At 43.8% G+C, this 115,343-nt stretch carries 115 protein-coding genes (1 of these 115 cut by a window edge); 61 read left to right on the top strand and 54 right to left on the bottom strand.

Translation table 11 applies throughout. The features are described from left to right. The 4 genes from MD536_RS10840 to gcvT all read right to left on the bottom strand — a co-directional run. On the bottom strand, positions 1 to 247 hold the 5' portion of the coding sequence (locus MD536_RS10840; RefSeq protein ID WP_239598940.1) for an SRPBCC family protein. 224 nt of this gene lie to the left of the window's left edge; only the first 247 of its 471 coding nucleotides appear in the window; it begins with the start codon at positions 245 to 247; its stop codon lies off the left edge, out of view. 2 nt (positions 248 to 249) lie between these two features. Beyond that, entirely contained in the window at positions 250 to 1,254 is a 1,005-nt protein-coding gene (locus MD536_RS10835) for a polysaccharide deacetylase family protein (protein ID WP_239598934.1), read from the bottom strand. A 42-nt stretch (positions 1,255 to 1,296) separates the two neighbouring features. Then, positions 1,297 to 2,376, bottom strand: coding sequence for a mechanosensitive ion channel family protein (locus MD536_RS10830; protein ID WP_239598932.1), 1,080 nt, complete (start codon positions 2,374 to 2,376; stop codon positions 1,297 to 1,299). A gap of 112 nt (positions 2,377 to 2,488) precedes the next feature. Then, complete coding sequence (gene gcvT / locus MD536_RS10825) at positions 2,489 to 3,574, bottom strand: glycine cleavage system aminomethyltransferase GcvT (RefSeq protein ID WP_239598930.1); 1,086 nt, start codon at positions 3,572 to 3,574, stop codon at positions 2,489 to 2,491. 156 nt (positions 3,575 to 3,730) lie between these two features. Between gcvT and MD536_RS10820 the strand changes: the two genes are divergently transcribed. Together MD536_RS10820 and ggpS are read left to right on the top strand one after the other, a co-directional pair. Beyond that, positions 3,731 to 4,729, top strand: a complete 999-nt coding sequence (locus MD536_RS10820; protein ID WP_239598928.1) for an NAD(P)H-dependent glycerol-3-phosphate dehydrogenase — start codon at positions 3,731 to 3,733, stop codon at positions 4,727 to 4,729. Positions 4,730 to 4,739: 10 nt separating this feature from the next. After that, the gene (gene ggpS, locus MD536_RS10815) at positions 4,740 to 6,995 is read left to right on the top strand and encodes a glucosylglycerol-phosphate synthase (RefSeq protein ID WP_239598926.1); all 2,256 of its coding nucleotides are present in this window, start codon (positions 4,740 to 4,742) and stop codon (positions 6,993 to 6,995) included. Here ggpS and MD536_RS10810 read toward each other — a convergent pair. From MD536_RS10810 to MD536_RS10790, 5 genes are all read right to left on the bottom strand, one after another. Beyond that, complete coding sequence (locus MD536_RS10810; RefSeq protein ID WP_239598921.1) at positions 6,970 to 7,650, bottom strand: response regulator transcription factor; 681 nt, start codon at positions 7,648 to 7,650, stop codon at positions 6,970 to 6,972. The two genes, ggpS and MD536_RS10810, sit on opposite strands and share 26 nt — an antisense overlap. A gap of 162 nt (positions 7,651 to 7,812) precedes the next feature. Continuing rightward, positions 7,813 to 10,050, bottom strand: a complete 2,238-nt coding sequence (locus tag MD536_RS10805) for a PspC domain-containing protein (protein WP_239598919.1) — start codon at positions 10,048 to 10,050, stop codon at positions 7,813 to 7,815. A 28-nt stretch (positions 10,051 to 10,078) separates the two neighbouring features. After that, positions 10,079 to 10,447, bottom strand: coding sequence for a PadR family transcriptional regulator (locus tag MD536_RS10800; RefSeq protein WP_239598917.1), 369 nt, complete (start codon positions 10,445 to 10,447; stop codon positions 10,079 to 10,081). 385 nt (positions 10,448 to 10,832) lie between these two features. Beyond that, positions 10,833 to 14,258: an amidohydrolase family protein gene (locus tag MD536_RS10795; RefSeq protein WP_239598915.1), complete on the bottom strand. Its 3,426-nt coding sequence runs from the start codon at positions 14,256 to 14,258 to the stop codon at positions 10,833 to 10,835. 78 nt (positions 14,259 to 14,336) lie between these two features. Further along, positions 14,337 to 15,281, bottom strand: a complete 945-nt coding sequence (locus MD536_RS10790) for an isopenicillin N synthase family dioxygenase (RefSeq protein ID WP_239598914.1) — start codon at positions 15,279 to 15,281, stop codon at positions 14,337 to 14,339. Between the two features lie 56 nt (positions 15,282 to 15,337). Here MD536_RS10790 and MD536_RS10785 point away from each other — a divergent pair, with 56 nt between their 5' ends. Continuing rightward, positions 15,338 to 16,357, top strand: a complete 1,020-nt coding sequence (locus MD536_RS10785) for a DUF3089 domain-containing protein (RefSeq protein WP_239598908.1) — start codon at positions 15,338 to 15,340, stop codon at positions 16,355 to 16,357. Between the two features lie 4 nt (positions 16,358 to 16,361). Here MD536_RS10785 and MD536_RS10780 read toward each other — a convergent pair whose 3' ends face one another. Then, complete coding sequence (locus MD536_RS10780; RefSeq protein WP_239598906.1) at positions 16,362 to 16,907, bottom strand: ExbD/TolR family protein; 546 nt, start codon at positions 16,905 to 16,907, stop codon at positions 16,362 to 16,364. A gap of 112 nt (positions 16,908 to 17,019) precedes the next feature. Further along, entirely contained in the window at positions 17,020 to 18,456 is a 1,437-nt protein-coding gene (asnS, locus tag MD536_RS10775) for an asparagine--tRNA ligase (protein ID WP_239598905.1), read from the bottom strand. Positions 18,457 to 18,737: 281 nt separating this feature from the next. Between asnS and rho the strand changes: the two genes are divergently transcribed. From rho to selD, 3 genes are read left to right on the top strand one after another with little or no spacing between them, the layout of a single operon-like run. Then, positions 18,738 to 20,456, top strand: coding sequence for a transcription termination factor Rho (rho, locus tag MD536_RS10770; RefSeq protein ID WP_262915985.1), 1,719 nt, complete (start codon positions 18,738 to 18,740; stop codon positions 20,454 to 20,456). A gap of 5 nt (positions 20,457 to 20,461) precedes the next feature. Then, on the top strand, positions 20,462 to 21,481 hold the full coding sequence (gene mnmH, locus MD536_RS10765; protein ID WP_239598903.1) for a tRNA 2-selenouridine(34) synthase MnmH: 1,020 nt from the start codon (positions 20,462 to 20,464) through the stop codon (positions 21,479 to 21,481). A gap of 6 nt (positions 21,482 to 21,487) precedes the next feature. Continuing rightward, entirely contained in the window at positions 21,488 to 22,543 is a 1,056-nt protein-coding gene (selD, locus tag MD536_RS10760) for a selenide, water dikinase SelD (protein ID WP_239598901.1), read from the top strand. Here selD and MD536_RS10755 read toward each other — a convergent pair whose 3' ends face one another. Genes MD536_RS10755 through MD536_RS10740 form a run of 4 tightly spaced genes read right to left on the bottom strand, consistent with a single transcriptional unit; the run spans position 22,544 to position 25,533 of the window. Then, positions 22,544 to 22,777 (bottom strand): 4a-hydroxytetrahydrobiopterin dehydratase, encoded by a 234-nt coding sequence (locus tag MD536_RS10755; RefSeq protein ID WP_234866280.1) that lies wholly within the window; start codon positions 22,775 to 22,777, stop codon positions 22,544 to 22,546. It abuts the gene before it with no gap. A gap of 24 nt (positions 22,778 to 22,801) precedes the next feature. After that, the gene (locus MD536_RS10750; RefSeq protein ID WP_239598896.1) at positions 22,802 to 23,446 is read right to left on the bottom strand and encodes a GNAT family N-acetyltransferase; all 645 of its coding nucleotides are present in this window, start codon (positions 23,444 to 23,446) and stop codon (positions 22,802 to 22,804) included. Position 23,447: 1 nt separating this feature from the next. Further along, on the bottom strand, positions 23,448 to 23,882 hold the full coding sequence (locus tag MD536_RS10745) for an IPExxxVDY family protein (RefSeq protein ID WP_239598891.1): 435 nt from the start codon (positions 23,880 to 23,882) through the stop codon (positions 23,448 to 23,450). A 10-nt stretch (positions 23,883 to 23,892) separates the two neighbouring features. Beyond that, positions 23,893 to 25,533: a M20/M25/M40 family metallo-hydrolase gene (locus MD536_RS10740; RefSeq protein ID WP_239598889.1), complete on the bottom strand. Its 1,641-nt coding sequence runs from the start codon at positions 25,531 to 25,533 to the stop codon at positions 23,893 to 23,895. A 148-nt stretch (positions 25,534 to 25,681) separates the two neighbouring features. Here MD536_RS10740 and MD536_RS10735 point away from each other — a divergent pair, with 148 nt between their 5' ends. After that, positions 25,682 to 29,449 (top strand): DEAD/DEAH box helicase, encoded by a 3,768-nt coding sequence (locus MD536_RS10735; RefSeq protein WP_239598880.1) that lies wholly within the window; start codon positions 25,682 to 25,684, stop codon positions 29,447 to 29,449. 148 nt (positions 29,450 to 29,597) lie between these two features. Here the strand turns inward: MD536_RS10735 and MD536_RS10730 are convergent, their stop codons facing one another. Then, positions 29,598 to 29,771: a hypothetical protein gene (locus MD536_RS10730; RefSeq protein WP_234866275.1), complete on the bottom strand. Its 174-nt coding sequence runs from the start codon at positions 29,769 to 29,771 to the stop codon at positions 29,598 to 29,600. A 125-nt stretch (positions 29,772 to 29,896) separates the two neighbouring features. On the opposite strand from MD536_RS10730, the gene tatC reads away from it, so the two are divergent. Together tatC and rpiB are read left to right on the top strand one after the other, a co-directional pair. Next, complete coding sequence (tatC, locus tag MD536_RS10725; protein ID WP_239598878.1) at positions 29,897 to 30,751, top strand: twin-arginine translocase subunit TatC; 855 nt, start codon at positions 29,897 to 29,899, stop codon at positions 30,749 to 30,751. 115 nt (positions 30,752 to 30,866) lie between these two features. After that, entirely contained in the window at positions 30,867 to 31,319 is a 453-nt protein-coding gene (gene rpiB / locus MD536_RS10720; RefSeq protein ID WP_239598877.1) for a ribose 5-phosphate isomerase B, read from the top strand. A gap of 851 nt (positions 31,320 to 32,170) precedes the next feature. On the opposite strand, the gene MD536_RS10715 is transcribed toward rpiB, so the two are convergent. Both MD536_RS10715 and MD536_RS21965 read right to left on the bottom strand, forming a co-directional pair. Then, positions 32,171 to 32,377 (bottom strand): hypothetical protein, encoded by a 207-nt coding sequence (locus MD536_RS10715; protein WP_239598875.1) that lies wholly within the window; start codon positions 32,375 to 32,377, stop codon positions 32,171 to 32,173. 41 nt (positions 32,378 to 32,418) lie between these two features. After that, positions 32,419 to 32,544: a hypothetical protein gene (locus MD536_RS21965; protein WP_262915984.1), complete on the bottom strand. Its 126-nt coding sequence runs from the start codon at positions 32,542 to 32,544 to the stop codon at positions 32,419 to 32,421. Positions 32,545 to 32,578: 34 nt separating this feature from the next. Here MD536_RS21965 and MD536_RS10710 point away from each other — a divergent pair, with 34 nt between their 5' ends. Together MD536_RS10710 and MD536_RS10705 are read left to right on the top strand one after the other, a co-directional pair. Then, positions 32,579 to 34,111 (top strand): M28 family peptidase, encoded by a 1,533-nt coding sequence (locus MD536_RS10710; RefSeq protein ID WP_239598873.1) that lies wholly within the window; start codon positions 32,579 to 32,581, stop codon positions 34,109 to 34,111. 89 nt (positions 34,112 to 34,200) lie between these two features. Next, on the top strand, positions 34,201 to 34,599 hold the full coding sequence (locus MD536_RS10705; RefSeq protein WP_239598871.1) for a hypothetical protein: 399 nt from the start codon (positions 34,201 to 34,203) through the stop codon (positions 34,597 to 34,599). 96 nt (positions 34,600 to 34,695) lie between these two features. Here MD536_RS10705 and MD536_RS10700 read toward each other — a convergent pair whose 3' ends face one another. The 3 genes from MD536_RS10700 to MD536_RS10690 all read right to left on the bottom strand — a co-directional run bounded on the left by MD536_RS10700 (position 34,696) and on the right by MD536_RS10690 (position 36,724). After that, positions 34,696 to 35,670, bottom strand: a complete 975-nt coding sequence (locus MD536_RS10700; protein ID WP_239598869.1) for a deoxyhypusine synthase family protein — start codon at positions 35,668 to 35,670, stop codon at positions 34,696 to 34,698. A gap of 101 nt (positions 35,671 to 35,771) precedes the next feature. Further along, positions 35,772 to 36,221, bottom strand: a complete 450-nt coding sequence (locus MD536_RS10695) for a hypothetical protein (protein ID WP_239598860.1) — start codon at positions 36,219 to 36,221, stop codon at positions 35,772 to 35,774. A 56-nt stretch (positions 36,222 to 36,277) separates the two neighbouring features. After that, a complete protein-coding gene (locus MD536_RS10690; protein WP_239598858.1) occupies positions 36,278 to 36,724 on the bottom strand; it encodes a hypothetical protein in 447 nt (148 codons plus the stop codon). A gap of 275 nt (positions 36,725 to 36,999) precedes the next feature. Between MD536_RS10690 and MD536_RS10685 the strand changes: the two genes are divergently transcribed. Then, complete coding sequence (locus MD536_RS10685; RefSeq protein WP_239598857.1) at positions 37,000 to 37,605, top strand: acyl carrier protein phosphodiesterase; 606 nt, start codon at positions 37,000 to 37,002, stop codon at positions 37,603 to 37,605. Here the strand turns inward: MD536_RS10685 and MD536_RS10680 are convergent. Further along, positions 37,583 to 38,878: an acetyl-CoA hydrolase/transferase family protein gene (locus tag MD536_RS10680; RefSeq protein WP_239598855.1), complete on the bottom strand. Its 1,296-nt coding sequence runs from the start codon at positions 38,876 to 38,878 to the stop codon at positions 37,583 to 37,585. The two genes, MD536_RS10685 and MD536_RS10680, sit on opposite strands and share 23 nt — an antisense overlap. Before the next feature lie 174 nt (positions 38,879 to 39,052). Here MD536_RS10680 and MD536_RS10675 point away from each other — a divergent pair, with 174 nt between their 5' ends. The 5 genes from MD536_RS10675 to MD536_RS10655 are packed head-to-tail and all read left to right on the top strand — an operon-like array spanning position 39,053 to position 43,771. Beyond that, entirely contained in the window at positions 39,053 to 39,580 is a 528-nt protein-coding gene (locus MD536_RS10675; RefSeq protein WP_239598853.1) for a DUF2911 domain-containing protein, read from the top strand. 10 nt (positions 39,581 to 39,590) lie between these two features. After that, the gene (gene asnB / locus MD536_RS10670) at positions 39,591 to 41,450 is read left to right on the top strand and encodes an asparagine synthase (glutamine-hydrolyzing) (RefSeq protein ID WP_239598850.1); all 1,860 of its coding nucleotides are present in this window, start codon (positions 39,591 to 39,593) and stop codon (positions 41,448 to 41,450) included. Between the two features lie 14 nt (positions 41,451 to 41,464). Continuing rightward, complete coding sequence (locus tag MD536_RS10665; RefSeq protein WP_239598848.1) at positions 41,465 to 42,604, top strand: cystathionine gamma-synthase; 1,140 nt, start codon at positions 41,465 to 41,467, stop codon at positions 42,602 to 42,604. After that, complete coding sequence (locus tag MD536_RS10660; protein WP_239598846.1) at positions 42,601 to 43,392, top strand: TIGR02757 family protein; 792 nt, start codon at positions 42,601 to 42,603, stop codon at positions 43,390 to 43,392. The genes MD536_RS10665 and MD536_RS10660 overlap by 4 nt, the downstream gene beginning before the upstream one ends. A 40-nt stretch (positions 43,393 to 43,432) precedes the next feature. After that, a complete protein-coding gene (locus MD536_RS10655) occupies positions 43,433 to 43,771 on the top strand; it encodes a hypothetical protein (RefSeq protein ID WP_239598834.1) in 339 nt (112 codons plus the stop codon). Between the two features lie 39 nt (positions 43,772 to 43,810). Here the strand turns inward: MD536_RS10655 and MD536_RS10650 are convergent, their stop codons facing one another. Continuing rightward, entirely contained in the window at positions 43,811 to 44,593 is a 783-nt protein-coding gene (locus MD536_RS10650; protein ID WP_239598832.1) for an enoyl-CoA hydratase/isomerase family protein, read from the bottom strand. Between the two features lie 33 nt (positions 44,594 to 44,626). Beyond that, entirely contained in the window at positions 44,627 to 46,687 is a 2,061-nt protein-coding gene (gene paaZ / locus MD536_RS10645; protein ID WP_239598830.1) for a phenylacetic acid degradation bifunctional protein PaaZ, read from the bottom strand. Between the two features lie 99 nt (positions 46,688 to 46,786). Here paaZ and MD536_RS10640 point away from each other — a divergent pair, with 99 nt between their 5' ends. Next, entirely contained in the window at positions 46,787 to 47,248 is a 462-nt protein-coding gene (locus tag MD536_RS10640) for a hypothetical protein (RefSeq protein ID WP_239598828.1), read from the top strand. On the opposite strand, the gene MD536_RS10635 is transcribed toward MD536_RS10640, so the two are convergent. Further along, positions 47,238 to 47,609, bottom strand: coding sequence for a VOC family protein (locus MD536_RS10635; protein WP_239598826.1), 372 nt, complete (start codon positions 47,607 to 47,609; stop codon positions 47,238 to 47,240). The two genes, MD536_RS10640 and MD536_RS10635, sit on opposite strands and share 11 nt — an antisense overlap. A 127-nt stretch (positions 47,610 to 47,736) precedes the next feature. Further along, complete coding sequence (locus MD536_RS10630; protein WP_239598824.1) at positions 47,737 to 48,294, bottom strand: Crp/Fnr family transcriptional regulator; 558 nt, start codon at positions 48,292 to 48,294, stop codon at positions 47,737 to 47,739. 83 nt (positions 48,295 to 48,377) lie between these two features. Here MD536_RS10630 and MD536_RS10625 point away from each other — a divergent pair, with 83 nt between their 5' ends. Further along, complete coding sequence (locus MD536_RS10625; protein ID WP_239598822.1) at positions 48,378 to 50,567, top strand: alpha/beta fold hydrolase; 2,190 nt, start codon at positions 48,378 to 48,380, stop codon at positions 50,565 to 50,567. A gap of 12 nt (positions 50,568 to 50,579) precedes the next feature. On the opposite strand, the gene MD536_RS10620 is transcribed toward MD536_RS10625, so the two are convergent. From MD536_RS10620 to MD536_RS10605, 4 genes are all read right to left on the bottom strand, one after another. Next, positions 50,580 to 51,647: an acyltransferase family protein gene (locus MD536_RS10620; protein ID WP_239598820.1), complete on the bottom strand. Its 1,068-nt coding sequence runs from the start codon at positions 51,645 to 51,647 to the stop codon at positions 50,580 to 50,582. A gap of 13 nt (positions 51,648 to 51,660) precedes the next feature. After that, complete coding sequence (locus tag MD536_RS10615; RefSeq protein WP_239598818.1) at positions 51,661 to 52,089, bottom strand: SRPBCC domain-containing protein; 429 nt, start codon at positions 52,087 to 52,089, stop codon at positions 51,661 to 51,663. Between the two features lie 71 nt (positions 52,090 to 52,160). Beyond that, entirely contained in the window at positions 52,161 to 52,736 is a 576-nt protein-coding gene (locus MD536_RS10610; protein ID WP_239598816.1) for a Crp/Fnr family transcriptional regulator, read from the bottom strand. Between the two features lie 5 nt (positions 52,737 to 52,741). Continuing rightward, positions 52,742 to 53,299, bottom strand: coding sequence for a hypothetical protein (locus MD536_RS10605; protein ID WP_239598814.1), 558 nt, complete (start codon positions 53,297 to 53,299; stop codon positions 52,742 to 52,744). Positions 53,300 to 53,427: 128 nt separating this feature from the next. Here MD536_RS10605 and MD536_RS10600 point away from each other — a divergent pair, with 128 nt between their 5' ends. The 8 genes from MD536_RS10600 (at position 53,428) to MD536_RS10565 (ending at position 61,399) form a co-directional block, all read left to right on the top strand. Then, a complete protein-coding gene (locus tag MD536_RS10600) occupies positions 53,428 to 54,258 on the top strand; it encodes a glycoside hydrolase family 16 protein (RefSeq protein ID WP_239598812.1) in 831 nt (276 codons plus the stop codon). A gap of 11 nt (positions 54,259 to 54,269) precedes the next feature. Further along, on the top strand, positions 54,270 to 55,808 hold the full coding sequence (locus MD536_RS10595) for a sulfatase family protein (protein WP_239598811.1): 1,539 nt from the start codon (positions 54,270 to 54,272) through the stop codon (positions 55,806 to 55,808). A gap of 156 nt (positions 55,809 to 55,964) precedes the next feature. Then, positions 55,965 to 56,525 (top strand): outer membrane beta-barrel protein, encoded by a 561-nt coding sequence (locus tag MD536_RS10590; protein ID WP_239598809.1) that lies wholly within the window; start codon positions 55,965 to 55,967, stop codon positions 56,523 to 56,525. 24 nt (positions 56,526 to 56,549) lie between these two features. Continuing rightward, the gene (locus MD536_RS10585) at positions 56,550 to 57,401 is read left to right on the top strand and encodes an alpha/beta fold hydrolase (protein ID WP_239598807.1); all 852 of its coding nucleotides are present in this window, start codon (positions 56,550 to 56,552) and stop codon (positions 57,399 to 57,401) included. 49 nt (positions 57,402 to 57,450) lie between these two features. Beyond that, a complete protein-coding gene (locus MD536_RS22075; RefSeq protein ID WP_239598801.1) occupies positions 57,451 to 58,503 on the top strand; it encodes a sensor histidine kinase in 1,053 nt (350 codons plus the stop codon). Between the two features lie 3 nt (positions 58,504 to 58,506). Beyond that, complete coding sequence (locus MD536_RS10575) at positions 58,507 to 59,271, top strand: LytR/AlgR family response regulator transcription factor (RefSeq protein WP_239598799.1); 765 nt, start codon at positions 58,507 to 58,509, stop codon at positions 59,269 to 59,271. A gap of 10 nt (positions 59,272 to 59,281) precedes the next feature. After that, positions 59,282 to 60,706 carry an alpha/beta hydrolase family protein gene (locus MD536_RS10570; RefSeq protein WP_239598797.1) on the top strand — a complete coding sequence of 475 codons (1,425 nt, stop codon included), beginning with the start codon at positions 59,282 to 59,284 and terminating at the stop codon, positions 60,704 to 60,706. Beyond that, entirely contained in the window at positions 60,707 to 61,399 is a 693-nt protein-coding gene (locus MD536_RS10565) for a DUF1349 domain-containing protein (RefSeq protein WP_239598795.1), read from the top strand. Between the two features lie 4 nt (positions 61,400 to 61,403). Here the strand turns inward: MD536_RS10565 and MD536_RS10560 are convergent, their stop codons facing one another. Beyond that, positions 61,404 to 61,841 (bottom strand): styrene oxide isomerase, encoded by a 438-nt coding sequence (locus MD536_RS10560; protein WP_239598789.1) that lies wholly within the window; start codon positions 61,839 to 61,841, stop codon positions 61,404 to 61,406. Positions 61,842 to 61,926: 85 nt separating this feature from the next. Here MD536_RS10560 and MD536_RS10555 point away from each other — a divergent pair, with 85 nt between their 5' ends. Further along, complete coding sequence (locus MD536_RS10555) at positions 61,927 to 62,418, top strand: thermonuclease family protein (RefSeq protein WP_239598787.1); 492 nt, start codon at positions 61,927 to 61,929, stop codon at positions 62,416 to 62,418. Here the strand turns inward: MD536_RS10555 and MD536_RS22070 are convergent. Both MD536_RS22070 and MD536_RS10545 read right to left on the bottom strand, forming a co-directional pair. Continuing rightward, positions 62,412 to 62,990 carry a YdeI/OmpD-associated family protein gene (locus MD536_RS22070; RefSeq protein WP_239598785.1) on the bottom strand — a complete coding sequence of 193 codons (579 nt, stop codon included), beginning with the start codon at positions 62,988 to 62,990 and terminating at the stop codon, positions 62,412 to 62,414. The genes MD536_RS10555 and MD536_RS22070 overlap by 7 nt on opposite strands. A 50-nt stretch (positions 62,991 to 63,040) precedes the next feature. Continuing rightward, positions 63,041 to 65,221 (bottom strand): outer membrane beta-barrel family protein, encoded by a 2,181-nt coding sequence (locus MD536_RS10545; RefSeq protein ID WP_239598783.1) that lies wholly within the window; start codon positions 65,219 to 65,221, stop codon positions 63,041 to 63,043. 60 nt (positions 65,222 to 65,281) lie between these two features. On the opposite strand from MD536_RS10545, the gene MD536_RS10540 reads away from it, so the two are divergent. The 5 genes from MD536_RS10540 to MD536_RS10520 all read left to right on the top strand — a co-directional run bounded on the left by MD536_RS10540 (position 65,282) and on the right by MD536_RS10520 (position 68,735). Continuing rightward, positions 65,282 to 66,487, top strand: a complete 1,206-nt coding sequence (locus tag MD536_RS10540) for a sensor histidine kinase (protein WP_239598781.1) — start codon at positions 65,282 to 65,284, stop codon at positions 66,485 to 66,487. Beyond that, positions 66,468 to 67,196: a LytR/AlgR family response regulator transcription factor gene (locus MD536_RS10535; protein WP_239598780.1), complete on the top strand. Its 729-nt coding sequence runs from the start codon at positions 66,468 to 66,470 to the stop codon at positions 67,194 to 67,196. Before MD536_RS10540 ends, MD536_RS10535 begins: the two co-directional genes overlap by 20 nt. A gap of 6 nt (positions 67,197 to 67,202) precedes the next feature. Then, positions 67,203 to 67,775, top strand: coding sequence for a Crp/Fnr family transcriptional regulator (locus MD536_RS10530; protein WP_239598778.1), 573 nt, complete (start codon positions 67,203 to 67,205; stop codon positions 67,773 to 67,775). A gap of 64 nt (positions 67,776 to 67,839) precedes the next feature. Next, positions 67,840 to 68,328 carry an SRPBCC family protein gene (locus MD536_RS10525; protein ID WP_239598777.1) on the top strand — a complete coding sequence of 163 codons (489 nt, stop codon included), beginning with the start codon at positions 67,840 to 67,842 and terminating at the stop codon, positions 68,326 to 68,328. Beyond that, on the top strand, positions 68,328 to 68,735 hold the full coding sequence (locus tag MD536_RS10520) for a hypothetical protein (RefSeq protein ID WP_239598775.1): 408 nt from the start codon (positions 68,328 to 68,330) through the stop codon (positions 68,733 to 68,735). Before MD536_RS10525 ends, MD536_RS10520 begins: the two co-directional genes overlap by 1 nt. Here the strand turns inward: MD536_RS10520 and MD536_RS10515 are convergent. The 9 genes from MD536_RS10515 to MD536_RS10475 form a co-directional block, all read right to left on the bottom strand. Further along, complete coding sequence (locus MD536_RS10515) at positions 68,688 to 69,701, bottom strand: hypothetical protein (protein WP_239598774.1); 1,014 nt, start codon at positions 69,699 to 69,701, stop codon at positions 68,688 to 68,690. The two genes, MD536_RS10520 and MD536_RS10515, sit on opposite strands and share 48 nt — an antisense overlap. 84 nt (positions 69,702 to 69,785) lie before the next feature. Beyond that, entirely contained in the window at positions 69,786 to 70,376 is a 591-nt protein-coding gene (locus MD536_RS10510; RefSeq protein ID WP_239598772.1) for a Crp/Fnr family transcriptional regulator, read from the bottom strand. Next, positions 70,373 to 70,612 carry a hypothetical protein gene (locus MD536_RS10505; protein ID WP_239598771.1) on the bottom strand — a complete coding sequence of 80 codons (240 nt, stop codon included), beginning with the start codon at positions 70,610 to 70,612 and terminating at the stop codon, positions 70,373 to 70,375. Before MD536_RS10505 ends, MD536_RS10510 begins: the two co-directional genes overlap by 4 nt. 1 nt (position 70,613) lies before the next feature. Beyond that, complete coding sequence (locus MD536_RS10500; protein WP_239598769.1) at positions 70,614 to 71,801, bottom strand: WD40/YVTN/BNR-like repeat-containing protein; 1,188 nt, start codon at positions 71,799 to 71,801, stop codon at positions 70,614 to 70,616. A 17-nt stretch (positions 71,802 to 71,818) separates the two neighbouring features. Continuing rightward, positions 71,819 to 72,253: a hypothetical protein gene (locus MD536_RS10495; RefSeq protein WP_239598767.1), complete on the bottom strand. Its 435-nt coding sequence runs from the start codon at positions 72,251 to 72,253 to the stop codon at positions 71,819 to 71,821. A gap of 93 nt (positions 72,254 to 72,346) precedes the next feature. Then, positions 72,347 to 73,063, bottom strand: coding sequence for a LytR/AlgR family response regulator transcription factor (locus tag MD536_RS10490; RefSeq protein ID WP_239598766.1), 717 nt, complete (start codon positions 73,061 to 73,063; stop codon positions 72,347 to 72,349). After that, positions 73,060 to 74,106 carry a sensor histidine kinase gene (locus MD536_RS10485; protein ID WP_239598764.1) on the bottom strand — a complete coding sequence of 349 codons (1,047 nt, stop codon included), beginning with the start codon at positions 74,104 to 74,106 and terminating at the stop codon, positions 73,060 to 73,062. The genes MD536_RS10490 and MD536_RS10485 overlap by 4 nt, the downstream gene beginning before the upstream one ends. 58 nt (positions 74,107 to 74,164) lie before the next feature. Beyond that, complete coding sequence (locus tag MD536_RS10480) at positions 74,165 to 74,572, bottom strand: VOC family protein (protein ID WP_239598763.1); 408 nt, start codon at positions 74,570 to 74,572, stop codon at positions 74,165 to 74,167. 14 nt (positions 74,573 to 74,586) lie between these two features. Then, a complete protein-coding gene (locus MD536_RS10475) occupies positions 74,587 to 75,120 on the bottom strand; it encodes a hypothetical protein (protein WP_239598761.1) in 534 nt (177 codons plus the stop codon). A gap of 125 nt (positions 75,121 to 75,245) precedes the next feature. Between MD536_RS10475 and MD536_RS10470 the strand changes: the two genes are divergently transcribed. The 3 genes from MD536_RS10470 (at position 75,246) to MD536_RS10460 (ending at position 76,853) form a co-directional block, all read left to right on the top strand. Next, positions 75,246 to 75,833 (top strand): TetR/AcrR family transcriptional regulator, encoded by a 588-nt coding sequence (locus tag MD536_RS10470; RefSeq protein ID WP_239598759.1) that lies wholly within the window; start codon positions 75,246 to 75,248, stop codon positions 75,831 to 75,833. Next, the gene (locus tag MD536_RS10465) at positions 75,830 to 76,312 is read left to right on the top strand and encodes a GNAT family N-acetyltransferase (protein ID WP_239598758.1); all 483 of its coding nucleotides are present in this window, start codon (positions 75,830 to 75,832) and stop codon (positions 76,310 to 76,312) included. Before MD536_RS10470 ends, MD536_RS10465 begins: the two co-directional genes overlap by 4 nt. 61 nt (positions 76,313 to 76,373) lie before the next feature. Then, a complete protein-coding gene (locus tag MD536_RS10460; protein ID WP_239598756.1) occupies positions 76,374 to 76,853 on the top strand; it encodes a YdeI/OmpD-associated family protein in 480 nt (159 codons plus the stop codon). 7 nt (positions 76,854 to 76,860) lie between these two features. On the opposite strand, the gene MD536_RS10455 is transcribed toward MD536_RS10460, so the two are convergent. Together MD536_RS10455 and MD536_RS10450 are read right to left on the bottom strand one after the other, a co-directional pair. Beyond that, positions 76,861 to 78,498, bottom strand: coding sequence for a serine hydrolase domain-containing protein (locus MD536_RS10455; RefSeq protein ID WP_239598754.1), 1,638 nt, complete (start codon positions 78,496 to 78,498; stop codon positions 76,861 to 76,863). A 69-nt stretch (positions 78,499 to 78,567) separates the two neighbouring features. Next, on the bottom strand, positions 78,568 to 79,806 hold the full coding sequence (locus MD536_RS10450; RefSeq protein ID WP_239598752.1) for a helix-turn-helix domain-containing protein: 1,239 nt from the start codon (positions 79,804 to 79,806) through the stop codon (positions 78,568 to 78,570). A 150-nt stretch (positions 79,807 to 79,956) separates the two neighbouring features. Here MD536_RS10450 and MD536_RS10445 point away from each other — a divergent pair, with 150 nt between their 5' ends. The 19 genes from MD536_RS10445 (at position 79,957) to MD536_RS10355 (ending at position 102,557) form a co-directional block, all read left to right on the top strand. Continuing rightward, on the top strand, positions 79,957 to 80,685 hold the full coding sequence (locus MD536_RS10445; RefSeq protein WP_239598750.1) for a hypothetical protein: 729 nt from the start codon (positions 79,957 to 79,959) through the stop codon (positions 80,683 to 80,685). A 9-nt stretch (positions 80,686 to 80,694) separates the two neighbouring features. Further along, positions 80,695 to 81,423 (top strand): carboxypeptidase-like regulatory domain-containing protein, encoded by a 729-nt coding sequence (locus MD536_RS10440; RefSeq protein ID WP_239598747.1) that lies wholly within the window; start codon positions 80,695 to 80,697, stop codon positions 81,421 to 81,423. Positions 81,424 to 81,883: 460 nt separating this feature from the next. Then, positions 81,884 to 84,316: an SLBB domain-containing protein gene (locus MD536_RS10435; RefSeq protein WP_239598745.1), complete on the top strand. Its 2,433-nt coding sequence runs from the start codon at positions 81,884 to 81,886 to the stop codon at positions 84,314 to 84,316. A 113-nt stretch (positions 84,317 to 84,429) separates the two neighbouring features. Continuing rightward, positions 84,430 to 85,470 (top strand): GumC domain-containing protein, encoded by a 1,041-nt coding sequence (locus MD536_RS10430; RefSeq protein ID WP_239598743.1) that lies wholly within the window; start codon positions 84,430 to 84,432, stop codon positions 85,468 to 85,470. A gap of 10 nt (positions 85,471 to 85,480) precedes the next feature. Beyond that, entirely contained in the window at positions 85,481 to 87,013 is a 1,533-nt protein-coding gene (gene murJ / locus MD536_RS10425) for a murein biosynthesis integral membrane protein MurJ (protein WP_239598741.1), read from the top strand. Positions 87,014 to 87,030: 17 nt separating this feature from the next. Continuing rightward, entirely contained in the window at positions 87,031 to 87,471 is a 441-nt protein-coding gene (locus MD536_RS10420; RefSeq protein ID WP_239598738.1) for a cupin domain-containing protein, read from the top strand. Between the two features lies 1 nt (position 87,472). Continuing rightward, complete coding sequence (locus MD536_RS10415; protein ID WP_239598736.1) at positions 87,473 to 88,612, top strand: DegT/DnrJ/EryC1/StrS family aminotransferase; 1,140 nt, start codon at positions 87,473 to 87,475, stop codon at positions 88,610 to 88,612. Beyond that, positions 88,605 to 89,354: a class I SAM-dependent DNA methyltransferase gene (locus tag MD536_RS10410; protein WP_239598735.1), complete on the top strand. Its 750-nt coding sequence runs from the start codon at positions 88,605 to 88,607 to the stop codon at positions 89,352 to 89,354. Before MD536_RS10415 ends, MD536_RS10410 begins: the two co-directional genes overlap by 8 nt. A 1-nt stretch (position 89,355) precedes the next feature. Beyond that, positions 89,356 to 90,447, top strand: coding sequence for a hypothetical protein (locus MD536_RS10405; RefSeq protein ID WP_239598732.1), 1,092 nt, complete (start codon positions 89,356 to 89,358; stop codon positions 90,445 to 90,447). Positions 90,448 to 90,457: 10 nt separating this feature from the next. Next, positions 90,458 to 91,816 carry an O-antigen ligase family protein gene (locus MD536_RS10400; protein ID WP_239598731.1) on the top strand — a complete coding sequence of 453 codons (1,359 nt, stop codon included), beginning with the start codon at positions 90,458 to 90,460 and terminating at the stop codon, positions 91,814 to 91,816. Positions 91,817 to 91,820: 4 nt separating this feature from the next. Then, positions 91,821 to 94,115, top strand: coding sequence for a glycosyltransferase (locus MD536_RS10395; protein ID WP_239598728.1), 2,295 nt, complete (start codon positions 91,821 to 91,823; stop codon positions 94,113 to 94,115). Positions 94,116 to 94,126: 11 nt separating this feature from the next. After that, positions 94,127 to 94,873 carry a WecB/TagA/CpsF family glycosyltransferase gene (locus MD536_RS10390; RefSeq protein WP_239598727.1) on the top strand — a complete coding sequence of 249 codons (747 nt, stop codon included), beginning with the start codon at positions 94,127 to 94,129 and terminating at the stop codon, positions 94,871 to 94,873. Positions 94,874 to 94,900: 27 nt separating this feature from the next. Further along, positions 94,901 to 96,301: an undecaprenyl-phosphate glucose phosphotransferase gene (locus MD536_RS10385; RefSeq protein WP_239598724.1), complete on the top strand. Its 1,401-nt coding sequence runs from the start codon at positions 94,901 to 94,903 to the stop codon at positions 96,299 to 96,301. A gap of 4 nt (positions 96,302 to 96,305) precedes the next feature. Then, positions 96,306 to 97,976 carry a capsule assembly Wzi family protein gene (locus tag MD536_RS10380; protein ID WP_239598721.1) on the top strand — a complete coding sequence of 557 codons (1,671 nt, stop codon included), beginning with the start codon at positions 96,306 to 96,308 and terminating at the stop codon, positions 97,974 to 97,976. Positions 97,977 to 98,200: 224 nt separating this feature from the next. Next, entirely contained in the window at positions 98,201 to 98,389 is a 189-nt protein-coding gene (locus tag MD536_RS10375; protein WP_239598710.1) for a hypothetical protein, read from the top strand. 13 nt (positions 98,390 to 98,402) lie between these two features. Then, a complete protein-coding gene (locus MD536_RS10370) occupies positions 98,403 to 98,615 on the top strand; it encodes a hypothetical protein (RefSeq protein WP_239598706.1) in 213 nt (70 codons plus the stop codon). A 133-nt stretch (positions 98,616 to 98,748) separates the two neighbouring features. After that, positions 98,749 to 99,246 carry a CPBP family intramembrane glutamic endopeptidase gene (locus MD536_RS10365; RefSeq protein ID WP_239598704.1) on the top strand — a complete coding sequence of 166 codons (498 nt, stop codon included), beginning with the start codon at positions 98,749 to 98,751 and terminating at the stop codon, positions 99,244 to 99,246. Between the two features lie 31 nt (positions 99,247 to 99,277). Further along, the gene (locus MD536_RS10360) at positions 99,278 to 100,429 is read left to right on the top strand and encodes an HlyD family secretion protein (protein ID WP_239598701.1); all 1,152 of its coding nucleotides are present in this window, start codon (positions 99,278 to 99,280) and stop codon (positions 100,427 to 100,429) included. After that, positions 100,389 to 102,557, top strand: coding sequence for a peptidase domain-containing ABC transporter (locus tag MD536_RS10355; RefSeq protein ID WP_239598699.1), 2,169 nt, complete (start codon positions 100,389 to 100,391; stop codon positions 102,555 to 102,557). The genes MD536_RS10360 and MD536_RS10355 overlap by 41 nt, the downstream gene beginning before the upstream one ends. Here MD536_RS10355 and MD536_RS10350 read toward each other — a convergent pair. The 3 genes from MD536_RS10350 to MD536_RS10340 all read right to left on the bottom strand — a co-directional run bounded on the left by MD536_RS10350 (position 102,554) and on the right by MD536_RS10340 (position 105,939). Next, the gene (locus MD536_RS10350) at positions 102,554 to 102,805 is read right to left on the bottom strand and encodes a TFIIB-type zinc ribbon-containing protein (protein WP_239598696.1); all 252 of its coding nucleotides are present in this window, start codon (positions 102,803 to 102,805) and stop codon (positions 102,554 to 102,556) included. The two genes, MD536_RS10355 and MD536_RS10350, sit on opposite strands and share 4 nt — an antisense overlap. A gap of 63 nt (positions 102,806 to 102,868) precedes the next feature. Beyond that, positions 102,869 to 105,277: an outer membrane beta-barrel family protein gene (locus MD536_RS10345; protein WP_239598693.1), complete on the bottom strand. Its 2,409-nt coding sequence runs from the start codon at positions 105,275 to 105,277 to the stop codon at positions 102,869 to 102,871. Between the two features lie 2 nt (positions 105,278 to 105,279). After that, positions 105,280 to 105,939, bottom strand: coding sequence for a GNAT family N-acetyltransferase (locus tag MD536_RS10340; protein ID WP_239598690.1), 660 nt, complete (start codon positions 105,937 to 105,939; stop codon positions 105,280 to 105,282). Positions 105,940 to 106,197: 258 nt separating this feature from the next. Here MD536_RS10340 and MD536_RS10335 point away from each other — a divergent pair, with 258 nt between their 5' ends. Both MD536_RS10335 and MD536_RS10330 read left to right on the top strand, forming a co-directional pair. Beyond that, entirely contained in the window at positions 106,198 to 106,983 is a 786-nt protein-coding gene (locus MD536_RS10335) for a helix-turn-helix domain-containing protein (RefSeq protein WP_239598687.1), read from the top strand. A gap of 221 nt (positions 106,984 to 107,204) precedes the next feature. Further along, positions 107,205 to 107,762, top strand: coding sequence for a helix-turn-helix domain-containing protein (locus MD536_RS10330; RefSeq protein ID WP_239598685.1), 558 nt, complete (start codon positions 107,205 to 107,207; stop codon positions 107,760 to 107,762). Here the strand turns inward: MD536_RS10330 and MD536_RS10325 are convergent. The 7 genes from MD536_RS10325 to MD536_RS10295 all read right to left on the bottom strand — a co-directional run bounded on the left by MD536_RS10325 (position 107,752) and on the right by MD536_RS10295 (position 111,877). Next, positions 107,752 to 108,321 carry a Crp/Fnr family transcriptional regulator gene (locus MD536_RS10325; RefSeq protein WP_239598684.1) on the bottom strand — a complete coding sequence of 190 codons (570 nt, stop codon included), beginning with the start codon at positions 108,319 to 108,321 and terminating at the stop codon, positions 107,752 to 107,754. The genes MD536_RS10330 and MD536_RS10325 overlap by 11 nt on opposite strands. A gap of 95 nt (positions 108,322 to 108,416) precedes the next feature. Then, a complete protein-coding gene (locus MD536_RS10320) occupies positions 108,417 to 109,196 on the bottom strand; it encodes a type 1 glutamine amidotransferase domain-containing protein (protein WP_239598682.1) in 780 nt (259 codons plus the stop codon). Positions 109,197 to 109,216: 20 nt separating this feature from the next. Next, a complete protein-coding gene (locus MD536_RS10315) occupies positions 109,217 to 109,519 on the bottom strand; it encodes a putative quinol monooxygenase (protein ID WP_239598679.1) in 303 nt (100 codons plus the stop codon). A gap of 87 nt (positions 109,520 to 109,606) precedes the next feature. Continuing rightward, positions 109,607 to 110,023: an EthD family reductase gene (locus MD536_RS10310; RefSeq protein WP_239598669.1), complete on the bottom strand. Its 417-nt coding sequence runs from the start codon at positions 110,021 to 110,023 to the stop codon at positions 109,607 to 109,609. A gap of 31 nt (positions 110,024 to 110,054) precedes the next feature. Continuing rightward, positions 110,055 to 110,426, bottom strand: coding sequence for an iron chaperone (locus tag MD536_RS10305; protein WP_239598668.1), 372 nt, complete (start codon positions 110,424 to 110,426; stop codon positions 110,055 to 110,057). Positions 110,427 to 110,514: 88 nt separating this feature from the next. Then, on the bottom strand, positions 110,515 to 110,997 hold the full coding sequence (locus MD536_RS10300; protein WP_239598666.1) for a GNAT family N-acetyltransferase: 483 nt from the start codon (positions 110,995 to 110,997) through the stop codon (positions 110,515 to 110,517). Next, entirely contained in the window at positions 110,987 to 111,877 is an 891-nt protein-coding gene (locus MD536_RS10295) for a hypothetical protein (RefSeq protein ID WP_239598663.1), read from the bottom strand. Before MD536_RS10295 ends, MD536_RS10300 begins: the two co-directional genes overlap by 11 nt. A 308-nt stretch (positions 111,878 to 112,185) precedes the next feature. Between MD536_RS10295 and MD536_RS10290 the strand changes: the two genes are divergently transcribed. The 4 genes from MD536_RS10290 to MD536_RS10275 are packed head-to-tail and all read left to right on the top strand — an operon-like array spanning position 112,186 to position 115,025. Then, positions 112,186 to 112,341, top strand: a complete 156-nt coding sequence (locus tag MD536_RS10290) for a hypothetical protein (RefSeq protein ID WP_239598661.1) — start codon at positions 112,186 to 112,188, stop codon at positions 112,339 to 112,341. 53 nt (positions 112,342 to 112,394) lie between these two features. Further along, a complete protein-coding gene (locus tag MD536_RS10285; RefSeq protein ID WP_239598658.1) occupies positions 112,395 to 114,086 on the top strand; it encodes a tetratricopeptide repeat-containing sensor histidine kinase in 1,692 nt (563 codons plus the stop codon). After that, positions 114,076 to 114,741: a response regulator gene (locus MD536_RS10280; RefSeq protein ID WP_239598657.1), complete on the top strand. Its 666-nt coding sequence runs from the start codon at positions 114,076 to 114,078 to the stop codon at positions 114,739 to 114,741. The genes MD536_RS10285 and MD536_RS10280 overlap by 11 nt, the downstream gene beginning before the upstream one ends. A 50-nt stretch (positions 114,742 to 114,791) precedes the next feature. After that, positions 114,792 to 115,025: a hypothetical protein gene (locus tag MD536_RS10275; RefSeq protein ID WP_239598654.1), complete on the top strand. Its 234-nt coding sequence runs from the start codon at positions 114,792 to 114,794 to the stop codon at positions 115,023 to 115,025. The last annotated feature ends 318 nt before the right edge of the window (positions 115,026 to 115,343 follow it).

The following is a 115,343-nucleotide window of genomic DNA, read 5'->3' as shown; positions in this document are numbered from 1 at the left end:
TTTCATCAATAAAATGCACGGGTGTTTGAAGTACAGTAATCCGGGATTTATGATAGCGTGTTTTGCCGAGGTGTTTGCCTTTCCATGTGACTGTTTCCCCCAATTGGATCAGGCCATTGGTGGTGCCGGCAATGGCTTCCTCAGCACTGTCAGTCATGGATTTTTTGTGCAGGTCGATGCTGCGTGAAAGATCAAATACCCTTTCAATCGGCGCCTGGATAAAACTGGTCAGATGAATGGTTGGCATGTTTACTTCGAAAGCTGTTTTCTTCTTTCCATCAATTCTCTCCAGGTGGTCAGGATAATGCCATTGTCCCGGATATATTTTTTTACCTGAGGCGATAACATTCCAAATAGATCTGCTTTCCGCCTGGGACCACTGTCGCTGATCTGTTCAAACACTTCGGTTGGCTGGGTACAATGCATGATCATCATGGTGAGGCCGGGTTTGCATTCTTCCAGGGCCTGGATATATTGTTTGGTTGCATAGGCCGCCAGGGCTTTATCCGATTTCAACGCTTCCGCCGGAATTTTCCAGCCATAACTTTTATTGTGGAGATCATCCAGCACAGGCAAACCGGCATTCCAGAGCATAGTGCCCAATTGATCGGTCTCTGCTTTTCGCTTAGCCAGTGAAGGATCATCTTCAATAAGATTGGTATTGTGGCCTCCTGGAACCATCACCGGGATGCGCTCCCGGATTCCGGCCTGTACGTATTGCATGGTAAATCCAGGATGCGCAAAAAGTGTACCCATATGGCTGTCGAGGTGGGTTGGTTCCCAACCCATTTGCCTGGCGCGAAGAATCTGTGCACTGATTTCCATACCTACTTCTTCAGGTTTGGCATGTTGAACCACTTCTGGAACAGAGGCATACATGGCTCCACTTGATGTATCTACCAAACCTGGTACGGAAGGGTATCCACTGAGAGGCCCCCATTTATATTGTTTCCATTCAGAGGTTAGGGTAAGGTGTAAGCCGGCATCGATTTTCGGATTTTCCTTCAACCAGTTCATAAACTGCGGTACCCAGGGGCAGGGCATCATAACGCTGACAGAGCTGGCAACGCCTTCGGTAAGTGCGCGCATCGCACCCAGGTTGGCATCATAACTCATGCCTGCATCATCCACATGCAGGATTACAACTTTGGATCCTTTTGGAAAGCCTAATCGTTCCGCAAAGGTTGGTTGGGTACTTTGGCCTTCTGCTGTTAATCCAAGAGCAAGCAATACGATCCATCCGAAGCTTCTCATAGCGGTTGTTTGAGCCATGAATGTAGGAAAATCGGTGCAGCTTTATTCAGTGGTCTTTGCACCTGTATCCTGGCTGGCTCTTTCCAGGAACAGGGTTTGAGTAGGATAGGCAAAATCGATTCCCTCTTTTTCAAACGCTTCAAAAATAGCCTGGTAAATTTCCTGCTGTGCATTCATGAAAGCGAGATAATCAGGTGTTTCAATGAAATAGACAGTTTCAAAATTGATACTGAAATCGCCAAAAGCAGACAGATGCGAACGGTCAAAAGCTGCGATCGACTGAGCCTTGATAGCCTTTTCTATGATGCCCGGGATCTGCTTCAATTTTTCAGCAGTAGTCTGATAGGTTACACCAATACTAAACGCAATCCGCCTTCTTTCCATTCGTTTGAAATTATGCAGTGCCGTATTGGTTAGTTTGGTGTTCGACATGATCACCTGCTCACCAGTGATACTACGAATGCGGGTAGTTTTTATTCCAATGTATTCAACGGTTCCAATCTTTCCATCCGCATTTACAAAATCACCTATCTCGAATGGTTTGTCAAAGAAGATCACAAAATAACTGAAGAGGTCGCCCAGAATGGTTTGTGCTGCAAGAGCGATGGCGATACCACCAATACCCATACCTGCAATAATGGTGGCAACATCATAACCAAGATTGTCTAATAACAATACAATACCAAGAAACCATACGATCGCTTTCAATACGATCATCACTCCCCGGAGTTGCCGGATCCGCTCGGGAGTTTCCTGCCTTCTTTCCATGAATCCCTTCAGCATGGCACCCAGGATATGGTTCACCAGCCGGACAGCATAATACAGCGTAATAACAGTGATCGCTACCCGAAGTATATTGGCCAGCCTTGGATGCAAGCTGAGATGAGTAATAATATTATAATTTACAAAGAGGTAGATATAGGGAATTACAAATTTCTCCACTCCTTCTATAACCATATCATCATACTGGTTATCAGTTGATGAAACCAGTTGTTGCAGTTTTTTTACCGCGTATTTTTTTACTAACCGAACAATAATCCAGGCAACCAAAATTCCTGCTGCTGCTATCAAATAAGCCAAATAAGTATTTCCCCAAAATGTTTGATTCAAGTATTCTCTCATGAATAAAAATTTAGTGAATTATAAGGCAGGCGGATGGGTGTGGGAGTAGCAAAGCTACAAAAAAAGGCCGCAACGCAGGTAAGCGGCGGCCTTTCTAATGAGATCTTAACAATCAGCTAAAGGGAAGTTTGGTCACTTTCGCCTTCAGTTTTTTATCGCGAACCAGGATATAAATTTCTGAATCCGGTTGTGCATAACCGATAGTAACATATCCTAATCCAATTGCTTTTTGCAGACTGGGCGATTGTGTACCGCTGGTTACTTTTCCGATGATATTTCCTTCTGCATCTGCAATTTGGTAATCGTGGCGCGGAATGCCTTTGTCAATCATTTCAAATCCTACCAGCTTGCGTTGAACACCGGCGGCTTTCTGCTCTTCAAGAATATTCCGGGCTGTAAAATCTTTCGAAAATTTGGTAATCCAACCCAGTCCGGCTTCCAGCGGTGATGTGCTGTCGTCAATATCATTACCATACAAACAATAGCCCATTTCAAGTCTTAAGGTATCCCTTGCACCCAAACCAATTGGTTTGATACCGGCTGCTTTTCCTGCTTCGAAAATGGCATCCCAAATTTTATCTGCAGCACCGTCTTTGTCTTCAAAATAAATTTCAACACCGCCTGATCCGGTATAACCGGTTGCGCTGATCAGCACATTATCCACTCCCGCAAACGGCCCTTTTACAAAAGTGTAATATTTCAGATTCAGGATATCCATCTCCGTTAGTGGCTGTAATATTTTGGTGGCGTTGGGTCCCTGGATCGCCAGCAGACAGGTTTTGTCGGAGATATTATGCATTTCAACTCCACCGGTATTAAATCTACTGATCCATTCCCAGTCTTTTTCAATATTGCTGGCATTCACCACCAGCATATATACCTGGTTTTCTTCAACGCAGTAAATAATCAGGTCATCCACAATACCACCTTCCTCATTGGTCAGGGCACTGTATTGCGCTTTTCCTTTAGTGAGTTTGGAAACGTCATTGGTAGTAACACGCTGGATCAAATCCACGGCGCCTGCACCTTTCAGTATGAATTCGCCCATATGGCTTACATCAAATACACCGGCATTGGTTCTTACGGCAGCATGTTCGTCGTTGATCCCGGTATAGGAAATGGGCATATTGTATCCGGCAAAGGGTGCCATTTTGGCTCCGAGGGCCTGATGTTTGGCGGTAAAGGGAGTATTTTTCATTGGCTAGCTGATAGTGTGGCGCAAAAGTACCGGGAAACTGTCTCATATGAAAATACCATTAAAATAAGCTGTTTAAAATGTTAATAATCATTGTATTATGATTTTAATAAACGCCTTAAGGCCTGATTACCGGGCATTATGGGGTACCTTTGCACCATGCCTGCATTACAAAAAATCAGTATAGTTGGCAGTGGAAGTTGGGCTACAGCCCTGGTAAAGATTTTCTCAGAAAGCGGCGTGCAGGTGACCTGGTTATTAAGGTCATCCGCCCATGTGGATCATATTTTGATGCACCGGAGTCCGCAACATTATCTGAATTACCTATCGCTTAATCTCGATACGATTCATCCGGTGGCCGACATTGCCACAGCAGTGAATGCCGCTGACCATATTTTATTTGCCGTACCCTCCGCCTATTTGGAATCAACGCTTTCAGACTGGGAAGAAGTATTACCTCCCGGCAAGCGATTGCTGGTATCTATCAAAGGTGTGGTACCCGGAACAGGTGAAATTCCCTCTGTGTTTTTGGCAAGAAAACTGGGTACTAATGCAAGAGACTGCATTGTACTTGGAGGACCCTGCCATGCGGAAGAAATTGCCATGGGCAGAAAAACCTACCTCACCGTTTCTGGTTTTGATACAACTGCTGTGCAGGAGGTTGCTGAAGCAATTAGTTCTCCCTACCTGAAAGTGATCCAAAATCAGGATCCCATGGGTGTAGAGTTGGCCGCCATCATGAAAAATGTAGTCGGTATTGCTGCCGGGATCGTGAGGGGAATGAATTTTGGTGACAATTTTTTGGCAGTGGTGATCAGCAATGCCCTGAGAGAAACCAGGACCCTCGTCGACACCCTACATCCGGCCCCTAGAGATTTAAATGATTCTGCCTATTTCGGCGACCTCCTGGTTACTGCCTATTCAGGTTTTAGCCGGAACGGGGCTTTTGGCCAGTTGATTGGTCGGGGTTATTCAGTAAACATGGCACAAACGCATATGCAGATGGTGGCGGAAGGTTATCCTGCCGCACGCGGACTCTATATGCTGGCAAATGCAGCCAAACTCCAGTTACCGCTCTTATCGGCGGTGTACCGGATATTATATAAACAGTCTTCTCCGTTTAATGAGATGAGACTGCTTGAACATTATTTACGATAAAATTGATAGTATGTTATTATTAGCAACGGATTTGGATGGAACTTTTTTAGGTGGTAAAAGTGCTGACAAACAGCAACTGTACCGGGTGATTCGGGAGAATCCTACCGTCCGGTTGGTCTTTGTTACAGGTAGAGGTCTGGAAACTGTTATCCCTCTTTTGAATGACCCTGTGATCCCTAATCCAGATTATATTATTTGCGACGTAGGTGCTACAGTTGTAAATGGTCGCACGCTGGAACCTATCCAACCTATTCAGTCTGAAATTGAAAACAGGTGGCCGGGTTCGCTTGTAGTGAATAACCGTCTGAAAGATATTCGTGGCCTGAAACGCCAGGAAGTTCCAATGACCAGGCGTAGTTCTTATTTCTTTGATCATGAAACCGATATGGAGGAGTTAAAAGCTTCCGCTGCCGAATTGGGTTGTGATGTGCTGGTTTCAGCCGGTAAATTCCTGGATGTTCTTCCCCCCGGAGTTAATAAAGGCTACACCCTGAAACAATTGGTAAAGCTGTTGAATGTATCTGAAGATCAGATCCTGGTGGCCGGTGATACCCTGAACGATCTTTCTTTATACCAAACTGGTTATAAAGGAGTAGTAGTGGGTGCAGCAGAGCCTGCGCTGGTTGAAGCAACAGCCGGACAGTCGCTCATTTACCAGGCGGAACGTCCGGGTTGTGGTGGTATCCTGGAAGCCTTCAGAGCATTTGGCGCATTTAATCAATATGATCCGGCGCTGGAAGAAAGCAATGAAATGCCGGCTGCCGGTGAAAACCAGTTGTTGATGGTATACCATCGCCTGCCTTATGAAATCAGGGAAGTGAATGGCGAACGTAAACATGTACCGCCTACCAGTCCCAATGGTATCATTCCCTCCCTGATGGGTTTCTTCCGCGAAGGTCGGTCCGGTACCTGGATTGCCTGGGAGGAAGTTGAAAAAACCGGCTCGCAATTGCGTAACATCTATATTGATGAAGAAAAATATCCCAACCTGTTAGCAGGAAGAATAGGGCTTACTAAAAAGGAAGTGGAGCTTTTTTACAAGGTCTTTTCGAAAGAAGCCTTCTGGCCTACTATTTTCTCTTTCATTGATAAAGCTACTTTCAACCACGATCATTGGGATCATTATGTGCATATCAACCGGCTTTTTGCAGAAAAGACAGCCAAAGAGGCCGATTATGGCGCCAATGTCTGGATTCACGATTACAATTTATGGATGGTGCCAGGAATTTTGCGCCAGCTAAGACCTGATCTGAATATTGCATTTTTCCATCATACCAGTTTCCCGCCGGCTGATATTTTCAACATCATCCCCTGGAGAGGTGATATTATTGGAAGCCTGCTCCAATGTGATTATATCGGATTCCATATTCCCAGATATGCAGAAAACTTTGTAGATGTTGTGAGAAGTTTGTTGCCGGTTACAGTGCTGGAAGAACAAAATTGCACGGAACGATTCCTCAGCTATAGCTGCCCGTTAGGTGTTGAAAAAATGCCGCGACTCATTGAAGCCGGATCCCGCAAAGTGAAGCTGGGCGCACATCCTATTGGTGTACATACCGGTTATATCAAGGAATGTTATGAAAAAGCACAACGCAGGAAGCTGGTGCAGCAACTCCGGGATCAGGTAGGTGAGAATAAAAAGATTGTATTGAGTGTAGAGCGACTGGATTATGTAAAAGGACCGTTGGAGAAAATTTACGCGTTCCAGGAATTCCTGGAAGAGTATCCGGAATTTCATGGAAAAGTAGAGCTGATCAATATCTGTACACCTCCTGCCAAAGGCATGAAGATTTATGAAAAAGTGCAGCAGGAGCTGGAGCAGGCAGTTGGAAAAATCAATGGCAAATACAGTCGGATTGGTTGGACGCCCATTCACTTTTTCTTCCGTTCTTTTCCTTTTGAAGAGCTGGTTGCCTATTATGCGGTATCAGATATCGCCTGGATTACTCCGCTGCGCGATGGCCTCAACCTGGTAGCGAAAGAGTATGTAGCGGTACAGGGACTCAAGGAAGAAAACAAAGGAGTGGTTATCATTTCTGAATTTGCCGGTGTTTCGGTAGAAATGGGTTATGCACTCCGGACGAATCCTTATGATAAACGCTCCCTGAAAGAGGTGCTCTTACAGGCAATATTGATGGAACCGGAAGAAAGAGATATGCGGATGTCGCGTTTATTCGATACCGTAAATTATTATGATATTGGTTACTGGAGTAATGATTTCATGCAGGAGATGGAATCCATCAAATCATTACAATACCATTTTTAATAGCATACAGTACCAGTCCGACGCGGGTTGAAACCCCCAGTTTGTCGAACAGTACATCCCGATAGCTGTCCACTGTACGGATGCTGACCCCTAATGCATCTGCAATTTCACGGTAGGTCATCTCCGTACAGGCCAGCTTGAGGAATTCAAGTTCCTTATCAGAAAGTTTGGGAGGATCCAGTGGGGATATGCTGCTCGTTTGTCCCGGATCATTTTTCAACCGTTGGGCCATCCTTGGTGAAAAATTTTCATTCATATAATATCCCTGGTCCCTGAGCTGAACCAGTGCCTGGTAAAATTGTTCGGGATGACTGTCTTTGATCATAAAACCCCTGGCTCCCAGTCGCAGCATGCGAATGAACACATAATCGGCATCAAGCATACTCAATACCAACATTTTTGTTCCAGGCAGGTGAGAATGGATCCATTTCGCGGTTTCATATCCATTCATGACTGGCATATTCACATCCAGTAAAACGATGTCAGGTTTTTTGCGGGTGGAGATCAGTTCAATAAATTCTTTTCCGTTATTGGCCTGAAGGCTGACTTCAAAGCCGTTGAATTCATTGATGATTTTGGCAAGACCATTACGTAGCAGAACATGGTCATCGATCATTGCAATCTGAAGATTCACAGGAGGTTCAAGGTGATTCATAGAAGGCAAATGTCAATGAAAATATCTAAGTAAAAAGCAAATATTATACTTGAAAAGGATAGCGTAAAAAAATCCCCGCCTGGAAAAGGCGGGGAGTTCCAACTTCAACCCCGCCTTCCATCTCATCGATGCGGCGGCCGGGTTGGTATATAGAGCAGGGTGTTATCTCAACAGAGAGGTCAGGATTACTAGCGGACTGGCATCAAGGTCAGTAGCTGGCAGGGAAGGTATTGCTTTCACAGAGGGCAAAATGCGCGAACTGTTATCAGTTTCCTCTTCGTTCATTACTGTAGCTTCAGCTTTGACTTTAATAGTGTCCTTTTTTTCAGGCTGGTTTTTATCCGGTCCTTTGTATTCATACTTCTTCTCTCCATCTTTTATTTCGCCTTCGATGATCACGCCATCGCTTTCTATCTTGAATTTTCCTTCTTTGATTTCTTTTTCGGTCTTTTCGTTGGTACGTTTCAGGCCATCACGGGTCATGATGTATTCAACATTGTTATCCCAGGAATAGGAATCATCCCAGTTATTATCCCAGCTCACATTGAATCCTCTTCTGCGGTTCACATTTACATTGAACCAGTCGAAGTCTTCCACAGAGCGGTCGATTTCAATCTTTTTGCCGATTGGAACTTCTACTACCACGAGAACCTGCTGGTTGCGGAATTTATCGTCGGCAGTGATCACAAAACCTTTGGGTAACTGAAGCACACTGTCCTGCTGATTGATCGGAAATTTTATATGCTCAGCCAATTCCCTGGCTTTGTTATTGGTATTACTGCGACTAAAGCGTATCGTGTATACATGATAGTTACTATCGTTGCTTTTTACCACATTCACCCGAACTGTTTTCAGCATAAGGCTATCACGGTTGATGCCATAGAAGGGAGCATCTTCATCCCATTCGATACCAAACCAGTCGTCGCCATAGTAGCGGATATTATTACCTACTGCTTCCACATAAAGTTTATCCTTGCTGGGCTGGTTGATGGTTACGGTATTTTCTACACCTGCACGGTTTTTGAAATTGCGTGCCATTAATCCGGCCAGGAAAATAAAGCTGAACAAACCGATCACCCACAAACCACCGAAGGTATATCCCAGGTAATTATTGGTGCTTTTCACTCCCATGATACGACGAACCAGCCAGGTAATCAGGGCGATGATAGGTACACCCATGAAGAGGATCAGGCTGGACCAGGCCAGGCTATTCTGCCAGAAACCTTCCAGGAAGAAATCCTTTATGGGGAAGATAGCCATACCGCTGAAAAGGATACCAAGCAGGGCAGCGAACAGGGAGATGGCGATGATGGCAGCAATGAACAGGAAGAACGCTTTAAACAGAATTCCGATTACATTACCCAAACCGGAACCGGCTTTACGGGCAACAGGAGCTGCTTCGTCTGCGAAGGCTTTACCGTGCGCGCTGAATTGCTGAGCTGTTTGTTTTACTTCGGCTCCCCAGTTCTGGGCACGGGTCTTAAAAGACTCGAGATCACCTTTAACTGTATCACGGATGGAGTTCAGGTCAATACGCTCCCCCTTCATTTCCAGCTTTTCAGCTGCAGTGGTGGCATAAGGTACTGCAATCCAGAGTACCAGGTACACTACAAAGAGGGTAGATCCCAATCCGCCGGAGATGATCCGCGGACCCATCATAAAATCCCAGTCCCAGAAGAAGGCATTGAATCCGCTACCAACAATACCCAGGATAAGGGGGAGGGCAAAGATCAGTCGGGGAATCCAGGTAGCGATATTGAAATATACTGCCAGGCCTCCAGCTACACCGGCGATGACTTTATCATCGGGGTTACGGTACAGGCGCTTGGTGATATTAGAGCTGAGTGATTGGGAGGGTACGATGATCCAAAGCAGAATGTATACCCAGAAGAGCGCACCGAAGAGCAGGACAAAGATGATCCGCATGATCACGGGGTCGATGCCCAGGTAGTTGGCCAGGCCACTACACACACCACCGATGATTTTGTCATCCGCATTGCGGTAAAGGTTTCCTCTGCGGAAGTTACCTGTGTTATAGGTGCCGGTAGAGGAACTGCTTCCCTGGTAACCAGCAGACTGGTTAGGAGCTGATCCGGTGCTGCTGCCCATGCCGGTAGCAGTGAAAGCATCCGCTTCAGCAGCTTCCAGCTCTTCCGGGCGGCCCATACCTGCGATGATAGCATTTACATCTTCATCTGTTATGCACACGGCACCTTTTTTCAGGCGATCAGAAAACAATTCGGCGATCCGGCCTTCGATATCATTGATGATCTCGTCACGCCCCTCTTCATTAGCGAAGTAGCGACGCAGGCTCTCTGTATATTGCTTCAACAGATCGAAAGCGGTTTCCTCTATAGGAATCACCCGACCGTGGAAGTTTATATTGATGACCTTTTTCATAATTGATAAGTATTAGCAGGTTGAAGTATTAGTTGGTTGTTGGATTCTCAGGAATATTTGGTAGCGATTCAGACTTGCTGGTGAGTGCTTTCACTCCGTTTGCCAGTTCTATCCAGGTCGCTTCCAGTTCCTGGTAGAAGGCCTCCCCTTTTTCTGTCAGGGAGAAATATTTCCGGGGAGGACCGGAATTGCTTTCTACCCAGCGGTAGGTGAGCATGTCTGCATTTTTAAGGCGGGTCAGCAGTGGATAGAGCGTGCCTTCCAAAATTTGAAGGTTGGCTGCCCGCATCTCATCCACGATATCACTTGGATAGGCTTCGCCGCGGCGGATGATGGAGAGGATACAGAACTCCAGTATCCCTTTCCGCATTTGGCTTTGAGTGTTTTCTATGTTCATGGCACTTTTTGTTTTAGGGGCTGGTGGCAGAAAGGCGAGGGGATAAGGTTTAAAATTGTTAGGATAAGGTTCGTTCGCCATCGGCCACCAGCCCTGTTCTATACCTTTGACAACACAAATCTATAGAAAGTTTCAGTACTATGCAAAATAAAGTACCGGATTAAGGAAGGTAATTTTGATAAGATTCTACCTTGTTTAGAGCGAAATGCAGGCTGGATAAGGCTTTTGTAAATTTAAGGACCCGCAAAGATTTTTTATCCCATTCGATGAACGGCTTATTTTCCGGTTGAATGGTTGTATAAAAAAAGCTGTACCGGGTTTGGGTACAGCCTTTTCTTATTTCATCCGCCTTGGACGGATGCCACCCGACCGGTGAAGTAAAAAATCAGTTCAGCGGTTTGGGGTAGGAAAACTCATCCCGGTTGAGCGTTTTGACGCGGGGATATATTTCATTCGCGGTAGCACCTTCATAGAGCCGGCCATTTTTCATTACCCAATGCACAGAGTCAGAATAGCGGATATTTTCCAGGGGGTTCGCATCTAATATCACCAGGTCTGCAATTTTTCCGGGCTCAATACTGCCAAGATTTTCATCGAGTCCCAGTGTTTTGGCACCCAGGATGGTTGCGGTCTTCAGTGCATTATGATTACTCATCCCACCACTTTGCATCGACCAGAGTTCCCAGTGGTAGCCCAAACCCTGGAACTCCCCATGACTACCAATTCCTGCTAATGCACCCTGCTCCACCATGGCTTTCATGCTTTCCGCATGTTTCTTAAATACATGTTCTTCCGGAAGAAACCAGCCCTGCACCCGCCTGGTTTTGGATGCGAGTTCTTCATATGGCATGAAATGCTGCATCTTTTTATTGTGATAAGGATTCTCTGTCTGGAAATAATAGTTTTCCGCCCAGGGACCACCATAAGCCACCAGCAAGGTCGGCGTTACTGCCATCTGAGCTTTTGCAATCGTAGAGGTAACATCCTTGTATAAAGGATAAATCGGGAGGGAATGTTCATGACCAGGATAGCCATCAATCAGGTTGGTCATATTCAGTTTAAAATTCAATCCGCCTTCTGTAGTGGGATGTAAACCCTGGTTCCGGGCCGCATGCAGGATCCACTGGCGCTGCTGGCGATTACCTGTCAGGTACATCTTAATATAGTTGGTATGATAATATTTAGAGTATTGCTGCAGTATGCTTTCTGCCTGGGCGGAATCTTTTACATTGTAAGACCAGAACCCTACGCCGGGACCTGTTGAATAAACTCTGGGGCCCACCATTTGCCCCGATTCCACCAGGTCGGAGTAGGTAAGTACATCCGTGGTTCCGGTTTGGGGATCCATGGTAGTGGTTACACCATACGCAAGGTTCGCAGCATAAATCCAGATCTGGTTTTTATGCATGGTCCAGTTTGGCCACATGTGGGCATGGGTATCTATGAATCCCGGGACGATTGTCTTTCCTCTCGCGTCCATTTCTTTTGTTCCCTTCGGGATGGTCAGGCTGCCGGCCGGACCAACAGCCTTGATGCGGTTATTCACTACGAGCAAATCTCCTTGTTCATAAATCTCATCTCCTTTCATAGTGATGATACGGGCATTGCGAAATACAATAGCACCCTGAGGCAGATCCCGCTGATAATAAATTTTGATGGCTGTTTCAATTGGTTGGTATCCGGATTCTTTTTTGGTGGAATCCTTTTTGGCAACCAGGCTGCTATCCTTGCGAGTGCTATCAGTGGCAGGTTTTGCAGCTGCCAGCTTTTTGGCACTTGCAATACTGTCCTCCATTCTTTGGGCTTCCTCCAGGTCGTACACAAAATGCGCATTACCCAGGCTCCAATGAATCAGTTTGCCATTCTTACCCCATGCCGGGAACTCGCCTCCAATAGTTGTCAGCTTTTTAGCAGGGAAGTTGGCGTTCTCTGCATCTGCCAGGTTGATGGTAACTGTTTTACCGGTTTGCGGCAAGGTTAGCCAATAGATTTCATTATTAATTTGTGCAAGCGCGCTCTTGCCATCTGGTGCAATTTTTATCCGGGATGCATTGGATGGCAATTGCATTTCCATCGCCTCCGCATTGGCTGAAGTTAGGATACAGGCATCCACTCCTGGGTTGCCATTTTGAAAATGACTCATTCCATAAGTAGTGATCCCGGTAATTTTTGCATGAATCTTTTCATCGCTTCCGTCCCATTGAATAGAAACCAGCTGTCCGTTGTTGTTCAGGTAAATTCGGTTGTCCATTGATGTGAAATGTGGCTGGTAACGGCCCATAACCTTATCTATTACAGTGATCTCTCCCCCGGTTGCGGGAATCCAGGCCAGCTCTTCTTCGGCATTATTGTAACCCGGACCCGCAGACTTCTTATATGTTTCTGTTGATGCCCGCTGAAATACGATGCGGTCGCCTTTGGGTGAAACCTCCAGGAACTGATACAGTCCGGGTTCCCGGGTCAGTTGCTGAACACCAGGTTTGCCAACAAGTGTGGCTTTGAATATATGTCCGCCAGTTGGTGTCCAGGTACTGAATACCAGGCTGTTTCCATCCGGCGACCAGGCAGGCATTGCTTCGGTGAAATCATTGATAGTTATTCTTTTCGGTTGTCCATTGGGGTAATCCATCACATAAAGTCTGTTCATAGCAGTGAAGGCGAGTTTTTTCCCATCCGGTGATGGAACCGCCTGCCGGATTTGTGTTACCAGGGCATGAGAAGTATCTGTAATAGGAAACTGAAAATCAAGTTGAGGTCCCAATTCCAGTATGGTCTCAACCTGAAACGGAATATCGGTTGGTTTGGAACCATCCAGGGGAATACGTTTGATTTTTCCACCGGTTGAAGCGATGAGCGCTTTGCTGTCAGGCGTGAAACACATGCCCGGCAAAACCCCCATGGTGGCAATACTTTCCTGTTCATCTCTTTGAAAAGGATAAAGTAACCAGGATTCCTTTCCGGTTTTAAGGTTTTTCAGTATGAGTCCGGTTTGTTCTTCATAACGTGTTCCATATACCAACCAGTTTCCATCTTTTGAAAGGACAGGGCTGAAAGCAGACCCATATCGATCTGTAATAGTATGGTGGCGGGCTTTCTGGCGATCATACACCCCAATTTGGTATTGCGGCATAGGGGCATTGTAACTCCAGCCACCATTGCGGGTAGAAAAATAAATCGTATTACCATCCGCACTTACCGCAGGGTCAATGGTTTTAAGAGTAGCCGGCGCGTCAATCAGTTGTACACCGCCTCCCCCATTTTTATGTATCATGTAGAGTTGCACATTGATACGTCCTTTTGAGAAAACAATGTATTCTCCATCAGGCGTCCAGGCAGCACTGGGAAAATTCATGTTTTTGTCTTTGGTAAGCTGAACCGTATCTTTTTTCTCCAGGTCAATATACCAGAGGTTTTCTGCACCGCTTCGATCAGATGTGAAGAGGATACGTTTACCATCCGGGCTATATCTCGGATGTGTATCAAAGGCCATACCTCGGGTGAGCTGGGTTGCTTTACCGCCTGTGGAAGGAATGGTGTAGAGATCACCGAGTAGGTCAAAAACGATGGTTTTGCCATCCGGACTCATATCCACTGAAATCCAGGTTCCTTCGGTGGTTGACATTGGAATATTGCGTGCTGTTTTAAGTGGCAGGTTTTTGAAAGCAGTGTACAGCAGGCTGTCCTTTTTGGTGGTATCGGTAATGGCCTGCCTGATTTGAAAAGGCCGGCCGGGATCGGCGGATACGGTGTTGGCACCCAACAACAGGGTAAAGCAGACCGGACCAGCGGTCAACAATTTGATCAAAGACATAAAGGGGAATTTAATCCCAGAAATTAAGGATTAAAAACCATTTAGAACTTACCCTTCATGTAACCGGCGGAAGAATTTTTATTTTTTTAGCCCTATTTCGCGCAAGCGTTCATCCAGGTATTCGCCGGCGGTTGCATCCGGATAAGCTTTTGGATGGTTGGTATCAATACAGGATTCCAGGCAGGCCAGGCTCATCTTGCTTTTCGGATGCAGGAAAAAGGGGATAGAAAATCGGCTGGTACCCCATAATTCACGGGGTGGATTTACCACCCGGTGGGTGGTGGACTTAAGTTTGTTGTTGGTTAAACGCTGCAGCATATCACCCACATTTACCACGATCTGTTCTGGAAGTGATGTTACCCCTACCCATTCATTTTGTTTGGTGAGAATCTGAAGTCCGTCTGCACTTGCTCCAACCAGCAGTGTTATCAGGTTGATATCTTCATGTTGTTCCGCGCGGATGGCTGATTTCGGTTCTTCTTTAATGGGAGGATAATGAATCGCTCTCAGAATGGAATTGCCATTGTGAATATGGTTATCGAAATAATGCTCATCCAGTCCCAGGTAGATTGCAATTGCCTGCAACAGGGCTTTTCCCGAGGTTTCGAAAGCAAGGTAAGCCTGATTGCAGGTTTCCGTAAAACCAGGCACTTCATCAATTTGAACATTATCCGGGTATTCTGCTTTCTCCGGAACATCTCCAATTACTGTTTGTCCGTGCTGATAAAATTCTTTAAGATCCGGTGCATCACTTCCTTTCGCATGTTCCTTACCGAACGACGTATAGCCTCTTTGTCCGGCTAGCTCCGGAATTTCATATTTCTTTTTTTTCTCAGCCGGCAGCGAAAAAAATTCCTGTACCTGCTGGTACATCCGTTTGATGAGTTCATCCGGTATACCGTGATTTTTTACAGCTACGAATCCTACCTCCTCGTACGCTTTACCAAGTTGCTGTACAAATTGTTGTTTAAGGGAGGCATCTCCACTCAGGAAATCGGCGAGGTTTACAACAGGAATGGGCATATGCAATCGTTTATGGAAAAGAATGAATATTTTGAGCTGTGAAAATAGCTAAATCCTTGAAATCATTCATTCCGGTACTAAGTTCCATCCTGTTATTTGCAAATTGTTCGGTTAAAAAAGCTGCCACACGATACGAGCCCGAGGTATGGCGACCAGCAGTATATTCCCAGGAGAAAAATTGGGCAGCACTTCCTCAGCAATCGGATCCATCGGATGAAATTCCTCAACCCTTGTTGACTGATTATAAAAAAGACAGTTCGGTAGATGTTTTTTTCATTCATCCAACTACTTATACGGGAAAGCTTCAAGGGCGATGGATGGCTGATCTGAATGATGAAAAACTGAATACCAAAACCGATGAATCTAGCATTCGTTACCAGGCAAGTGTGTTTAATGAGTTCAATGTATATGCGCCCCGTTATCAGCAGGCGCATATACAAAGCTTTTTTACAGAGGAAAAGCAAAGGGGAGAAAATGCGTTGAAGGCAGCTTATGAAGATGTGCGGGCTGCATTTCAGTATTATCTCGAAAACTGGAACAAGGGTAAGCCTATCATCATTGCTGCTCATAGCCAGGGGGCGCTCCACGCCAAATACCTGCTGAGAGAATTTTTTGAAGGCAAGCCGTTGCAGGAAAAACTGGTGGCAGCTTACATAATCGGACTCCAGGTTGAACCTGAATTTTTTTCACAGCTACCAATATGCGAAGATTCACTTCAAACCGGATGTTATCTGGGATGGCGTACCTTTCGTCGAAATTTTGAGCCGGATTATGATTCATCCTTTCGAAAGTCTGTTGTAGTGAACCCCCTAAACTGGAAAACAGATTCCACTTATGCACCTGTTCAACTGCACAAAGGAGCCATTCTGCGTAATTTCAATAAGGTATATCACAGGGTAAGTGATGCGCAAGTGCATGAGGATCTGCTATGGATCAGTCGCCCTAAATTTCCAGGAAGCAGGCTGTATAAATCCAGGAATTACCATATAGGAGATATCAACCTGTTTTACTTGAATATCCGGGAAAACTTAAGGACAAGGGTGCGGGCCTTTAAAGAAAAGAATTCAGAAAGCTGATTTGTTACTGATGGTTGATTAGCTTATTTTTCAATTGTTCTATGGTTGCGGGATCATCTGCCAAACACTGCACCGGTACTGCATTTATGACTAATTCATCCATCAGATCCACGATATTTTTATAGGAAGCTGATTTGTCCGGATATACCAGCACCGTAAAATCTTTTACCTTATTCATCGCCGTTAGCTGTTTTCTTTTTTCACGAAGCAGATCACCAATTCCTCCGGCCGGTTGAAAACCGGTTTTTCCAAACAACCCATTCTGAATTGCTTCTGTTAGCTGACCATGAAAATAGTAGATCTCATTATTTTCTGTTGGGATCACGGTTAGTGTGGTGCTGTTCGCAACATTCATTGCAGGTCCATCAGCTGGCAACTTAAAACCCATGGCCATAGGTTCTGAAAGGGCAGTCGTGAAAATAAAAAAAGTAATCAACAGAAAACCAAGGTCGACCATCGGTGTCAAGTCAACCCGTGTAGATAATTTTTTACTTCGGGCAACACCTGCCCGCTTGCTGTTTTGCACAGCCTTGGTTTGCATTTCAGCCATATGATTTGGTTTCTACTGAGATGCTATCACCACCGGAATCCATAAAAAAAATCAGCCTTCTTCCGGGAAACGGAAGAAGGCTGTATAAACAACTATAGATGATTCTACTAAATCAGAACTCCGCAGTTTTGGGCGCTCTTGGAAAGGCTATTACATCCCGGATATTTCCCATACCGGTAACAAACTGAACCATGCGTTCAAAGCCTAAGCCAAATCCTGCATGCGGAACCGTACCGAAGCGACGGGTATCCAGGTACCACCACAATTCTTCTGCCGGAATATTCATTTCCTTCATTCGGGCTTCCAATACAGAAAGGCGCTCTTCCCGCTGACTGCCACCAACAATTTCTCCAATGCCAGGAGCCAGGATATCCATCGCAGCCACTGTTTTATTGTCATCATTCAGTCGCATGTAAAATGCCTTGAATTCTTTCGGATAGTTGGTAACAATCACGGGTTTTTTAAAATGCTTCTCTACGAGGTAACGTTCATGCTCACTCTGCATATCCACGCCCCACTTTACTTCGTATTGGAATTTTTTCTTCTTGTAAGGGGTTGACTGTAATAGAATATCGATGGCTTCAGTGTAGGTGATTCTTTCGAAATCATTGTTGACAACAAATTCCAGTTTCTCAACCAGACCCATATCACTGCGTTTGTCAGCGGGCAATTGTTTTTCCTCTTCTGCCAACCGCGCAGCTAAAAATTCAATATCCTCTTTGTTGTGCTCCATCGCATACCGGATGATGTACTTGATGAAGGCCTCTGCGAGGTTCATGTTATCTTCCAGATCACTAAATGCCATTTCCGGTTCAATCATCCAGAATTCTGCCAGGTGTCGGGTGGTGTTGGAGTTTTCTGCCCGGAAGGTCGGGCCAAATGTATAAATCTCACCAAGCGCAGTTGCACCGAGTTCTCCTTCCAGTTGACCACTTACTGTTAAATTGGTACTGCGACCAAAAAAATCTTCTTTAAAGTTGATGCTGCCATCTTCATTACGAGGTGGATTATCAAAAGGCAGGGTCGTTACGCGAAACATTTCACCTGCGCCTTCCGCATCCGATGCGGTAATAATAGGCGTATGCAGGTATAAAAACCCGCGTTCATGGAAAAATTTATGCACCGCAAAAGCCAGGCTGTGGCGAATCCGGAAAACAGAGGCAAAGGTGTTGGTTCTGAATCGCAGATGTGCGATCTCACGTAAAAATTCCAGGCTGTGTTTCTTTGGCTGAAGAGGATATTTCTCAGAATCGGAATCTCCCAGGATTTCTATACTGGTTGCCTTTACTTCCAGCTTCTGACCTTTCCCCAGGGAAGGAATCACCACTCCATGAATCTTCAGTGCTGCACTGGTCGTGATACGCTTCAACAGGGATTCATCGAACTTGCCCAGTTCAACAACCACCTGCAAATTGGTATTCGTGGAGCCATCATTCAGCGCGATAAACTGATTATTGCGAAAAGTACGTACCCATCCCATTACCGTAACTTCCTGCTGTGCCGGTTCCCAGGTCAGCAGCTGACTGATTTTTACACGATTGTTGAACATATTCACATATTTAAGGTCGGCAAAGATACGCCGAATCAGTGTTTGGCGGTAGGTAAGAGCCTGTTGGAAGCACTGAATTTCAACGACTGACGAAAAAAACGGCCATATTTTTTTTGATTCTGCCCTTTTTAGCATAAAATTGCAGTCGGAAACAAGCTGATTAGTTCTTCTCCAGCTCACCAACTTCTCACTTGTAGTACGCCCAACCAATCATCAATTTTCGATTTTTTCAACAAGTAAGTAAGGCTGATTGAAATCTCACAAAACGCACAAGTCTTAGTATGTATGACATTCTGCAACTGAACGACATGCTCGTTCCGGAGTTGCTCGATATTGCAGAGCAACTCAAAATACCCAATGCGAAAAAACTTGACAAACAGGAATTAATTTACAAGATTCTCGACAGGCAAGCAGTTATGGCTAGTGAAAACAAAGGCGCTGAATCGTCTGATAAAGGAAAGCGTAAACGCATTGTAAAAGCTACTACAGGTAATTCTACCGAGGAAGCAATCGTAGAATCGGAGCCTGAAAAACCCCGGAAAGCCGATGCCCGCAAGCCCATAGCTAAAAAAGAAGAGGCTCCTGCCCGTGCTGAAGAACAGAAGGAAGCAGCAGGTAGCCCGCAGGATAAGCAGGCTGGGAAACGAGGCAGGAAAAAACAGGAGGACAAACAAGCTGCTCCCCGCTTAGATCTTCCCGAAGAAGTGTTGAATGAAAATCAGCCTGCTGAAGAAGAGCTTACAACAAACGTAGTGAATGAACCGGTTGCTCAGCCAGCCCAGGCACCTGTTCAGGCTGATCCGGTGCAAGCTCCTGCAGCTCCCCGCCAACCTACTTACCAGCAACAACCCAGAAGAGAACAGCGCGATATCTTCAATATTGAATTTGATGGTATTATTCCCGCCGAAGGTGTTCTGGAAATGATGCCCGATGGATATGGTTTCCTGCGCAGCAGTGATTATAACTATCTCTCTTCTCCAGATGATATATATGTATCTCCCTCCCAGATAAAATTATTCGGATTAAAAACCGGAGATACTGTGAATGGATCAGTTCGTCCTCCAAAAGAAGGTGAAAAATATTTCGCCCTGCTGAAGGTGGATACCATCAATGGTCGTTCACCGGAAGATGTGCGTGACCGGGTTCCTTTTGATTACCTGACTCCCCTTTTCCCATTCGAAAAACTGAACCTGTTTACTCAACCAAATGGTTACAGCACCCGAATGATTGATCTGTTTGCTCCTATTGGTAAAGGTCAGCGCGGGCTAATTGTAGCCCAGCCTAAAACAGGTAAAACAGTTTTGCTCAAGGAAGTTGCCAATGCTATTTCTGCCAACCACCCGGAATGTTACCTGATGGTGGTACTGATCGATGAGCGTCCGGAAGAAGTTACTGATATGGAACGCAGCGTAAAGGCAGAAGTGATCGCCTCCACGTTTGACGAGCCTGCTGAAAAACACGTAAAGGTTTCTACAATGGCTTTGCAAAAAGCCAAACGGCTGGTTGAATGTGGGCATGATGTGGTTATCCTGCTTGATTCTATTACACGTCTTGCCCGTGCTCACAATACAGTTGCTCCATCTTCCGGTAAGGTACTCAGTGGTGGTGTGGAAGCCAATGCGATGCAAAAGCCCAAGCAGTTCTTTGGTGCCGCGCGTAAGATTGAAAATGGCGGATCACTGACCATTATAGCTACTGCACTTATTGATACCGGCTCCAAAATGGATGAAGTAATCTTTGAAGAATTCAAAGGAACTGGTAACATGGAATTGCAGCTGGATCGCCGGTTGGCCAATCGCAGGGTGTACCCGGCTATTGACCTGGTATCCTCTTCCACCCGCCGGGATGATCTGTTGCTCGACCGCGATGTGCTGCAGCGCATGAACCTGCTTCGTTTGTACCTCAACGATATGAATACAGAGGAAGCTATGTCTGAATTGCTGAAGCGCATGCGTGGAACAAAAAGCAATGAAGAATTTCTTGCCAGCATGAATGGGTAAATACCATGGCAGTTCAATCCATTGAACTTTCCAACTTCCTCGGGCTGTCTGCCAGGTTTCCTGTACTGGATGTTCGCAGTCCGGGTGAATATGCCCATGCGCATATCCCCGGCGCCTATTCCTTACCGTTATTTACAGATGAAGAACGCGCCCAGGTAGGTACTGCCTACAAACAAGAAAGCCGGGAACAGGCCATCAAAATCGGCCTGGATTTTTATGGCCCGAAAATGCGCGCAATGGTGGAACAGGTTGAAGCATTAAAGTCTGATACCGTTCTGGTTCATTGCTGGAGAGGGGGTATGCGTTCAGCCGGAGTAGCCTGGTTACTGGATCTCTATGGATTCAAAGTATTCACACTGCAGGGAGGATATAAATCCTACCGCCAATATATTGTTGAAAGTTTTCAGCTGCCCGCCAGTATCAAAATTCTGGCAGGATATACCGGCAGCGCCAAAACAGCTGTGTTGGAAAAATTGCAGCGCTTAGGCGAACCCGTTATTAACCTGGAAAAACTGGCCAATCATAAAGGATCCGCCTTTGGACATATAGGACTGCCCACTCAGCCCAGCCAGGAAATGTTTGAAAATTTGTTGGGTACTGCCATTCGCGCAATCGGATCTGCGACCTGCTGGCTGGAAGATGAAAGCTGGCGGATCGGATCCCTGTTAATTCCCCAGCCCTACTATCAACAAATGCGTATGGCTCCCTGTTATTTTGTTGACATTCCATTTGAAGAGCGGTTGAACTATATCATGCAGGACTATGGAACTGCTACTAAAGAGGAACTGATACAGGCTGTACTTAAGATCCAGAAACGGTTGGGTGGATTGGAAACTAAAACAGCCGTGAGTTTCCTGGTAGAAAATAATATTAAAGAAGCATTCCGGATCCTGCTTCAGTATTACGATAAATTTTACCGTAAGGGATTGTTGAGTCGTCCTGCTGATGCACCTACCGTAATTAATTTGGAAGCTGCATCAGTTGACCCGGACCGAATTACACAATTACTATTAACCAATCAGTAAAGCATTATGAACTTGTCGGATTACGCATTAACAGCCTACTCTCACGGAGGCGGTTGCGGTTGTAAGATTGCTCCCAGTGTATTGGATACCATATTGCACCAGGCCAGACCTGCTCAGCCAAACGCCAACCTGCTGGTGGGAAACCAGAGCCGGGATGATGCAGCCGTATACAATCTTGGCAATGGCCAGGCTTTGATTTCCACTACCGATTTTTTCATGCCGATTGTAGATGATGCGGTTGACTTTGGTAAAATCGCTTCTGCCAATGCTATCAGTGATGTGTATGCGATGGGAGGAAAACCGGTACTGGCTATTGCCATCCTGGGTTGGCCGGTTGAAAAACTACCTGCTGAGCTGGCAAATAAAGTGCTGGAAGGGGCAAGAGCTATCTGTGAAGAAGCAGGAATTCCGTTGGCAGGTGGACATAGCATTGATTCACCGGAACCCATATTCGGACTGGCAGTTAATGGCCTGGTCAATATTCAAAACCTCAAGCAAAATAATACTGGGAAGCCCGGCGATTTGTTATTCCTTACCAAATCCATCGGAACAGGTATTTTGTCTACCGCGCAGAAAAGAAAGAAACTCTCACCGGTACATTATGCAGGATTATTGAATCAGCTTATCCAGTTAAATAAAGTGGGTGCTGCACTGGGAGAACTGGAGAGTGTGCATGCAATGACCGATGTTACCGGTTTTGGATTACTCGGGCACTTAATTGAAGTAGCTGAAGGAGCCGGACTATCTGCTGAAATTCGTCTGAAGGATATCCCTCTGTTGGATGGAACCACCTTCTACCTGGAGCAGGGTATTCAGCCTGGCGCAACCAAACGAAATGCGGCAAGTTATTATCATAAAGTTCAAAATTCAACCGGACAGCCAGATGACTTTATAACCGGATTATTGGCAGACCCTCAAACCAATGGAGGTTTATTAATTGCTGCTGCTCCGGAAGAAAAAAGCCGGGTGCAGGAAATGTTAAGCCAACACGGACTTGGTAATTACCTCGAACCAATCGGGATGCTTACTGAAGCTGCTGAGAAACGTGTGAACCTGATCTGATCAGGCTACCAGTTTATCAATGGCGGCTGCTAGTTTGCGATCCTTATCAGTTATGATATTGCCTGCATCGTGCGTATTTAGCCAGATCTCCACGGTATTCCAGACGTTGCTCCAGCGGGGATGATGGTTCATGGATTCAGCGAGCAGGGCAACCCTGGTCATGAAGGCAAAGGCTTCAGAAAAATCGGCAAAACTGAATTTTTGATAGAGGGTATTGTCTTTTTCCTGCCACATAACCAATAGTTTGATTGCTGAAAGTTACAAATTCCTCACAGTACAGGATATACTGGAACGAAAACCGGCAAACCGGATTTCTTTGACCGGCCGGAAACCTACTTTTTCCTGGGAAACAATCGCAGCCTTGTTTATGGAACGGATGATTGTCACCATTTTTGATTTACCAGCTGCTCTTGCTAGGTTCATCAGCGTTTGGGCTGCAAAACCATGAAATCCTTTTCCGCGATGTTCCGGATGACAATATCCATCGTAGAGATAGGCTTCAATAGCGCCAAGGGTGAGACTGTGGCAATGATCAAAGTATTCCGGCATTTCAATTCTTTCAAAATTGAGCCAGAAATAGTAAACCAGTTCTGAAGTTCCTTCTTTGAAAATCCCCAATCCGAAGTAACCGGGTTTTGATAAGCGCGACTTAAATGTGGATACTTGTTCAGGACTGATCCAGGGGGCATTCAGGTTGTTCAGTAGCTCCCCGGACAATTCTTTATAAAAATAACCGGCAGCTAATGGCTTAACCGGTTCAGACTGGACTAATTCTTTTTCAAACAGCGTATAGGTATCCCTGTAATAACCAAATTTCTCCAGCACTTTGGTGAAACCAAGGATGAGTACGTTGAAGAATCCGTATTGCTTTAAGGCAGTCTTGAGTTGGCTGATGATGGCCATATTAAAATATCAGGTGTTCTTTGTGTTTGATCTTTTCATTGGTTAGTTCCACCACCAGCTGCACCCCGGTTATTCCCCGGATGCCCTGCTGAATGTCTGCAATCAGTTGAGAAGGCACTTCATCTCCCTTAATCAGCCAGAGAAAATCAAGATGCCTGAATTCCGGCAACAGATATTCTCCGTCGTGCTGATTTTTGTAGATGTAATGATTTCGATAGAATTGAGGTTCCTTGTGTTCGTAAACCGGAAAATAATAGTTCCGGTTTTTTTTATTCAGCTGGATCTCCAGCCCGATATTGACCCTGAAATTAAAATGGAATTGACGGTTGAGTTGCCAGCAAAACTGATAATCTCTAACTGGTGCCACAATACCTAGTAAATGGGCGTCACCGAAAAAATCTTCGGTCATTTCGGCAACATCCAGTTTTAATTTCATGTGTAATGTATTAAAATTCTACAGATGCTGAATATTCTGTTGAGTCTCTTTGGTAGATTATTGTTGTTTTGTCGCCTTTCTTAAAACTCCCCAGCGCTTTCATATACTGCTCCATAGAGGCAATTGTGATATCTCCCAGCTTCGTGATGATATCTCCCGCTTTGATACCTGCTTTCTGAGCCGGCCGGCCATCTGTTACACCATCCACCTTAACACCATTTCCGCTGAAGGCATAATCAGGCATGATACCAAGACTAACAGTGAATCTAGTGGAAGTACCCATCTGCTGCTCTCTTGTTTTCGTAAAGGCAAGCTTGGGTTGATCTCCGGTAGCCTGGATGAGATTACGGATCAGTTGAATGATTCTTAGCTGACCTGTATAGTTGATTTTATCAGCATCATCAGAAGGTTTATGGTAGTCGGTATGCAATCCTGTAAAGAAAAACAGCACCGGAATATCCTTTCTGTAAAAGGATGAATGATCACTTGGACCGGTTCCGCTGCTGTCGAATTTAATGTTGAGGTAACGGTTATCGCTAATCGAGGTGAAAGTATTTCCCCAGCTTGGAGAAGTTCCGTAACCGCCTACTGTCAGTGTTTTACTGCTGTCATTCAATCGGCCTACCATATCCATATTCACCATATAATTTATGCTGGCAAGTGGAATGGTGGCATTCTCTGTAAAATACTTCGATCCAAACAAGCCCAGCTCTTCAGCGGAAAACGCAATGAACAGGTAGTTGAACGGATTTTTCTTTTCTTTTTTCAGCATCCGTGCCAGTTCAATCAGGGCAGCGGTTCCGCTGGCATTATCATCCGCACCATTGTGAAGACCGGGGTTTTCCTGGCGAATCATCGAGTTGCCATCTTCACCATAACCCAGGTGATCAAAGTGAGCCCCGATTACCACGGTATGTGTGGCACCATTATCCATAAATCCAACCACGTTGCGGCCGGTACGTTCCAGTTTGGTGAACCCGGTTTTGAGTTTGATCTCCAGCATATCGGTTTCATCGTGAAGGTATTTGTCAGCCTCTGTTTTATTGAGGAAAAATACAGGAATGGGTAACTCCTCGCCACGTTGCTTAGGTTGGTATTTCATCTCCGGATCATGGTAAACTATGAGCGCAGTGGCCCCGTTTTCTGCAGCCTGTTTGACTTTTGACAACAAGGCTGCTTCCCGGTCGAAGTGGGGATTGGATTTATTGGCTTCCAGTTCTGCTCCAAAATCCAGAAACCAGGGAACTCCGGCTTCTTTCAGTGCAATGGAAGGCATTGCTTCCAGCATTCGCTCAGGTGAAAGCGGATGAGGGAAATAATTCTTTTTATTGATTTCATTTCCATTGATAAACAGGTAGGATGCCTGGCTGTAATCCTTGCCATCATAAATGGGAAACTCCTGGAACCAATTCCCCTGGCTTCCTTTGGGTGTAAGCCCGATATTGCTAAACTGATTTTTGATATAATCAGCAGCGAGCTGTTCTCCTTTTGAGCCAGCTCTTCTGCCCTCCAGGCGGTCATCTGCCAGGAAATATACATGCTCTTTCAACTGCGCCACCACTACTTTTTCAGCTTTTTTCAATCGTTGGCTAAAGGCAGGAAGGGTGCTGATCAGGCCGGCAGTCAGCAGCATTCGGGGAAACCAGTTCATATCAATTCAGTCTTTAATGCACAAAGTTATCTATGCCAGTGCGAATACCGTGCCGTAATAGGGAATATTTAATATGGATATCTGCCTTAGTTTCCGTTACTTTTGCAGATTGGCCTGTTCGCAAGCAGGATAACTTAAAAAACGATGAATGGCTTTACCGCACCTTATCAAATATGTTTATACGAATGGTACTGATGAAGTGATCCGCCGGGGAAAAAAGATTCATGCTATTGGATATGTGGAGCTGGTTGAATATGATGAATTGCTGGGTTCCGTGACTTTTCGCGTAAAAGATGATAGCTACAGTACTTTCTATAAAGTATATGTTCAAAAATTTGCTGATCCGAAAGCCCTTTCTGTGCGATGCAGTTGTCCGTATAACCTGGGCGATATCTGCAGGCATGAAGCAGCCGCCTTAATTCAATTGCAGGAACTGCTCGACAAAAACCTGCTACAGGCGGAAGAAGTAGAATACGACCAGCGGCATACGGTCATCAAGATGAAAAATATTGATCTGAAAACGATCAAACTCCTGAGCGGCCCGGAAACCTATACAGCTGCTGAGCAATACCTGCGAACCAATAAGGCCAATATTGAATCTGCTGCAGATGAAGTGGTGAAAGCAACTGTGGACCTGGATGGCACAACTTACAAAGTTGTTATCCGCAAAAATGAAGAACGGAATTTTGATACCAGTTGTGATTATGTAGATACCAAACATCCGCTTTGCCTTCCTAAAGTGATTGTTTTCCTTCAATTACTGAATGCCTATGGCCCTAATTACTTCGACTCCATACGCAACTGGGATAAAGAAAAAAACAAATTACTCGAAGCCTACGGTTACAGTCTGAATGATGATTTGAAGGGTAAATTCGAATTCGCCTATAAAGAAGGAAAACCCTTCTTACGCGTACTGGATACTTCCATCAAGCGGATCAATCCTCTGCAAACTGGCCTTCGCCCCAAACCACAGGAACAGGTGGTGCCGGCAGCTGAATTATCAGATGTTGAAACAGAAGAGGTTGAACCAGGCGCAGCCATGCGTATTGGAGTAGTTATCAACCTGCACCAGAAAGCCTATCCGGGTTTTAGTGTTGATGCCATACAGGGTGAAACAGAAGAATTACAGCAGCGTTTCCTTGGAAAAGTTGAGAAACTGGATCTTTCCAAATATGTAAACCTGGAATTGTATCCGGAAGCAGATCGCCCCTTGATTCCGGCACTGCGCAGAATGCAGGAGTCGGAACTAACGAAATACCTTAACCGAAATTCTCCCTTTAGCGGTATCTGGGAAAATATCATTCATCACGAAAGTGAAGAATTGCCTGCGGAAACCAAACATCTGGTGGTTGAATATTTGCAGCCTAAGTTGCGAAAGCTGATGAATGATGTGGCAGATAGCCCCTTTGTTTATCTCTTGTCTTCCGGCAAAACCTTCAAAACGGAAAGCCTGGTTTCCATTGGTATTGTAACTGAGCCGTTGGTGCCTTATTTCAAAGTCCAACTGAAAAACCGTCAGTATGAACTGAGCTGCTGGGTAAAGATCAATGGAGCAGAATTAAAACTCACGGATAATAAAATCAACAGCAACCTGCTGTTCCTTTATAATGACCATATTTATACCTGGCGCAGTGAAGAGGATGTAAATGTAGTGGAGACCTTCATGCCGAAAGGAACCATTACGATTGCCAAATCCGTATGGCCGGTGCAATTGAAACAGATGGTGCTGCCACTGGCAAAACAATACCATGTTGATTTTGATCCTTCCCTGATTTCTTCTTATAAAGATGGAGATCCCGAGCGTCGTCTGATGCTGCAGGAGAAGGGGGAATACCTGGTGTTCCAGCCCATATTCAGTTATAAGGGCTATGAAACCAAGCCAGGTGATAAGGATGAAATCGTAGTGCCGGATGGCGATAAGGTGATGATCGTACATCGTAACAAGGAAGTGGAGCAGCAGTTTCTTTCCAAACTCGAAGCGCTTCACTCTAATTTTATTCGTCCGGATGGCTCCCAGAACCTGGTACTCAAAGGCGCCGATGTGTTGCGCAACAACTGGTTCTTCCTCTTCGTGGATGCCATGAATGAGATGAAGATTCCGGTGTATGGATTTGAAGCATTAAAGAATTTCCGGTTCAATACAGCCAAGCCACAGACACGTATTCAAATCAGCAGCAATACCGATTGGTTTGATGCCAAGGTGGATATTCTTTTTGGCGATCAGAAAGTGACAGTGGCAGAAGTGAAGCGTGCTCTCGCCAACAAGCAGCAATTTGTGCAACTGGATGATGGTTCATTGGGTATTCTTCCTGAGGAATGGATCAAACGTTATTCATTGCTGTTCAGAATAGGTGAAGGCAAGGCCCAGAACCTGCGGTTGTCGAAATACCACATGAGTGTGATCGATGAATTGTACAATGAGCGGAATGAAGAAGAACTCTTTGTACAGTTGGAAGAAAAATACGACCGCCTGCGTGGGTTCAAAAGCATCCGTGAAGTGGATCCACCAGCGCACCTGGAGCCTATTCTGCGTCCCTACCAGGCCTTCGGCTTCCAATGGTTGAATTACCTGAGTGAAGTGAATTGGGGTGGGATCCTGGCAGATGATATGGGTTTGGGTAAAACTATACAGGCCCTGAGTTTTTTACAGCATTACCGCGATACGCATCAACGCCTGAAAGCGCTGGTAGTTTGTCCGACTACCCTGATGTTCAACTGGGAAAACGAGATCAAAAAATTTACTCCAACACTCACCTATCATATACATCATGGCGGAGAGCGTACGCGGAACAAAGCCTTGCTGGAAAACAAGAATGTGATCATCACTACCTATGGCACTTTGCGTAGTGATATCAAAATGCTGGTGGAAATGGAGTTTGATGCGGTGGTACTGGATGAGTCACAAGCAATTAAAAATCCTTCCAGCAAGGTAACCAAGGCCGCTTCTCTTCTGAGGGCCCGTCATCGGTTGTGCATGAGCGGTACTCCCTTGCAGAACAACACTTTTGATATTTATGCCCAGATGAACTTCCTGAATCCGGGCATGTTGGGTAGTATGGAATTTTTCCGGCAAGAGTTTGCAATCCCGATTGATAAGTTTGGGGAGCAGGACCGGAAAGATCACCTGCGTAAAATCCTTTTCCCTTTTATCCTTCGCAGAACCAAGGAGCAGGTAGCCAAGGATCTTCCGGAAAAAACCGAAACCATCCTCTGGTGTGAAATGGAAGAGGAGCAAAGGCGGATTTATGATGCTTACCGGAATGATTTCCGCGATAAGATCCTGGGTACGATTGAATCCCAGGGTATGCAGAAATCGCAGCTGACCATCCTGCAGGGATTGATGAAACTCCGCCAGATCTGTGATTCACCGGCCATTTTGAATGAGCAGGAGAAATTTGAGAATCATTCGATCAAGCTGGAAGAACTGGGTCGCGAGATCACGGAAAACATCAGTAACCACAAGGCCCTGGTTTTTTCTCAGTTCCTGGGGATGCTGGCATTGATCCGGCAGAAGCTGAAGGAACTGGAAGTGGAATATGAATATTTTGATGGAAGCACATCTGCTATTGACCGGGAGAAAGCCATCCAGCGTTTCCAGAACGACGACAAATGCAGGATTTTCCTGATTTCTTTAAAAGCAGGTGGTGTGGGTCTGAACCTGACGGCCGCGGATTACGTATATATTGTAGACCCCTGGTGGAACCCGGCTGTGGAACAACAGGCCATTGACCGGACGCACCGGATTGGGCAGACTAAGAACATATTCGCCTATCGGATGATCTGTAAGGATACCATTGAGGATAAGATCCTGCAACTGCAGGAGCGGAAAAGAGTACTGGCGCGTGATCTCATTGCCGATGATGAAGGCTTTGTGAAAAATCTGACAAGGGAGGATGTGGAGTACTTGTTCTCGTAGGAAGTGAGACGTGAGACGTGAGACGTCAGATGTGAGAAGGGGGATTCCTGTGTTTTCTTCTCACATCTCACGTCTGACATCTCACATAAAAAAGCCCCGCTTTCCGCGGAGCTTTGCTTCGAATATGGGGGATGGGTTAGTAAAAAATTCAGAACCGGCGCGATCTGCGGGCATATCCCGGGCGGTGTTCGATAGGTGATTCACCTTTCAGTAAAACACAAACCAGGTATCGGAAAAAATGTAAAATCTGCAGATTGTGGCGATAACTGTCCTTGTTGATTTTAATGGCGTGTGTACTGTAGTACATGGCTTTTCTATCCATAGGTCAATTGGTTTTGGGTGATTTATCACAAAAAAACGAATATGTTCCGAATTTATTGCATGTAACCCGGATTCATGTAATATGCAGGCTTTGATTCCTTAATTTAGCGGGCTCCTTATAAACTTATGGCAAAATCAATCTTTAAGAGAAGGTCAGAAACTGGTGCTGAGATGTCTTTCATTGACCACCTGGAAGCGCTTCGGTGGCATATCATGCGGGCTTTGATGGCTATCCTAATAGGCGCCGTTGTTGTTTTTGTCAAAATGGATTTTTTCTTTGGGAAAGTGGTGATGGGGCCTGCGGATAAAGATTTTATCACCTACCGGGCTCTTTGCAAGTTCAGTCACTGGGTTGGAATGGGAGATGCCATGTGTATGGACGAGATCAATCTTAAACTGATCAGTACCCAGATGAGCAGTCAGTTCATGATGAGCTTTACTATCGCTTTTGTGGGTGGTTTTATCATTGCATTTCCTTACGTTTTCTGGGAGTTCTGGAAATTCATCCGGCCTGCCCTCACGGAAAAAGAAATTAAAAAAACAGGCGGTATGATCTTCTGGGTTTCCGTGTTGTTTTTTACTGGTGTTGCTTTTGGTTATTTTCTGATTGCACCCTACACGGTAAACTTTTTTGCATCCTATACGCTGAGCCCGATGATCGCCAATACCTTTACGGTAGCGGATTACATTGACAATATCGTTTCGTTGGTAGTGGGTGCAGGTGTGTTATTTCAATTACCTCTGGCTGTGTATTTTCTGGCGAAGATTGGTCTTGTTACGGCACAGTTTCTTAGAACCTATCGTAAATTCGCTGTAGTGGTGATATTGATTCTTGCAGCTGTAATTACTCCTCCGGATGTATTGAGTCAATTGATTGTAACAGTGCCGTTGTGGTTTTTATATGAAATAAGTATCAGTATTGCGGCACGTGTAAATAAGAAGGATGAGTTTTTGGTGAAGCCTACGGATGAATGGAGCTGAGAAACAAAGGAGGAATGGAAGATGGAGGAAGGAAAGAGGGGGACAAAGGAGGAAGGGCATGGAACAGGAGACAAGGGAGGCGGGAGGATTCGCGAATAATTTAAACTGAACCTATATGACAGTTTTTGATAAATCTTTACCGGTTGCGATTGGATGTGATCATGCAGGGTATGAATACAAGGAAGCGATCAAAACCTACCTGGAAAGCCAGGGCTTTGCAGTGAAGGATTTTGGTACGACCACTCCGAATTCTGTTGACTATCCTGATTTCGCACACCCTACTGCCTCTTTTGTGGAGGAAGGCAAAGCTGCCTTTGGGGTATTGATTTGTGGTTCTGCCAATGGGGTTGCCATCACAGCAAACAAACACCAGCAAGTAAGAGCCGGACTCTGTTGGGATAATGAAGTGGCCAAACTGGTACGCAAACACAATGATGCTAACATTATCTGCCTCCCTGCACGCTTTGTTGCCCTTGCCTATGCCATTCAGATGGTTGAAACCTTTTATACTACTGCCTTTGAAGGGGGGCGCCATGGCAACCGCGTGAATAAAATTGCCTGCAGCTAGTCGATTTGCGGGTTCCTGATTTTCCAAAAAACCGTCATAAACGCCTGTTTATCGACGGTTTTTGCATATGGGGCGAAATGATTTCTCACCGCGAAAATCACTTTGCATCTTTACATCAGCAAACGGGGTTAGCCCCTAAGCTCTAAACCAACCAATCCCTATCGAAGCCCCGCCCTGAACACGTAGCATCCTAATCCAACCCTTTGAAGAATCGAACCCAAACCTTGAAAACCTGAAATCCATCCAATGAAAAAATCAAGTCCAGCAGATGAAAGAACTAAGTCCATCCAATGAAAAACAGTGTCCAACCCATTGAAAAGCTTTAGTCCAGTTGTTTTTAAGCAAACCGTCCAATCCGATACCAATGAAAACAATCACCAGTTGATGTATCGTCTCAAAGAACTTGTCCCGCTAGTCCAGCGGGACTTTTTTTATAGTGAAAGGTGAAAGGTGAAAAGTGAAAGAACGGTGAAATGTCAAACCTCAGATGTCAGACGTGAAATGTGAGACGTGAAATGTGAGACTGGGAGAAGAATTCCCGATTTTCCAACCTATCTCATAGATCTTATTCCCTTCTTCTTTGGCTAATCTTCCATCTTTCCTTTGCGCTATCCTCTGTTGCTCCGTCCCCCTTTGCCTCCTTTCTTCCATTCCTCCCTCTTCCCTTCCCCATTCTCATTTGTCTCCCGCCTCCTTTGTCTCCTGCTCCATGCCCGGGTAACGTTTCATCTTCGGGTCTGGGTCGGATCTGGGTTAGATCTGGGCTGTAGGATAGACGTAGGATGACGAAGGATAACGTAGGATGACGAAGGATAACGTAGGATGACGAAGGATTATATACGATTAGCCTTTTAAAATGCTCCAAAATAATGTATATCTATATGATTTATAATGTTTTGTGCATTTTTTAATTGGCTCATCAAATCTGATAATTGGCTCATTTTCTTTAAAATTTGGCTCAAAACGATAATAATTGGCTCATTTGCACCCATAATTGGCTCAATCTGTGAAATATTCGGCTCATTATTGTGACTTCCATTCACCATTATCATTCTCATTTCTTACTTAAAGGAGTTTAGTTTCTCTTTTACCTCGTTTGCTATTTTTTTTCTTTCTTGCCCCATTCTTCTTTGTTTCCCGTCTCCTTTGTGTCCGGTCTCCATGCCTCCTTTCTTCCCTTCCCCCCTCTTCCATTCTTCCATTCCTCCTTTGTTCCCTCTTCCATTCTCCCTATATTGCCCCCTCAACAGTTTTAAGCAATGAGAAAAATCTTATTAGTACTGGGATTGTTCCCGGCGACGATTGGCTTCGCACAGAAAAAAGCCAACCCGCAGAAATATGCGGCTACCATTACGGAAGAGGATCTGAAAACGCATTTGTACATCATTGCCGGACCCGAAATGGAAGGCCGTGAAACAGCTACTGAAGGCCAGCGGAAAGCTGCCGCCTACCTGGAAGAACAGTTTAAAAAACTGGGGCTACTTCCTGGAAACAATGGTTCTTACCAGATGAGTTTTCCTGTTTATAAAGATTCCCTGATTGGCGCCGCCATGAAAGTAAATGGCCAGGATTTCAGCCTTTACCAGGATTTCCAGCCTAATCCCCGCATGACCCGAAACGGAGATTATTATTTCTCTGAGTTTGTGTTTGCTGGTCATGGTTTGGTAGATGGCAGCCGCGATGACTACAATGGCCTGAATGTAAAAGGGAAGGCAGTTTTGATCCTTGACGGAGCCCCTGCTGATTACAAATCAGAACAGAAAGGTATGATGGCCCCCTCCGGTATGTTTGGAAAATATCAGAAAGCCGTTGAAAAAGGAGCTGCTGCAGTATTGATTGTTGCCAATGATTTTCCACGAAAAGTGGGTGCAGCCCCTGCCAACATGTATGTAAACCTGTATGCACCTGAGCAAAATGCAGCGCTTTATAATGTTTCCTCCAAAGTTGCTGAACAGCTGATCGGCAGCGATTGGTCTGGTATTTCTGCCAATGCAAAAAATACTGCATCTCCCGCCAAAGTTTACAAGGCTAACCTGATGCTCCAGATGAACAAGCAGGTACAGTTCCTGGAAAGTACCAATGTGCTGGGTTATGTTGAAGGCAGCGATAAAAAAGACGAATGGCTGGTTGTTACCGCGCACTATGATCACCTCGGCAAAAGAGGTAATGTAATTTACTATGGTGCAGATGATGATGGTTCCGGAACCGTAGGTATCGTAGAAATGGCAGAAGCCTTCGCGAAAGCTAAAGCTGCTGGTCACGGTCCGCGCAGAAGCATTCTGTTCATGGCAGTTAGTGGGGAGGAAAAAGGACTTTGGGGTTCCGCCTGGTATGGTGATCATCCCGCCGTACCGTTGGAAAAAACCACTGCGAACCTGAATATTGACATGATCGGACGTGTTGATACTGAGCGCAAAACTGCTGACACCCTGAATTATGTGTATGTGGTGGGTGATGACAAACTGAGTACCGAATTGAAACCGCTGAGCGAGGGAATGAATAAAAAATACAGCAAAATGGTGCTCGATTACAAATTCAATGATCCCAATGACCGCAACCGGATTTATTTCCGCAGCGACCATTACAATTTTGCCCGCAAAGGTGTTCCGGTTATATTCTATTACGATGGCATGTTGCAGGCGGATTATCACAAACCAACTGATACCCCCGACAAGATCAATTATACCCTGTTGAAGAAAAGGGCCCAGCTGGTATTTTATACTGCCTGGGAAATGGCCAATCGCGAGCAGATGATGAAACGCGACCTGGAGATTCCAACCATGACCCGGTAAAATTTTTTTGGTGGATTTTAAACCTGGTGAACAATAGGCGGTCAATATATACGTAAATACGATAATAACCACCTAAGAAAACATTCGCCATGAACACCAAAACCACCTTTAAAACAATTGTATTAGCTACTGCGGTAGCCCTGTTTGCCGGAATTTCTACTGATGCAGCAGCTCAATCGACCCGTAAAAAACTGGATCGCGCGGAAGATGTTGCAGACCGCAGGGAAGATGTGGCAGATCGTAAGGAAAATCGCCGCGACCGCAGAGAAGATCGCCGGGACAAAAAAGAAGATGTACGCGATAAGCGGGAGGATGTCAGAGATGCCCGTCATGATGGAGGCGCCCTCGACAAACTGGAAGACCGTCGCGACAAGAGAGAAGATGTTCGCGATCGTCGGGAAGATGTAAGAGACCGCAAGGAAGATGTGCGGGATCGTAAAGAAAACCGCCGGGATCGCCGGGAAGACCGGAGGGATAGGAAGAATTAAAAAAACCGCTCGCAATTGCGAGCGGTTTTTTCGTGAAAGGTGAAAGGTGAAAGGTGAATGTAGCACTCAGCTTTTTCACCTTTCACCTTTCACTTTTCACCATCCTAATATATAAGCAAATATCAACGGTGCCACTATCGTAGCATCACTTTCAACGATGTATTTCGGCGTATCGATACCCAGTTTACCCCAGGTAATCTTTTCATTGGGAACTGCACCGGAATAGGATCCATAAGAAGTGGTGGAATCACTCACCTGGCAGAAATAGCTCCAGAAAGGAACATCATGCCATTCCAGGTCCTGGTACATCATGGGCACAACACAGATGGGGAAATCACCCGCAATACCACCACCCAACTGGAAAAAGCCTACACCCTTTCCTCCTGAATTATGACGATACCAATCGGCCAGCCATACCATGTACTCAATACCGCTCTTCATGGTAGACGCCTTCACTTCATTTTTAATCACATAGGAAGCAAAAATGTTACCCATGGTGGAATCTTCCCAGCCACCTACAATAATGGGCAGATTTTTCTCCGCGGCAGCAATCATCCAGCTGTCTTTAGGATCAATTTCATAATCATCCTTCATTACTCCACTGTTCAGGAGTTTATACATGTATTCGTGGGGGAAATAGCGTTCGCCGGCAGCATCTGCATCTTTCCAGAGTTTGGCAATATGGTGCTGAATCTTACGGAACGCTTCTTCTTCAGGGATGCAGGTATCGGTAACACGGTTTAATCCCTGCTCCAGCAAATCCCACTCCTGCTGCGGAGTCAGGTCACGGTAATTGGGAATTCTTCTATAATGACTGTGTGCAACCAGGTTCATAATATCTTCTTCCAGGTTGGCTCCGGTACAGGAGATGATCTGTACTTTATCCTGGCGGATCATTTCAGCCAGTGAAACACCCAGCTCTGCGGTACTCATTGCCCCAGCCAGGGTAATCATCATTTTTCCTCCATCCAGCAAATGCTGTTCATAACCTTTGGCAGCATCTACCAGGGCAGCTGCGTTAAAATGCCGGTAATGATGCTGGATGAATTGAGAAACGGGACCTTTACTCATGTTTTCTAAAATTTATTCGAGGCCAAAGGTAAAATAAAAAACCCCACCTTACGGGGTGGGGCTGACTTTCCAACAAAACCTCAGAGAAAAAACCGTCCTGTTTACTTTCTTGTTTTGGAGAATGTTGTCCAACTGGCGCTGTTCTCGCTTTTAAGAACCAGTTGATGGTCTGCATTTTCCAGGGTAATATAATAGGTTGTTACACCATCATTAGCTACTTCGAAAAGGGTAGAGATCCAGTAATTGGAATACTCTTCTTTAATTTCTGTCATCAGTGAAATTGGAAGTTGCGTAGAAAGAATGTTACGGTATACACCAACCAGGGTGCCTTCATCGTCGAGGTAGGCAAATAATACCTGGCCATTCATTGTGAACTGAACTTTGTTCAGGTTGTTTACGCGGCTCCAGCTTTCCTGCTGTGCAGATGCGAATTCTTTTTTGAAACTTTTCTCTACACGCTCGTCAACGTTGTTGCGATTCTTACTGTTGTTTGCGAAGAGGCTGGTGAGGCTGAGTGTTACTACTACCAGAGTAGTCATGAACTTTTTCATTGCTTAAGGTTTGAATATTTGAGTGATACTTATTTGACGCAGATCGTCAATAAAGGTTACAGTTTGTTTTTAATTTTTTTGAATACACTGAGATTTCCTGCAGGTGAAGCTGATACGATCATGCTAGACTTCACACCGTGTAAGGTTACATGATAAGTAGTGCTTCCGTTAGCAATGTGCTCAATTACATTCTTCATTACATGCTCAGGATATCTTTCCTGGATTGCTTTAGTTACCATAATTGGTAAACTTGCAATATCAATGTAACGTGCAGTTGCTACCAGTGATCCTTCTGCATCATAAAATGCGCTCAGTTCAGTGTTGCGGAAAGAGAAGGTTGCCTGGAACAATCCGGCATCATCCAGGGATTTCCACTGAACATTTTTTGCTGAAGCAAACTCAGTGCGGAATGCTTCCAGAACTTTTCCTGTAATAGGATCAACACTTGCGAAACTGGCCAGGCTTACAAAAGCTGTAGCGGCGATTAAGATGAACTTTTTCATACAATAAAATTTGAAAGGTTTAATGATTAATGTCTGTTTGAATAGTTTGACGATGTAAAAGTAGAAAGGTTACAGACCCGTGTCAAGCAAATAGTGATTGGTGGTTGCTTAAAGTAAATATTTGATAAGTACCTGAAAAGATTAGCTGTTCCGGGTGTTGAAAAATCGGCTGAAATGCAGGCTGGAAGGGCAGTTGGTAAAATTTGTTAAATAAAAAGTAAATCTGGGTTAACCCATGGTTAAATTAGAGAAGTGGAAACTGCCTATATTTAAATATGAACTTTTTAGCGCATGCCTATCTTTCTTTTCGCCAGCCGGAGCTGCTGTTAGGGAACCTGATCAGCGATTTCGTGAAAGGGAAAAAGAAGTTTGAATACCCTTCTGCAGTACTCAGAGGAATCGAATTGCATAGAGCCATTGATACGTTTACAGATGATCATCCGGTGAATGCCATCGCTAAAAAGGTTTTTAAACCAGCTGTTGGTTTATATGCCTCCGCATTTGTAGATGTGGTGTATGATCATTTCCTCGCAACCGATGAATTGGTGTTTCCTGGAAACAGCCTGCATGATTTTAGTCAGTGGGTGTACGGTGAATTAGAAGGACAAGCGGTTCATTTCCCGGATCAGTTCAGTCGCATGTTTCCTTACATGAAAGAACAAAACTGGTTGCTCAATTATAAAGAGAAATGGGGCATCGAAAGAAGCATGGAAGGACTGGTTCGCAGGGCGAAGTATCTTGATAATTTCCAGCCTGCATTTGAAGCCTTTGAAGCGGAATATGAATTACTGCAGTCCTGCTTCCAGCGCTTTTTCCCTGAATTGCTGCTGCATGTGGGGGATGAATACCGGCGCCAGCTTACTCGACCGGAAATATCTTAAATCGCTCATGAGCTGCTTTCTCCAACATTTCGCGATCCTCCGGATGCGCAATATCAATCAATGCCTTCGCCCGCTGCCGAAGGTTTTTTCCATATAAATAGGCAATACCGTATTCGGTTACCACATAGTGAATATGTCCACGCGTGGTCACAACCCCGGCTCCTGTTTTAAGAAAAGGAACTATTCTTGAGATGCCTTTTGCGGTACGAGCAGGCAGTGCAATAATGGGTTTGCCACCCGGACTCAAAGCCGCTCCTCTCATGAAATCCATTTGGCCGCCTATTCCAGAATATTGAAAAGTCCCAATACTATCTGCACATACCTGCCCGGTTAAATCAATTTCTACTGCACTGTTGATAGCAACCATTTTGGGATTGCGCCGGATTACTGAACTCTCGTTTACATAATCAATATCCAAAAATGCAAAAGCCGGATTATCATTCACATAGTCGTATAAACGCTTTGTTCCGAGTGCAAATCCTACTACTGATTTATTCGGGTGGATGACTTTGTATTTATTATTGATGACATCGTTTTCAACGAGGTCGATGATGCCATCGCTAAACATTTCTGTATGCACACCCAGGTCTTTATGATTTCCCAGGCAGCGCAACACGGCATCTGGAATGGCACCGATGCCCATTTGTAAGGTACTGCGATCTTCAATCATGCCGGCTATATAGGCTCCTATCTTGTTTTCTGCTTCGCCTGATTTTTCTCCAAACCTTGCTTCATGAAGAGGGGCTTCCTGGTATACCATCGCGTGGAAACGATTCACGTGAATCATGCCATCTCCATGCGTGCGGGGAACATTTGGATTCACCTGTGCAATTACATAACGGGCAGTATTAACCGCTGAACGTGCAATGTCTACAGAAACACCCAGGGAACAATATCCATGCGCATCCGGCACGGATACATGTACAATAGCAACATCAATAGGAAGGATGCCCTGCTTAAACAGCTCCGGAATTTCGCTGAGGAATACAGGAACATAATCAGCGCGACCAGCCTGCACAGCTTCCCTTATACTGGCTGATACAAAAAGTGAGTTGATCTGAAAATGACCCTGGTATTCCGGTTTATCTACTACCATATCGCCGTAAACAGAAATGTTGACTAACTCAACATCCTTCAGCCGGTCCTTTTGCTCCGCCAGTTTTTTCATCATGTAAGAGGGAGTCTGGGCGCTGCCCTGCACAAATACACGATTGCCTGATTGCACAACAGAGAGGGCTTCTTCAGCGGATACGTAGTGGATAGGAGGTCGCATTCGAATTTTTTGCAAAAATATAAGACGAAAACCGGGGGATTCCTGATTCTTGTCATAAAAACCGGTTAGCATTGTTGGATCGCATCCTTATTTTTGAAGCTGAAAAGGAAGAATTGCATGATTACTATTGCTCAAGTTCGTAAGACTGGAATCTTATTAGGATTAGTTTGTTGTATGCAGCTGCATCTCAATGCCCAATCCAAATTTCCGCCGGTTGATAAATCTCCTCTTGACTTCAGCTATTATCCGGTTAATTATCCCATTCTGAGGATCCAGGAAAAAGCGAATGAACCGTTGATGGCAAGAGTTACTTATAGTCGCCCTCAGAAAAATGGAAGAAAAGTTTTTGGAGAATTAGTGGAATACGGAAGTATCTGGCGACTCGGAGCCAATGAGGCCACAGAAATTGAATTGTACCGTGATGCAAAGATTGGTGCCGCCCGGGTGAAAAAAGGTCGTTATACAATGTACGCCATCCCAACCACTGATAAATGGACGATCATTCTGAATAAGGATACCGATGTTTGGGGTGCTTTTTTATATGACCCGAAGAAGGATGTGGTTCGTACGGAAGTTCCTGTTCAACACAATTCAGATGCATTGGAATCCTTCAGCATGTATTTTGATAAAAGCAATGGCGGCGTGAGTCTTTTCATTGGATGGGACACTGAAATGGTACGCGTACCTATCAGCTTCTTCTGATTTTTATATCATGTGTGGAATAGCCGGCATCATAACAGAAACTTGCTCTGCGGAGCCGGACAAACAGATCCGCGAGATTCATGAAATGACAACAGCCCTGGCGCATCGTGGCCCGGATGGTGAAGGCTTTTGGAAGGACGACAGCAATCAGGTTTATTTTGGCCACCGGCGATTATCAGTTATCGATGTTTCTCCTGCTGCTGCTCAACCTATGCAGTATGGCAACCGGTTTACCATTATCTATAATGGAGAGATTTACAACTTTAAAGAGTTACGTGAATCCTTACTGGCACAGGGTTACCGATTTGACACAGCCTCTGATACGGAAGTGATACTGGCGGCCTACCAGGAATACGGGGCATCTTGTGTGGAACAGTTTGATGGGATGTTTGCTTTCGCCATTTGGGATACGGAAAAGGCTGAGTTGTTCCTGGCCCGCGACCGGATGGGAGAAAAGCCCTTGTTTTTTACCTGGCAGGAAGGGCGATTCCTTTTTGCTTCTGAAATGAAAGCGCTTTGGGCAGTTGGCGTACCAAAAAATCCGGATCCACACCAGGTGTTACTCTATTTGGGTGCCGGTGTCACGGGCATCCCTCTTCACCCTGAACAAAGTTTTTACCAGGATATAGTTCAACTGCCACCGGCTCATCGGGCCCTGTTGAAAATTGGCAATGGGATATGGGGGCAATTGGAAACTGAACGCTATTGGGATCTTCACTCCACCCGTCCGGTGCCACCCGTCCGGTGCCACCGGACGGGTGGATTTCGTGCCCTGCTGAAGGAATCCATCCGGAAACGGTTACGATCAGATGTTCCGGTAGGGTCTTCCCTCAGTGGAGGACTAGACAGCTCTTCCATAGCCTGCCTGGTGAAAGAATTGGGTGCAGAAAACTGGACCGGTTTTTCAGCCGTATTTCCCGGATTCGAGAAAGATGAATCGGGGTTGATAAAAGAGCTAACCAGTCAGTTGGGCATTCGATCTGTTACCTGTACGCCAACAGTAGAGGATCTATTAAGAAACCTGGATCGGATGCTCTATCACCAGGAAATGCCGGTGGAATCAGCCAGTGCACTGGTACAATTTCAGGTGATGGAACTGGCAGCCAGCGAGGGCGTGACTGTTTTATTAGATGGTCAGGGTGCAGATGAGCTACTAGGAGGATATGACTCCTATATTCACTGGTTCCTGCAGGAGCTTTGGAGAACCGGTCCCCGATCTGATTTCAAAAGGGAACTGGAAGCTTTTACAGCGCATGGCTGGAAGGGAGGCTGGGGATGGAAAAATCGCTTTGCTGCCTGGTTTCCACAAGTGGCGCAGGAGCAACTGATTAAAAAACAGGTGGCTGCTGTGGAGCGCATTCCTTTTGTAGATGCTGCCTATCTGGAAGCAGGTTTCCGCAAGGAACAACTATATAAACCACTTGTAACCTCTCTGCAGGATATATTATATTTTGATCTGACCATGGGCCGGCTTCCTGAATTGCTACGTTATGCGGATCGCAACAGCATGGCATTCGGGAGAGAAATCCGCCTGCCGTATCTGCAACATAATGTTATGGAATTGGCGGCAGGACTTCCTTCCCGGCAAAAGATGCAGAACGGTTATACCAAGTGGGTGTTGCGCGATGCTATGAAAGAGCAGCTGCCTGCCTCGATCGTATGGCAAAAACGAAAAATAGGCTATGAACCTCCCCAGGCAACCTGGATGCAGGATGCGCGGGTGAAGCAAAAGATCTTTGCTGCCCGGGAACTGCTGGTTGATCGGGGAATCTTCCAAAAGCGCTATCTTGACCGGCCCATTGAAGGCACAGGTGCCAGCCAGGTATATGATTGGAGGGTACTGGTCCTCGGGACTTTATTCGCTACATAAAAAATTATTGCTCAATGAAAATTGGAACCAAGTTTATTCATGCCGGTATGGAGCCGGATCCATCCACCGGTGCGATCATGACCCCGGTATACATGACCTCTACCTATGTGCAGGAAGCGCCGGGGGTGAACAAGGGATTTGAATATGCACGATCCCAGAACCCGACCCGAAAAGCACTGGAAGAAGCGCTGGCTACTATTGAAAATGGTCAGTATGGTCTGGCTTTTTCAAGTGGTGTGGCAGCAACCGATGCGGTATTGAAACTACTGGCTCCCGGAGATGAAGTGGTTACGGGGAATGATTTGTATGGAGGCACCTATCGCCTTTTTACTAAAGTATTTGAGCGCTTTGGCATTAAGTTCAAGTATGTGGATATGGGTTCACTGGAGACAGTAGAAGCTGCCATGAGTGCGGCTACCAAGTTGATCTGGCTGGAAACACCTACGAATCCTTTGATGAATATTGGTGATATCGCGGCTATCTCAAATATCGCGAAAAGCAGAGGAGCATTGCTTTGTGTGGACAACACGTTTGCCTCTCCTTATTTGCAAAACCCGCTTGATAACGGGGCAGATATTGTGATGCATTCCTCAACCAAATACCTGGGCGGACATAGTGATGTGATCCAGGGTGCCCTGGTGGTGAATGAAAAGGGATTATACGATCAGCTGTATTTTATCCAGAAAAGTTGTGGCGCGGTACCCGGACCGATGGATTGTTTCCTCGTGCTCCGGGGTATCAAAACCCTGCACCTGCGCATGCAGCGGCATTGTGAAAATGGAGAGAAGATCGCGCATTGGTTACGCAATCACCCTAAAATTGGAAAAGTATACTGGTGTGGCTTTGAAGATCATCCCGGTTATTCGGTAGCGAAAAAACAGATGCGCGGGTTCGGTGGTATGATGAGTTTCGAACTGAAAGACAATTCTGTAGAGGCCGCGAAAAAAGTGTTGTCTGGCACCCATTTGTTTTCCCTGGCGGAGAGCCTGGGTGGTGTTGAATCGCTGATCAATCATCCTGCTTCTATGACCCATGCTTCCATCCCGCGGGAAGAGCGAATCAAAAATGGTTTGTCTGATTCATTGATTAGGCTAAGTGTGGGAGTGGAAGATGCGGATGATCTGATTGAAGACCTGGCAAGAGCGATTGGGTGAAAAAAAATCTGATAGAATTTCTGAATCGAAAAGTTGAGGAATACAATCGGCCTTCGTTTATTGAGGCGGACCCGGTTTGTATTCCTCATTTGTTTACTGCCCGTGCGGATATTGAAATAGCAGGTTTGTTTGCAGCAGTTTTTGCCTGGGGTAATCGAACTACGATTATTGCTAAAAGCCGGGAGTTGATGCAACGGATGGATATGCGTCCGCATGAATTTGTACTCCACCATGGGGCTGATGATTTGCGTGGATTGCTTTCTTTCAAACACAGAACCTTTACCGCCACTGACCTGCTTTATTTCGTGGAGGTGTTAAAGCAGCATTATTCCAGGCATGATTCACTGGAAACAGCCTTTCTAACGGGTATGGGCAATCGCGATAAGGATACGACAGGAAGCCTGAATGGGTTTTACAGTTATTTTTTCGGAGCTGTTTGGGAGAAGGCAGATGCGATTGAAATTCCTGCGCGCACCCGAAAACATATTGCAGCACCTTTCCGCGGCTCCACCTGCAAGCGCCTGAACATGTACCTGCGCTGGATGGTTCGGCCAGCAGATGGAGGAGTGGATTTTGGATTGTGGAAAGGCATTTCTCCTGCTCAGCTGGTGATCCCCATTGATCTGCATGTAGCCCGGGTGGCGCGGCGATTTGGGTTGCTTCATCGGGAGGCGCTCGACTGGCAGGCAGCCCTTGAACTCACAGCCTGGCTGCGTCGCCTCGATCCTACTGATCCTGTCAAATATGATTATGCGCTTTTCGCCCTCGGCGTCATCGAAAAATTCTAACTTTCCTCACCCGTCCGGTGGCACCGGACGGGTGAATTACATGGAAAATTCTTTAGACGATATATTAGTAGTTCAGCAGGAGCTGGAAAAACTGACCGGGCAGGACCTGGTTCCGTATACCGAAGGTTGGTCAGGATTGCGTACTGCACTGGCGGCATGGGTGAATGAGCTAATTCAGCACAACTTTTCCGAGCTGATCCGGGTCTTGTACCGCGTGGATATCAGTGAAAACAAGCTAAAATTCCTACTGCAAGAGAAAGTTGGAGAGGATGCGGCCTTCATCATTGCAGACCTGATCATAGAACGTCAGCTACAGAAAATAAAAACCCGGCAGCAGTTTCAACAACCGCCGCCGGAGAATGAAGAAGATCGCTGGTAATCCCACCCGTCCGGTGCCACCGGACGGGTGGGGAGAAGATCAGGCTTTTACTGCCTTTTCTTTGAATTTTTGAATGGCTGTTCGGGTGAAGGAACTCAGCACCAGGCGGCCGCTGATGGCAGCACGCTCCGTCAGCAGCTGGTCCCAGTGATCCGTGCCTTTCCAGAACATTTTTTTCATTTCCTGCATGGCTTCTGGTGATGAAGCAGCCAGGGTAGTAGATAACCGGAAGATGGATTCATCCATACTATCCAGATTTGGATGGAGTTCTGCAAAGAGACCTTTTCTGCGGGCCCAGTCACCATTTCTCCACATCGCGGCATCAATAGCCAACTGAGAAAATGCAGAGGTTCCTATTTTTCTTTCAACTGCTGGTCCAACTACAAAGGGTCCGATTCCAACAGCCAGTTCGCTGAGTTTTATTTCAGCCCCTTCGACGGCGATGGCATAATCACAAGCAGCTGCCAAACCGACTCCACCACCCACACATTTTCCATGTATCCGGCCGATGATCAGCACCGGCACCTTACGCATGGCATTGATCACCTGGGCAAACCCATTAAAGAAAGCCTGCCCTTCTTCCGGGGTGGTAATCGCCATTAATTCATCAAAGGAAGCACCACCACAAAACGCTTTCTCACCCGCCGATCGCAGCACAATCACACGCACTTCTTTATTATGACCTGCGGAATGAATTTCCTTTGCCAATTCATTCAATAATTTACCCGGCAGTGAATTTCCCTGGGGGTGAAAGAACTCAATGGTAGCTATGCCTTTATGTATTTCGGCCTGCACATGGCCGCCCTGAACTTCATGGATCATAGGTTTTTAATTTACTTTATTTAAAACGCTTGCTTATTTACTTGGTTCATCCGATTGCTTTTGCACCATTGTTAAAATAGTTGCAATTGCTACTTGCTCGCCGGTCTCGTCCATCACTTCCACCATCCATTTAACGATTCCTTTTGGCAAATCAGTATCCAGTTTCTTTTCCTGGTCGATTTTTTCCTTGCAGGTAAAGCGCACCTGGATAGTTGAACCCGCATACACAGGTTTCACAAAGCGCAATTCATCGATTCCATAATTCAGAAGTACGGGGCCTTTGGCACTGCTGTCTACAAAGAGTCCGGCTGCGGCACTCAGTATCAGGTAACCATGGGCTACCGGCTTTTCAAACAAGGTTCCTTCAAGGGAAGTATGATCGGTATGGGCGTAGAAATGGTCCCAGCTTAAGTTAGCAAAATTTACGATATCTGTCTCAGTAATGGTGCGTTTTCCTGTCAGCAACTGATCCCCTACCTGCAGTTCCTCAAAGTATTTCCGGAATGGATGGATCCGGTCTTCCCGGCCATTGGTGCCTGGTTGATACACTTGTGTGATGGCAGTAATCATATCGGGGCTGCCCTGTATGGCCAGTCGCTGCATATAATGTTTGACGCCTCTGATTCCCCCCATTTCTTCTCCTCCTCCTGCACGCCCCGGACCCCCATGCACCAATAGAGGGAGAGGAGATCCATGCCCGGTAGATTCTTTTGCGCAGGACTGGTTTAAAACCAGGATGCGGCCATGCCAGGGACCAGCACCCAATACATAATCGCGGGCCAGGCCAGGATCACTGGTAACAATAGAACTCACCAGGGAGCCTTTACCCATCCGTGATAATGCAATCGCATCTGAAGCAGATTTATAAGGCATGATGGTACTAACCGGACCGAAGGCTTCTACTTCGTGTGAGGCTGACTGTTGGAAGGGTTTATCATTCACTAATAAAAGCGGACTGATAAAAGCTCCTTTTGAAGGATCGGCATCAATTACCTGCACACTATCCAGCGATCCATATACCAACTGAGAACCTGCCAGCAGTTTGCTCACCTGTTCCAGCACTTCAGATTTTTGTGTTTGTCCGGCTAGTGCCCCCATTCTCACTTTTTCATTTTTAGGATTGCCGATTGTCGTTTGTTCGAGGGCGTTAGCCACTGCTTTCCAGACCGCTTCCATCTTATTCTCTGGTACAAAAACCCGACGGATGGCAGTACATTTTTGGCCTGCCTTCACTGTCATTTCCTTTCGCACTTCTTTAATGAAGACATCCCAATCAGGTGATCCGGGCTCTACATCTTCACCCAGGATGATACAGTTCAGGGAATCGGCTTCCATATTAAAGGGAACCGATTCGCGCAGGATTATCGGGTGTGATTTGAGTTTCAAACCGGTGGAAGCAGATCCTGTAAATGTGATCACATCCTGGCTTTGCACATGGTCCAGCAGATCGCCGGCAGAGCCACAGATCAGCTGGAGCGCACCGGGGGGCAGGATACCCGAATCTACAATAGAGCGCACAACAGCTTCAGTCAGAAAACAGGTAACGGTGGCGGGTTTTACAATTGCAGGCATACCAGCCAGCCAGTTAACAGCTACTTTTTCGAGCATGCCCCAAACCGGAAAATTGAAAGCATTAATATGGACGGCTACCCCTTCTTTTGGAACAAGTAGGTGGGTTCCCATAAAAGTGGAAGCCTTGCTCAGGTTATGACTTTCGCCATCCATGGTATAAGGCTGGTTGGGGAATTTTCTTCGAAGGGAGGCATATGAAAACAGGTTGCCAATCCCCCCTTCAATATCAATCCAGCTATCGGCCCTGGTGGCGCCGGTCTGGTAAGAGATTTCATAAAAGCGGGGTAATTCTTTTTGAAGATGCAGGGCCAGCGCGCGAAGCATGCGACCTCTTTCATGAAAAGTCATTTTGCGAAGGGCAGGATTACCCACCGTGCGGGCATACTCCGTCATCGCTTTAAAATCGAGCCCTTTTGAACTGGCATGGGCCAGCGTTTCACCGGTAACCGCATTAAACAGAGCCTGGCCTTCTCCATCGCCAGTGATCCACCGACCGGTAACAAAGTTTTCCAATTTATTCATAGCAAGCATTTGAAATTGCAAAATAGTTCATAATGCAAGGATTAGGGTGGGATGAAATGCTAAAACCTTGCATATTTGCACTATTGAAAACCACAAATTATGAAAGCATCCCTCCTTTTGGCCGCCGGTATTTTGTTGTTAACTGCCTGTAATAATGCAGATGAGCATGCAGGACATCGTACCGATGGCTTTTCGGATGTGGCTAAAACCCCTGAGGATAGCCTGTTCAAACTGGTAATGGAGGGACATGATGTGGGGATGGCAAAAATGGGCAAGATCAAAGAAGCTCAGAAGCAGGCCCAGGCGGCTTTGGATAGTTTGAATAAAACATCTGGTGCCAATAAGGAAACCCTGCAACAGGCGCTGATGGACTTACAGGAAGACCTGAATTATGCAGAATACGGCATGAATACCTGGATGGAGGAGTTCAATGTAGACTCCGCCCGTGATAACCAGGAAGTGCGGCTCACCTATCTTAAAACCGAGCAGGAAAAAGTAGATAAGGTGAAGAATGCGATTCTGGAAAGTTTACGGGTAGCGGATTCCCTGTTTAAGAAGTAGTTTTAAACGTTCCGAAATGCCATAAAATACCAGAGGGGTCGTGAAGAAAACATTCATCACCCCAGTGATTATAACGGATGGGCAGGAGGCGAACTTCCGGATATTTGGAGGGCAGGTTTAGCTGGCTGAGTTCCTGGTAGAAGGACTCGACATCTGCCACTTCCATAAAAACCATAGTATTGTCTATCCAGTCTTTTACATAGGCATTCTGCAGGTAAAAAGACAGGTTACCAAGTTTATACACGCAGAGGTTTTTTTCCAGTACCATTTCTTCAAAACCAAGATCCCGGTAAAATTCGCGGGAACGTTCAAAATCTTTGGCGCCAATAAAGGGGCGAATGCTGAGGACTTTATTTGTCATACTTGATCTTTTGAAGGGGATTTCCTGAATAAAATTAAACTGAAGCAGTGAAGCATGTGCTTATTATTAATAGTACCAAAACTACTGGCGCTGTTTCAAGTTGTTGCTTGATTCAAATCAAGTACGATCAGCGGCTGGATAATTTTTCCCTAACCCTACTCAGGGTTTCTGGTGTGATCTTGAGGTAGGAGGCAATTATTTTTAATGGGAATGCTTGTAGTAAGGAGGGTCTGTGGTCCAGTACAAACTGGTATTTCGCGACCGGACTCAACTGGTCGTCAAAAAGTTTTATTCGGGAGGGCGTAGGTTCGAGTAAGCGGGCCAGTTGAAAAAAAGAAGATGAACGATTAATCAACTCATGCAGCTTCGTTATGGTTAATTCATACACATGGCTATCCATAAAGGCCTGGATAAAAGTTTCGGAGGGTTGTTGCCTGACAAAACTTTGCTGGTTGAGCATCCATTCCTGGTCCACGTGCAGGTCAATGATCTGCTGATCGATTTCATCCTTCTCTTTAAACTGAATAAAAGAACCTGAGCTGATAAAATACAGGGACTGGCAGATTTGTCCGGGTTTCAGCAGACAGGCTCCCTTTGTAATTTCTTTCGGCAATAAGGCAGATTGCAGCAGGTCCATTTCTGAGAGACTGAAATTTCCAAATCCGCCTGATAAAATGGATGACATAATCCCGAAGTTAAGGGCAACGCAGAATTAAAACATGACATATAATTATAATACTGATGGATTTTGGCTAACTTATGAGTGTTATGAAACAAAGCCTGCTCCTGCTGTGCTTTACAGTTAGTGTATTGACAGCAAAAACTCAATCAGTATCAGATAGTATCGCTAATCTGGTGAAGTATTATCATGATAACGGTCTATTCAGTGGGGCAGTGCTGGTGGCTAATGGAAATACTATTGTGTATAAGGGTGCAGTCGGAATGGCCAATCACGAATGGCAGATTCCCAATACTACTCAAACCAGGTTTCGGTTAGGGTCGGTGACCAAACAATTTACAGCAATGTTGATTCTTCAATTGGTACAGGAGGGCAAACTGAATCTCAATGGAAAAATCACCGACTATCTTACCAATTACAGAAAAGAAACAGGCAGCCAGGTAAGTATCCATCAGTTGTTAACCCATAGTTCCGGTATTCCCAATTATACCGAAAATGAATCTTTTTTTCCCAATTCTGTCAAGCCCTATAGTGTAATTGATTTTGTTCGGATCTATTGCAGCGGTGATCTGGAATTTAAGCCGGGGACTCAATTTTCCTACAGCAATTCAGGTTATTTTATCCTGGGTGCCATTCTTGAAAAAATGACGGGAAAAACCTATGAGCAGTTATTGAAGCAAAGGATTCTGGAGCCACTTGGCATGAAACAAACGGGCTATGATATGCATGAATATATCATACCGGGAAGGGCATCCGGGTATGAAACTAAATTATCCGGGTATCAACATGCATCTTACCTGAATATGGGATTGCCGTACGCAGCAGGTTCTATGTATTCAAGTGTGGAAGATCTGATGATTTGGAACCTGGCATTGTATGGGAATAGGTTAATGGCTGACTCCCTGAAGAAAAAAATGTTTGATGGCTATCTTGAACTGGATAAAAATATAAAGGCGGGTTATGGCTGGTTTAATGAACAAATTCAAACGCCGGATCCTAAGAAGGTGATCAATATGATCTGGCACAATGGTGGAATAAATGGATTTATGACAGAGCTAGCCAGGTTTCCGGAAGAGAGAATTTTTATTACAGTACTGGATAATGCTTCCAATAATACCGCGCTATTGTTTAGGGATATAATCGCAACAGTTTATGGACTTCCTTTGGAACCAAAAAAACCAACACTTTCCTACGCCATTCGCAAAAAGATAGAGAGCAGTTCCATTGCAGAAGCAACTGATTATTTTGCGACCATTCCGGAAGCTGAAAAGAAACAATACACACTTGCTGGAGCGGAGCGATTGATCAATAGATGGGGGTATGAGCGCATGAATGAACAACAGGATTTACCCGGGGCATTGAAGCTATTTGAATTGAATACGAAATTGTTTCCCAACTCTTCAAATGTATATGACAGTTATGGAGAAGCATTGGCGAATGCAGGCAAATATGACCAGGCGGTAGCAAATTATCAGAAGTCTGTACAGTTAGATTCCAGTCGCTACAGGCGCGCCTCGGTCAGAATTGCTGGTTTTTCAAACCGGCCTGATACGATTCGTGTGATGGTGGACGGGCATGAAATGGTATTGTATAAAACAGGAAGCAAAGGTCCGGTTATTGTGTTAGAGGCTGGTGGTAACAGCGATCATACCAGTTGGAGTAGGATTGTTCCGGAACTAGCTAAACGCGCCATTGTAATTACGTATGATCGTCCGGGTTATAGGCAATCCATTACTTGTTCACAGCCAAGAACAGCCGACCGGGTTGCCGCAGAATTATATGAAGCACTTAAGAAGGCCGGTATAAAAGGACCATATATCATTGGTGGCTGGAGTTGGGGCGGTGCATTTGCCAGAACGTTTGCTGGGAAGTATCCAGCCGAAACAAAAGGATTGTTATTGGTGGATCCGGCAACAAAAGAAAGTTATGACCGGATGGCAAAAGAATATCCGGATATCTATACAGGAATTTTTACCACCCGATATGCCGGCAACCAGGCAGCGCAGGATGAATTCGATGCAATGTTGCCCACCATGATGCAGGCTTCCATTTCAGATCAACAGTATAAAGGAAAGATAGAAGTATTGGCTGCAGGAAGTTTTAAGGAATGGTCGGAGGCCGAAATTCCGTTAAAGAAAATCTGGATCGATGAACTAAGAAGTTGGTCTGGAAAAAATAAAAACAGTCGGTTTGAATTAGTGGAAAGCGGTCATTTTATACAGAATGAAAAACCGGAAACAGTGATTGCTGCATTGAACCGGTTAATGGAAGTACGATGAATACCAAATGTGCTAAATTATTCTTTTAACTGCAGGAATTTTTCGCAACAGGTGAGTTACCAGCAATGAACTGCCAATCCCGACAATTGTAACAAGAATAAACTTCAAATTAGGATTCCAATTAAAATTCAGCACCAGGATTTGCAGTACAATAACAAGGAGCAGGTGAACCAGGTAAATTCCATACGCATTGTCCGAAAGGAGCTTCATGAGTGAATTAGGTTGATTGAACCCTTGCCTAAAACCTGCCATCAGACTGATACTGATACTGAAACAGAGCAGGGTTTCCAGCAACGGCTCTGAAATCCATTTGCTGAAAGCTGAGCCGATCCAGTAACTACTGGTACTGTACCCGATAACAGTTAATATTGTAAAGGGTAGAGCATGTTTCCAGTTAAGCTCTTTCAGCCAGTTCGCATGATGAAAATAAGTACCCCCAAGAAAGAGCAATAAATACTGGGGCAGGTGTGCCGGTTCAATTGGAATGACCCAGGTGCGCCAGGCATCAATAGGGTACCAGGTCCTGATCACGGCACCGAATAAAATAATAATTGCGGCAAACACCAATAGGTGCAAGACTTTCAGCGACCGATTACCTGAAGCCCATTTAAGAAACAGTTTATGGAAAAACACAAGGTAGATAATAGAATAGGCAAGCAGCGATGCCACAAACCATAAATGTCCCGTTGCAATAGGAGGCTTGTTGAAATAGGTATCCAGAAAAAAACTCACCAGGTTGCCGGGTTTATCTGCGCCCAGGTAATTGAAAGGAAGAAATACAAGGAACGTAAAAAACAACAAGGGTATGCCCAGTCTTTTCAGCCGATCCTTCAGAAAGACAGTCGCGGTTTTATTTCGTACACTAAATACCATAAAGTATCCCGAAATAAAAAAATACAAACCCATCATATAGGAAGCATTAACAAAGAAGAACTTCCCAAGCCATTGTGCTTTCAACGGGTCGTCCACCACCCATACACCACCTGTTGGTCCGTATGCCTGGGCAGCGTGGTGGGCAACCACCAGGCAGGTCAGCAACACTTTGATGTTATCAATGTACGCGATGCGGTTGGGCTTCATATGGGGTGCACTATTATTCCACTCTGTTCTTTAGTGCTTCATTGAATTTAACAAAATTCTGTCTTGTTTCTGCTCCAATTTTTTTAAGAATAAAGCCACTAAGTATCCCGGAGAATTTTTCAGAATGGATGAGCTTTACCTGTCCATTACCAACCTCTTCCAATTCAAAGGAGTGATGTCCGTCGAATATTCCTTTCATCAGTACGGAGCCGAGCCAGGCGAAGGATTTACCAGGTTCTGCAGCAGTAACAATGGGTTTGAATTGAAATTGTTTATCGCCATTTTGCAGGGTATTTTTCAAGCGGGTTCCTTTAATAGGCTTGCCTTCAATCCTGACAACAAATGGATTCCATTGCGGATACGCTTCAAAGTCGGTTAAGACGTTCCATATCTTTTCCCTGCTGGCATTGATAATGATTTCGGTTTTGATTTCTTTGTTCATGTTGTTTGATTTGCTGGAGCAAAGCTAGTACCAACCCAATCGGGGTTTCATTAACTTTTGTAAAGAAAATTTCAGGAACCCTGTAAGCGCTTCCGGATGCGACTAAGAGAAACCGGGGTAATACCAAGGAAGGAAGCAATCATATGATGCGGTACGCGAAGCAGGAGGTCTCCATTTGTTGCTTCAAATTTTTTCCAGCGTTCTTCGGGACTATCAAGAATATAGGAAGACAAAATCAGTTGAGCATTAATAAAGCGTTGTTCCGCAATTTTCCTTGCCAGGATTTCCATACGGGGCACTTTCTTATAAAGCGTATTGAGATCATCGTAGGTGATCACCAGCAATTCAGCATCTTCCAGCGTGTCTAATCCCTGTATGCTTGGAGCCTGCCGGAGAAAACTGTCATAGGAACTGGCAAAGAGGTGTTCCCGAAAAATGAATGCGGTAATATCTTCTGTGTCTTTGGTGTAATACAAGCGCAGCAGGCCCTTGTTTATGAAATACAGTTCACGTGCTATTTTGCCATTTTGGATGAGTGTGAATTTTTTGGGTACCTGCCTGATACTAAAATAGCTTTCAATGATTTGCTGCTCTTCCCTTGTGAAGGACACCAATTGTGAGCAATACTTAAATAATGCAGAAAACATACTGATTATTTTTCTACCGCGTATTCTTTCAATTGATCGAGCTCCTTTTGTATAACAGCCTCCCATTTTTCCTGTGCTGCCAGATCCGTACCTGCTTTGGTTTCCAAATCGTATTCCAATCTGCGTTTCGAATAGGCATTGGTGTAGGTTTCATTAAGCTCATCCACAAAAGAGAGTCGCTTGATTTTAGGTTTGTTATCGTACAAGGCTTTTCTGAATTGACGCACATACACTTCACAGAGATCAAAGGAAGCCTGCTGATACCGCAGTGCCTGCTGTACATTCTGGGTGGTATCGATCCAGGACCCTGTACGAATGAATTCATTCAGTACACGTTTGTTCAGGTTGGAAGAGAGCAATTCTTTTCCACCAGCTTTGTAGGTGATGGAAAATTCCGCATGAGAAGAAGGTTCGTTGGGTGCGGCAGTTTTTATGCTGAAGTCGGACAGTTGTAATTTTTGAGTGGCGCTCCAGGAGAGCTTATCAGATTTGCTCTCCTGTGCAATAGTAAACTCACCAGAAAACAGCAGCAAACTCAGAATTGAAATAACCAATATTTTCATTTTGTCCTTTTAACGAGATGAAGTATAACTCAATTTACGCAAACGTTTGATGCCATTTAGGGATTAATCAACGCTGGGAATTATTTAACTTTCTGCAATTGGGGAGCCGGTATAAGTAAACTTGTTATATGATGCGATTTTTAGTTTTCCTGTCAATTTCATTTCTTCTTATCAATAGTTGTACAACAAAGCCATACGCGGAAAGTGATAATTATATGTATGTGCAATCCAAAGGAAGAGAAGAGAAAAAGTGGAAACTGGTATGGTCAGACGAGTTTAACAGCCCGGATTTGGACAGTTCCAAGTGGACCCGTATTCCAGCTGGCAAATCTGACTGGAACAGGCATATGACTGCGTCTGAACCTGCCTGTTATAATCTGCAGGGTGGAAAGCTGGAATTAATTGGTGTTTTGAATAAGGATACCTTGAAAGACCCAAGACCTTTTCTTACAGGCGGCATTTATACAAAAGATAAATATGCCTGGCAATACGGTCGCGTGGAGATAAAAGCTAAACTTGAATCTTCGCAAGGTGCATGGCCAGCCATATGGATGCTGCCTGCAACAACCAAATACGGACCCTATCCAAGAGGAGGTGAAATTGATATCATGGAGCATCTGAATTTTGAAGACAGTATTTATCAGACGGTTCATTCCTACTATACCCTGGAGTTAAAGGAAAAACGCAACCCGCCACATTTTGGAAAAGCAGCTATAAACAGGGAGGACTATAATCTGTATGCAATGGAATGGTATCCCGACAAGCTGGTATTTCTCGTGAACGGAAAAGCTACCTTTACCTATCCCAGGAAAACAGATGTAGACCCGAGCCAGTGGCCATTTGATCAACCTTTTTATTTATTGGTAGATCAGCAGTTGGGTGGAAATTGGGTAGGGAAAGTGGATGTAAACCAATTGCCGGTAAAAATGAGTATCGACTGGGTAAGAGTCTATCAATAAAACTATTCCGGATGAAAAAATTTCTGTTCTTTCTATTCTTGTTGCATGGTATGATGGCTCATGCGCAGCAAAAGCGTCCGAATATCCTGATTATCATTTCAGATGATCATGCTTTTCAAACCATCAGTGCCTATGGAAGTAAGCTAACCCAAACACCTGCTATCGATCGCATCGCAAAAGAAGGCATGCTTTTCAATAGGGCTTATGTAACCAATTCAATATGTGGGCCAAGTCGCGCTGTTTTATTAACCGGCCGATACAGTCATAAAAATGGATTCAAGGACAATGTCAGCGGTCGGTTCGACAGTTCACAACATACCTTTATTAAAGACCTGACAAGATCGGGGTATCAGACTGCCTGGATAGGGAAATGGCATTTGGAAAGTGCCCCGCAGGGATTTAGTTACTGGAAGGTGTTACCCGGACAAGGATCCTATTTCAACCCTGATTTTATTAAGATGGATAACAGCCGGGAAAGAATTAACGGGTATGCCACCACGATCATTGAAGATATTGCCGAAAACTGGCTGGATGGCAGAGATACCAGCAAACCTTTCTGCCTGGTGATCGGGCACAAAGCAACGCATCGCACCTGGATGCCGGATATTCAGGACATGGGGCGATTTGATACAGTGAATTTTCCACTACCCGCTAATTTTTATGATGCTTACCAGGGGCGCAGAGCAGCAGCAGTTCAGGATATGACGGTTGATAAAACCATGATCATGGGTTATGATCTGAAAATGTTTCCCTCAAAGGAGGCTGCAGATAAGGATGGTAATATTCGGCGCATGACACCTGAACAGCGGGCAGCATTTGATGCTTATTATGGTCCTATCAAACAGGATCTTGATAGTCGTGGATTAGCTGGAAAAGAACTCGTGGAGTGGAAATACCAGCGTTATATGCGGGATTACCTGGCAACTGCTGCTTCCTTAGATAGAAATATCGGAAGGGCGCTGGATTACCTCGACCGACATAAACTAACCGAAAATACCCTGGTTGTTTATTTATCAGACCAGGGATTTTATATGGGAGAGCATGGCTGGTTCGATAAGCGTTTCATGTATGAAGAATCCTTCCGTACACCAATGGTCATGCGCTTTCCAAAGATGATACAACCAGGCAGAGTGGATAGCAGTTTGGTGATGAACCTGGACCTAGCACCTACGATGCTGGAGTTGGCCGGGGTAAAGTCAACAGAAAAACTACAGGGACAATCACTGCTTCCCTTACTTAAAGAGACGAATTATAAAGGCCGCAAAACTCTCTATTACCATTATTATGAAAATGGGGAGCATGCCGTATCGCCGCATTTTGGGATCAGCAATGGCAGGTATAAACTGATCCGGTTTTACAAGCGGGTAGAAGGCTGGGAGTTGTATGACATGCAAACCGACAGTTCTGAAATGAACAACTTGTTTGGTAAGGCAGGTTATGAAAAAATCACCCGCAAACTCAAGAAGGAGTTGTCGGGAATGATCAGGCGGTATGAGGATGAAGAGGCTCGTCAAATAGTAGAAAAGGCAGTTCTACCGGCTGCTTTTTAAGGGAATAACAGAAAATTTTTGAGATAATCCTACAGCAAAATGGTCATTCAGGCGCTTGAACTGGTCATTCAGTCAGGAGCCTTGCCATGAACCGGTGCCTTCGTAACAATTTTACATCGTCAAACAATAACCATCAAATCAAAATCACGATGTAAAATGAAAAAGTTACTGGTACTGCTGGCCTTTACAGCACTGTCAATCGGGGCAATGGCCCAATCCAATCAACGTTCTATTCGGGCATATGGAGCCGGTATAGCTGAATTAACCACTATTAATGGAAAACCATCCCTGAATCTGGGCGGATATGGTGGAGTGCTGATCAACCACAAATTCCTGATCGGAGCAGCTGGAAATAATGCCTTCTTCCGGCATAAAGTAAATGGTAAAGAGGAGAAAATGCAGTTTAACTATTATGGTCTTTATTCAGAATATCGTTTCATGCCTGAGAAGCCGGTTCATTTTTCAGTTGGACTTACAGGAGCTATGGGTTGGGCGGAAAATGATATTAAAAATGATTCGAAAACTGCCAGAAGAGATGGCGACTATACCTGGGTAGTTCAACCTAAACTGGGTGTAAACATTAAGATAACCCGTTTCATGCAGGTACAGGGCTATGCAACCTATCGGTTTACCGGAAACACCAACAGTGCCTATTACGAGAAAAGTAATTTCAATGGGGTTGGCACAGGTGTAGGCCTTGTATTCGGTTCTTTTTAATGAAACAGTTTCAAGCCTGATACGATGAAAAAAATACTTGCATGTGCACTAGTTCTTTCTTTAGGAGCCGGGTCCTGTCGCAAGTTACTGGTGGAAGACAACAAAGATCAGATGCCGGTATCTCAGCTCACCATAAAGGGAAATAAAACTGAGCTGAGTATCAGTAAGGGTCAAACACCCTCCATTGTTTTGGTGAACGGCTTTGGCTCTCCCTTTACAACCTGGGAGAAAGTATACCAGCAATTACCGGAAAACATTAGTGTGTTTACCTACAATCGGGCAGGAGTGGGAGCTTCAGCCAATGTGACCGGAAGCCGGGATGCGCTGACCATTGCCCGGGAAATGAAAACCATCCTGGAGTATTGCAGTATCAAGCCTCCCTATATACTGGTTGCTCATTCGATGGGAGGAATATATGCCCGGATCTTCTATCACTTGTATCCGAACCTGGTCAAAGGAATCGTGTTGGTGGATGGTACCCATGAGAGACAGCTGGACTCTTTATTGAGCCAGCTTCCTTCAGGGGATCGTGAACTAGCCTGGGCAGAAATGAAAGCGATCAACGATAGTGTGGTGGCAAGCCTCCCAGCCGGTTCAGTAAAGGAGGAGTTCAAAGCCAATTTTGTTACCAACTATGATCAAATCAAATCCTTCCCTCCTATTACCGCCATTCCGGTGTATGTAATTACGAGTACGAAAGAAACTCCCGAAACTCCCGGCTTTGTAACAAAGATCCAGAAAGCCCTTCACCAGGAATGGGCAACACAGGCAGGCAGCAAGGGAAAATTTGTGGAAACCAGTAAAAGCGGACACTACATTCAGATGGAGGAGCCTGTGCTGGTTAAGCAAGGAATCCAATGGGTGCTGAATAAATAATTTTTCAAACTAAACCTGCAGTTTATCTTTAAATGGTAAACTGCAGGTTGTGCATAGAACCAAAAAAATGATATTTTACTTTTTGTTTTATGTCACCCTGGGTTTTATTATCAGTGTATTGCAGCAAATTGTTCTAAAGGGTTTTCCGCTACGGTTTGATACTTATTTCTGGGAGGAGTGGCTGGGTAGTTCTATTTATATCTTCCTGTTTATTCAGCTGCAAAGGAAAATCTTAAGTTCCTTCACATCAGCCTTCAAAAAAGCAGAAAAATCGGTTCCCTTATTAACCCGCTATTTTTTGATCCTGCAGGTAGCCGGCTTTGTTTTATTGATGGTTTTTAGTACCCTATTCACTGCAATATTGCATGGAAAAATAAACATCCGATTAAAGGATATTGTAGAGTTAAGATTCATTTTTGTTTATTTCTTTTTTATTCATTCAGTGGTCTTTGTTACCGGGGTGGCCCTCCGATTGTACAGACTGTACATAAAAGAAAAAGATGCAAAACATTATGCGGAAAAATCTTTTTTATCAGCCCAGTTGAATATGCTTCGCCAGCAGTTGAATCCACATTTCCTGTTTAACAACCTGAATATAATCGCATCTACCATTAACAGCAATCCGAAGTTGGCCTATGATTTCACCAGGAGCATGGCTTCTTTTTACAGGAAAGTGTTGGAAGCGGAAAATGCAGGATGGGTATTGGTAAAAGATGAATTGAGTACGATTGAGGCCTACCTCTATATGTTGAGTGTACGCTTTGAGGAAAAAATATCCTTTAAGATTGAAGTTTCAGAATTCGTAAAAAACAATTGTTCCATACCCGATTTTGTTTTGCAACCCATAGTTGAAAATGCGATTAAACACAATTCCTTCAGTAAAGCCAATCCACTTGTAATTGCAATTACCAATAATGACGATGAAACCTTACTTGTTAAAAACAGCTATTTGCCGAAACAGGGAGTAGATGACAGCCTGGGTATTGGTTGGTTTAATATAGAAAGCCGGTACAAATACCTGGAAGCAAAAGCGCCTGTAAAATACATTGAAGACAATTGGTTTATGGTAGAGGTAAGCTTGCTAAAAAAAATTGGAAGTTGAACTATGCAACAGGTAGTCATAATTGAAGATGAAAAATATGCCGCCGTTTATCTGAAGGAGTTACTGGAAAAACTGGCTCCCGACATGCAGGTGGTTGCTGTGCTGGAGAATGTATCGGATGCCATTAAAAAATTGCCGGCATTAAATCCGGATTTGATCCTGGCAGATATTCAACTGGAAGATGGGATTTCCTTTCAAATTTTTGAAGCACTTAACTGGACGAAGCCGGTAATCTTTATTACAGCCTACGATTCTTATGCCATACGAGCCTTCAAGGTGAATGGAATTGATTACCTGCTGAAACCATATGATGAAGAGGAATTGAGTCAGGCCCTGGAAAAATTCAGAAGGATGGCGCACCCCGAATTCATACAGAATCTGAAAGCAATGCTGCAACAGGTTAAGTTACCGGCTCCGGGTTCCAGTTTCAAAGAACGATTTGCCATTACACTTGGAAGCAGGATTGTATCAGTGCCTGTTCAGGATGTTGCTTATTTCTTTTATGCGAACCGAACCACTCATCTTGTTCAAATGGACGGACAAAAATATCCCTATTCTGAAAGCCTGGACAGTTTGTATAATTTATTGAACCCAACGGATTTCTTCAGAGCTAACCGGAATTATATCATTCATCATCGGTCCATTGATAAAATTGAAAATCATGCCGGCAGAAATATCCTTGTTTATTTATCGCCCTTGCCTGCCGAGGGTTCCATATCAATAAGCAAAGACCGTATCACAGAGTTTAAATATTGGCTGGATGCATAAATCATCTTGTATGAACAGAATTTATTTTGCAGGATTGCTGATCCTGTTTTCCTTTTCTGGACGGGGTCAGCTTGCTGCTGAAAATATATTGAAGGCAGGTGTCTGGAAGGGTGCAGTAGAGATTAGTCCCGGTAGAAATTTTGCCATTGCGCTTGAAAAACTGTCAAACAAAGAGGGTTATCGATATTTCTTTCACAGCATTGATCAGAATAGTTACAATTTTGCCATTCGCAAAGTTGAGCAGGAGGGCGACAGCCTTCGGCTTCGAATTGGATCCATCAATGCAGATATGGTTCTCACAGTAAATGATACTGTAGCAGTTGGTTTTTTTATCCAGCGTTCCATGCGATTCTCATTGGTATTAAAAAAATCGGATCAGGTGTTGAATAAACCTCCAAGACCTCAGGAGCCAATCTACCCGCTACCTTATGTGGAAGAGGAGGTTACAATTGAAAATAAAAAGGAAGGAATATTGCTGGCTGGCACCATTACCTATCCACGGAAAGCAAAAAACAGAACAGCTATCCTGCTGATTCCAGGTAGTGGACCAAGTGACCGCGACCAGAGTATTTTTGGTCATAAAAACTTCCTGGTGCTGGCTGATCAGTTAACCAGAAGCGGTTATGTTGTGCTAAGGGTGGATGACCGTGGAACCGGATATTCAACCGGCAACTATGAAACTGCTACTATCAAAGACTTTGCAGTGGATGCGCAGATCTGTCTCTATTATTTACAAAACCGAAAGGAAGTGAATCCTTCAAGAATTGGAGTATTGGGACATAGTTTAGGTGCTGATATCGCGCAATACCTGGCGGCCAATTCCCCGAATCTGAACTTTGTAATTTTAATGGCAGGCAGTGGAGAGACCTTATCACAGACTATTCTGCGTCAAACAGAAGCGATTTACCAACAAAAAGGCGCATCGCCGGAAGCCATTGCGCTGAACTCGGAGATTTTACAAACTGTTTTTTCATCCATTCAGGAGACTTCAGGCAGGGAAGCCGCAGCAGGGAAACTTACCAACGCTCTTGTGCCCCTCAATGAAAAGCTAAAAGCCATTGGTGAAGAACAGCAGGCATTGATTGAAACAAAGTATCCAATAACTGCCAGAAGTTTTTCTAATTTGTTATCCGATGCCATGAGATTTGATCTGTTTTATGATCCCAAAACCAGTATCTCAAAAATTCGTCAGCCCGTATTAATCCTGCAGGGAGAGAAAGATATCCAGGTATTGCCGGATAATGCAGATGCGATCTTACAAGCCCTTCCAGCTCAAAAGCCAGCAGCCACCCGGCTGGTTAAATACCCTTCGTTGAATCACCTGTTTCAAACCTGCACCACCTGTACGGTTACGGAGTACCAGGAGTTAGAGGAGACGATTGCTCCGGTAGTGGTGGCTGATATAATAAACTGGATAAAACTAATACACAAATAAATGATTAACTATCACCATGTATTGAAGAGAGTAATGATGGCAGTTGTAACAATTGGCTGTTTTCAAACAACATCTGTTCTGCATGCCCAAACCGGATCATCTTATCGTCATAAACAGATACCCTTTCCGCTTATTTTGGAGAATAAAGCTGAATCGGTAGTTGTCAGTGACGAGCGCATTATTCTTGTTGCTGGTTCTAAAACAGACATGTTCCGGGATCCTAATGTAACCTACAATACAGACAATGCACCAAAGCTATTATTCCGGCCGGATACTGATTTTATTTTCACTACCTCAATAGAACATGCTTTTGCTAACAAGTGGGATGCAGGTGCCATCGTATTAAAACAGGACAGTCTGAACTGGGTCAAATTCTGTTTTGAACGAGATTATACCGGGGCAAATAGAGTTGTTTCGGTAGTTACAAAGGACATTTCAGATGATTGTAATTCTGTAGACATAAAATCAAACAAAGTATATTTTAAAATTGCCAAAGCCGCTAATGTGATCACGCTTTATTATTCGGAGGATAATAAAAGCTGGCTGCTGGTTCGGCACTTTCAGTTTAATGCCACAAAGCCACTACAACTTGGCTTGTTGGCACAATCACCAACCGGTGATTCCTGTAAGGTTGTATTTGGGAATATTACCTATCAAAATAAGAAAATTAAAGACCCCTATACGGGAGAGTAACTCTTTATTCTTTTGTTTGAAATGCAGTTTGATACAACCCGTATAAAAGCAGCACAGCAGCAGCAAGAATGGAAACGGTAAGACTTACCAATAAAAAACTGATAATTAACTCAAGTAATTCCGGGCCTTCTGCTCCACCGGCAATTGGCATCATTTTCCCTGCACCCGTAAAGCCTGCCAGCAGCACTGCTGCAAAATTGGCAAAACCCGCGTAGAGCACCAGTAGGTAAATCAGATTCAGCATTCTCGGGGGGCATTTGATTTTCGGCCAGATCAGGCCAAGAATCATCAGATACAGACCATTTAAAATGCCCTCCAAATGTGCACTTAGGCCCATTCGTTGATTGGTCATGGCAGGTATTAATAATCCGGTGATCAGACCTAGAAAAAACAATACCATTCCCCAGAAGATCAATTGAGCTGATTTCTTATTGGTAGCCATAGCTGGTAGTTTTAGCAGTAAAAGAACAAGTTCCTTAAAGGTCGGGATTCTTACTTACTTTCGGCCCGTACTCTAATTGACCAGTATGCAGTTTGCTTATCTTTTAGTAACGATACTCTCCTGCTTTCTTACTTCACCAGTAAAGGAGGAGAAATATCCTTCCAACCTTTCCGGAAAAGTGATCGGCGTAACAGATGGAGACACCATAGATATTTTATACGACAACAAGCCTTTGCGAATAAGGCTGGCACATATTGATTGCCCGGAAATCCGAAAGCAACAACCCTTCGGTGCTCAAGCCAAAAAATTCACTTCGGATAATTGTTTTGGGCAGATTGTCCGGGTGTTGCACAAAAATGAGCTTGACAGAAACAAGCGCCTGATTGGGGAAGTTATAAACGCACAGGGCCTGAACATAAACAAGGAATTGGTCAAATCCGGATTAGCATGGCATTTCATTAAGTACTCTTCGAGCCAGGAATATGCTGCCCTTGAAAAAAGGGCCAGGGCCATAAAAGTTGGTCTTTGGAAAGACCCCCATCCAACTCCGCCCTGGAACTGGAGAAAACCTCAATAATTTGCTCTTCTATTTTGTGCTGCCAGTTGAACAGTTTCTGTTATTCTTTTCAATTTTGTTTCTGGTCGTTTAGCATTTCTAATCCACTCTAAAATTCCTCTTTTCGCTGATTTTGGAAACTTATTCCAGTTTTCCAATGCGCTTACATTTTGCTGAAATAGTTGTTCCATTTCAGTGGGGATCACTAACTCCTCAACAGCATTAAGCGCATTCCAGCTGCCATTGCTTTGTGCGAGTTGAATCATTTCCATTCCAGCGTTTTCCATTTTTCCTTCGCGAATCAATTTTTCAACTTTTAGCTTGTTCACTCTACTCCAGTTGCTTTTAGGATTTCGACGGGAAAAATATTGATAATAACTTAGGTCATCCCGTTTATTGGGCTTGCTATCTATCCAGCCAAAACATAAGGCTTCATCTACCGCCTCAGAATAATAAACGCTAGGTATACCACTGTCTTTTTTATAAATTATAAGCCATACAGCAGTTTCATTCAGGTGATTTTTTTTCAGCCAGTTTCGCCAGGCACGCTGATTTTTCGCATAAAAGGTTGCAATATTTTTATAAGTTTCCACTTCATTAATTTACTTGAAATTTCATTTTCACGACATTAAGAAATGGTCAATCAATCCACTCTTCCTTCCAGTCCTTCCAACCCTGTATTTCTGTTTCTCGCCGCCTTCACTTCCTTTTTGCCCCACTTCCAGGTAAATGCCAGCCGGAACTGCCTGCTTTCCCAGCCTCCACTTCCATAGATGGTGAGCTCACCCAAACGGCTCACACCCCGCCAGGGATAGGTACGCAGGATATCACTGATGCTAGCTTTAATAGTTGCCCGTTCTTTAAAGAGTTTTTTCTGCAAGCCAAGATCAATTCCTCCCAGTGCTTCCGTTTCATAGGTACCTGCCCAAACATAGGGCGTGCTGAAAAAGCTGCTGATTTCACCCATCCAGTTTTTACCCAAATTGAAACTGTGCTGCTGGTATAATGTAAAACCAGTTGCCTGTAAACGGATGGCTTTACCAGGTTCAAAATCGGCCTTGTACCTGGTGTGATATCCGTTTAAGTTGGCATAAACAGACCACCATTTCGCCAGTTGAAAAGGATAACTGATATTCAGACTCCAGATTTTTTGCGATGCAATGTTTCGCTGCTGAATGAAATTCCGCCGGCCCTCAATGGTATCCGTTATCTGTGCAAAAAAATCCCGGACAGTACTATACCCCAACGTGGTTACCAGTTTGTATTGATACGTGTGTCGCAGTTCATAGGAGGTCGTGTATTGAGGATTTAGAAAGGGATTGCCCTTTTGATACGTCAACTCATCAATCTGACTTTCAAATGGATTTAAATCGCGGTAATTCGGCCGGTCAATTCTTCTGCTAAAACTGAGTCCCAGGCTGTTTTTGGGGTTTAGCTGATACGTTAACCCGGCACTGGGAAACCAGTCGAGGTAATTCCGCCGAACCGATTCATCTTGCTGGGTTTGTGCAGCTTTCAGTTGTCCATCACTGATAGTCCATTCTACACGTAGTCCGGATTCCAGGTTCCACTTTCCTTTCTGCCGGTTGTACAACAGGTAAGCAGCATGTATCTGTTCCATGTAAGTAAACTGGTTGCTGCGATCAATATCCTTGATAAAGTCAGCACCCGCTTTATTAAAGAAACCAAAATCATTCCTTGTTTTGACCAGGGAAGATTTAAAACCCGTCGCTAACTTACCTCCTAACCACCCGGTTTCATAATCTGCTTTGAGGCCAAACAGATCAATATCAGTTGGACTGATAGTAGAAAACGTATAGTCTGACAAAAAATTTCCAGTTGCATCAACGTATTGGTTGGGTACCAGGTTGCTGGATTTCAACCGGTATCCACCATAATCCAGATCAATACTGAATACATGCCCACTTGTATCTGCAAACCGGTAATTCATGTTGGTAGTAATGGTTGCTCTTCTGCTGGAGGTCCTGCCTCTTGCAGTGAGGATTCGTGCCAGCTCTTTAGAGCTTTGCGGAAGTATAGGCGTTACGCTGTTAACAAACCCTTCCCCTGCTGAGAAATTGGTATTGATTACCATTCCTGCTGTTGCAAAACGACTTAACGTGATGTCCAGTCCCGCTCTCGCATTTTGACTATTGTTTTTGAATATCGTCTGCGAGCGCTGATCATAAATAGAATCGTTTTGTAAACGATACAAATTCAATGTGCTCGCATTGTTGGATTCCGCCAGGCTAATGTTACCAAAAAAATTCAGTTTTCTGTTTCGGTAGTTAAAACTGCTTCCTGCATTGTATTTTGCAAATTGGCCGATGGCATAACTACTATTTAGATTTCCATTCCAGCCAAAGCCCCTGCTGCTTTTCAGGCGAATATTAATAATGCCAGCAGAACCTGCTGCTTCGAAACGGGCAGATGGATTGGTGATGATTTCAATGGTGGCGATATCTCCAGCGGGTAAGGATTTTAGGTAGTCGGTAAGATCAGTTCCCGCAAGCGGACTTGGCCTTCCATCAATATAAATACGGATACCTGATTTCCCGCTTAACAGAATATTTTCATCTTTATCAACTACAACCCCTGGCGCTTTTCTGAGTACCTCCAACCCATTTCCACCAATCGCATTGATGCTGTTTTCAACATTGAATACCAGTTTATCCGGTTTCACTTCTACCAAAGGCTTTCGGCCGATTACTGTAACAGCGGATAAACTGTCCGCTTTTGGCAGGCTGTCCTGTGTTTGTGCTATTGCACAACCACAACCGGCAAGAAAACTAAGTAAAAACAGCAACGTGCTAATGGGTTTCATGTGATGTATTTTCTGTAAACCTATCTCCGGCTGGCAGCATGGCCATTGGGAATCCGGCAAATGAACAAAGGAATCGCCCGGCATATTCGGCGATCCTATTGTCGGTTCACCGGAAAAGAAAATGGATACTGGACATTTATACTAAGTTTACTAAACGGTAAGCCGAAGCATATGCAGCAACAACCCTCTTCATTCTGGAACCGAATTGCCTTTTGGAATATTCAATACTGGCAGTTGCTGGCAGTAGTTGGACTTTATCTTTCCGGATGGTTACTGTATTATCTGGCGCTTCAGCTAACTTCTGAATTCGGTGGAGGGTTTTTGCTTCAAACCGGACTGAACTATTTTGCTAAAGCGATTTGCACACTACCCGTATACTGGCTTATTTTTTACCGGCTGCATGATTGGTCCCTGCAAAAGCGGATACTCTTACACCTGGTAACCTGCCCGCTGTACATCATGGTATGGCTACAATTATATCATTTCTTATGCGATCTCTTTGGTGAAGGTTATATGTGGGGTGCTGCTATGTGGTGGGATGTGTACATTCCTTTCCTTTTTTATGTTTTGCAATTTGGAATCTTTCATTTGTACGATTATTACATCCGGTTCCGAAAGCAAGAACAGAAACAGATTCTTTTGCAGCAGGCGGCTTTACAAAGCGAAATCACAGCCTTAAAAGCACAGATCCAACCCCATTTTTTGTACAATACCCTGAATTCAATCAGTGCGGCTGTTCCAAGAGAGCTGGAGCATGTTCGGGAAATGATCGCGCGACTCGGAGATACCTTCAGGTTTGCGCTTGCTGCCAGCCAGGAGGAATGGATCGGACTGAGAGAGGAATTACAATTTATCCGGACTTACCTTGAACTGGAGAAGGGGCGCTTCCGGGAAAAATTGACATTCAGCATTCAGGCTGATAAAAATGCATTGGCGTATCGAGTACCTCCCATGTTATTACAACCTCTGGTTGAAAATGCCATCAAACATGGGGTGGGACCAAGTTTGTGGCCTGTTGAGATTCGAATTGAAGTTCAAACTACCAACGACCACCTGAATTTTCGGATATCCGATACCGGTATAGGCTGGGATAAAAATGCACTTGCAGGAGGAGGAATAGGATTGCGCAATACCAGAAAAAGAATTGCTCAACAATTTGGTTCGGACCTGCATTTAACAGACAACCAGCCAAGTGGAGCTGTCGTAACTTTTTCCATACCGCTCACTCAATTACCAAAGGGAATACATGAAAGTACTGATCATTGATGATGAAGTTGCCGCGCGGCAATTAATCCGGGAATACCTGGAAGATTTTCCTTCCCTGCAGATTGCAGGCGAATGTCAGCAGGGACTGGAGGCAGTGGCTGCTATAGATAACCTGGAACCTGATCTTGTATTTCTGGACATACAGATGCCGGGATTAAGTGGCTTCCAGGTATTGCAACAGATTGTACATATTCCCCAGATTATCTTTTCTACTGCCTTTGATAAATATGCATTGAAAGCATTTGAACATAATGCAGTTGATTACCTGTTGAAGCCGTATTCCCGGGAACGATTTCATCAGGCTGTACACAAATTGTTGCATCCTATGAATCGCAACCGCGAGCAAGTGAAACAATTAACGGAACAACTGCAGCAAGGAAAACCTTTTCCAGAAAGGCTCCTGGTAGAACAGGGCAACCGGCTGGTAGGACTTCAGGTATCCGATATCATCTGGATCGAAGCAGATGGGGATTACAGCCGCATCTATGCCGGAAAGCAACAATACCTCAGCAACCTCGGTATTTCGCAATTAGAACAAAAACTGAATCCGGCTGTTTTTCAGCGTATCCATCGTTCGGCAATGATCAATATTCACGAAGTAAAAGAAGTACGGAAGGAGCCCTCCGGCATGCAGGTAGTGCTGTCCAATGGATTGATTCAGAAAGTCAGTCGCTCTTATACCGAAGCACTGAAAAAATGGATGATTTAACCGGCAATGCAGGCGATCAGAAAGTATATCGAATCTTATGTATCTTTGTCGGGTACTGATTGGGATCAAATTGCTGCTACTCTCGAAATGGTGTTTATAAAAAAAGATACCATTTTGTTAGAAGAAGGAAAGATCTGCAGATACCTGTATTTCCTGGAATCCGGATTGATGCGGTTTTATATTATGAAAGACGGCAAAGACATCACCAAATTTTTTACCGATGCGCCTTTCTGTTTTACCTCACAGGTAAGCTTTACCAAAGGGCTTCCAGCCCAGGAAAATATTGAAGCGCTGGAAGATTCCGTGATTTGGCAAATGCCGGTTGACAAAGCCAATCAATTGCTGCAGATCCGTGGCTGGAGTGATTTTGTACGCATTCTTATACAGCAGGTGCAATCTTATACGGAATCCATCCTGCAGGAATTACAAACAGTTACAGCAGAAGAACGCTATCGTAATATGCTGATGAAGGAGCCGCAGTTGGTTCAACGTATTCCCCTCAAATACCTGGCCTCCTACCTGGGAATAGCCCCCCAATCGCTCAGCAGAATTCGGAAGCAACTCTCCAAGGCAAGGTAGAACTTAACATAGGTGCAGTGCCCGGCACTTCAAACAAAAGAATTTTGAGTTTCAAAAGTTACATATGAAACTCATTTTAGTATTCTGCTTAACTGGTGTAACCATAAGCGGAACAGCACAACAAAGCAATACTCATTTCAGTCATTCGGTAACCACTCAGGCAAGACCTGATCAAATCTGGCAAATCTGGACAGATGTTGCCAACTGGAAGGATTGGGACAAAGGATTAAAAAGTACAAGTCTGGAAGGAGTTTTTAGAGATGGGGTAAAAGGCATTCTGATTGCAGATAATGGAAGAAAGGCAAAATTTGTTATTGAGCAGGTTTGGCCCAATCAGTCCTATGTAATGAAAACAAAAATCCCGTTTGGCTGGCTGATCATTTCCCGCTCGATGAATGTCACCGGGGATACGACGCAGTTTACACATGATGTACGGTTTACCGGTATCCTTAAAAAAGTGCTCGGCAATAAACTGGGGAAACGCTATCGGGAATTGCTTCCTGAAGTGATGGAAAATATCAAATCCATTGTAGAAAATAAACCGACCCGGTAATGAAAAATCTATACCTCATATACTTTGCGAATGTTATCGTAGCAGGCTGGATCAGTATCATCAGCCTGTTTTATCCTCATGCCGCCAAGACTACCATTTTCAGTAATACTGTAGAATACTCCGAGGTGATCCGGTTGGTGGGAGCCTTATGGGGAGCCATCTTTATTTTATCCCTGTTGGGTTTGGGATGGCCGAAACAAATGCAGCTTGTCCTGCTTTTTCAGTTAATCTATAAATCGACCTGGCTGATTGCGGTAGCAGCACCTGCTCTGTATAAAGGCCATCCCTTTCCCACAGCTATGGCAGTATTTTTTATTATCTGGTGTCTTGTACTGCCGTTTGTAATTGACTGGAACAATTTATTTTCTAATCTCAGACAAGGGGATACTAACCACTTTAAAAGGTAAGCTTGGCGCAGTATTTAGTTTTCCATCTGCATCATCAATGATACGGTTCAGCTGACTGTTTACAGTGTATAATCTCCCTTTTGAAATGGCGGATGCAGTTGGACGATCATACAGGTCATTATGTTTAAGGTGAACGGTTAATTCTGCCGAGGAATATGCATTCGAAAAGGTGGCAGTAAGAATGGCTCCTGCTTTTGCATATACATTCACCATATAGAGTATGCCGTTGTGAAAAAACATACCATCAGAACCCGCAAAGGCAGCTACTCCTCCTCCATTAAGTTGAATAGGTGTTACTTCCTTTGATTTCAGATGGATCCTCACCAATCTGCCATCTCCTGCATCCAGTCGATCCATTACAGAAGCAATAAGGTATTCGTTATCCGGTGTACTGCTTAACCCATTTAAATCAAAAGGCTGAGCGGGATCAGGGTTCGACAGCAGTTCATGTTCAACAAATACGGTAGGTGCTGAACTGGAAAAATTGGCGCTCCAGATCTGTGGTCCAAAGGTGTTGGTTACATAAACATTGCCATCCGGCTGCACCACCACCTCATTAAAAAAGACTCCCTCTATATAAGATTCAGGAATGGTTCTCAGAAGATTACCAGTTTTCAAATCAAATACTTTCAAATTACTGCCCGGTTTACCGGAAGCTGTTTTGAAATTGAAATTTGCTACCCAGAGGCGATTGTTTTTTGTATCTGCTGCCATTCCTACCGCGATGGTCATTCCATTTGCACCCGGAGCTGAGAAATAAACAGCTTCTTTGCCAGACTGAACTTTTTGAATAGATCCATCCCCAAATCCACCCACCAGGAGTGAACCATCATTAAGTGCCAGTATTCCTTCCGGATACAACGCGTTTCCCTTCAGTGGAATAAATGCTGCCTGTTTATGTTGTCCAATAATAGTGTTGCTTAGCATTACTAATACACCAACAAGAATCTTTGTAACTGTTTTCATCTTTTAATGATTTTGAGTTACAAAGGTGGGTTGAACAGCAGCCTGCTTCCAATGAACCAGTTTAGGTTATTTGATTGAACTAGTTCAACTTTTCTTTGGCCGTTTTCTGTTTCTGATCCTCGATAGAAATTCGGTTGTCATTCCCAGGTAGGAGGCCAATGCATATTGTGGCATACGTGGAACAATCTCAGGGTATTTTTCCAAAAATTGGTCATAGCGTTCTTCCGCACTTTGAGTGAGATTTGAAATAAGACGACGTTGCTGAAATGCAAGGCCACGTTCAGCCATTATCCGGAAGATCGTTTCAAATCTATGATTCGAGGCTTTTAATTGCTTTTCCGCCTCAAATTCAATTTTCAGCAGCTGGCTGTCTTCCAATGCTACTACAAACATGGTGGCAGGCCGCTGAAAAATATAACTATTATAATCTGTTATCCACCAATCTTCGATGGCAAAACTAATTGTATGTTCGCTTCCGTTTTCGCTTACAACATAAGCACGGAAAGCACCCTGTGTAACGAAATGCCTGCTTTTAGCCGTGAATCCTGGCTGAACGATAAACTGCCGTTTCCGGATTTTTGCCGGAACAAACGCCTCGCTAAACTCCTGTATCTCCTCTTCCGTTAATAAGTTGAAACCGGAAAGAAATGTTTTTAGTTTATCGAATTCATTCATTGTATTAGTGAATAGACTATAGTTGCAAATAACAGCACTAAATGCAAAATAAGCCAGATTCTCTGATACAATGGTCGCGCTGACCAGCTCTTTTCCTGATCAAAAGGGTCTCCGATCAAGGCAATGCCCAGGTAAATCACAGCCTCGCCGGAGTCTTTTTTGAACAATAGAAAATAGAGTCCCAGTAATAAAAAGCCACCATAAATCAATTTGTTATAAGAGTTGATATACGTCATATTAATTAGTTGAAAGTTTGAATACCTCTACACCAATGGCATATCCGTAAATTTTACCTTGTGGATTTTTGTAGATTCTGATTTTGTTACAAGCTCTGCCGAGGTCGATTTTCTCCCAGCTCACACCTCCGTTGCGAGTCTGGTATCCCGAGTTCATAGTTCCCACATATCCGATCTGTCCATTGATAAAACCTATTCCAAATTCCCTCGCAGTATAATCATCACATAAGTCGAGCTCTTTCCAGGTATGTCCGCCATCTACTGTTTTGGCTATACGTTGTTTGGTAGTGGACCGGTCGGGGTTATAATGCTGTATGGTTACATATCCGGTATCCCGAAAGGGAAAGGATACTTTCCAGGTGGTTTCATAGGGGCGGGTAGATTGATATCTTTTCTCCCAGGTCTTGCCTCCATCTTTTGTAAAGAGGATGACTGCATTGGACTGAGAAATGTCTTCATGAGAAGCGGCACAAACAACTCCTTCCTTTTTATTGAACATGTCGATATCAAAAAGCATTTTGCAATCTGTCATCATGGATTGGGATCGGAATGATTTTCCATCATCTTCTGAAATCAGTAGCATTGCCGGACTCCCAACACGACCTACTGCGTAAATCGAATGCCGGTAGGCAATGGAACCATGATTTATATATTGCTCCCTGACAATATCTATGGCGCATAAGCCTTTTACAGCAGGCCCTTCATAAGGTACCGGCTTCCAGGAATAACCCCCATCATTAGTTTGATAAAGAGGGATCGTATCCTGCACATTCGGGAAATAATCCGTTCCAACATTTCCAGCATATCCATGCAATGAATCCAGGAATGCAATACACCGAAAGAATGTACCGGGTTTGTTGAAACATTTTTCCCAGGTGGCTCCTCCGTCTTTTGTTTTGTAAATATTTCCACCGCCATTTACATACCATCCGGTTTGTTCATCAATAAAACAGATATCATCCTGTTTTCCGGGATAGGATGCTGTATTGAGTTTTGTCCATTTGGGAAAGCTATCTGTGCTGCTTAAACTGTTGGATAAATCCATATACAATGGATGGTTGAACAACACTTTTAGCGGAGAAAGCGTCTGACTAACTTTTGTATTGCTGAATTTAGAAAGGACTTCAGTGTCTCCCCAAAAAGAGAAGAAATAACCAACAGTAAGCAGTATGCAAATTAAACTGGGCATATAAGATTGGTTTGGTATTACTTATTGGCTGGTGTATATAGGATCGTATCTCCTCGCTCCCTATTGATGATCAATAAACTGGTTGGGCTAAGTTCCAATACACTGTCCAGCCTTGGTTGCCTGCTATCCGGGGCCATCCAAAGGGAGCGTCCATTATTCCTTAACTCCCATTTTCCTTTTTGGATTCCCTGTGGCGTTTCTACTTCATAGGTATTGTCCTGCTTGTAGGTATAAACGATTGATTTCACCATTTCTACCATAGATGGGAAGTTTTCATCCATTTGATCAGCCAGATCTGGTCTGTCTTTCCTCGTGCTTTGAATGATTGAACGGGTTGCTTTTTCAACGTGCGACTCAGCAACCTTCCAACTGCCGATCAGGGCTGTTGGTTGATCGGTAAAGGATGTTAAAACCAGGAGAACTACTACTGGTCTAATAAGTTTTAGATTCATAACAAACTGTTTAGAACCTAAAGATGATAACTAAACGTTGGACGTTCAACCGTAATTACAGTAGTGCGTAATACTGTACATCAGTGCGGAAAACTATAATCCCATGAGTTCTTTGAACTTAACAGATTGGCGCTGGCTGATGGGAATAATTGCACCATTTTGTAATTCCACCTCCAATGAATGATTAAAGGTTGGATAAATGTTTCGGATGAAGTTGATATTAATAATATGCTGGCGGCTTGCACGGAAAAAATGTTCTTCCGGTAGTTTGGTTTCCAGGTAATTCAGTGATTTATGTAACAGGGGTTTGTTCTTTTGATAATAGAAACGTGCATAATTGCCAACATTTTCAATTAAAAAGACTTCAGATAAGGGAACAAAAAAACAGGCTTCTCCATCTTTAATGAAGATTCTTTTATCAATGGGAACCTTTGGACTTTTAACCGGTTCCAGACTCAATTGTTTTCTTATTTTTTCGATTGCCTCTTCCAGTCGTTTTGAATTGATAGGTTTGAGCAGATAATCCAGTGCGTTTACTTCAAATGCTTTGATCGCATATTCATCATAGGCGGTCACAAATATTACCAGTGGTGAATAGTCCAATTCCTCCAGCAAGTCAAATCCGGATTTCCCAGGCATGTGGATATCCAGGAACAATAGCTGGGGTTGTAAGGTTTCAATTTTTTCCAGTGCAATAGCAGCATTTTCTGCAGTTCCAATAATTTCAATGTCTGCATATTTTGCTAACATAGATTGAAACTCTGCAATAGCCAGTGGCTCATCATCTACCAGAAGTGTTTGAATATTCATGATACAGGAAGTTTAAGTTGTACGATCACCTGGTTATCTTCCTGGTGAATGTCCAGCTTCGCGGAACCATTGTATAATTCTTCCAGGCGCTTATATACATGTACAAGTCCGATACCGTTATGTTCTGATGGTTGATAGTTGCCCGAATTGGTTAGGGTAATCACAATACCGGAAGAATATTTTTCACTAACGGTAATATCCAGAAACCCTTGTCCCATATTCTTCGCAACTCCATGTTTGATACCATTTTCCGCCAGCGTTAATACTATTGCTGGTGGAACAGGCACCTGCCATAGTTTTTCAGGAATCGAATAAGTAATCGATAACCTGGATCCAAACCTCAATTTTTCAAGTTCCAGGTATTTACTTACTTCCTGCCATTCCTGTTTTAAAGGGATGAAGGTCTCTTTCCCATATTGTAAAGTAAAACGAAGCAGTTCACTTAGTTTAACAATTGCATCCCTGCTTTGTTCCGGGTTGATAACTACCAGCGCTTTGATACTGTTTAGGGCATTGAATAGAAAATGAGGATTCAATTGTGCTTTGAGTAATTCCAGTTCAGTGGTTTTTGCCAGCGATTCAAGCACCAATTTTTCCTGCTGAATATGATTGTTTTGTTTAAGTATTTTATAGAGAAAATAAATGATTACCCAAACGCCTACATAACGCGCCCAATTGATTGTGGTACCTACCACCGTAATTAAATTCAGACCTTCCCAACCCTGGCTGCTCCATACCAGAATTGGAATTTCTGTTAAAACAGTGATTGTAAATGAAATAATCAGGGTTGCGAAAAATGCATAAACCCATATATAAGGGAGGGAGGATTCGAAAATTTTTCGTCTATTTATGATATATCTGAATCCGTGCGTAAGAATCATTCCTAATACCGCGCATCCAACAAAAATATAAAGAACAGAAGGCTCAAATTTCTTTACGATAAAGAAGGTATAATTGATCACTTCAATTAATACCATACTCATCCATCCTAATACCTGGCAGAGCCAATATTGCTGATTGTGGGATTTTTCAGAAGAAAACATGCATGAAATAACAGAAATCCGGGATGACCGCAATGAACTGTTACGCGAATGCTGAAAATCAGGGCTGAGTGAAAAGAGTTGCTACTTCTACCCTGTTCCCATCCGGATCCAATGTTTCAAACTCATAGTAACCATCTCCGGTAACGCGCGGGCCGCTTAGAATCGGGAAGCCCTGTTCAGCCAGTTCCCGGGCTTTCCTATCCACTTCCGCCATTGTTTCAACACCAAATGCAAAGTGGGTATACCCAGTTTGCATGGGGTCATTGCTGTTTTTGGGCTGATCAAGAATATCGGCCCGGGACATTAACTCAAGCCTGGCACCAGTTTCAAAGCTGATAAAATAACTCTGGAACTGTTTTTTTTCATTGATGTATTTGTTATTGGAGTTGCCTCCAAAATACTGGCAATAATAATCTTTGAGTCCTTCCAGGTTATGCGTCCAGATGGCAATATGTTCGATTTTCATAGACTGCAAAATACTTACAATCCAAGAATCTTGGCATCTACGCGGAACAGTGATTCTATGCGGATCTTTATATCCTGGTTAACGATTTTATCTGTTTTTACTTCCAAACGGAGTTTGTACTTATCCTGTACCAGGTAGTCCTTTAACTCTTCTGTGGTACATTCCAATGCCAACTCATTTCCAATCGTATCAGGAATACCTTCTTTCCAGGCGATCAGCAATTCAGGTTTTCCGTTTGCAGCAATATAGATTTTGATGCTGTTCAGAAAGTCGAACGTTCTTCCAGAGTTTTGATCTGTTTTCAACACCAGTTTACGAAGTAAAATAGATTGAACCAGGTTTTTACTGGTCTTCTTCCCTTCATATTCTGATTCTGAAGCAGTTGTAATTTCCGGAGTAAATACATCAAAAGGAAGATTGGATGCGGGCCCCGCCTGAATGGTAGTTTCAGTATTGTAATTCAGGTTAAATTGGGTGAGTTCCGCCAGCTTTTTACAGGAGGAGAAAACAAGGAGGAACCCCATCAAGCAGTATAAACCAATTTTCATTTTTATATATTTCTGAAGTTCGCAAACGAAAAATATGTCACAATTATTGTTTTGCTCACCAACGTAAGGAATTAAATATTTATAAAATATATACCAAATGGTACATAATTAATTATATTGCATGCATGAGTGGAGCTGGTCGGCCAAAAAATTATGATAAAGACAAAGTACTTTATGCAGCTACTAATTTGTTTTGGGAAAAAGGTTATGAGTCAACCAGTCTTGAGGACCTGATGAGGGTCATGGACCTTGGAAAAGGAAGCTTCTACAATAGTTTTGGTAGCAAAAGAGACCTTTTTATTGAATGTGTAAGGTATTATGATTCGAAAGCTATTGACCATATTGCTGATTTGCTTGCAAATTCAGAACGGCCAATCGAAGAAATAAAAAATATATTCAGGCGCTGCGCAGAATCAAACAAAACTGCTCATTTTTTGGGATGTTTTGCAGGTAATATAATCACTGAGTTGGCTACCATTGACCCTGAACTCACAAATTTGGCTAAGGCTCATCTAAAAAAATTGGAAGCACTATTTCTTTATCATATAAAGAATGCACAGCGAACGGGTGATATACAAATCAGCGAAAATCCAGTATTCCTCGCTCGATTTCTTTTGAATTTATGGAACGGTATAAATATAACCAGAAGAATATATCCCAATAAAAAAGAGCTAATTAATATGATTGAACTTCACTTAACTATTTTGAAATGAAACATACACTAAAGATCATTTGTTCAGAAAAAGACCAACTTCCTTTTCTTGAAAAAGTGGTAAATAGCACTGGACTATTTCCAGGAGAATATCTGGGTGGAATGATGCAGGATTATTTTGAGAATAAGAATTCAACAGATAGATGGTTGACTGGTTTATTAAACGATAAACCAGTTGCAATCGCTTATTATGCTCCCGAAAAATTAACACAAGGTACATTTAATTTGTATTTGATTGCCATTGATAAAGACTTCCAGAATAAAGGGTTAGGCGCAGAATTGATTGAGTATATTGAGCATCAACTTGCATCTAGTGGAAGTAGGATCTTAATTGTAGAAACTTCTGGATTGGAATCTTTTGAAAACACTCGTAATTTTTATTTGAAATGTGGGTATAACAAAGAAGCAATAATTAGAGACTTCTATCAAGAGGGTGAAGACAAAATTGTTTTTTGGAAAAAACTCAATTCTTTTTCATGAAATGATTGGCAATATTTTATTAAGTAATAATCACGCCACTGCATGAATTAAGCGTTCTATTATGCAGAAACTATACAAGATTCAGAAATTCGAAGGCGCTTCCATGCATTATATTGAACTGGGTGCCCAGGATGTAAAGCGACTCTCGAAAGCAGGAAACAAACGGGTTCTTTGTATCCTGAATGGTACGCTACTCATTCATGCCGCCATTCAGAAAACCCGGGATGGATTGTACTACCTGATGATTGGTTCCAAACACCTCAAGACGCTCGGAATAAAGGCTAATGCTACTGTTAAAGCTTCTATTGCGATTGATACCACTGAGTTTCAGTTCGATCTGCCGGAGGAATTGGCGGAGGTGCTTGCTACAGATGATGCAGCCAATCAGATTTTTACCGGACTAACTGATGGCAACAAACGCGGACTAATGGCCCTGGTTAATATGGTCAAGTCAAGCGATAAAAAAATTGAACGCTCTTTACTAATTGCTGAAAAACTGAAACTGGGTATTACATCGCCTCAAAAGATCATGAAAAAATAAGCTTAGATCAGTGAACCGGTTTAAACCGAATGTTTCTAAGTCGTTGGCGGTTTATAAAAATTTCTTTCACTATTCCATTTTTTACTTCCAGTCTGTATTGATCTTCTCCCGCCAGGCCGGTTGTATTGGTAATGAATCGTACCAGGCTTGTATCCGATTGGTTAATAAGTTGAAAAGATTCTGTATTGGAATGTATAACCGCTACTTGTACACCAGTTTCTGAATTACTATAAGACGCTGCAAACTGATATGCTTTCTTTAGTCCTGAAAAGGAATTTTTTACCAGTGAATAGGGAGCATGACTGGGGTGATAGGCTGTTACCTGCAAGGCACCGGAAGCGCCCTTTGTAAATTCCAATTGAAAGCTGGTATCGTATTGCTGTCGCCAAAGCTGTCCGGATACCCTTTCAAGCAAAATATCATTTCTGCCATACCTGCGCAAATAGAAACCAGTCTGCTTTTGTAAAAATTCAAAGGCAAAGCCGGTTTCAGTCAGGTATAAACCGCTGAGTTCATTTTCCGTAAAGCTATTGGAGGAGGCAGCTTTTGGCACTTCTGCTTTCATGGTTGGGGCACCCCATCCCAGGAGATAATCCAACAGCTGCCTGGTTTGCTGAGCTGGAATTACTTTCCCTGAATTCGTAAATGTTAGCATACTCAGTTTTCTTTCCGGAATCCGTATCAAGGTTGCTTTCCAGGCACCGGTTGCCCCTTCATGAAAAAGATAGGGGCGGTCTCGGTAGGTTCCAAACTCCAGACCATACCCATAGGTAGAGGTATCCCCTCCAACAGGTTGGTTTAATTTTGCCAGTATTGCAGAAGCAAGTTGGGTTTTAATGCTTCCCTGCAATATTTGTTCCCATCGCACCTGATCCCGCAATGAAGTGAACAGGTTTCCATCTCCGCAAACTTTCCAGGTCCAGGGGTAGGTGGTCCAGGTATTGAAGTTGAAATAGGCACGGGCTATATCTCCCGTTAAAACGGTTGAGCTGTCAACAAAGTAGCTGTCATTCATACCCAACTGCTGAAAAACTTTTCTTGAAAAGCCCGAAAAGGATTGTCCGGTTAGCTTTTCCACGAGGAAAGCCAGTAAGATATAATTGCTGTTGCTATATAAATACCTGGTTCCGGGAAGAAAATTCAACTCTTGCTGCCTGCTTAGCAAATGAAGGGCATCTGCGTTTGAAAAGGATTGTTTCCACCAGGTAATTCCCAGTAAGGACCATAGGTCATACACATCCCTGATGCCGCTGCTGTGGTTCAGCAACTGACGAATCCGGATGGGCGCTTTGATGGTAGGAAACAAAGCAGGAATATACTGGCGAATATCATCTTCGATAGAAAGTAATCCCTGCTCCTCAAGCAGCAATATGCACAGGGCAGTAAATTGTTTTCCATTGGATGCAATATTGAATATAGTGGATTCGCTGATGGTGCTGCTGTCGGTATAATCTGCATAACCCGCTACTTTTGAATAAGCTAATTTGCCATTTTCTATAATGGCTGTAGCAATACCCGGGGCTTTGGGAGGCACATCTGCCAGGGAGATGCTGTCCAAAATCCGAAGTTTCGCATTGGCCAATTCCTGCGCCTGCGTACAATAGACCTGAAGCAGTAGAAGGGAGAAAACTAAACGGAAAATCATCCTGTAACTATTTGTCAGCGAAATAAGGCTTACTTCCCAAAACAAAAGGGTCAGATTATAGTTTGACACCTATTCTTTCTGGCTCAGCTTCCTGAGAAACTGACTGGGTGTTTTTCCTGTTTCTTTTTTGAAAGCCCGGTTAAAGGTATTCTTACTGTTGAAACCACAATCAATGGCAAGCGCCAGCAAAGTTTGCTGATTGTGTTCACCCGCTTTTAGTTTTTCAATAAATGCCTGAACCCGATATTGATTAATGAGGTCATTAAAATTCCTGCCATATACCTGGTTGATGAATCTGCTCAGCGCTGGCGTATTGGTTTGAAGAGCAGCAGCCAGTTGGGGCAGACTAAGGGTGGGATCCAGCCACCATTCTTTTTCTATGAGTAGTTTTTCCAGCTGTATTTTCCATTGTATATACTGTTCAGGTAGTTGGCTTGATCCTTTCTCTGAAAGGGGATCCGTTTCGCTGGTAGGAAGTTCAGCCTGAAAAGCACCCGGGTCAATTAAACGCGATCGGTCCGGAAGGAACTGCACATAATAGTCTGCTGCCTTTCTCCAGAAACGAAACATAGGGGATGGCTGGTAGCTGTTGATTAATCCGGCTATGGATATATAATAAACACTCAACGAAAATGCCATAAAATACCACCAGGAATTGGTAAACCTGGTTTCATAGAACAGACCAAATCCAGCCAGCACCAGCCAACTGATCAGGATGACGGTGAAGGCAACCAGGAAGTTTCGGATCCAGGGAAACCGGTAGTCCGCTGCGTTGCTGATCACAAGGAACAGGATCTGTTGGTATCGGCGATGATAAGCGTAGGAGAGGATAAAATAATACAACAGCGATAAATAACCCGGAATCTGGTAAACCGCTAAAAAATCCGGATCAAGTTCCTCTTGTAAAATCGTATAGTCCCTGGTGATGACTTTATCGACAATAAAAATACCCAACGATATCAAACACCATAGCAAGCCCGGAAGGAAATGCCAACGATCCTTTTTTCGAAGGCGAAAACCGGGATCCAGCAGGCTTTTGACATAAAACATCAGAACTGGTCCTAATAAGAATAAATGCTGTGTTGGAAAGTAGAGTAAAAAATCGCGATAGGGTTGTCTGCTGTACCAGCCTGCAAATCCCAGCATCCAGGGAGCAATGTAAAGAGCTGAAAAGAAAAGAAAAACGCCAAGCCAAAAGGAAGAAGCCTGTCCGGATGCTTTTGACCTGAAAAGCAACAACACACTGAATACTATGAAATGAACAAAAAAGAGTAGTAGCAGTGAACTGTAATTACTAAAGTTGAACATGCAGTAGGTTGAAGCTAAATCGAATCTTTGAATATCAAATTTATCTTGATTTCTCATTGGTCGGAACTAATCGCAGCTGATCGATAATAATATCTCTTCTTTTGTATTCGGCTCAACTTTGAATAGCTATTTTATTCAAGTTGCGCTTATATGAAATCAATACGTTTAAGTAACTGGATCCTTTACCTGGCTCTTTGCACTTACCTCTTTGCACCTGCCGGATGTAAAAAAGAGGATGCAGAACAAGTGGGACAAGATGATGACCAGGAGATTCCCGGTAAAATACCCGGAATGGGAGAAATGCCTGGAGAACCTGAAGGAACCCAGTTCAACTTACCTGCAGGTGTCCGGCTTATTGGTGAAATTGAAGGGCAGGAAGATGGCTCCTCCTCCCGCGATTGTGTATTTGATGGTCAGGGCTTTAATGTGATGGTCAAGATGAAACTGAAAAGAGATTCATCCGTTTCTGGCCCCCTCACGGTTGAATTTCCTCCCGGTTTGGTTATTACTTCCACTGCAGAAGGTTTCCAGCATGGATTATTGGTGGAACGAATGGTTGTTACTATTCCTCCCATACAACCCGGACCAGGAGGCGATGAGTGCCAGGTCAGCCTGCTATTGTTTTGTCTGAATAGTGCCAAACGAACATCCGATGCAACAGCCAGGTATAAGTTTGGTCCGGTTACTTCTTCTAAACTTCTGCAGGATCTGATCAAACGACTCAGGGGTAAAAAAATCAATTACCGCGAATTTGAGGATGGTGATCCTGTCTGGTTTGAGAACCAGGAAAAAATCCAAACGGCCATCTGGCAACTGACCGATGGCAGAGGCCTGCGAGAAACAGATATTCAGTATCTGAATGAATTACCTAACCGATAATCAAATAGTATGTACAATAAATTCGCTGCCCAATTATTACTTGGATCTTTATTGATCACAGGAAATATATCCTGTACTGAAAAAGAGACAACAGAGCCTGGTTCAAGCAATGGCAAACTTACCGGAGTTGTTAGAAAGAGTGATGGAACTCCGCTGAACAATGTGACGATCATTGTAGATAACAGTATTCTGTTTAATTCCAATATCAATACCAAAACAAATGCACAGGGACTCTATTCAGTAGAAGTTCCGATCGGTTCCTGGTTTGCATTTGCACAACATAAGGTTCGGTACAACAATCTCGAATATACCATTTACCTGAAGCCGGATAAAGAGCAGGGTTTTGGAAGAGAAGGCGGTATTCGAAATTTTACCTGGGTGCTGACTGGTACAATGCCAGAACCACTGTCGGGTACATTTGGCGGACTGGTAACTTTTGATAATTTCCCTGGAGAGTTTGTAGAAGATGAACGCGAAATTGTTTGGAGATTTGAACCGGTTGGTAATTTGATTGATGGCTCTACAGGTCCCACCATAACAACCAAATCTCCTGACGGTGATACAGTAAAAGATCTTCCCATTGGAAGATACCGGGTATCAGCAACCTATGAAGGACAGTCTTTGAAAGTAAGACGATGGAATACGGATGAGCCTTTTGCGAATAGTTATGTTTTCGATTTTCAACCAGTAATCGATGCCCAATGTTTTAACTGTTTTAAGCTGGAGTACCGGAAGTAGTCGCAAGTTATATACCTGCTACATCTCCATCAATGTTATTCTTTACATTGATGGAGAATTTTTTTTTACTGCTAATTATCCATTCTGATATAATTACCACACTTATATTTTATTTCTACCATTAATTTTTTAAAAACCCGGTGTTTTCACGGGTAGCATGTATTTATATATTCACTTTCTTTGCACAGTTAATTCGCAATTTCATCACCCCATCACGCGAATTGATGATTTATAACCTTTGTTAAACTATGAAAAATTGTACGAGTAAAATTTAATGAAATAATGCAACGGTAACCGCGCCATTATTGTCAAGACAAGTTTTAAAGTGGGGATTTCCATTTAAGTATTGACCTGTTCTTGTTAGTCGTAATTGACTCGCTGTGCTTTTTTTAAACTGCACAGTCGAGCATGTATCGTTTTGTGTTGATTGTTTAAAATACCAATATCGGATTTAACAAAGATGAGACTTAAACTTATTCTATTTGCGCTACTTGCTATCCTGGTAGCAACTTCTTCGCATGCTCAACAACTGCCGGCTGATCTTAGTTCAGTAAAAGCCAGTCAAATTTCTGACACGCAGTTGGAAAGGCTGGTTGCTCAGGCTAAATCAAATGGTCTCAGTATTTCAGATGTAGAATCAGAACTTTCCCGCAGAGGAATGCCCGGATCCGAAGTACTACTTCTTAAACAAAGAGTAGAAGCGCTTGGCCTTTCCTATACCAGTACTTCATCAGTTACTGATAGTGTTTCAGCTGATAGAGGACCTGCATCCGCAAGAAAAGTTAATAAACCAACAAAAGTCTTTCAACCACTTTTCAAAGAAGTGGAAGAACTCACGCTGTTCGGATCCGAACTTTTCTCAAATACCAACCTAAGCTTTGAACCTGATTTACGCATGGCAACACCTCCGGGTTATATTATTGGGCCGGATGATGAACTACTGCTTAATATCTATGGTCTCAATGTTAGCCAGCAAACACTGCGTGTTAGTCCGGAAGGAACTGTTACTGTAAAATACGCCGGCGTTATTGCAGTAAACGGCCTCAGCATTGAAGCAGCAACTTCATTGATTCGTTCCAGGCTGCTGAAATTCTATCCCTCACTTTCCAACGGTCAGACTAAACTGCAACTTTCCCTTGGTAATATCCGAAGCATTCGGGTTATTCTTATTGGTGCAATTGAACGTCCCGGCACCTATACACTGCCCTCACTTGCAACATTATTTAATGCACTCTATGTAAGTGGTGGGCCTAAACAAAATGGTTCTTTCCGTAGGATTGAACTGATCCGAAATAACAAAGTAATTGAGGTAGCAGATCTCTACGATTTCCTGGTACGCGGTGATTTGGGTTCTAATATCAGACTTCAGGACAATGATGTGATTCGTATTCCATTCACCAGCAACCTCATAACTATGAAGGGTCAGTTGAACCGCCCCGGTATTTTTGAACTGCTGCCTTCCGATAAACTGGAAGATGCCATCAATTATGCAGGTGGCTTCACCAGTAAAGCATTCAGAGGTCGAATCACAGGTACCCGTATCCTGGATTTCAATCGCAGTATTGTAGATGTTTCAGGTGATTCTCTTGCCTTTTTCATTCCAAAAAACGGTGATGAATACGTCATTGATTCAGTTATCAACCGGTTTACCAACCGCGTGATGATTACCGGTGCCATTTTCAAACCAGGTTCCTATGCCCTCGAACCTAACATGAGCCTTGGCAGTCTTATCCGTAAGGCACAAGGAGTAAAGGAGGATGTTTTCGATGGCTCAGCTATTCTTGTTCGTACTCGCCCCAACCTGACGAAAGAATACATCAATGCTGAGATTAAAAAAGTACTGGAAGGGTCAGATCCCGGCATTACTCTATTGAAAGATGACAGCATACATATCGCATCCATTTTTGACCTGCGCGATAGTATTACTGTTTCTATTAATGGTGCCGTTCGCAAACCAGGTGTTTTTCGGTTTGAAGACAGTCTTTCGCTCAAAGCACTTATTATGAAAGCCGGAGGATATGCTGATAATGCTACAGGTATGGGCATTGAAATCTCCCGCCGTAAAAGAAATATTGAAGTCAATAAACCTGAAAGTGAAATTGTAGACCTGATCACCATTAATGATTCCGCTCAATTAAATGGGAACGCAACAAACATCATACTTAAGCCTTTTGATATTGTCAGCATTAAAGAAAGCCCTTATTACAAAAAACAAATCTCGATCAAGATCACCGGTGAAGTTTTAATGCCTTCTGTTTATACACTGCAAAGCCGGGAAGAAAGATTGAGTTCAATTATCAGGCGATCCGGCGGACTTCTTTACACGGCCGATATACGAGGTGCCAAACTGATCCGGAAGAAAAAAGAACTGCTCGATTCAACAGAGGTAAAACGTCTTATTACCAGCGTACAACGGGATACTACTATTTCTTATAAAGACAGCATCAGCCTGCTGAAAGATACGCGGGACGTAGCCATAGACCTCGACTATATTCTCAAACATCCAGGCTCAGCAGATGACATCACACTGGAAGATGAAGATGAACTGGTGATTCCCAGAATCAATAATACTGTCAGCATCAATGGTGAAGTGTTCAAACCCCTGGATATCATGTATGAAAAGGGGAAGTCAATGCGCAACTATATCAATGATGCAGGCGGGGTAACCCCCCAGGGTAGCCGAAGAAGAGCATTTTTAATTTATGCCAACGGAAGTGCTGCCAAAATCCAGCGTCCCCTTGGAATTTTCAGACGCTATCCAAAAGTGATGCCAGGTGCCAGCATATTCGTTCCACAACGACCTAAAAGAGAAGGGTTTGATGTGGGCAAAGCCGGCATTTTTATTTCGGCCATTACGGCCCTGATTACCGCCGCCAGTCTTATCACACGCTGATAAGGGAAAGGCATCCAACATAGGCGGCTGTTTTATTCAGTCCCGAAAAACTAAAATGGGACTGAGGTGGCGAAGCCGTGCCTTATTTTGATAAACAACCTGTAAAATCTAAGATGGAAGAATACTATTCTCTGCACGAGATAGCAAGAGTGACCCGGGAGTTCCGCAATTATGTATTGGCTAACTGGAAAAAAGCATTACTGGTCTTTGTATCCTGTATTGCACTTTCCATCGCCTATTACTTTTATCAAAAGCCTAAATACGAAGCGATAACCACTTTTATATTGGAAGAAAAATCAAGTGGTGGTGGATTATCCGGACTTGCTTCACAAATCGGACTTGATATTGGCGGACTGATTGGAGGTGGGAGTGTTTTTGCCGGAGATAATATCCTGGATATCCTCCAGTCCAAAGCGATCCTTCAGAAAGTATTGGTTTCAAAAGTAGATCCTTCAAAAGGTCCTGAATCCGAAACCCTGGCAGATCTGTTCCTGGAATTCCGCAACTGGAAAAAGAAATGGTCTACTGAAGAAATTCAGATGATCAGTTATTCCAACCTAAAGCATCCAGACTCCTTAAATCAGAAGCAGGACAGCGTGATCAATGAAATCAGGGAATACCTGCTCAAAAAATCTCTTTCCGTGGATCGCGCCAATAAAAAAGGTTCTATTATTAAAGTACAGGTGAATGCAAGTAATCCAGTCTTTGCCCGACTGCTGGCAGATCGTCTTGTAATAGAAGCAAGTAAGATGTTTTTATCAATCCGAACCGGTAACGCACTTGCCAATATCGATCGCCTTCAAAAACGTGCTGATTCCTTGCTGGTATTACTGAACTCGAAATCTTACAATGCTGCGTCCACACAATTGCTGGATGCCAATCCGGGTATGAAAGTAGCTGGTATTCCTACTGAAATAGCAATGCGGGATAAAACTGTAATCAGTACAGTGTACGTGGAAGTGATGAAAAATCTGGAAGCCAGTAAAATGCTTCTGTCTCAGCAGACCCCTGCCATTCAGATCTTGGATAAACCAAGCGAATTATTGGAGGATAAACGAAAAAGCCTGTTGCTCCTGATCATAATTGGTATTGCCGCCGGTGGTTTTCTTGGAGTAGGTTGGCTCTTTATTAAATTCCTTTTCAAGCAGGGCTAAGTTGACTGGAATGAAAGTCGAAAAAAAAGGATTGCTCAAACCGACTCTTCAGATAACCGCTCTTTCACTAGGCGGTATTGTGTTGAATTTTTTGACACAACTACTGGTGGCTTATTATTTTGGTGCAACACCTGCCAGGGATGCCTACTTTGCTGCACTGGCGCTGCCAACCTATGTGGCAGCTTTACTGGTTGGCTCACTGGGTGTAATATATCTGCCGGTTTTTGTAGATGTTACCAGCAAAAAGGGCAACCTGGATGCACGCGCTTTCCTGGGCAACTCAATCGGACTTGTTTTTGGTATAACCGCTTTGATTGTTGTTGCCGGTACTGTTTTTTCAAATGAACTGATTCAGCTTACTGCACCCGGGTTTTCATTTGAACAGATCCAGTTTGCCGGACAACTACAGCGAATCCTGTTACCAACAATCGTGTTCCAGGTATTGTCGCATATTACTGCATCGGTGCTTCAAACCCGGAGCCAGTTTTTATTACCGGCTTTCACACCTCTGCTTTCAACCCTGATCATATTGGTAGTGGTATCCCTGCTAAGTAAATCAATCGGTATCCAAAGTCTCGCTTATGGAACACTGTTAGGAAATGCCATTGCCTTCCTGTTTAATATGATGTATCTCATCCGCCAGAACCAGGTTCGGTTCACCGGAAAGTTTAATAATCCATACATAAAAAGATGGCTTGCCTTAAGTTTGCCCTTGCTGGCTGCCGGCATTTTTTACCGGCTCACCACTGTATTTGAAAGAGGTATCGCTTCCTACCTGGAAGAAGGAAGCTTGTCTTACCTGGGTTATGCCAACCAGATCATGACCATACTGGCTACTGTTACTTCCAGTGGAATAGCTACTACGCTTTATCCGCAACTGTCCAATTCCTGGATTGAAAGGGATATGGAATCCCTGAAGCAGCAGTTTTTAAATGGTATTCGCATCATCCTGCTGATCTGTGTACCGATTGCCGTGGTCTTTATTTTCTGGGGCCAACCGGTTTTCCGCCTGCTCTTTGAGCGGGGAGCTTTTACTCCTGAAGCAACAGTAGCCGTGACCAGTACTTTCGCCTTTTTAACAGGTGCTTTTTTAGCCAATAGCCTGGGGAACCTGGTTGCGAAAATTTATTATCTATCAGGCAAAACCATGCTGGGTTCTGCTATTGAAGTAGCTACTGCACTGATATATCTCGCTCTTGCGGTTGGCCTGGCCAAAAAAATGCAATACAATGGTTTGGCACTTGCTACCAGCATTACCGCGGCACTCAGTATCACAGCATCTTTTATTTCACTCTACTTTATTTTAAAGGGATTTGATTTGAAAGAACTCATCCGATCTTTTGTTCTTATCCCGCTTGCAGCTTTACTACCGATGCTCCTGCTTCAAACATTGTTAAAACAGCTGACTGTATCTATTAATTCACTGTCTATAGTTTTAGTTGCAGCATCTATGCTGCTGTATCTGCTACTGTATATCTGCATGCTCAAACTCGTTGGCACACCTGAACTGAACCAGATTCAACGTAAACTTTATTTCTCATAACAATTAAATCAAATCTTATGATTGAAACCATTTCACACGAAGGCGTTACACTGGCCATCATTATCCATCGCGATTTTGAAAAACCCGGGATCCATTTTTTTACTCCGGATGATTTTTCCCAACAGCTTGCTTATATGAAGCATCCTGCAGGTAAAATCATTCAGCCGCATGTACACAATGCGGTTAAACGGGATGTTCACTTCACTAAAGAAGTGCTCCTCCTGAAACGAGGTAAACTCCGGGTGGATTTCTATGATAACGACCAGGTTTACCTGGAAAGCAGAATCCTGGAAGCAGGTGATGTAATTCTCTTATCAGAGGGCGGACATGGTTTCGAAGTGTTGGAAGACCTCGAAATGTTTGAAGTGAAGCAGGGTCCCTATGCAGGCGACAACGATAAAACGCGCTTTGAACCTAAAGGAAAAATCAAACTTGTCTTACCTCAACCTGTTTTTTAATATGAATAGTTTTATTCCGGTTTGTGAACCATACCTGGCGGGAAAAGAAAAGGAATACGTGATGGATTGCCTGGAAACAGGTTGGATTTCTTCAGCAGGTAAATACGTTACCGCTTTTGAAAAAGAATTCGCCGCTTATTGCGGAGCATCCTATGCCGTTGGTGTCTGTAATGGTACGGTAGCCCTTCACCTGGCACTGGTTGCTATGGGTATTGGCGAAGGCGATGAAGTGATCATTCCAAATTTCACGATGATCGCTACTGCTTTTGCAGTTTGCCAAACAGGTGCCATGCCTGTTTTTATTGATGCGGATCCCGATACTTGGAACATAGATGTATCACTGATTGAAGAAAAAATTACGCCGCGCACCAAAGCCATTCTTCCGGTTTCCATATTTGGTCAGCCATGTGATATGGATGCAATTCAAAGAATTGCCAGCAAGTATAAACTGCTGATTTTGGAAGATGCTGCTGAGTCGCACGGCGCGGTTTATAAGGGCCGCAAAACAGGCAACCTGGCAGATGTTACCACCTTTAGTTTTTTTGCCAACAAGAACCTGACCACAGGAGAAGGTGGAATGGTGCTTACCAATGACGAATCCATCTACAAAAAACTACTGTACTACAAAAACCTCTGCTTTCCCTTGGAAGGGCCCCGCAACTACCTGCATGAGGATATTGGGTTTAATTATCGCATGACCAATATCCAGGCAGCTATCGGTCTGGCTCAGGTGGAAAGAGCTGATTATTATAAATCCCTGCGCATTCAAAATGCACAGCTGTACCAGTCCTTTCTCCAGGATATTCCTGGTATTCAATTTCAGCAGACGCTGCCCGATGTAGAAAATGTATTTTGGATGAACGCCATCCTGGTAGATGAATCAGCATTTGGTAAATCCCGCGATGAATTGATGCAACACCTGAAACAGAAAGGGATTGACACCCGCCTCTTATTTGTTGGTATGAATCATCAGCCATCTCTCCGGAAATACGGATGTGATACTGAAGGCTATTATCGGGTTACAGAACAACTGACCAAAACCGGATTGTATCTGCCTTCTGCCAGTAATTTATCCGAAGCAACCATCCGCTTTATCTGCGACGAGATTATTGCTTTTTCCAAAACCGCTGTACATGTTTAAGAATTACGCGCACTACTACAATCTGTTATACAAAGACAAAGAGTATACAGCGGAATGCGCCCACGTGGATGCATTGATCCAGCAATTTTCAAAACCAGGTGTTTCCAAATTGCTCGACATTGGATGTGGTACAGGTCGTCATGCGCATGGCATGACAGAACTCGGGTATCGTGTTGCAGGAATTGATCAGTCTGAGGAGATGATCAATTCCGCCAAAGCACGCGCTATCCCTGGTGCCGAATTCCAGGTGGGAGATGCTACCAGTTTTAAATTGGGACGCAGTTTTGACATCGTGACTTCCCTCTTTCATGTGATCAGTTACCAGACAACCAACCTGGCTGTACAGCAAACATTTGCAAGAGCAGCAGAACACCTGAATACTGGCGGGCTTTTCATTTTTGATTTTTGGTACGGACCGGCTGTAGTAACCGAACGTCCGGCTGTTCGTATCAAAAGACTGGAGGATGAAAAAATCAAAGTGACACGCCTGACTGAACCGGTTTGGAAATGCAATGAGAATGTGGTGGATGTTCACTTTGAATTGCTAATCACAGATAAAGCTACCGATCAGGTGGAAACCGTAAAGGAACTACACCCTATGCGATACTTTTTCAAACCTGAAATGGAATTATTCCTGGACGTTGCCGGCTTTTCACTAAAGTATTGCAAGGAGTGGATCACAGGTAATGAGCCTTCGGATCATACCTGGGGTGTTTGCTGTGTAGCCGAAAAAAAATATTGATATGAAAGTGCGTCTTGTTTGTTACGAGGAAGTGGACAGGTGGATCATGGGCAAGTTTGCCCTTCGGATGCGCGACAATCTCCAGCAGCTTCAGATTGAAACCGATATCGCCATGCAGGTTGATCCGGCTGCGGATATCAATCATCATATTGTATTTGAAGGATATGAACCCGGTTCTGCTCCTTCCTCCCGGCATACTCTGATGATTACGCATGTGGATGATATCCGGAAACTGGAGCTTATTAAGGAACAACTAAAAACGGCAGCAGCAGGCGTCTGCATGTCGCGTGAAACCCAACAACAACTTGCTCAATTGGGTGCCGATAAAAACCGGCTCTGTTATATAAACCCTGCACACGATGGAGTGGTAACTATCCGCAAACACCGGATTGGTATCTGCTGCCGTGTACAGGAAGATGGTAGAAAAAGAGAATATTTTATAGATAAACTAGCCAAACGCCTGGACCCTGCTTATTTCAAATTTGTCATCATGGGCGACAGCTGGGAGCCCCAGGTGGCAACACTTCAGAAGAATGGGTTTGAAGTTGACTATACCAATCGCTTTATCTATAACCAGTATGTAGAATTAATACCCACACTCGACTATTATCTCTATATGGGTATGGATGAGGGACAGATGGGCTTTATTGATGCATTGGCAGCCGGAGTAAAAACAATCGTTACTGCACAGGGATATCATCTGGATGCGCCAAATGGTATTGTTCATCCCTATACCAGCTACGAAGAACTGGAAGCAATTTTTCTTCAACTCGAAGCTGAAAAAAAGAAACTGGTTGATGCTGTTGCTACCTGGAACTGGATGGACTACACCATCAAACATGTGGAAGTCTGGAACCACCTGCTTGGTAAACAGGAACAGCCATCCCCGTTTGCAGACGGATTGAATTCATTGCTGAATATGCAGCAATCCGAATTGCAGGCAGACCATTCTTTTATTGATGCAAAACGAAAAGAACTGACGCAGAATAAATTCAGAAGGTCCTATTACCACAAGACAGGCCGCCTGAAAAGAACCTACCGAACCGAAGGCATTGCAGGTGTGATTCGGTTGGTTACCTCAAAATTTTTCTGATTTAATCCGGATGCAGGTTATACAACAGGAATTGGTTACGCGATCAAGGTTGCAGGGCTTACCGGTGATGCGGAAAGTAATTCTCTTTATTACTACTTTCTGGATTATCATGTACAGCAATGCACGCATGTCTGATTTTGTGCCCAGTTACAAATTCGTGCATTTATTTCCTATTCCGGCTTTTGTACGCGGAGTTGAATTGGCCTTGCTGGTATTTCTGTACCTGCTTTCGCTTACCACGAAAATGAACAAACGAATCCTGCTGTTCAATGTATCCATTCTTGCATTTATCGGGCTTTCCATTTTGAACCTTGTATGGCATGGCAACTTGCGGGGAGCCAGCATCCAGGATTTATACATCCGCCTGGCACCCCTTCTGTTTTTCGCCATATTGGTTCCGGCATCGCGTTCGGATAAAAAAGAACTGCGCTACTTCGTACAGTTTTTTATTGGCACACTGCTGCTTAACATACTGGTTTCTGTTTTTTACCAGATACCATTGCATGGAGATCATGAAGATCATATTCCGGGTATCATGGAAGATGCGCACGCCTATTGCAATTACCTCCTGGTGTTTTTTATCGTGTTGCTGTATGATTACCTGCGGACAAAAAAATTGACGAGCCTTACCCTTTCACTATTCTTCCTGGTACTCACTGTTTTTCCAAGAAATGAAAAAGCGATTGGCTTCACTATACTGGTAGCAGGCATTCTTGTACTACAGCACATCCTGAAGAAAACAAAAGGACTTTTCCTGAAACTGGCCATCGTGGGAACACTACTGCTGGCAACAGGAATTGGAACAGTTACGCTGGTTAAAAACAGGCCGGATATCTGGGCAAGAGCTGATCTGGCTATTAACTATATCGGACTTGAAAATGTTGGACCCATTCAGGCCTGGCCCATGGCTGTAAATGAAATCCAAAGCGGACCAATGCCTATGTTGATAGGACTCGGAGCAGGAGAATATGGATGGATTGCAGCCGGACGGGATGTGTCAGAAGGCAATGGTCGTAAACACTCCAGGCAGTTCGACTTTGAGTTCACCTTTGGTTCTGTTGACAATGCAGGGTTTATGTTCCGAACCAATACCTGGAGTTCGCTGCTGGCGGAATTCGGAATTATTGGAACCCTGCTGTTCCTGGTTCCCGTATGGATCATGACTAAAAAAGTATGGAAACACCAGCCTGAAAACAGGTTGGAAGCCAATATGAGAATGGCCTTTCTGATCATTCTGTTGCTGGTCGTGTTCCAGGGCTTTTTCACACCCTACTCCAATTGGAGTTCACCTACCCTGGTGTTCCCCATGGCCTACCTGGCCGCCTATTTTCACAGCACAACCAAAAAGGAGCTGCCTGAAAATTCTTGAACTTATGAAGGAAGTCAGAATTGTTTATATCGGAAATTTCGCAGTACCGGAAAATGGACAGGCACATAGCCTGAAAAGTTTTGCCCGGTTCTTTAATGGATTGGCGAATGATGCTTCTAATCCGAAGGTTTCTATTTTTGCAGGCTCTATTCATCCGGGCGAAGTAGGATTTGAATTTTCCTGCGAATCACCATTAGACCCCAAAATTCAACTGACGCTTTCAAAGGGTAATACTCCCACTACCAGCCTGGTTCCTTTTCTGCTTAATAATCTGAGACTCTTTGTCAAGCTTACCAGGTACTCCCTGAAGAAATCCGATTATTTTGTTTTCCTGCCAGCCCCTATTGGCGCCTGGAGCATATTGGTAACTACCCTGTTTCGCAGAAACAACTCACTTGGTCTTTATATTGGCGGTTACTATAAGAAAGAACAGGCATCGGAATTCAGAAAAGGGTGGCTCAAGCAAAAAATTAAAAAGCTGGGTGCTGAAATTGTAGAGCGACTGGTGGATCGCGCTATCAGAAAAGCAGATTATATCATCACGCCTTCTTATGAAATACAGGAACGTCTGCGTGAAAGCGGTAAAGTTTTTCTTACCCCTCCCATGATGAATGTGACTGAGGCGGATCTTTCATTTGTTACTCCACCTGCCGAAGAAAAATTCATCAGTTTCTGTGGTGAACTCCGGCACGCCAAAGGAGTAGTGGATCTGATGCAGGCCTATATTCAGGGTGTGGCTGAGAATCGCCTGGGCGATCATAAACTCAAAATCATAGGTAGTGGCCAGGCGCTGGAGGAGTTGAAAGAATTGGCGCAACAAGGTGGGGTTGCAGATCGCGTTATATTTACAGGACAAATCAAAGAAGAAGAAGTACTCAAAAAAGAATTAGGCAGCTCCTCATTTTTTGTGCTGCCTTCTTACAGCGAAGGCTTTCCAAGAGTAGCCTATGAATGTTTTACACTAAATGTTCCAACCATTCTTACACCTGTAGGGGGTGTTCCCTACCTCGTAAAAGACAGAGTACATACTCTGCTGGTGGAACCCGGCAATGTCAGTCAGTTACTTGGTGCGATGGAATCTTTAGTAAGGGATGAGGCGTTAAAAAATTCACTGGCTGCGAATGCAAAGGAACTCATGCGAACCAATTTGTTTCCACGGATCCGGAAAGATGTTTCCCTCAACAGGATGGTACTTCAAAAGATAGAGGAAGTAAAGGAGAAAACATCTCTGGTGGTGGTCACCCATTCGTATTATCCTGCTGTTGGTGGCGTGGAAACCTTTGTGGCAGATCTGCTGAGCAAACTGGATAATTCAAAATACAGGATCCAGGTATTCACTTCGGATAAGTTCATTAAAGGCGGACCCAGTACTTTTCAAAAAGATGGAGTTGATATCACCGTAATGCCTTCACTGCACCTGGCAGGTTTTATTTTTCCGCTACCCGGTAAGCAGTTCTGGAAATTGTTCAATGCATTGAGAAAAGCAGATGTGGTACATCATCATGATTTGAAATTTATGGCTACTACTCTTAGCTTTTTATCTATCCTGTTCCGCTACCGGTTACTGCTTTTCTCACATGGATACGTATATCATTCCGAACGCTTAAAAAAAATAAAAACGCTTTTTCTGCGCTACTTCAGTTTTTTGTCTCGATGGTATGCTGCAGTTGTAAATATTTCCGAGAACGATTATGAAATTTCAAAACGATTTGGTTTTCGCAATGCGGTTTTATTAAGAGAACGCACCAACCTTTCCCGTTTTATAAACAACCCGAAAGATCAGCAGGCGGGAATTTATTTGTATTACGGCAGAATCGCCCGTAACAAAGGAATAGAAAACCTGCTGCGTTGCCTGAGTCATGTTGATCATTCTTTTCAACTGATCATTGCGGGTGCAGGCGATGAAGAATACCTGCAGGAATTAAAAGCCAAAGCAACTCAGTACGGGTTATCCGACCAAATAAACTGGACCAGCAGGTTGTCTGACGAAGCGTTGTTAAAAGAGCTGTCTAGGGCTGAAATTGTTTTCCTGCCATCTCTCTATGAAGGTTTTGGTATCACTTTACTGGAAGCTATTGCCAGCAAATCAAAAGTGCTGGCTCATAATAATAATTCCTATGCCCTGATTCTTCAGGAATTGGAAGGGGAGGATTTCATTTTCGATTTTTCACAGCCCGAACAGTTTCCTACAAAACTGAAAGCTGTGCTGGAAACGGAAGTCCCCTTATGGAAACATATTCATCGCTTTAACCATGATGAAATGGTGAAAGAAGTAGAAAAACTTTCAAACGCAGTCTGAGCAATCCTTTTATGTCTGAGAAAATAGAAGTACTGGGAGTCCGGGTTTCCAACTATACAGTGGATGAATTGAACAATGCGTTGTTGCAGATCGTGGATCAAAAAGAAAAGCAGCTGGCCCTGAATGTAAATATTCACGGCTTAAACCTTGCCTATGAACTGAAGTGGCTGCGCGACTATTTTAATACCTGCTCCATTGTTTTTTGTGATGGTGAAGGGGTGCGATTGGGAGCCAGGTTATTTGGAAAGGAAATCAAAGAAAAGATCACCTATAACCGCTGGATCTGGAGCTTCGCCGAATTCTCAGAAAAGCATGGTTTATCCTGGTACCTGATGGGTTCAACTGATCCGGTGATTGAACAGGCAGTGAGCAGGTTGCGGGAAAAATATCCGGCACTTAAAATCGCTGGCTATCGAAATGGCTTCTTTACCAATGAAGCAGATGTGCAGCAAACCATCCGGGATATTAACAGCAAAGAAGTAAATGTGCTGATCCTTGGTATGGGTATGCCTGTTCAGGAAAAATGGTTGCAAAACAACTGGCCGGCTGTGCAGGCAAATATTGCCCTTACCGGCGGTGCTGTATTTGAATATGTATCCGGAAATGCCCGGATGACACCTGATATTTTTTACCGGTTAAAACTGGAATGGCTGTACCGTTTCCTGCAGGAGCCAAGGCGCCTGTTCAGGAGGTATATCATTGGAAATCCGTTGTTTTTTATCCGCCTGTTTATTAGCAGAATTCGTCCTATAGACTAACACAAAACAAACCTTAAAAACCTTCCTATGCCAAGTACTTACAATCCTTCCACCCGTCTTAAAATTTCGGCGGACCTGGGCTTTCTTTCAGTCATTTATTTTATTACCCACAGCTATTTTCAACCAGGAATTGATGTATTATCAAACACCAGCTGGTTAGCTTTGGGTCTCAGTCTGTTTAGCTGGTTTATAGCCGGACGATCAATGGGCCTTTACAAAGATTTTCGTGCTATTGTATTTTCCATTGAATGGACGGTTTTCGTCAAGAGCCTGCTATTGTATTCCCTGATCATTTCATTTGTTTTAACCTTATTGGTGAATGGTTATCCTTTCCGGATGATGCAATTGCTGACGCAGGTCACGCTTATCTTCATCAGTTTCCCGATTCAAAAACTGGCCATCCGGCTCTTTATGAAAAGGATCCGCAACAGCAGCCAGATGAGCAGAAAAGTATTAATTGTTGGCGCTGATGATTCCGGATTACAGTTTTACAAAAACTATGTAAAAGACAACCTCTATGGTTACTCATTAGCAGGGTTTGTGGATGATACGGTTAATCCCTCTATTAATGGACAGTATCTGGGTAAAACATCTGATATCGATAAAGTAATTGCGAGTCATGAGTTTGAAGACATCGTAGTTGCAACTACCCTTAAGGATGATTCTCAGCTGGAGAAAATCATTATTGCCGGCGAGCGGGAAGGAAAAAGAGTGAAGATCATTCCACAATACCAACGCTTTAGTACAGGTAAAATCAGGGTAAGCACGATGGGATCAATGCCTATCATCACACTTAGATCCTTACCACTTGATTTGATGGATAACAAAATCATCAAACGTGCTTTTGATATAGTATTCTCCTCGTTGGTGATTGTATTAGTTCTGAGCTGGTTGTTTCCGATCATCGCACTGCTTATCCGTTTAAGTTCAAAGGGACCGGCTTTATTCCGCCAGGAAAGATGGGGATTAAACAATAAACCCATCATCTGTTACAAGTTCAGATCCATGGTGCCTACCAGTGCTGATGTGGATGAAAAAGGTGTTTATCAGCAAGCCAAAAGAAACGATCCCAGGATTACAAAGATTGGTGCATTTCTACGCAAGACCAACCTGGATGAGCTACCGCAATTCTTCAATGTATTGATTGGTACCATGTCTGTTGTTGGTCCAAGACCCCACCCGGTTCCGCTGAACCTGCAGTCAAAAGAAAGTATTGAAAATTACATGATGCGGCATCTGGTTAAACCTGGTATTACCGGATGGGCGCAGGTAAACGGATATCGTGGTGAAACACGCGATTCCTATTTAATGAAAAAAAGGGTTGAGCATGATGTCTGGTATCTTGAAAACTGGACCTTCTGGTTAGACCTTCAAATTATTATTCAGACCCTGGTTAATATGGTCAAGGGAGAGAAAAATGCGTTTTAAGGATATGTGCAGCATTGCTTTTCGTTTATTGGTATTTGTTAGTTGTATAGTTTCAGTATCGCAGGCTCAAACCATACAGGTTGGCCAGTCGGCGCTTGAAGAATGGATTCGAAGGTCAGATCTTAAAGACAGTACCGGGGATGGAGCAGGTTTGCTGATTCGTCCGGTTACTCAACTGAAGGCTTCAGACTATGATAGTTTACTCAGCCGCTTCAGTGGTGTGGCATCCGCAAACAGGTATCCCATCTTCAATGGAAAAGGCGCTGTGCGATTACTGCCTGCTTCTTTCCAGCAGCAATACAATTCGCATCATTCCTATGGCTGGAATGATGGAAGCCTGTTTCCCGCCAAGGGATACCAGCTTAGAGCCAGCGCAGGAATTGCAGCCAGTTATGGTATACTGAGTGTACAGTTCCAACCGGAATTTGTGTATGCTGACAATCCTTCCTTCAAAGGTTTTTCCCCGTATCATTCTGATAGCACCTGGTATTATTATTATCAATTCCAGAATGATATAGACATGCCGGAACGTTTTGGGAATGGTGCACTGACACGTATGTTTCCGGGTCAGTCGAGCGTTCGCTTGAACTATAAAGGCATGTCCCTGGGCATATCTTCTGAAAATCTCTGGTGGGGACCTGGGTACCGCAATTCCCTCCTGATGAGTAATACAGCCCCGGGATTTTATCACCTGAGCTTTAACTCTACCCGCCCACACAAGACCTTCCTCGGAAAATTTGAATGGCAACTGATTGCGGGTAAGCTTGAAAATTCAGGCATATTGCCTGTAGATACTTCCAGGCGATTGAATGGTCAGCCTTTGTATGAACCAAAGAAAAACAGCGACCGGTATATCAATGCGGTTGTTATTACCTGGCAACCGAAATGGATTCGGGGCTTGCACCTTGGTTTTGCCCGGAGTTTTTTCCAGTACAGTGATAACATACCTGGTGGTTTGAATGGTTATCTTCCTGTATTCAGCGCCTTTTTTAAAGGCAATGCACGGGATGAAATGAGTTTCGGCAGAGACCAGTTATTATCTCTCTTCTTTCGATGGAAATTTCCAAAAGAGCAGATGGAAGTTTATGGTGAATGGGGAAGGAATGATCATTCTGGAAATTTAAGTGATCTGCTGATGGAGCCCGAGCATAGCAGGGCTTATATTCTGGGATTCCGGAAATTATTCAAGTTGCGAAAAGACCGGAATCTTGAATTTTTTACAGAATTAACCCAATTGGAAACACCACCTACCAAATTGGTAAGAGCCTTGCAACCCTGGTATGCGCATTACCAGGTTCAGCATGGATATACCAACAGAGGACAGGTATTGGGAGCTGGTATTGGGCCAGGGAGTAATAGCCAAACCATCGGAGTCAACTGGATAGATAAGCAGGTTAACAAAACCGGAGTAAGCCTGGAGCGGATTGTGCGCAACAATGATTTTTATTTCCTGGCATTTAGTGGTTCAGGAGATTATCGCTCACACTGGGTGGATATAGGATTAACCGGAACCCGTTCCTGGGTAAAAAACCGATTCATGTACACAGCAAATCTATCACTAATCCGCACTATGAATTACCAATGGAAAAATGGACGTAACGATGCTGCAAATGATCCTTACCGGTCTAACGTGAACCATATGCAATTAGGGTTGACAGTAGGTTATTTGTTCTGATAAGTACGATTGTAGAATAGTAAGCAGGTCCCCGTGTGTAATTCACACGGGGATTTTTTTTGTCTGTTGTTTTCCTCTGGACAAATAGGGTGATTTCACGGTTGAATGCTAAGTTTCCAATGTCTAGTTTAGTATTATCATTCAGTAGCTACGAATTGCGGGATATTTTTCCTCGATTGACCCAAAGAAAAACAAAGAAGAGGATCAAAAACAAACATCCAAGTATGCAGAACTTAGAATTGATGCAGATGGGGCTTGATTCCCTGGAGGAACAGGAGCTGCAAGAAATTGAAGGAGGCGCCTGGCCAAAATGGCTAAAAGGGGTGACATGGGTATCTATTGGCAATGAAATCATTGAAAATTGGGAAGATGTCAAAAAAGGCCTGGTGGATGGATGGAATTCAATCAATTAAAAAAACAACTTTTATGAAACAGACAGCAATTGATGTGTCAAGATTTGAGGGGATTAGCGAGTTGTCTATGGAGCAACTGCAGTGTATTGAAGGTGGTATCGATGAGGGTACAAGCTTCTGGTATGATGTGTTTTACACCATTGGTGCAACCGCGAAAGGGATTATCACCTTTGCAAAAACTGCAATGGACTATCAAAGCTCCTTGCCGCCAAACTTGAAAAAGTAAATCAAAGGACCGGGTGGAATCAAGCCCGGTCCTTTCAATAATTTGATATGAAAGAGGAATTATCCAAACTGACTACCCTTCAATGGGTTGTTCTAATAGGTGCTATTTTTTTATTACTTAGATCTTTACTAAAATGTTAGTAGCAAGTTATAAAAGCATTAGTAACGGCTATGCCCAGCTCACAAAACAGTTTTCCAATTGGCAGACAGTATTCCTGGTATTGCTGGCTATAGTAGTGAATTTGCTGATTACGTCCTTTTTTTCTTTTGTCTTATTCCCTGGACATAAGGCAGGTCCTGTTACTGAACCCGATATCTACTTTTTTCTTACAATTTTTATACTTGCCCCCTTTCTTGAAACCTATTTTGTTCAAAGAGGTATTATCAATTATATACTTAAAAAGTGGCCAACTGAATTGTTGATGGCTTGTTTGATTTCTTCCCTTGTTTTTGCAGCCTTTCACTATTATTCAATCCCGTATATTCTAAAAACCTTTTTATCCGGCTTTATATATGGCACGCTTTACATATCAGTAAAACAAAAGGAACAAAACGCCTTCCTGGCTACCCTGATTGCACATGCTGTTTTTAATGGCCTGGGTTTCTGCATTACCCTACTGTTGCGTTCCTGAAACTAAGTACATAACATCTAAACTGACTGGCATGAACCCATCCGGCTCCGCCATCTATCGGTTGATCCTGCTGCTGGTGATCCTTTCAATTGCGGTCTTACCTTTTATTAAAACCACCGTGTCTGTTACTGCCAGGGGAATTGTAAGGCCGGTAGATGAACGCACAGAAGTAAAGCCTGTACTATCCGGAACAATCGACTCTTTGCTTGTTAAAGAAGGGGATAGCATAGACAAAGGACAACTGATTGCTGTACTGAAAAATGAAATCACCCAGCCTAAACAAGTTCAGCAGGATTTTGAATTCAGCCAGCGAATGCTGTTTATACGTGATCTGGAAAGATTGACTTCCTCACCGGATCTGAAAACCCTTTCCTTGCAATCTCCCCTCTACCGGCAACAATTAAACAAGGTAGTATTTGAATTAGAAAGATTGGAAGCAGCCATCCGAAAGGTCAACCGCGAACAGGAAATCAATCAACAGCTGATAAAAGACAAGGTTATTGCTCCAAAAGAACAATTTGATAAAGAGATCGAAGCAGAAACCCTGGCCGCCACCTATCATGCGTATAAAACTGAACAACTGAGCAACTGGCAATTAGACCTACAACGATACAGGCAGGAGAATGCACAATTTGCTGTTCATAAGAAACAGCTGGAAGCAGAAACTAATAATCATTTTATTTATGCGCCTGTTTCAGGTGTAGTTCAAAACATCAATACCCGTTACAAGGGTGGATTCATTTCAAGCGGGGAAACCATTTGTTTACTTTCTCCAATAGGAGGATTGGTGGGGGAATGTTATGTTACTGCAAAGGATGTGGGATTGCTGAAAGTCGGATTGCCTGCCCGCTTTCAAATTGATGCATTTCATTACAACTATTTTGGTATGCTAACTGGTAAGGTAGTCTACATCGCAGATGATTTCTCCATCATTGAAAATCGTCCAGTGTTTAAAGTCAGGTGCAGTTTTGATACTACCCGGTTGGTGCTTAAAAATGGATACAGCGGTGAACTGAAAAAAGGACTGAGTTTCCAGTCCAGGTTTGTGGTGGCAGAACGCACCTTATGGCAATTGTTATTTGATAAAGTGGACGACTGGCTTAATCCAACGGCGCCGGTTTTGTCAAAAAGTGAGAGAGGATATGAAGAGAAGGGTAAAAATAAAACAACGGGATATCAGTGATTGTGGAGCAGCCTGCCTGGCTTCTATTTCCATGCACTACAAATTGCAGTACCCGATTAGCAGAATCCGGCAGTATGCGGGTACAGATAAACGCGGCACCAATGTACTCGGATTGATTGAAGCTGCAGAACGCCTCGGTTTTCAGGCTAAAGGCGCAAAAGGCCAGGTTGACAATCTTTCTGGTATACCTCTTCCAGCAATTGCTCATATAATTCTGAAGAGTGGTTTGTATCACTATGTGGTTATCTATAAGGTATCAAAAAATTCTGTTGTCTACATGGATCCTGGCGACGGTGCATTTCACAAGCTGGACCTGAATAAATTCAAGGAGATTTGGTCTGGTGTGTTGGTATTGCTTTTGCCCGGGACCAATTTTGTTACAGGCAAACACAGGATCAGTAAAGTGCAGCGTTTCTGGAACCTGATTAATCCGCACCTAAGTATCATGCTGCAGGCATTGATTGGTGCAGTTATTTACACCATCCTTGGTTTATCTACTTCCATTTACCTGCAGAAGATCGTTGATTTTGTTTTGGTAGAAGGTAATATCCGCTTGCTCAATCTCCTGAGTGTTGGTATGATTGCGATTCTATTGTTTCAACTAATTATTGGTGGATATAAAACCGTATTTGGTTTGCAAACTGGCCAAATGATTGATATCCGACTGATAATGGGCTACTACAAACATTTGCTTCACCTGCCTCAACGATTTTTCGATACCATGCGGGTAGGTGAAATTATCAGCAGGGTAAACGATGCGGTCAAGATCAGGGAGTTTATCAACAGCGTTGCACTCAGTTTTATCGTGAATGGATTGATTGTTGTTTTCAGCATCCTGCTCATGTTCTTCTACTACTGGAAACTGGCACTGCTTATGTTGGCGATTATCCCTTTTTACCTGCTTCTCTATTGGATCACCAACAAGGTCAACAAGAAATGGCAAAGACGATTGATGGAAGAAAGTGCTGAGCTGGAAAGCCAGATGGTGGAAAGCCTGAATGCAGTCGGCACCATCAAACGATTCGGATTGGAACGCTTCACCAATGAAAAAACCGAGGACCGATTTCTGACCCTCCTGCAAACCATCTATAAAATGAGTATGTACTCGTTGTATATAGGAACAGGGTCGGAATTTATTACCCGCTTCTTTACCATTCTTCTCTTGTGGGCAGGAAGTTTTTTTGTAATCAGCAATGAACTTTCAACCGGTGAACTCTTGTCCTTTTATGCATTGATCGGTTATTTTACTGGTCCGGCCAGCTCACTGATCACTGCCAACAGAAGCATCCAGGATGCCCTGATTGCAGCGGATCGATTGTTTGAAATCATTGACCTGGAAACAGAAGCAACGAATGAAAACAAAATGGAATTGAGTCGCGATCAAATAGGAGATATTGAATGTAAGGAGCTCAGTTTTCGATATGGTAGCCGGAGTTCTGTGTTTAGTGACCTAAATCTCCAAATTAAAAAAGGTTCCAGCACAGCCATCGTTGGAGAAAGTGGCAGCGGTAAATCAACCCTGCTTTCCTTACTGCAGAACTTATATCCTTTACAGGGTGGAACTATTACTATAGGCGGACTCGATCTGCAATACATCAGTAACCGCAGTCTTAGGAAACTGGTAGCCGTGGTGCCTCAGCACATAGATCTGTTCAGTGGAACCATCATAGAGAATATTGCGATAGGTGATCCGGAACCGGATCTGGGACGCATTTTATTCCTGGCTAAACTATTGGGGATAGATGAGTTTATTGAAAAGCTGCCCAATACCTATAACAGCATAGTGGTTGAACAGGGCACCAATTTCTCAGGCGGACAGAAACAACGACTGGCTATTGCCCGGGCACTCTATCGAAATCCGGAAATTCTTATTTTAGATGAAGCAACCAGCAGCCTGGATCCGGCCAGTGAGCAAAAGGTACAGGAAACCCTGGGCTGGTTTAAAGCCCAGGGTAAAACCATTATCGTTATAGCACACCGGTTGAGTACCATAAAGCACTGCGATCAAATCCTGGTGCTTAGTAAAGGCAAATTAGTTGAGCAGGGAAATCATTTTGAATTGCTGGAAAATGAGGGTCACTATGCCCGATTATGGGACTATCATGCTGCTAGCACCTTACATCTTTAGAAATCAAAGAGATCGTCCCAAATACCTTTTTTCTTTTTGTATGGGTAGTCTTTATCTGATTTATAATGCTGCTTGGGCGGATACTCCGGCTGCCGGGTACTTGGAGCTTGTGTTTGTGAAGATCGTTCAATGATTTTATCCAATTCTCCCCGATCGAGCCAAACCCCGCGACAGTCCGGGCAATAGTCAATTTCAATCCCACTTCGCTCTGTCATAACCAGGCTTACATTACAAGTCGGACATTTCATAAGCTCTTATTTATATCTAATTTCGGTAAAAATCATGGGTTTAACTTTTTCAAAATGTTATAATTAATGTAACAACCCACTGCTTTGAACCCGCTTGCTTTCTTCTTCTGCTCCTCCCTGGTTCTGACGAACAGCTTTCAGTTTATTATTCCCAAACCGATAACTCAACGACAATTTAAACTGACGCGTTTCCTGCTTGCCCATTACCCAGATCTGCTGACCCGCAAAATCAGACTGCGCTTTAAACTTCAGCGTATTAAACAAATCACTAACGGATGCGCGTATACTCATTTTCCCATTCAATACCTGCTTTTGAAGCCCTGCATCCATACTCCAGATAGCATCGGCTTTCATACTTCCCTGCCAGATACTGGGAGTGGTATAAAATCCACTCAGTTCTGCATTCCAACCTTTACCCAAACGAATCGTATTCTGTAAGACAATATTAGATGCCCATCGATTCAAATTGATTGCCCGGCCCTCCCCATAAGAAGCCCTGAATTGTGTATAATAACTATTAAGATTCACATACAAACTATAGGCTTTGTATTGGAAAGGAAAGCTAATGTTCAGATTCACCAGGTTCTGCGTAGACAAATTCCGTTTGGACAAAAACCCTTTCGTTCCCGATGCTGTATCCACCACCTGTCCAATTACATCACTGATATGACTGTAACTGAGTGAAGTATTCAATCGCTGCTTAAATGTATGGGTTAGGCTGATCGTATTGCTGTATTGTGGCTGCAGATTGGTACTGCCTCTGTGAAAAGTATATTCATTAATCCGGTATTCAAATGGATTTAAATCTTTATACACCGGCCGGTCAATCCTTCTGTTATATGCCAGTACCAGTTTATGGTTGCTGCTGGCTGTATAGTTTATGGAAAGCGTTGGGAAAAAATCCAGGTAGTTCCGGCGCTCCCGTCCTGTTCCAGACAACTCCGTTTCCCAGGAGGTATGCTCCATTCTTAGTCCCGCCTGAATTCCATACCGCGTAAACTCTCTGCTGTATTTCGCATACAATGCTTTAATCGTTTCCGTATACTTGAACCTGCTGCTGCCTGAACTGTCCCAGTTCAACTGCTCATCTGAACCACGATACTGATCAAAAATATTATCCGTATTTACATAACCTATTTTTCCTCCTAATCCCAGGCGCCCTTTGCCCAGAGCCTGCTCGTAATCGGCCTTTAAGGAATAGATAGATATGCTAGTCGGACTCTCCATTCGATAATTGATTGTATGCAGTGGTTCTTTTTCTTCGGCATCCCAGTACTGATTTGGTTGCCATTGCTGCTGCTCCAATTTATAATAACCATGATCTGCATTTACCATCAGACTTCTTCCCACACTATCTTTATAACTATACCACAAATTTGTATTCAGGTTCCTGTTATCCATTTCATTGATATTGGCTGCATTCAAAATGCGAACCGCTTTCGAATTGCTCAAACTCAGGATGGGTGTTCGGGTAAAGTTTTCCAAAGTCGGTGTTGCCAAACTCCCATTCAGCAGTACGCCCATACCACTCTTTTTACTGATGGTATAATCCAGTCCCGCTTTAAAACTTTGATTGCGGTTCTTAAACTCGAGTTTACTTTTCTGATCAAAAGCCGTATCGCGTATCACCCTGTACAAATTAAAATCCATTCCCGTACTTCCTGCAGTACCATTATACATACCGAACAGATTGACTCTGTTATTGCGATAATTGATAGACAACCCCTGTTCATGTCGGATATAATGGCCGCTACTCATGCCGGCTGTAATGGTTCCATTGAAACCGTTGGATTTGTTTTTCTTCAGCCGGATATTGATAATGCCCGCTGTGCCTGCGGCTTCATATTGCGCTGTCGGATTATGAATTAGTTCAATCGCTTCCACCTGTGCAGAATTCAACGACTTTAAATAGTTGGCAAGATCCTGTGCACTAAGCGGACTCGGTTTGCCATCAATATAAACCTGCACACCCAATTTACCATTCAGGCTGAGCTTATCTTCATTGTCTACCACCACTCCAGGTGATTTGAGTAAGAGGTCAAGTCCGTTTGATCCGATTGCATTCACTGTACCTTCTACATTCACAATTGTTTTATCTGCTTTTACTTCTACCATTGGTTTTCGGGCTGTTACAACAACCGTTTGAAGAGCTGCAGAGATTTCTGCCAAATGTATTGGAGCTAACACAACCGGGTCCTTACCTGCAAAAAATACTGGAGAATTTGCAGATTCAAATCCCGTATAACTTACCAATACCCGGAAACTATCTGCTTCAAAAGCAGCAAACTCAAACTTACCCATTTTAGATGCAGTGCGTTTAACTATAGCATCATCTTTTGCTTTGATCAGGGTTACGGTAGCTCCATCCAATGCTTTACCGGTTTTATCTGTAACGGTACCGCTTACTTGCTGCGCCATGGTTGCTGCGCAAAGCAGTATAACCAACGCGGTTGTAAAAACTAGTTGTTTCATTTTTATACTGTTATTAGTTGTGATTTACATAATTGATTATTTGATTCGCAACAGCAGCTTGCACTTCTGTTTTTCAGATAGGGACTGTTGCAATTCCAGCAACTGGCTTCGTATTGTTGTGTTGGGGTAAATCCCATGGATTGAATAAGGTGCGTTTTATCAATAGTTAGATGCCCTGACTTAAAACCGGTGCCGCCGCCTGGAAGCACAAACAGATTTCCTGTATAAGTGAACCCTGCTTTAACTATACCATTTCTGGATGATCTGTTTTCAGGCGCGTGGATGATCCAAAATTGATCCGCCCACGCAGCTTCATATTGCAGTATAAACTGCAATAGCGCCGGATAAATCCCTTTGCCACGAAAAGCAGCTACTGTTCTGAAATTCCAGAGATAGCGATTCCCTTCAGGCAATTCGATCAGTTGATTTAATTCTCCAATAAAAGCCTGGCTTCTGGCCATCCATCCAAACGCAGCCGGCACCCCATTCAGAAATGCAACAAATGCAATATGATTGTTGGCAAAACGATCCAGAACTGCCTTCCGGGAAATCTCACCCAGTTCCATTAAAAGGTTGATATCGGTTGATACCTCTATATGCAGACCTGCTATAGAAGGTAAATCCGGCAGTGCATCTTTTGTATTATAAGTATATAATGACATGTTGAGAATATTTAGTGTTGAGGAAAAGGGAGGAGCAGTTCAGCCGCTCCTCCCGGATTTGATTAGCAGCCACCGCAACCGCAGGTGCAGCTTTTACCAGGACAATTATCGCCGCAGGTACATTTGTTTTTTGTTTCCATTGTTTTTGTTTTAATGATTGTGATTTGATAGTGCAAAGCTATCCCGAGGCAGAGCCCTTGCTTTTACATCCTGAAGGGATTGATTTATATTCTATTTTTATCAGACCAAACAAGAGCAATGGATTCCTTCAGAGCCGCGATGTATTTATGCCCCGTTCACATGATGCTGGTATCAGCACACCTCGTGGCGGAAGTACACCAGCATACGGTAATTCAGTTTACCTGTTCACTGGATGGTAATCCCTTTTCTGTGTGGACTGAAAACGATGGCTGGAAAGAAACAACTGCTGTTCTCATAAATAGCAATGTTCCGCACAGTCTGAAAGATTTTAAAGGATGGCAGTTGACGGCCTGCATTATGCCGGATGCCCGCAAGGGTAAAGTTGTACAGGAGGAATTATTAAAAGGAGCAGCCATCCGGCACTTCACAACCGAAGAAATAACTCCGCTCATGGGTGAACTTCAGGAGCTGAGACAGCAGAAGCTGGAGCGGTATGAACTTTTCCAGGACAGGATGAATTTTATTTATAATACCCTGTTGGGCAATCCTCCTGCCGAACCACCATTGGATGAAAGAATTGCAACTACGCTTATTCGTATCCGTGAGGAGATTGCCGGATCAATTTCAGCAGCTACCCTCGCATCGAACGTTCATCTTTCTGAACACCGTTTTCTGCATTTGTTTAAGGAGCAGATGGGCGTGCCGTTGAGGCAATATGTTTTATGGCAGCGACTGGCAGCCGGAACCCGCGCATTTATTGAGGGGAAATCTTCCAAAGAAGCTGCTTATGAAGCCGGGTTCTCAGATCCGGCGCATTTCTCCCGCACCTTTGCTCAGATGTTCGGCGCGCAACCTTCCTCCTACGCGGCATTCAAGTCGCAATTCTATATGGTCGTTTTCTAAGCCTGGAAAATAGCTAGTTTATTCAAGCCGGTAGCCAGTTTATTCAAGCGAATCGCACCAGAAAAGTCTTGTTTTGCAGGATAAAACTCGAAACATGAAAAAAATTCGTTTAAACCGCTCCTGGGAATGGCAAATGTTGGCAGGCCTTTTTTTGTTGATGGCCATTCGCCTGACAGTTATCGTTTTTACAATAATCGATCAGTACTTTAAATAATAAAAGCATGTACGTCCAGCTGATAAAACATATGGTTTGTGGTCGATGTGTGTTGATGGTAGAACAAACCCTTGAAACCCTCGAAATCCGGGACGCTGAAGTGAGCCTGGGTAAAATCGAGTTGCAAGAACCCATCCAGCCACAGTTGGCTGATCAATTGCAATCAGTGTTAGCTTCACTCGGACTGGAAATGATGCAGGGGCGTTCTGCCCGCCTGATCGAGCATATCAAAGAAGCAGTTGCCGAATTCCTCCATCTCGGGATAGATGCACAGGGTCAAAAACTTTCCACCTTTATTTCAAGGCGCCTGGGCTATGAATTTGGACACCTGAGCGAACAGTTTGCCAGGGCGGAAGGCACTACAGTAGAACATTATTTTCTGGATCTGCGCATGCAGAAGGTGCAGGAATTATTAAGGAGCACCAACCTGACACTCAATGACATCGCATTTGAAACCGGTTTCAGTAGTGTTCACCACCTGGCCGCTCAATTCAAAAAATTCACCGGACGCACGCCGGGTAAATACAGGGAAACGGTACAGCAGCACCAGGTACTCATCGGGTAGCTGCCAGCCTGCTTAAGGTTTCGCGGGTAACACCCAGGTAGGAAGCAATGAGTTGTTTGGGAACCCGTTGAAAAAGAGCAGGATTGCTGGCAAGTAACATATCATACCGTTCTTTGGCAGTATTGTTCAACATGGATAGAATGCGTTGCTGTAGCCCAACATACCCATTGGTGAGTTTCTGCCTGAAAAAATGCTCAATCTTGTGCATTTCACTACACAATTTCTCCCTGTTGTGCAATGAAAGCGTAAGTAACTCACAATCTTCAATACAGTCAATCGTCAGGGTTGCCGGTGTTTCTTTGATGAGTGCCTGGTAATCGGAGATCCACCAGTCTTCCATGGCAAACTGCAGTATATGTTCCTTTCCCTTGTTATCCGTCAGATAGGCTTTTAAGCAACCTTTGATCACAAAATGATCATTGATTACCCGATCTCCTTCCTGCACCAGGAATTGGTGTTTCTTCAACTTTTTTGTTTTCAGATGCCCATAGATGTAGTCAAATTCAGTATCCGTTAAGGGGGTAATTCGCTCTATATGTTCTCTGAACAGGGCTTGCATAATGATAAACAGCTTTACAACAGGAGCACAGCCATAAATGTAAAACAAATCACACCGATAGAAAGCTCCCGGTGTGATTTGAGTATTCGTTAACCTTATAATGTAGCCAAAACCTTTACCACTTCTTCCCCTAATTTTTTAGCTGATTGGGGATTTTGACCAGTAATCAATCTGCCATCCACGGTTACATGCTCCTGCCAAAGTCCGGATTTCTCAAACCTTGCACCGCGCTCAATCAGGACAGTCTCCAGCATAAAGGGCACTACATTTTCCAGTTTTACGGCGATCTCTTCTTCGTTGGTGAAAGCATTCACCCGCTTGCCATCAACCAGGTATTGGCCATTGCTGAGTTTGATATTTACCAGTCCAGCGGGACCATGACAAACGGCACTCACTACACCTCCCTTCTCATAAATCTTTGTTGCCAGGGCAGCCAGCTCCGTATTGTCGGCAAAATCCCACATCGTTCCATGTCCGCCAGCATAATGGATGCCTATATAGGCTGCCGGATCTACTTCAGATGGCTTCATTGAATGTTCCAATTTATTCCGGTACTCCTTGTTTTCCCAGAAGGCTTTGTTCACCGGATCTTCCAGGTTAAAACCATCCACCGGGGGATTGCCACCCTTGGGACTTACAAAATCGATTTCATAACCCGCTTTTGTTAATGCTTCCCAGGGATGGGAAACTTCACTGAGATAAAATCCGGTTGGCTCACCGGTGCTGCCTTTCACACCATGACTGGTCAGCACAAATAGAATTTTCTTTTTCATATGTTCTGTTTTATTTTCTTTTCTGTTAGATAACTGTGCACTACCCGATAGGGCTATAGCCAAACTGGCTACTGCCAGTAGCATAGGTTTATACAAGTTCATTTTGTATTGAATTTTAGTTGTTATAAGGGACTCAGGATTTCAACCTCCCTTGATTCCAGCAGGGGAACAATCTGACCCAAAGCAAGTTGTTGAAAATGATCGCTGTCGCGATGTGCCTGAACCGCCGCCTCGTTTTTATACACTTCATACAATACAATCGTGCCAGCGTCATCAACTGGCTGGTGCGGTTGATAAACCAGGCAACCTTCTTCCTGAAGCGATAGGGATTGCAGTTGCAAAAGGAGTGCCTTCACTTTATCCAGGTTGGCAGTAGGTACTTTGTAACGTGCCAGGATAACCCTTCTTTCTGTGGATGTATTCATGTGCTTGAATTTTATTCCACAAAGTTCCGAACCCATACAGGGCTGCAAAAGGGCCTAGGTCAAAAAAATGGTGTGATGTAGATCACATTACTTGCTTAAATAGCGTATCTCGCTTATCTGTACGATTGGCTGAATATTGGTGTATTTCGGTATATCGTTGACAATAGCAGTTCTATTTTTTGCAATGGCTTCATTGTATTCAGACATATTGTAACAATAGAAATAACCAATAGCGATAAAAGGAATCTTGTCATTGGCTGTTCTGCCGGCTAAGCCCTTATCAATTTCATAAAATTTCAGGTTCTTTCCCAGAAAATTGGCCATCATGGGCATATGTGTTTTTTCATAGTAGTCCATGTCAAAGGTCTTTCCTTCTTCATTGGGATAAAGAATGGCAACTTTTATCATTCCTTTTTCAGGAAGTGCTTGCAGTGGGACTTGGCTTGTTTTACAGCTGAACAAGGTTGAAAATGTCAACAGCAGGAGCAGGTAGGTAAGGCGCATAATGGTTGGTATTTTGAAAGTATAAAATGAATCACTTCTTGTTATCGCTTTTTGCATCGATTTCTTCAATCCTTGCCAGCACCAGTTTTTCAATAATGGTCGGATCCAGCGGCCTCTCAGGTTGAAACCTGATTACCGTATTGGAGTTATCATAGGCCGCGAATAGTTTTCTGTATCTGTTCAAAACTGTTCCCTCCATGATAAAAAAAGACAAATGGGTTTTGCTGGACCGAAACCCGACAGCTCTTTTCCCTTTGTAATAAAAGAAGGGAACTCCTCTGCTTAACTTTAATTGCGCAGTGGGTACCAGCTCCTGAATTTGTTGGCTGATTGCGTCTAATGCTTGACGATCCTTTTCTGGCAGCTTCAGGAAATAGGCAGCAACTTCTTCTGGAATAGACATTCGCTAACTATTTTTCCAAGTCTAAGAACTTTTTGATATCGGCAGCTTAGCTAAATGCGACATAGGCAATGGGGCATTGCGACAACACTTATACAAGCTGATATATATATTCTTCAATCTCTGCTTGTCGGGCATTCGCATAACCTTTATCTGTTCCAATCTTTACAAATCCGCATTTCTCCAGTACGCGCTGTGAGCCAATATTATCGAATGCAGTTCTTCCATGCAATGGCCGACTGGGTTCTTGTTGTAGAAATTGCTGTAGTGCCTGAGTGGCAATGCCCTGTTTCCAACATTTTCGGTCAATCCAGTACGTTATTTCCGCTTCTCCCTGCATCATGAATTTGGCAATACTTCCGGCTATGACATTACCAACCAGGATCGTCTGGTTATTTATAGTAGGGTCGGACAACAATTTTTGATACTTATTTATATAGGCAGTTTTATCAGCCGGATCACCTGAAATAAATGCTGCTAAATAATTGGCCTCAGGATCTAACTGAAATTGAAAGAGCCATTCTAAATCTTCTATAGTTGTTGGCCGAAGGGATATAGCAAGTTCATTTATCATTTTTAAGAATGTATTTCTTAATCATATAAGCTGAAAGCGGTCTCAGTTGCTTGTTCAGTTCTTCAGGATGATTACCCGGAGCAGTAAAAATTTCCGGAAAATTATTGCGCTTTAAATACCAGAGCTTGCCGACAGATCTTAGTGTAATTGTATCAATCTGCATCACCTTTCTAAAATGGTTTAGTTGAAAAGTGTCAAGCGCAATTATGGTTGCAGTACCCGGACGTGCATTGCAGGGCACTGCTTTATACTCTTCCCCTGTCCAGTACATACAAGAAGTTGAGGTATCTACAAAAGTTTGTATAGCTGGTGGCTTCTCCCTGAGTTTCATGATAGAGAAACCAGTAACAGTAACAACAGCTATTGCCCCGGGGATTACCCATTTTAATAGTCCGGTTTTTTTCCTGGGCAACATACCAGCAAGTTCAAGTGGTGCTGTGCTTGTCCATGGTAGTACCTCAGCCGCAACCTGCAATGGTCCATCTTCCATTCCTCCCTCTTCCTTTCCTCCATCCTCCCGTCTTCCATACTTCCTTCCCAGCTCAAATGGCCTCGGCTGGAAATCAATCAGCCAGGCCAGCAGCTCAATATTTTTCTCATTCGTGGATTCTGTATCTCCATTAAGATAATTGATCAGCGGCCTGAACTTATCTACATCAATCCGCTCGATAAGCTTTAAGCATTCTTCCTTTCCATCAAAAACGCCGAAAAAATCACGCAGTGTTTTTAGATCGCGGGGTTGAAATCGCTCTTCACAAACTTTCAAACACTCGTCTCTTAACCTGGCCGGACGAAGATGCAGCAGACTCGGTGGGAGCTTATTCTGCCCCAGTTTGGTATAGTACTCGTCAAGAATAAGGTAGGTGTAATCAGAAAACATATCGAAAAATAGCTGATTGATTGGAATTTTCGGAATCTCATCGGAATTACCGGAATTATCGGAATCATTTGATAATCAGCCTAGTATCGCCAATTATTTTCGATCCTGAAATCAATTGATTCCTTTCTGGCTAATTGGATTTCTGTACAGCATTGATTTCAGAGAGTCGGTTCGGTGGTATCGGATCATTGACCTGGGAAGCAGTTTTCCGGTCGCCACAGTTCCTGCTCTCACCCACTTCCCAACAATTCCAGGAAGCGCTTCCTGGGCTTAGGTACAAGTTTCCATCATTTCAAAATTTAATCAAAATGTTTTACATATTGATATCCCTCCTATTGGGATTGGCCTCCTCGACTCAACCCGTAAACGATCCCATCCATGATGATCCGGGTGTAGTTACTACCAGCGATACCGGAGGAGAAACCGGACATATTCCACCGCCCCCTCCAAAAGGCAAGGGATAAGATCCAATAAGGCAAGTGCAGGCTTGCCTTATTTTTTTTATTTTTCCTGTTCCATGTTGCTGTCAAGATTTCAATGCCTTTTCCTGATAATCGTAGTGTTGGTTGGTTGTAGTCAACCCAATCCGGCACCAGATCCTGTTGCGGATATTGATTTTTCTACCGCGATGGATTTGCTCAACACGCAACCCGATTCCGCCTTTTATTATTTCAATGAAGTAGCCACCCAATCCACCGATTCCCTGGAAATCGCTTCCGCATTGAATTATATGGCCATCATCCAGCACAATGCCGGAGATTATTTTGGAAGCATTGAATCCCTGCTGGCTGCCCTGGGTTATCTGAAAGATGAAACCGAAGACAAACGTCCCTACTACCAGGCGGTGTATAACCTGCTGGGCTCTAACAACCTTGAACTGGACAATTATGTGGATGCCATTCTCTATTATCAGCAAACCATTGAACTGACAACCGATCCGAACTTTAAAAATATTGCGCGTAACAACCTGGCAGTAGCCTACCAGAAACAGGGTGATTATGCGAAAGCAATAGAGCTGCTTACCGCCATTCAAAATGATACCACCTCCAATCCGGTTAACCAGGCCAGGGTGCAATCCAACCTGGCCAGAACCCGCTGGCTACAAAATAAAAACTTTAATCCATTACCCGATTTTTGGAATGCGCTTCAGATACGCAATGCTGAAAAAGATCAATGGGGATTAAATGCCGGTTATTCGCACCTGGCTGATTATTATTCCGCAACCCGACCTGATTCTGCTTTGTTCTATGCTTCCCGTATGTACGCGATAGCCAAAGAGCTGAATAGTGCCGATGATCAACTACAAGCGCTGCAGAAACTCATCCCTTTAGCGGCTCCTGATCAGGCAAAGCCATATGCGGCAACCTTCATGCGCTTATCGGATAGCCTGCAAACTGCGCGCAACACCGCCAGAAATCAATATGCGCTGATTCGCTATGAAGCAGCAAAAAGCAAAGCAGAAAACCTGGAGCTCTTAAATGCAAATGCTGAAAAAGAATTATTGCTGTTTCGGCAACAATTAATTGGCGGTATCCTGGTGGTGAGCCTGCTTGCCCTGATTTTTTTTGGAATGAACAGACAACGAAAAAGGAAAGCACAACTTCAATTAGAATATGAACAATCCCTCCGGGACCAACAATTAAAGACCTCGCAGAAAGTACATGATGTAGTCGCGAATGGGCTCTATCGTATCATGACCACCATCGAATACAAAGAAGAGCTGGATAAAAATGAATTGCTGGACAACATTGAGGAATTGTATGAAAAATCAAGGGATATCTCCTATGAAGGGCAGGAATCCCACCCTGTATCCGGCTATCAGCAATCTATAAACGAATTATTAAAGGGATTTGCCTCCGAAACCACCAAAGTTGTGATTGTAGGCAATGAATCCGGCTGTTGGGAAACTATGCATCCAACTGCGAAAAACAATCTGCACCAGGTACTGCAGGAGTTGATGGTCAACATGCGCAAACACAGCCAGGCTTCTCTGGTGGTGGTGAAATTTGAGAGAGGTCCGGATGGCCTGCACATCATTTATACAGACAATGGTATCGGGATGCCTGCCAGCTCCCAGTTTGGCAATGGCCTGAAGAATACGGAAAACCGGATTTTTCAGTTAAACGGACGTATTAGTTTTGGGCAACATCAGCCAACCGGTCTGACAATCGAAATTCACTTGCCATTTGCGTCTTTGTATGATAAATAAGGTATTAATAGCCGAAGACCATGAAACCTCCAATCTTTCCATTCAAAAAGTGATGGAGGAGTTGGGCATTGATCAGATCGACTATGTATACTACTGTGATGATGCCCTGAAACAGATCAGGCAGGCGGTTGAACGCAAGCCCTCTTATGATCTGTTAATTACGGATTTGTATTTCGAGGACGATGGACAACCTCAACAGCTTACGGGCGGACTCCAACTCATTCCGGCCGCAAGAGTGCTTCAACCTGATTTAAAGATCCTGGTATTTTCAGCGGAAAACAAACCCGCTACCATCCAACAACTCTTCAAAAAATTCGAGGTGGATGGCTATGTACGGAAAGCCCGGAGTGATGCAAGGGAACTGCGCCTCGCCATGGAAAGCCTTTCCAATAACCAGCGTTATTTTCCAAGGAACCTGCGGCAAATATTGAATAGCAAAAACACTTTTGAGTTCAGCAGCTTTGATATCGCGCTATTAAAATTACTGGCGGATGGCGTTCGCCAGAAAGATATCCCTGCGTATCTGCAGGAGCAAAATATTCGTCCCTCCGGCCTGAGCAGTGTAGAGAAAAGATTGAGCCTGCTAAGAGAAGAGCATTCCTTCGCCACGAATGAACAACTGATTGGATTCTGCAAGGAGCTGGGCATTATTTAAAAGCGGCTTTACGGTTTCCCGTAAGAAAGCGCTAACCGGTTCACCTATGTTTGAACCAAGTTAAAGGCAGGATTATGTTGCTCTATTATTATGTAAATACGACTCCCAAAATTGATGGCAGGTATGAGGTACATGCTATAGGTTGCGTTCAAACTCCATTGATTAAAACCAGCAGTCCCTTAGGCGAATTTGCTTCTTGCCAGGAAGCCATCAATGCCGCACAACTCAACTATCCGAAAGCCACTGGCTGTTATTATTGCTGTAAGGAGTGTTATACGAGTTAATAAAACATTTTTTGTGAAGAGATTAGGTCTTTTACTCATAGTTCTTTCTAGTTATAGATGTGCTGAGAAGAAGGACGTATATCTGTGTGATAGTCCGAATGCGACCAAATACCACTATAATGAAAATTGTCGCGGCTTGAAAGCCTGCAAGCATCCGATCATCCAGGTAACCCTGGAGGAAGCCCGTAAAATGCGAAAAACCCTCTGCGGCTGGGAGAAATAAATAGTTTATCAGACGCCTTATTCTATGAGCAGTTGGTGTCTTTTTTTACAACCATGGTTGGGTCCTCCTTCCGTGGTTTTTTTGTTAACTCAAGT

It is taken from the genome of Flavihumibacter cheonanensis, assembly GCF_022352215.1.
Taxonomy (GTDB): Bacteria; Bacteroidota; Bacteroidia; order Chitinophagales; family Chitinophagaceae; genus Flavihumibacter; species Flavihumibacter cheonanensis.
This window is presented reverse-complemented; position numbering and strand designations above follow the sequence as displayed.

Coding starts and splice junctions, on each gene's coding strand:
- MD536_RS10835 (WP_239598934.1), bottom strand. CDS start 1,254: ATGAGAAGCTTCGGATGGATCGTATTGCTTGCTCTTGGATTAACAGCA.
- MD536_RS10830 (WP_239598932.1), bottom strand. CDS start 2,376: ATGAGAGAATACTTGAATCAAACATTTTGGGGAAATACTTATTTGGCT.
- gcvT (WP_239598930.1), bottom strand. CDS start 3,574: ATGAAAAATACTCCCTTTACCGCCAAACATCAGGCCCTCGGAGCCAAA.
- MD536_RS10820 (WP_239598928.1), top strand. CDS start 3,731: ATGCCTGCATTACAAAAAATCAGTATAGTTGGCAGTGGAAGTTGGGCT.
- ggpS (WP_239598926.1), top strand. CDS start 4,740: ATGTTATTATTAGCAACGGATTTGGATGGAACTTTTTTAGGTGGTAAA.
- MD536_RS10810 (WP_239598921.1), bottom strand. CDS start 7,650: ATGAATCACCTTGAACCTCCTGTGAATCTTCAGATTGCAATGATCGAT.
- MD536_RS10805 (WP_239598919.1), bottom strand. CDS start 10,050: ATGAAAAAGGTCATCAATATAAACTTCCACGGTCGGGTGATTCCTATA.
- MD536_RS10800 (WP_239598917.1), bottom strand. CDS start 10,447: ATGAACATAGAAAACACTCAAAGCCAAATGCGGAAAGGGATACTGGAG.
- MD536_RS10795 (WP_239598915.1), bottom strand. CDS start 14,258: ATGTCTTTGATCAAATTGTTGACCGCTGGTCCGGTCTGCTTTACCCTG.
- MD536_RS10790 (WP_239598914.1), bottom strand. CDS start 15,281: ATGCCCATTCCTGTTGTAAACCTCGCCGATTTCCTGAGTGGAGATGCC.
- MD536_RS10780 (WP_239598906.1), bottom strand. CDS start 16,907: ATGGCTGAAATGCAAACCAAGGCTGTGCAAAACAGCAAGCGGGCAGGT.
- asnS (WP_239598905.1), bottom strand. CDS start 18,456: ATGTTCAACAATCGTGTAAAAATCAGTCAGCTGCTGACCTGGGAACCG.
- rho (WP_262915985.1), top strand. CDS start 18,738: ATGTATGACATTCTGCAACTGAACGACATGCTCGTTCCGGAGTTGCTC.
- mnmH (WP_239598903.1), top strand. CDS start 20,462: ATGGCAGTTCAATCCATTGAACTTTCCAACTTCCTCGGGCTGTCTGCC.
- selD (WP_239598901.1), top strand. CDS start 21,488: ATGAACTTGTCGGATTACGCATTAACAGCCTACTCTCACGGAGGCGGT.
- MD536_RS10755 (WP_234866280.1), bottom strand. CDS start 22,777: ATGTGGCAGGAAAAAGACAATACCCTCTATCAAAAATTCAGTTTTGCC.
- MD536_RS10750 (WP_239598896.1), bottom strand. CDS start 23,446: ATGGCCATCATCAGCCAACTCAAGACTGCCTTAAAGCAATACGGATTC.
- MD536_RS10745 (WP_239598891.1), bottom strand. CDS start 23,882: ATGAAATTAAAACTGGATGTTGCCGAAATGACCGAAGATTTTTTCGGT.
- MD536_RS10740 (WP_239598889.1), bottom strand. CDS start 25,533: ATGAACTGGTTTCCCCGAATGCTGCTGACTGCCGGCCTGATCAGCACC.
- MD536_RS10735 (WP_239598880.1), top strand. CDS start 25,682: ATGGCTTTACCGCACCTTATCAAATATGTTTATACGAATGGTACTGAT.
- MD536_RS10730 (WP_234866275.1), bottom strand. CDS start 29,771: ATGGATAGAAAAGCCATGTACTACAGTACACACGCCATTAAAATCAAC.
- tatC (WP_239598878.1), top strand. CDS start 29,897: ATGGCAAAATCAATCTTTAAGAGAAGGTCAGAAACTGGTGCTGAGATG.
- rpiB (WP_239598877.1), top strand. CDS start 30,867: ATGACAGTTTTTGATAAATCTTTACCGGTTGCGATTGGATGTGATCAT.
- MD536_RS10715 (WP_239598875.1), bottom strand. CDS start 32,377: ATGAGAATGATAATGGTGAATGGAAGTCACAATAATGAGCCGAATATT.
- MD536_RS21965 (WP_262915984.1), bottom strand. CDS start 32,544: ATGGAAGAGGGAACAAAGGAGGAATGGAAGAATGGAAGAGGGGGGAAG.
- MD536_RS10710 (WP_239598873.1), top strand. CDS start 32,579: ATGAGAAAAATCTTATTAGTACTGGGATTGTTCCCGGCGACGATTGGC.
- MD536_RS10705 (WP_239598871.1), top strand. CDS start 34,201: ATGAACACCAAAACCACCTTTAAAACAATTGTATTAGCTACTGCGGTA.
- MD536_RS10700 (WP_239598869.1), bottom strand. CDS start 35,670: ATGAGTAAAGGTCCCGTTTCTCAATTCATCCAGCATCATTACCGGCAT.
- MD536_RS10695 (WP_239598860.1), bottom strand. CDS start 36,221: ATGAAAAAGTTCATGACTACTCTGGTAGTAGTAACACTCAGCCTCACC.
- MD536_RS10690 (WP_239598858.1), bottom strand. CDS start 36,724: ATGAAAAAGTTCATCTTAATCGCCGCTACAGCTTTTGTAAGCCTGGCC.
- MD536_RS10685 (WP_239598857.1), top strand. CDS start 37,000: ATGAACTTTTTAGCGCATGCCTATCTTTCTTTTCGCCAGCCGGAGCTG.
- MD536_RS10680 (WP_239598855.1), bottom strand. CDS start 38,878: ATGCGACCTCCTATCCACTACGTATCCGCTGAAGAAGCCCTCTCTGTT.
- MD536_RS10675 (WP_239598853.1), top strand. CDS start 39,053: ATGCAGCTGCATCTCAATGCCCAATCCAAATTTCCGCCGGTTGATAAA.
- asnB (WP_239598850.1), top strand. CDS start 39,591: ATGTGTGGAATAGCCGGCATCATAACAGAAACTTGCTCTGCGGAGCCG.
- MD536_RS10665 (WP_239598848.1), top strand. CDS start 41,465: ATGAAAATTGGAACCAAGTTTATTCATGCCGGTATGGAGCCGGATCCA.
- MD536_RS10655 (WP_239598834.1), top strand. CDS start 43,433: ATGGAAAATTCTTTAGACGATATATTAGTAGTTCAGCAGGAGCTGGAA.
- MD536_RS10650 (WP_239598832.1), bottom strand. CDS start 44,593: ATGATCCATGAAGTTCAGGGCGGCCATGTGCAGGCCGAAATACATAAA.
- paaZ (WP_239598830.1), bottom strand. CDS start 46,687: ATGAATAAATTGGAAAACTTTGTTACCGGTCGGTGGATCACTGGCGAT.
- MD536_RS10640 (WP_239598828.1), top strand. CDS start 46,787: ATGAAAGCATCCCTCCTTTTGGCCGCCGGTATTTTGTTGTTAACTGCC.
- MD536_RS10635 (WP_239598826.1), bottom strand. CDS start 47,609: ATGACAAATAAAGTCCTCAGCATTCGCCCCTTTATTGGCGCCAAAGAT.
- MD536_RS10630 (WP_239598824.1), bottom strand. CDS start 48,294: ATGTCATCCATTTTATCAGGCGGATTTGGAAATTTCAGTCTCTCAGAA.
- MD536_RS10625 (WP_239598822.1), top strand. CDS start 48,378: ATGAAACAAAGCCTGCTCCTGCTGTGCTTTACAGTTAGTGTATTGACA.
- MD536_RS10620 (WP_239598820.1), bottom strand. CDS start 51,647: ATGAAGCCCAACCGCATCGCGTACATTGATAACATCAAAGTGTTGCTG.
- MD536_RS10615 (WP_239598818.1), bottom strand. CDS start 52,089: ATGAACAAAGAAATCAAAACCGAAATCATTATCAATGCCAGCAGGGAA.
- MD536_RS10610 (WP_239598816.1), bottom strand. CDS start 52,736: ATGTTTTCTGCATTATTTAAGTATTGCTCACAATTGGTGTCCTTCACA.
- MD536_RS10605 (WP_239598814.1), bottom strand. CDS start 53,299: ATGAAAATATTGGTTATTTCAATTCTGAGTTTGCTGCTGTTTTCTGGT.
- MD536_RS10600 (WP_239598812.1), top strand. CDS start 53,428: ATGATGCGATTTTTAGTTTTCCTGTCAATTTCATTTCTTCTTATCAAT.
- MD536_RS10595 (WP_239598811.1), top strand. CDS start 54,270: ATGAAAAAATTTCTGTTCTTTCTATTCTTGTTGCATGGTATGATGGCT.
- MD536_RS10590 (WP_239598809.1), top strand. CDS start 55,965: ATGAAAAAGTTACTGGTACTGCTGGCCTTTACAGCACTGTCAATCGGG.
- MD536_RS10585 (WP_239598807.1), top strand. CDS start 56,550: ATGAAAAAAATACTTGCATGTGCACTAGTTCTTTCTTTAGGAGCCGGG.
- MD536_RS10575 (WP_239598799.1), top strand. CDS start 58,507: ATGCAACAGGTAGTCATAATTGAAGATGAAAAATATGCCGCCGTTTAT.
- MD536_RS10570 (WP_239598797.1), top strand. CDS start 59,282: ATGAACAGAATTTATTTTGCAGGATTGCTGATCCTGTTTTCCTTTTCT.
- MD536_RS10565 (WP_239598795.1), top strand. CDS start 60,707: ATGATTAACTATCACCATGTATTGAAGAGAGTAATGATGGCAGTTGTA.
- MD536_RS10560 (WP_239598789.1), bottom strand. CDS start 61,841: ATGGCTACCAATAAGAAATCAGCTCAATTGATCTTCTGGGGAATGGTA.
- MD536_RS10555 (WP_239598787.1), top strand. CDS start 61,927: ATGCAGTTTGCTTATCTTTTAGTAACGATACTCTCCTGCTTTCTTACT.
- MD536_RS10545 (WP_239598783.1), bottom strand. CDS start 65,221: ATGAAACCCATTAGCACGTTGCTGTTTTTACTTAGTTTTCTTGCCGGT.
- MD536_RS10540 (WP_239598781.1), top strand. CDS start 65,282: ATGAACAAAGGAATCGCCCGGCATATTCGGCGATCCTATTGTCGGTTC.
- MD536_RS10535 (WP_239598780.1), top strand. CDS start 66,468: ATGAAAGTACTGATCATTGATGATGAAGTTGCCGCGCGGCAATTAATC.
- MD536_RS10530 (WP_239598778.1), top strand. CDS start 67,203: ATGCAGGCGATCAGAAAGTATATCGAATCTTATGTATCTTTGTCGGGT.
- MD536_RS10525 (WP_239598777.1), top strand. CDS start 67,840: ATGAAACTCATTTTAGTATTCTGCTTAACTGGTGTAACCATAAGCGGA.
- MD536_RS10520 (WP_239598775.1), top strand. CDS start 68,328: ATGAAAAATCTATACCTCATATACTTTGCGAATGTTATCGTAGCAGGC.
- MD536_RS10515 (WP_239598774.1), bottom strand. CDS start 69,701: ATGAAAACAGTTACAAAGATTCTTGTTGGTGTATTAGTAATGCTAAGC.
- MD536_RS10510 (WP_239598772.1), bottom strand. CDS start 70,376: ATGAATGAATTCGATAAACTAAAAACATTTCTTTCCGGTTTCAACTTA.
- MD536_RS10505 (WP_239598771.1), bottom strand. CDS start 70,612: ATGACGTATATCAACTCTTATAACAAATTGATTTATGGTGGCTTTTTA.
- MD536_RS10500 (WP_239598769.1), bottom strand. CDS start 71,801: ATGCCCAGTTTAATTTGCATACTGCTTACTGTTGGTTATTTCTTCTCT.
- MD536_RS10495 (WP_239598767.1), bottom strand. CDS start 72,253: ATGAATCTAAAACTTATTAGACCAGTAGTAGTTCTCCTGGTTTTAACA.
- MD536_RS10490 (WP_239598766.1), bottom strand. CDS start 73,063: ATGAATATTCAAACACTTCTGGTAGATGATGAGCCACTGGCTATTGCA.
- MD536_RS10485 (WP_239598764.1), bottom strand. CDS start 74,106: ATGTTTTCTTCTGAAAAATCCCACAATCAGCAATATTGGCTCTGCCAG.
- MD536_RS10480 (WP_239598763.1), bottom strand. CDS start 74,572: ATGAAAATCGAACATATTGCCATCTGGACGCATAACCTGGAAGGACTC.
- MD536_RS10475 (WP_239598761.1), bottom strand. CDS start 75,120: ATGAAAATTGGTTTATACTGCTTGATGGGGTTCCTCCTTGTTTTCTCC.
- MD536_RS10470 (WP_239598759.1), top strand. CDS start 75,246: ATGAGTGGAGCTGGTCGGCCAAAAAATTATGATAAAGACAAAGTACTT.
- MD536_RS10465 (WP_239598758.1), top strand. CDS start 75,830: ATGAAACATACACTAAAGATCATTTGTTCAGAAAAAGACCAACTTCCT.
- MD536_RS10460 (WP_239598756.1), top strand. CDS start 76,374: ATGCAGAAACTATACAAGATTCAGAAATTCGAAGGCGCTTCCATGCAT.
- MD536_RS10455 (WP_239598754.1), bottom strand. CDS start 78,498: ATGATTTTCCGTTTAGTTTTCTCCCTTCTACTGCTTCAGGTCTATTGT.
- MD536_RS10450 (WP_239598752.1), bottom strand. CDS start 79,806: ATGTTCAACTTTAGTAATTACAGTTCACTGCTACTACTCTTTTTTGTT.
- MD536_RS10445 (WP_239598750.1), top strand. CDS start 79,957: ATGAAATCAATACGTTTAAGTAACTGGATCCTTTACCTGGCTCTTTGC.
- MD536_RS10440 (WP_239598747.1), top strand. CDS start 80,695: ATGTACAATAAATTCGCTGCCCAATTATTACTTGGATCTTTATTGATC.
- MD536_RS10435 (WP_239598745.1), top strand. CDS start 81,884: ATGAGACTTAAACTTATTCTATTTGCGCTACTTGCTATCCTGGTAGCA.
- MD536_RS10430 (WP_239598743.1), top strand. CDS start 84,430: ATGGAAGAATACTATTCTCTGCACGAGATAGCAAGAGTGACCCGGGAG.
- murJ (WP_239598741.1), top strand. CDS start 85,481: ATGAAAGTCGAAAAAAAAGGATTGCTCAAACCGACTCTTCAGATAACC.
- MD536_RS10420 (WP_239598738.1), top strand. CDS start 87,031: ATGATTGAAACCATTTCACACGAAGGCGTTACACTGGCCATCATTATC.
- MD536_RS10415 (WP_239598736.1), top strand. CDS start 87,473: ATGAATAGTTTTATTCCGGTTTGTGAACCATACCTGGCGGGAAAAGAA.
- MD536_RS10410 (WP_239598735.1), top strand. CDS start 88,605: ATGTTTAAGAATTACGCGCACTACTACAATCTGTTATACAAAGACAAA.
- MD536_RS10405 (WP_239598732.1), top strand. CDS start 89,356: ATGAAAGTGCGTCTTGTTTGTTACGAGGAAGTGGACAGGTGGATCATG.
- MD536_RS10400 (WP_239598731.1), top strand. CDS start 90,458: ATGCAGGTTATACAACAGGAATTGGTTACGCGATCAAGGTTGCAGGGC.
- MD536_RS10395 (WP_239598728.1), top strand. CDS start 91,821: ATGAAGGAAGTCAGAATTGTTTATATCGGAAATTTCGCAGTACCGGAA.
- MD536_RS10390 (WP_239598727.1), top strand. CDS start 94,127: ATGTCTGAGAAAATAGAAGTACTGGGAGTCCGGGTTTCCAACTATACA.
- MD536_RS10385 (WP_239598724.1), top strand. CDS start 94,901: ATGCCAAGTACTTACAATCCTTCCACCCGTCTTAAAATTTCGGCGGAC.
- MD536_RS10380 (WP_239598721.1), top strand. CDS start 96,306: ATGTGCAGCATTGCTTTTCGTTTATTGGTATTTGTTAGTTGTATAGTT.
- MD536_RS10375 (WP_239598710.1), top strand. CDS start 98,201: ATGCAGAACTTAGAATTGATGCAGATGGGGCTTGATTCCCTGGAGGAA.
- MD536_RS10370 (WP_239598706.1), top strand. CDS start 98,403: ATGAAACAGACAGCAATTGATGTGTCAAGATTTGAGGGGATTAGCGAG.
- MD536_RS10365 (WP_239598704.1), top strand. CDS start 98,749: ATGTTAGTAGCAAGTTATAAAAGCATTAGTAACGGCTATGCCCAGCTC.
- MD536_RS10360 (WP_239598701.1), top strand. CDS start 99,278: ATGAACCCATCCGGCTCCGCCATCTATCGGTTGATCCTGCTGCTGGTG.
- MD536_RS10355 (WP_239598699.1), top strand. CDS start 100,389: ATGAAGAGAAGGGTAAAAATAAAACAACGGGATATCAGTGATTGTGGA.
- MD536_RS10350 (WP_239598696.1), bottom strand. CDS start 102,805: ATGAAATGTCCGACTTGTAATGTAAGCCTGGTTATGACAGAGCGAAGT.
- MD536_RS10345 (WP_239598693.1), bottom strand. CDS start 105,277: ATGAAACAACTAGTTTTTACAACCGCGTTGGTTATACTGCTTTGCGCA.
- MD536_RS10340 (WP_239598690.1), bottom strand. CDS start 105,939: ATGTCATTATATACTTATAATACAAAAGATGCACTGCCGGATTTACCT.
- MD536_RS10335 (WP_239598687.1), top strand. CDS start 106,198: ATGGATTCCTTCAGAGCCGCGATGTATTTATGCCCCGTTCACATGATG.
- MD536_RS10330 (WP_239598685.1), top strand. CDS start 107,205: ATGTACGTCCAGCTGATAAAACATATGGTTTGTGGTCGATGTGTGTTG.
- MD536_RS10325 (WP_239598684.1), bottom strand. CDS start 108,321: ATGCAAGCCCTGTTCAGAGAACATATAGAGCGAATTACCCCCTTAACG.
- MD536_RS10320 (WP_239598682.1), bottom strand. CDS start 109,196: ATGAACTTGTATAAACCTATGCTACTGGCAGTAGCCAGTTTGGCTATA.
- MD536_RS10315 (WP_239598679.1), bottom strand. CDS start 109,519: ATGAATACATCCACAGAAAGAAGGGTTATCCTGGCACGTTACAAAGTA.
- MD536_RS10310 (WP_239598669.1), bottom strand. CDS start 110,023: ATGCGCCTTACCTACCTGCTCCTGCTGTTGACATTTTCAACCTTGTTC.
- MD536_RS10305 (WP_239598668.1), bottom strand. CDS start 110,426: ATGTCTATTCCAGAAGAAGTTGCTGCCTATTTCCTGAAGCTGCCAGAA.
- MD536_RS10300 (WP_239598666.1), bottom strand. CDS start 110,997: ATGATAAATGAACTTGCTATATCCCTTCGGCCAACAACTATAGAAGAT.
- MD536_RS10295 (WP_239598663.1), bottom strand. CDS start 111,877: ATGTTTTCTGATTACACCTACCTTATTCTTGACGAGTACTATACCAAA.
- MD536_RS10290 (WP_239598661.1), top strand. CDS start 112,186: ATGTTTTACATATTGATATCCCTCCTATTGGGATTGGCCTCCTCGACT.
- MD536_RS10285 (WP_239598658.1), top strand. CDS start 112,395: ATGTTGCTGTCAAGATTTCAATGCCTTTTCCTGATAATCGTAGTGTTG.
- MD536_RS10280 (WP_239598657.1), top strand. CDS start 114,076: ATGATAAATAAGGTATTAATAGCCGAAGACCATGAAACCTCCAATCTT.